This is a genomic window from Deinococcus puniceus (genome assembly GCF_001644565.1).
In the GTDB taxonomy this organism is placed as follows: Bacteria; Deinococcota; Deinococci; order Deinococcales; family Deinococcaceae; genus Deinococcus; species Deinococcus puniceus.
Genome location: NZ_CP011387.1, coordinates 997741 through 1113083, shown reverse-complemented (window position 1 = coordinate 1113083; position 115343 = coordinate 997741). Strand labels below are relative to the sequence as shown.

The following is a 115343-nucleotide window of genomic DNA, read 5'->3' as shown; positions in this document are numbered from 1 at the left end:
CGAAGAACTGCGGAATGCCAAGGTCATGGCCTTCATTGACGAGCTTCATACGCTGGTGGGTGCAGGCGGCGCAGAAGGCACGCTGGACGCCGCTAACATCCTGAAACCCGCGCTGAGCCGAGGGGAAATTCAGGTCATCGGCGCGACCACCACAGGCGAATATCACCGCTACATCGAAAAAGATGCGGCGCTTGAACGGCGATTCCAACCGGTGATCGTGCTGGAACCCAGCCCCGCCGAAACGTTGCAAATCTTGCGTGGCCTCCGCAGCCGCTACGAGGAGCATCATGGCGTACAGATTCCCGACGCCGCGCTGGAATTGGCCGTGCGAATTGGCGAACGCAGCCTGCCGGGGCGCAATTTTCCCGACAAGGCCATTGACCTGATCGACGAAGCGGCCAGCCGCGTGCGCCTGAATATGAGCGTGGGCATCCCGGTGGCCGAAACCGAAGACGGGGAGCCGATGGTGGCCCGCGACGACATCGAGAGCGTCATCAACTCGATGGGCGGGATTTATACCGAAGAAACAGCGGCGCAACTGAGCGATCTGGAAGGCCAACTGACCGACCAAGTGTACGGCCAGCCCGACGCCATTCGCGCCCTGAGTTCGGCCCTGCGCCGCGCCCGCGTGGGCCTCGGCGGACGTGCCCGCGTGGCCGCCTCCTTCCTGTTCGTCGGCCCCAGCGGTGTGGGCAAAACCCACCTTGCCAAAGCTCTGGCCCGCACGCTGTTCGGCTCCGAGCGGGCGCTGATCCGCGTGGACATGAGCGAGTTTCAGGAAGGGCACTCCATTTCCAAACTGATCGGCTCGCCCCCCGGTTACGTGGGCTACGAGCAGGGTGGCCGCCTGACCGAAGCCGTGCGCCGACAACCGTTCAGCGTGATCTTGCTGGACGAAATCGAAAAGGCCCACCCAGACGTATACAACACTTTCCTTCAGGTGCTGGACGATGGCCGCCTGACCGATGGCTTGGGCCGCACTGTTGACTTCCGGCGCACCATATTGATCATGACCAGCAACACGGGCTTCAACGTGAATCCCACCGCAGGCTTCAGCCCGATCACGCCCGACAACAACGCCCCGCTGCGCCAAATTTTCACGCCGGAATTTTTGGACAGGCTGGATGAAGTGATCCGCTTCCGTCCGCTGGGAGAAGAAGAACTGGTGCGAGTGGCCCAACAGTTGATGGGCGAGATGCGCGAGGAACTGGCCAGCCGCGAACTGACCGTGACCTTCGACCCCGCCATTGCCGCGTGGTTGGTGACCAAACTCAAGGCCCGCAGTCCTAAGCACGCGGTGGGCAGCAGCCGCCAACTGCGAACTCTCGTGCGCGAGGAAATCGAAGATCCGCTGGCGATGGAATTGATCGGCAGCACAGGCGAAGAACTGCGCGTGGTGCTGAGCGACAACACCTTGCAGTTCGAGCGCGGAACGACTGCACCGCCTCAGATTCTGGCCTAAGCAAGTTCAAAGCAAGCAGCAAATTAGGGCAGACGGAGAAGGTGGGCCGCCTGCCCTTTCTCGTGCCCGAAAAGTCAGTTACCGTGGGCCATGTCGATCGTCTATCTGGTGCTGGCCGTTTTGGGATTCGCCGTTCCCTTCTTTCAAGTCATCCCTTAGCTGGCTGAACATGGCCTGAATCTTCCGTTGGCGGTGCAAGAAATCCGCGCTTCACGCATCGCGGCGTTCGGTTGGTGGGACGTGATTTTGTCGGCGGTGGCTGTCGTCATTTTTGCGGCTGCCGAAGGACGGCGCGGCGTGCGGCTGTGGTGGGTGGCGGCGCTGGGGGCCGTGTGCGTGGGGCCATCGTTCAGATTGCCTTTACTGCTGTATTTCCGAACACGCCGCCCCACCTGAACCCACCCTCATCTATTCCCACTTCTTACCCAGTTTTCCCGCCACTGATGCCCTAAGATAGAGGTTATGACGAAAAGTATCGCCGCATTTCAAGACGAACAAGGCCGCATTACGGGCTGGCCTTCAGACCGCCGCCGCGCCCACCAGCTCGCTATTTTGGACTACTTCACGGGCTTGTTTGAACCCGGCGTGTCTTACACCGCCGAGCAAGTGGATAAGATTCTGAGTGATCACAGCACTGCCGAAGACATGAACGTGTTCCTCACCGAATTGGTGGAAGGCGATTACCTCGCCACCAAAGACGGGCTGTACTGGCGTGCCGATGCCCGCCCCGGCGCACTGACCGCGGGTGAATAACCCTCGTGGCTAAAGTCACCACGCGCTACGTGTGCAACAGTTGCGGCTACGCATCGCCCAAATCGCTGGGACGCTGCCCGAATTGTCAGGCTTGGAATTCCTTCGAGGAAGAAGTGCCGAGCGTGGTGGGCGGCAAAGCCAGAGCGGGCGGCGCGGGCGGGTACGGCGGCATCAGCGGCGGCAAACTGACGGCGCTGAGTACCGTGGGGCGGCGCGAAGAACCCCGTACCTCTAGCGGCATTCCAGAGCTAGACCGCGTACTGGGCGGCGGATTGGTGGCGGGCGGCGTAACCCTGATGGGCGGCGAACCCGGCATCGGCAAAAGCACCTTGCTGCTACAAGTGGCCGACAGCCTCAGCCGCAGCGGGCGCAGTGTGCTGTACGTGGCGGGCGAGGAATCGCTGGAGCAGATTCGCCTGCGGGCAGACCGCTTGGGCGTGACGGGCGACATTCAACTGACCCGTGACACCCGCGCCGAACATATTGCCGCGCTGATGAACGAGCATAAGCCCGCGCTGTGCATCGTGGATTCTATTCAGACGGTGACGGTGGAAGGCGAGGGCGCACCCGGCGGCGTGGCCCAGGTGCGCGACGGGACTTCTATGCTGACCCGCGCTGCCAAAGAAACCGGAACCGCCACCGTATTGGTCGGCCACGTGACCAAAGACGGCACGGTGGCTGGCCCCAAAGTCATGGAACATATCGTGGATACCACCGTGTTTCTGGAAACGGTGGGCGCATTTCGCTTGCTGAGGAGCGTGAAAAACCGCTTCGGGCAGGCTGGAGAATTGGGCGTGTTCGAGATGCGCGGCGAAGGTTTGATTGCCGTGGATAACCCCAGCGCCGCCTTCTTGGCCGAGCGGCCTGTGGGCGTGCCGGGATCGGTGGTGGCCGCCACCATAGACGGTCAGCGCCCCATGCTGCTGGAAGTGCAGGCCCTCGCCTCCAAAACGCCGTATCCCAACGCCCGCCGCGTCGTGGTCGGCCTCGATCCTCGCCGCGTGGACGTGGTGCTGGCCGTGCTGGAGCGCCGCCTTGACCTGACGCTGGGCGGGCTAGACATTTATGTGAACCTCGCGGGCGGCCTGAAAGTCACCGATCCGGGCCTCGATTTGGCTGTGGCCTTGGCCGTGTATTCGGCAGTCGTTGGCCGCGCACTGCCCGGCAACGTGGCTGTGTTCGGAGAAGTGGGCTTGGCGGGCGAGGTTCGCAGCACCCAAGGCTCCATTCGCCGCGCCGAAGAAGCCGGACGCGCAGGCTACACGCAGCTTGTCATTCCGCCGGGGCTGGATGGGCGGGTAGGCGTTAGGAGTGTTGAGGAAGCGGTGAAGGCCGTGTGGAGTGGTGGTCAGAAGTAACCTGATCGTTGCTCACGTTCTCGTGCTCAACTGACATATCCAGTCATAATGTTTGACTCCATAACGAAAGCCGCCGCCCAAGCATCAGGCAGCGGCTTTCTTCTCTGTCCCTCCCCTACCCAGTCCTTAGTTCAGCACTCCAGTTTCAAATTTAAACCGTCCGTCTCTGAAATCTACGTTCAGCACGCTGCCGTCAGGCAACAGGCCTTGCAGGATTTCGCGGGCCAGCGGCGTTTCTATTTCGCGGGCAATGGCACGCTTCAGGGGCCGTGCGCCGTAGGCCGGATCGTAGCCGAGGCGGGCCAACTGATCCTTGGCGTTGGGGCTGAGGTGCAGCGTCACGCGGCGTTCGGCGAGGCGGCCCACCAAACCGCGCAACTGAATATCCACGATCTTGTGCAGGTCAGCGGCGGTAAGCGCATCGAACACGATAATGTCGTCTACGCGGTTCAGGAATTCGGGGCGGAATTGGTCTTGCAACTCGCCCAGCACAGCGTCACGAATGGCGTCGGCGTCCTCGCCTCTGGCCTGCGCTTCCAGAATCAGGGGGCTGCCCACGTTGCTGGTCAGGATAATCAGAGTGTTGCGGAAGTCCACCGTGCGGCCCTGTCCATCGGTCAGGCGGCCATCGTCCAGCACTTGCAACAGCACGTTAAACACGTCTGGGTGGGCCTTCTCGATTTCGTCGAACAGCAGCACGGCGTAGGGGCGGCGGCGCACGGCTTCGGTCAGTTGGCCGCCTTCCTCGTAGCCCACATAGCCGGGAGGCGCTCCGATCAGGCGGGCCACCGTGTGCTTCTCCATGTACTCCGACATGTCCAGCCGCACCATCGCGTCATGGGAATCGAACAGAAATTCGGCCAGAGCGCGGGCCAGTTCGGTCTTGCCTACCCCGGTTGGCCCCAAGAACATGAACGATCCCAGCGGGCGGTTCGGGTCGTTCAGGCCAGCGCGGGCGCGGCGAATCGTGTCGGCCACACTGACGATGGCGCGGTCTTGCCCGATCACGCGGTTGTGCAACTGCTCTTCTAGGCGCAGCAACTTTTCGCGTTCGCCTTCCACCAACTTGCTCACCGGAATGCCCGTCCATCGGCTCACGACGGCGGCAATGTCTTCTTCGGTCACTTCCATGTGGGCGAATTCCGCCCCCTTCAGCTTGCGCTCCAGCTCCTGCACTTCGCGCTCCAGCTGGGGCAGCGTGCCGTATTCCAGTTCGGCGGCCTGCTGCAAATTGTATTCACGCCGCGCCTTTTCTATGGCGGTTCGCACCTGATCCAGCGCCTCGCGTTTCTCACGCAGCACGGCCACCTCTTGGCGCTCGCCTTCCCAGCGGGCCTGTACGTCGCCCAGTTCGTCGGTCAGGGTTCGCAGGCTGCCTTCTATGTCCAGCAAACGGTTTTGAGAGTCCTGATCTTTTTCACGCTTCAGAGCTTCGCGCTCGATTTCCAGTTGCAGTTTGCGGCGCTGCAATTGGTCTATCCGCTCCGGGCTGCTTTCCAGCGCCATTCTCAGGCGGGCAGCAGACTCGTCAATCAGGTCAATCGCCTTATCGGGCAACTGCCGATCCGTGATGTAGCGGTGACTGAGTTGGGCGGCGGCCACCAGCGCGGGATCGGTAATTTCGACGTTGTGGTGCACCTGATAGCGTTCTTTGATGCCACGCAGAATGGAAATAGTGTCTTCCACACTGGGTTCGGCCACGAACACGGGCTGAAAGCGCCGCTCCAGCGCCGGGTCTTTCTCTATGTCGCGGTACTCGCCCAGCGTCGTTGCGCCAATCAGGTGCAGTTCGCCGCGTGCCAAAGCGGGCTTCAGCATATTGCCCGCGTCGGGACTGCCCTCGGTTTTCCCCGCGCCCACAATGGTATGAATCTCGTCTACAAATAAGATCACTTCGCCCGCCGAGGCGATCACCTCGTCTATGACGCCCTTAAGCCGTTCCTCGAACTCGCCCCGGAACTTGGCCCCAGCCAGCAGGCTCCCCATTTCCAGCGAGACGATACGCTTGTTTCGCAGGCCCTCCGGCACGTCGCCCTTCACAATCCGGATGGCGAGACCCTCGGCAATCGCGGTTTTGCCCACGCCCGGTTCCCCGATCAGCACCGGGTTGTTTTTGGTGCGCCGCAAGAGGATTTGCATGGCGCGGCGAATCTCTTCATCGCGGCCAATGACGGGGTCGAATTTGCCGTCGCGGGCACGCTGGGTCAGGTCGGTGCCGTATTTTTCAAGGGCGTCGAATTGCTGTTCACTGGTTTTGCTGGTCACGGTTTTTCCTTTGCGCTGCTGTTGCACGGCGGTTTTCAGGTCAGCGACTTTCGGCAGGCCCGCTACTTTGGTTTCTCCGCGCAGGGCCAACAGCAGCGCGTCGGCGGCAATAAAGCTGTCGCCTAGCGCGGTGGCTTCGGCTTCGGCGGCGCGGAAGGCACGGTCTAGCGCGGGGTCTAAATAAAGGCTGTCGCCCGCTGCCTGCACACGCGGCAGCTTGGCAATATCGGCGTCCAGCGCGGCGCGAATGGCCTTCAAGTCGCCGCCTGCCACAATAAGGGCGCGGGAGGCGGTGTCGTTGTCGGTCAAGGTTCGCAAGACATGCGCGGGCGTAATGGTCTGGTGTTGGTTGTTTTGCGCCAATTGTTGGGCGGCAGCAATGGCCCCCGCGCTGGCTTCGGTCAGTCGTTCAGGATTCAAAGTCGTTCCCCCCAGAGAGTGCCGTCAAAAAAGGATGGCCTAGAGTGCGATCAGTCTGGGTCTATTCTGAAACTTGAGTGCAGTCATGTCAAGTTTATTGAAGTTTATTGTGCCTGATTCAAGGCCGAGGCTAGTCCAATCAGATTAAGCCCTCCGCCCCAGCCCTTCTGCTCTATTATTCTAGCCACATGGTCATTAGACTTGACCACAGGACGTGACTGTATGGAACCCATCCTCTTCTACTTCGGCTCCATCCTGTTGATCATGACCTGTTCGTTGGCTCTGGCGCGCATGAAGACTGCTTGGCAACTTATTGGGGCTATCGCCGCTCTGAATATCCTGATCTGGAGCTTCGGCCAATGGCTCATGTCATTTCCATCCGCACGAGCAGAGGTCGTCGGCATCTTCGCCTACCTGCCGAACCTGTACCTGTTGCTGCTACTGCTGATTTCGGTGGTGCTTGTCCGTGCGTGCCAGAAATACAACATTGATCCTCAGCTCATCGTGAACAGGAAAAGTAAATCCCCACAGTGGTTGCAGCAGGCCAATTTGGCAGCGCACCTCAAGCCCGCTGAACTGCTCTCGACTCCCCTGTTGTTGGGCTTAGCTGCCTTCTGCGCTCTCCCCATTCCGGGCGCGGGAATGACGCAAGGATTTCAGCCCTTCCTGTCGGCCACCCTCGCCATAGGACTGGTCTGCGGAGTGGGGATCTGGGCCGATGTGGCGGGGAAATCCCGTCAGCAACGTCGCGCCCACCCCACTTCGTAACCTGTTTGGCCTGCCCTACCGCCCGCCCCCCAGCGATCCACCCACGATTTCCATCATGCCCTTGCCTGTTTCGGGCTGCCCGCGCCAAGTGCCGCTGACCCTCACTGGCCCTTCCCAGTAGGCGATGCTGGTGCTGCGGCTCAGCAGTTCTTGTTCGTCGCGCACGGCATCCACATTCAGGTCAAATTCGTCGGCCTTCACGCGCCAAGACAGGGTGTAGACCCGGCCCCCACTGCCCGTCCACGTGCGCCCCGGCTCCAGCGTCAGATTGGTGGCGGCCCGCGCCACGCCCGCCTTGTCCACGATGCTGCCGACGAGTTGGGTCTGCTTGCCCGCCGCCGTTCGGACGCGGTACACCATCAGGTCTTCGCCGCCCGCGAGTTGCACGGCCATCCAGTCCCACAGCGCTGCCTGCCCCGGAATTTGGTTGCCCCACTGGTGGTCTAGCCACGCCTCGCCCTTCACCGTTCGCCCGTTAATCTGGCCGTCCAGCGCCAATCTTGTGATGCCCTGATAGTACAAATATCCGGTTTCGGGCGAGCCACTGTAGCCGGGTGGATGAATTACTGGGCCTTTTTGGGGCGTCAGCCTGACATTCAGCGGCCCCGCCTTCAGGTCAAACGCGCCGCCCTCCTGCTGAAATGTCCAGTCGCCATTGGTCAGCTTCAGGGGTGGAAAAGAGGCGGTGCCGCTGCCAATCGCCGGATTTTTCTCGATAAAAGTCACCTTGCCTGTGGCTAAATCAGTGACCGCCACATGCGAAATCATGATCGGTAACGGCACTCCCGGCGGCCTGACCTGAAACTGCGCCCAGTGGAAGGCCAGTCCCTCTTCGGGCAGGGAGCCGCTGACATACCACCATTCCATCAGGTTGTTGTGCGGCCCCAAGTCGGTGGCGAGAGGCTGCACAAGGGGATCGAAGGTGGTCTGGGTCGGAGCGCAGGCCGACAGGAGGGCAGCGGCGGCAGCGGCCAGCAACAGAGCTTTTTTCACAGTCTCAGCCTAACGGGTCGGCATAAATGGCGGGTACGCTTGGCTACGATGTCGCGCCGCCAGCCACAATCAAAGAAAGAGGCCAGAGCTTTTGCCCCGGCCTCTCTCCTTCCCGTCTAATCTTTTAATTCTATTCGTCGCCCAAGTACGCTTTCCGCACGCTTTCATCCTGCGCGATATCGCTGGCTTTGCCGCTCAGCTTGATCTCGCCGGTTTGCATCACGTAGGCGCGGTGGGCCACTTCTAGGGCCATGTTCGCGTTTTGCTCCACCAGCAAAATGGTCATGCCGCGCTCTTTGTTCAGCTTCACGATGATGTCGAAGATGGCTTCTACAAACAGCGGCGACAGGCCCATGCTGGGTTCGTCCAGTAGCAGGAGTTTGGGGTTCACCATCAGGGCGCGGGCAATGGCGAGCATCTGCTGTTCGCCGCCCGACATCGTGCCGCCCAACTGGTTTTCACGCTCTTTCAGACGCGGAAAAAAGCCGAAGCCTTCCTGAATCCGCTGCTCGATGACCGCCTTGTCGGTCACGGTGTAGCCGCCCACTTCAAGGTTTTCGCGCACAGTCAGGTCTTTGAAGATGCGGCGGCCTTCCGGCACATGACTCATGCCGCGCCCCATGATGATGTGGGCGGGAATTCCGGCGGCGTTCTGGCCCATGTAGGTCAGCGTGCCGTGCTTGGGTTTCATCATGCCGCTGATCGTGCGGAGCGTCGTGGTTTTGCCCGCGCCGTTGCCACCGATCAGGGCCACGATTTCGCCCTCGTTCACGGTCATGGAGATGCCCTTGAGGGCGTGAATATGGCCGTAGTACGAGTGAACGTCGGTGAGATTCAGCATTTCGGTGGTGGTGGGGGTTTTGTGCAGGGTTGCTTCAGGCATTCGGGGTGGCCTCCTTGCCGTATTCGCCCGCCGCCGCGCCGCGCCCGAGGTACGCTTCCATCACGCGGGGGTCGTTGCGAACCTGATGGGGCAGGCCTTCACTGATCTTGGAACCGTAATCCAGCACGGTGATGTACTCCGAGAGGGTCATCACGAGGCGCATATCGTGTTCGATCAAGCACACTGTGACGCCCAAATCGTCACGGATGCGGCGGATCAGGGCCTTCAGGTCTTCAGTTTCGCGGGGGTTCATGCCTGCGGCGGGTTCGTCCAGCAGCACCAATTTGGGCGTGGTGGCCAGCGCACGGGCAATCTCCAGTTTGCGCTGATCGCCGTAGGGCAAGTTGGTCGCCAGTTCGTTGCGCCACTTGCTCAGGCCCACGAAATCCAGCATCACGCGGGCGGCTTCCCGCGCTTCGGCTTCCGACTGGTGAAAGCGTTTGGTGTGCAGCACAGCGTCGATGAAGGTGCTTTTCAGGCGAACATGACGGCCCACCATGATGTTTTCTTCGCTGGACATGGTAGAAAACAGCCGGATGTTCTGAAAGGTGCGGGCAATTCCGGCTTCCACGACCTGATCAGGGCGCAGGCCCACCATTTCGCGGCCCGCCAGCCGGATGGTGCCTTTGGTGGGCGTGTAAATCCCCGTGATCATGTTGAAGAAGGTGGTTTTGCCTGCCCCGTTCGGCCCGATCACGCTGATGATGGAGCGGTCGGGGATGTTCATGGTCACGTCGTTCACGGCAGTCAGACCGCCGAAAATCTTGGTGACGTTCTGCACTTCCAGAATATTGGAACTGGAAATGGAACTGGGTTTGGAGAGTGAAGCGGTCACTTGGCACCTCCCGAACGGTCATCTTCTTTGATGGGTGCTTTGCCGGGACTGTATACGTCACCGGTGTTGCCCGCACCCAGCGCCCCCGCGTTGCCCTCGGCGCTGTCGTCTTCCTGGTTTTCATCGTGGTGCAGTTCCAGCACGCGCCGCTTGTTGGGCAGCAGTCCTTCGGGGCGCAGCAACATGATGGCCACCAAAATGGCACCGAAAACGAGGCGCTGCAACTGGCCGGGGTTGACCTGCTGGGGAATCCAGGAAATGTTGGCGGTGGCTTCCCCCAGTCCGGGCAGGATGCGTAGGTTCAGCAGCGTGACCACCGTTGCACCCAGAATCACACCGGGGAACGAGCCCATGCCGCCCAAAATGACCATGCTCAGCACGCCGATGCTCTGGAACAGGTTGAAACTTTCGGGGCTGATAAAGGTCTGTTTGGCGGCAAAGATCATACCCATGACCCCTGCGAAGCTGGCTCCGGTGGCAAAGGCGATCAGCTTGGTCTGCACCAGCGGCACGCCCATCGCCTGAGCCGCCACTTCATCGTCGCGGATGGCGATCCAGGCGCGGCCAATCCGGCTACGATCCAAACGCACATTGACCAGCAGGATGATGGCGACGACGACCAACACCAGCACGTACAGGAACAGCAGGTAGTGCTGATCTTCGGTAAAGCCGAGGAAGCCTGCCAGCGAGTTGAACCACGGCACAGCGGCGCTCTTGATGGGCGTGATGCCCTGAGAACCTGCCGTGTACAGATCGAGGTTGTTGGCCAGCACCCGGATCACTTCTCCGAGGCCCAGCGTAATGATGGCGAGGTAATCGCCCTTGAGCTTCAGCACGGGCAGGCCGATCAGGACGCCCACGATGGCCGCCGCCAAGACGCTGATCGCCAGGAACAGCCAGAAGAAGTTGGGGTCGATGCCCGACTCCAAGCCCGCCGCACGGGAAGCGATAAAGAGGTTGATGGCGCGGATGACCAGAATCAGACCCACGACTCCGGCCAAGCCACTGATGATGCGGCTCAGCCCGAGCAGGTCATTGCGGACTTCGGCCCCGCGTTGGTGCTTCACGGCGAGGGTGACGAGGTAGATGATGAGGGGAACGAAGATGAGCCACAACACCGTGGGACTCCACAGTTGCTCGCCCAGCGTAAAGATGCTGCGGCCTATCCAGAACCAGGCGAACAGGCTGGCGCTGAGGGCCACCGTAATGATCCAAGCCGCCCGCGTATCGAATTGACGCCTCTGAAACCACACATACAGGCACAGGCCCGCCAACATGGTGACGACGCCGAGCAGCAGGGTCGGGCCACCGGCAGCACCCGGATTTTCGTTGGCGAATTTCAGAAGTTCCGCGAAGCGTGGGCTGGCGAATACCCCCCACGTATACGCACCTACCGCGAAGAAGGCCACGTACCCCAAATCCAGCAGACCGGCCAGACCGACCACGATGTTGAGGCCGAGGGCCAGCGCTGCAAAAATCATGATTTGAATGCTGAGGTCGAGCAAGCTGGTATCGGCGCGGCCCGCCAGGGGCAGCACGAACAGCAGGCTGCCGAGGCCCACCAGGGCTTTGGCCCAGGGCGCGGCCCGCCACAAGTAGGCGAACAGCACGTTGGCGAGGAACAGCGACACCACGACGGCTTCCAGAATGGGATTGCGGAGTACGTTGCCCAGCGGCCCGTTCAAGATATCCTGATTATGAGAGGCCAGCAGGAGCGCGCTGGTGACGATGAAAAACAGCACCAACAAAAAGGTACGGTCAGGCGCAGGAAGGGTGCGTTTGGGGGCCGTAGGATTGACGGCGGTCATACTTTCTCCGTGTTGCTCTTGCCGAGAAGCCCGGTGGGTTTGAAGATCAGAATCAGCACCAGCACGACGAACGCGCCCATCTTGGAATACGAATCGTCGATGGTTTTGAGGTTTTCGCTGCCGACCACCTCACCGAGTACCGACATCACGCTGACCAGTTTTTGGATGACGCCGATGAGCAGGCCGCCCAGCACCGCGCCGGGAATAGAGCCGATGCCGCCCAGCACCGCTGCCGTAAAGGCCACGAGACCGGGTTCGAAGCCGCTATAAGCGTTTAACGTGCCTACTTTCATGCCGTACAGCACGCCGCTGATACCGCCGAGTGCGCCGCCGATCAGGAAGGTGGCGCTGATCATCAGGTTGGAATCGATGCCCATCAGGCCAGCAGTCACGCGGTCTTGGGCGACAGCGCGAATGGCTTTGCCGAGCCGGGTGCGGTTAACCACGTAATTCAGCACCGTGAGGCTGATCAGGGCCACTACGATCAGGATCACGTCTTTGACTTGCAGATCGACGCCGATGGTTCTCAGGAAATCGCCCACGCCGCCGCATCCCGTGCCCGCAGCACAGAACTTAGACCCGAACTCGTCGGGCAGCGTGTAGGTCAGGTCGAATCGGCCTTGAAATCCCTCGATGACGCGCAGCACATCCTGCAAAATCAGCGATACGCCGATGGCGGTAATCAGGGGCACCAGTTTGGGTGCATTACGGAGCGGGCGGTAGGCCAGACGCTCGATCAGCACGTTCAGGCCGCCCGAAATGACCATAGCGGCCACGAGGGCGATCAGGAGCTTCAGGTAGCCGTTCATGGGGTTGGGGGCCAGTATTCGGAAGACTTCAAAGCCCACTACCGCGCCCGTTACGAACACTTCCGAGTGGGCGAAGTTGATGAGCTGCAACACGCCGTACACCATGGTGTATCCCAGTGCGATGATGGCGTACACGAAGCCCAGCACGAGGCCACCGACGATGACATTGACCAGGAATGGCAAAAGTGTGGCTAAGTCCAAGGGGATCAAACTCCTTTATGAGAACAGGCTCACCCTAATGTGGGGGCCAAGCAAGGGAAAACGGCAGCAACTGCCTTACGGGAACGAAATAAAAACTCTGGACAGTGTGCATTATGAATCATTTAATCTAGCCGCGTACTGCCCCGGAAGGCGGGCGTGCCAAGCTGATTTTCGCGCACGTTCCGAGATTCTGGACAAGGCTGTGTAGAAAACCCAACATTTGGCTCCGACAAGAGGGCCACCGTGCAAAACAGCCGCCGATTCTGGCTCATTCGGCAAAAGGATGACCATCTTCATCTAAGCGGCACCCTGTTTTGGCGGGAGCGCAGGAACCCAAAAAATGGGAGCCAAGCACGAAGCCCGGCTCCCCACTGGCAAGCAGAAAAAGCTGATTCCGCCTGCCCGGTCAGTCCTTGGTCTTATTTGGCTGTGCTGACCAACTTGTACTTTCCGTCCATAATACTCATGTAAAAAATGCTTGCGCCCTTGCGGTCACCGATGGCGTCGAAGCTGATATCGCCCGACAGCAAACCTTTGAACGTGCCTTTGCGAATGGCCGTTTCGACCTGAAGGCGAGTGGGAGCCTTGTTTCCATTGGCGCTGGCGGCGCTCAGGATAGACCGCAGCACCACTGTGGCCGCGTCGTAGGCCAAGACGCCGAAGCCCTGCACCGAGGAGCCGAAGGTCTTCTGGTACAACGTCGCCAGCGTTTTGGCAGCGGGGAGCGACTCTGGAGGCGCGGCGCTGAGGGTGTAGAAAATGTTGTGGGCACCCTTGCCCGCGATGGTGGCGAGCTGGGCGCTGTCGAGGCCGTCGCCGCCCACCACCGGGGTCATGACGCCGTTTTCACGCAACTGCTTGGCAAATACGCCCACTTGGTTGTAGATGCCGCCGAAGTAGATCGCGTCGGGCTTTTGCAGCTTGATCTTGGCGATGATGCTGGAGAAGTCGCTCTTTTCCTCGGTGCCTTCGTTGGCCACGACCTGCACCTTGCGGGCCTTCATCACTTTTTCGACTTCGATGGCCAACCCGCCGCCGTAAGCCGTCTTGTCGTTCAGAATGTAGACCCGTTTGGCTTTCAGGGTATCCACCATAAAGTTTGCACCGGCAGGGCCTTGGGCACCGTCGCGGGCCACGATGCGGTTCATGTTGCTCAGGCCCCGGTCAGTGACCTGATTGGCAGAGGCCGCCGGGGTAATCATGGCCACATGGCTGGCCAGCAGCGCGGCGCTCGCGGGAATAGCGACACCACTGTTGAAGGTGCCCACGACAGCCAGAATCTGACGGTCAGCAGCGATTTTGCGGGCGGCGGCGGTGCCGGTAGCCGGATCGGCCTGATCGTCGAAGGGAGTCAGGGAGAGGTCGAAGCCCAGCTTCTTGAACTGCGCCTTGTACTCGTTGACGGCCAGCATCGCGCCGTTGCGGATTTGCGTACCCAGCTCGCTCTGAGCGCCGGAAAGGGGCGAGAGACTAGCGATCTTGATGGTGGTCTGGGCTTTGGCAGAGCTGAGAACGAGGGCGGTCAAGACGGTCAAACTCAGGATCGTTTTCTTCATGCGTCCTCCAGGACTGGTACGTGACAGACTCAGGGCCTGATCCGCATTTACGTTGAGATTCGCCGAGTGTAGGGATAAGTAGACGGTAAGTCAACATAATGTCAATTTTTAACTAAACATCAATATGAGAATTTTGGGCGGCAAATTTACAGTTCGGCTAAACCTTTAAGTTCTAGGTTGAGATATATTCGAAAATACTGTGTGAGACACGTCTCAACCGAAGTCATCCCTAATTGATATTCCAATATATTGAGACATCGATCTTTCAAGAATAGCCGTCAATGTAAGATGGCCCTAAAATGAAGATATGAAATTGTGGCTAATACACATAGCTGCAATGTTCGATTTCCTTCTTCGCCCATCGAACGGACAAAGCCATCCGTTCTGCAACTGGATGGCGGACTGTCGAAATGGGTTTTGGGTAAAGAGGCAAGCAGTGAAGAGTGGACTGTCCGCAGGTTCAGCTCAACGTATGAAACGCTGGACTCAACCTCCTGCGACTCTAGAGTTCAAGCTCAGTTTTGGAAACAACGGGTTTAAAACAGTAGGGCCGAGCACTAGGCCCGGCCCCACTGATACAAGCAAGGGAGATTAGCTCTCCCGATAAGCGCCGATTACTGCTTGACGGGCTTGACGGGGATGGAGTTGGCGAGTTTGAACTTGCCGTCCATGATGCTCAGGATGTACATGGTGGCGGCCTTGCGGTCACCGACGCTGTTGAAGCTGACGTTGCCCGACAGCAGGCCCGTGAAGCTGCCCTTGCGGATGGCGCTCTCGACCTGTGCGCGGGTAGGAGCCTTGTTGCCGTTGGCGCGGGCTGCGGCCAGAATGCCCTGAAGCGTCACTTTGGCAGCGTCGTAGCCGAACACGCCGAAGCCCTGAATAGGAGCGCTGAAGGTCTTCTGGTACAGGGCGGCCAGCGTGCGGGCGGCGGGCAGCGACTCTGGGGGAGCCGACACGGTGGTGAAGTAGATGTTGGTTGCGCCCTTACCGGCGATGGTCACGAGCTGGCCGCTATCGAGGCCGTCGCCGCCGACCACCGGGGTCGTGACGCCGCTTTCACGCAGCTGCTTGATGAACACGCCGACTTGGTTGTAGATACCGCCGAAGTAGATGGCGTCGGGCTTCTGAAGCTTGATCTTGGCGACGATGCTGGAGAAGTCGCTCTTCTCCTCGGTGCCTTCGTTAGCGACGACTTGCACGCCTTTGGCCTTCAGGGCCTTCTCGACTTCTGCGGCCAAGCCTTCGCCGTAAGCGGTCTTGTCGTTCAACAAGTACACTTTTTTGGCCTTCAGGGCGTCGATCATGAAGTTCGCACCGGCGGGGCCTTGCGCGTCGTCGCGGGCTACGATGCGGTTCATGTTGCTCAGGCCACGATCGGTGACTTGGTTGGCGGTGTTGGCGGGGCTGACCATCGCCACGCGGCTGGCGACCAGTGCGGCGCTGGAAGGAATCGCCACGCCGCTGTTCAGGGTGCCCACGACGGCCAGAATCTGACGGTCGGCAGCGATCTTGCGGGCGGCGGCGGTGCCGGTGGCGGGATCGGCTTGGTCGTCAAAAGGGGTCAGGGAGAGGTCGAAACCCAGCTTCTTGAACTGCGCCTTGTACTCGTTGACGGCCAGTGTCGCGCCGTTGCGGATTTGCGTGCCGAGATCGCTCTGGCCGCCGGAGAGGGGCGACAGGGTGGCGATCTTGATGGTGGTCTGTGCGCTGGCGGTGCCGAGGGCAAGGGCGGTCAGTACGGTCAAGCTCAGGATCGTTTTCTTCATGCGTCCTCCGGGACTAGGGCTAGGCAGGCACACTGGCCTGGTTTCGCTTTACGTTGAGATGCCCTAATTCTAGAGACGGCTTTAGGGGAAGTCAATGCGTTGCTCACTTTTGACCGCTTGGTGATTCGCAACAAAACTCAGAAAACCGTCAGCTAAGGCTGAAAATATTGCCTGAATATGCAGTTAGAACGCAATTAGATGCAATGTAAAACAAGCACATTGGGGAATATAGGTACGGGAGGGCGCGGCGAATGGCAGCGAGGAGCTTGTTATCCCTTTGTGCGCGATTACAGTCGACCTCAGATCAGATCAAGGTAGCGGTTCAGTTCCCACGCATGAATAGTGGCGCTGTAGTCGCGCCATTCGGCCCGTTTTGCCTCTACGAAGTGATCCAGCACATGCTCGCCAAGCGCTCCGGCGATCACTTCGTCCTTTTCCAGTTCATCTACGGCTTCGCGCAAGTCTGTGGGCAATTCGCGCACGCGGTGGTGGCGTTTTTCACGCACCGTCATCTTATAGATGTTGCGCGAAATCGCAGGCGGCGGCTCCAGTTTCTCGGCAATGCCGTCTAGGCCAGCGGCCAGCATGGCGGCCAAGGCAAGGTAGGGATTGCAACTGGGGTCAGGCATTCTCAGTTCGGCACGGGTCGAATTGCCGCGCTTGGCAGGGACGCGGATCAGGGCGCTGCGGTTGCTGGTGCTCCACGCGATGTTCACGGGCGCTTCGTAGCCGGGCACGAGGCGTTTGTAGCTGTTGACCAGCGGATTGGTGATGGCCGTCATGCCGCCCGCGTGTTCCAGCAGGCCCGCGATAAACTGCCGCGCCGTGACCGACAGGCCGTGTTCACCGTCTGGATCGGCAAAAGTATTCACGCCGTCCCGGAACAGGCTGAGGTGGCAGTGCATCCCGCTGCCGTTGACGCCGGGCAGGGGCTTGGGCAGGAAGCTGGCGAGCAGACCGTATTCCAACGCCACACGCTTCACCACAAACTTGAAGGTGGCAATCCGGTCTGCGGTCTCGAGGGCGGGTGCATAACGGAAATCAATTTCGTGTTGGCCGGGGGCGTCTTCATGGTGCGCGGCCTCGATCTCAAAGCCCATCTGCACCAGCTTGTTGGTGATTTCGCGGCGAATGCGCTCGCCCTTGTCTATCGGGGCGAGGTCGAAGTATCCGGCGCGGTCATGGGTCACGGTGCTGCCGACGCCGGTGGCCGTGCGCTCGAACAAGAAGAATTCGGGTTCGGTGCCCACGAACATCTCGAACCCGAGCGCCTGCGCCCGCTCCACTTGCCGCCGCAACACCCGGCGCGGATCGCCTTCGAAGGGCGTGCCATCGGGCAAATGGACGTCACAGATCAGGCGGGCCACCTTGCCGCGCTCGCCTTCCTCGCGCGAAAACTGCGGATAGATCAGGAACGTGCCCAAATCGGGGCGCAGCAACATGTCGGATTCCTCGATGCGCGTAAAGCCCTCCACGCTGCTGCCGTCGAAGGTCACGTCGCCGCGCAGGGCCTTTTCGAACTGCGACTGAGGCACTTCTACGTTTTTGGTGGCCCCCAGAATGTCGGTGAATTGCAGGCGCAAAAACTTGACGCCCGCCGCGTCCATCTCGGCCAACAGTGCGGCGGGATCGGGGGGCAAGGGTGCAGAAGATGGATTGGCAGAGTGCTTTGAATCGGGCGTCATGGTGGGCAAACCTCCGGCAGAGAAACAGGCGAGTTGAAGAAATGTAAAGAAATGAGGGCGGGGAGTAGTCTTAGGCGCTGACCGTAGCGGGCCGGGCGGCCCGAGCGCAAGCGGTGCGGCCAAACCTGACCTCTGGAAGCTCCGTCATTCTGCGGTACGCCGGGGCACAGCGGGGCGGAAGTCGGGGCACATCCGCCGAAACGCCCACGACTTGTCTGCTCAAGATGCGACAAAAAACCAGATCGGTCTGAGCAATCTGCATATTGTCTGGCGTGATTGGCCGGATATACGGGCCAGATGTGCAACTTGTACAGCATGACGTTGACCCTACGCAGAAAGCACTCTTATACTTGGCGGCAGCATCAGGCGTTCGTCAGAAGGTGTTGAGGCGCTGACGGACTGGGGAAGCAGGGATGCCCCCGGTACGCAGACTCGGATACGTAAACTCAGAGACGTAGACTCCGAGACGCAGGCCAAGACGAACAGAGCAGACGAGCACCACCCAAGGGAGACCCCATGAACCACGACTACGACGTGATTTCCGCCGCCCGCAACTGGATCACCGACCCCACCCAGAATGCTACCCCCCAGCAGATCGTGACCGAGGTGTTCGGCAGCGACGTGCTGACACTGGATCAATTGAAGGCCCGCCTCAGCAAGCCCGTGTACAGGAGCCTTCAGGCTACGCTGGAACGCGGCGACACCCTTGACCCCAGCATTGCCGACACGGTGGCCCTCGCCATGAAAACGTGGGCGATGGAACGCGGCGCGACCCACTACACTCACTGGTTCCAGCCCCTGACCGGATCGACTGCCGAAAAGCACGATTCGTTCGTGTCGCCCGCCGGAGACGGCCTCGCGATGGCGACCTTCAGCGGCGGCGAACTGATTCAGGCCGAACCCGACGCCAGTTCCTTCCCCTCGGGCGGTCTGCGGGCCACCTTCGAGGCGCGTGGCTACACCGCGTGGGATCCCTCCAGCCCCGCTTTCCTGATGCGGCACGCCAACGGCGCGACCCTCTGCATTCCCACCGTCTTCGCGTCGTGGACGGGTGAGGCGCTGGACAACAAAACGCCGCTGCTGCGCTCCACAGAGGCACTGAACAAGGCCGTGACCCCCGCCCTGCACCTGTTTGGAGCCAGCGAAGGCACCCGCGTGGGCAGCAGCCTCGGTGCAGAACAGGAATACTTTCTGATTGCCGAAGAGTACTTTTACAACCGCCCCGATTTGGTCATGACGGGCCGCACGCTGTTCGGCGCGACGCCTCCGCGTGGGCAGGAGCTGGAAGACCACTACTTCGGAGCCATTCCTGACCGCGTGCTGAGCTTCATGACCGACGCCGAAACGCAGATGTACGCACTGGGGATTCCGGTCAAGACGCGCCACAACGAGGTGGCTCCCGGCCAGTTCGAGATCGCGCCCATTTACGAAAACAGCAACGTGGCTGCCGATCACCAACAACTGATCATGCAGATTCTTCGCAACACGGCCCGCAAGTTTGGCCTCGTGTGCCTGATGCACGAAAAACCCTTTGCAGGCGTGAACGGCAGCGGCAAGCACTGTAACTGGAGCATGGCCACCGACAAGGGCGAAAACCTGCTGGAACCCGGAGCCACGCCCGACAAGAACCTGCAATTTCTGTTCTTCTGCTCGGCAGTGATTAAAGCCGTAGACGAGCATCAAGACCTGCTGCGAATCAGCGTAGCGAGCGCCAGCAACGATCACCGCCTCGGGGCCAACGAAGCGCCGCCCGCCATCATCTCCATCTTCCTCGGCAGCGAACTGACCGAAATTCTGGATCGTCTGGAAAGCGGTCAGGGCGGGCGCGGCCCCGAAGCCGGATTCTTGGGCCTCGGCTCCAGCGTGCTGCCTCCGCTGCCCCGCCACGCCGGAGACCGCAACCGCACCAGCCCCTTCGCGTTTACGGGCAACAAGTTCGAATTCCGCGCCGCAGGCAGCAGCCAGAGCATTTCTATGCCCATCACGGTGCTGAATACCATCGTGGCCGACGCCGTGAGCGCCCTGACCGCCGACTTGCAGGCCAAATTGGACAGCGGACTGGCGATTGACGATGCCGTGGGCGAAATCGTGAAGGCCACCTACAGCAAGCACAAGCGCATCGTGTTCAACGGCGACGGCTACAGCACCGAATGGCACGAGGAAGCCGAACACGTGCGCGGCCTGCTGAACCTCCGCACCAGCTTAGATGCCATTCATCACCTAACCGACGCCAAGAACGCTGACCTGTTCAGCAAGTACGGCGTGCTGACAGACCGCGAACTGGCGGCCCGTCAGGAAATCATGTACGACATCTACTTCAAGACTGTGAACATCGAGGGCGAAACCACCGAGTACATCGCCCGCGCCATGATTCTTCCGGCCAGCGTGAAGTACCTGAAGGACTTGTACGGCGCAGGCAGCAGCAAAGCCGTGAAGGGCGTGATTGCCGAAGTAGAAGCCGCCGCCGACGAACTGTACGAAGCGGTTGGGGCGCTGTACACCCAGAATCAGGCGCTGGGCGGCGAGGAAGTGCACGAGAAGGCCCACCACATGCGCGACCACGTGTTGCCCGCCATGAGCGCCGTGCGCGTGGCCGCCGACAAGTTGGAAAAAGTGGTGGCCGAGAAGCACTGGCCTCTGCCCACTTACCGCCAAATGCTGTTCGTGAAGTAAGAAACACAGTCTGAGGGCTGAGGGTCTAAGGGTCTGAGGACACAGCAAAAGGGGGCTGGAACCGTTGGGGTTCTGGCCCCTTTAGCTGTTGTGGCTTGAGAGGCTCGCCCAGAAAGTTTGAATGGCCTGCGCGACTTCCTGCGGCGTATCGAGATGAACGTAATGGCCGGAGCCGGAAGTCCAGACCCCCTGACCGCGTGCAGAAGTTTGCACCATGCGCTGATGCTGCTCGCGGCGGCTGGAAAATCGGGCGTTCAGAGCATCTTGGGTGGCGGCGGGTTGCTGCCAGCGCACTTCATCCACAGTTGCGGGGCGTCCGGGGGCCAGCAGGAGCAAGGGCAATGAACCCAAAGACTGTGGGGCCAATTCGGAAGGCTCAAAGTGCGTCAGAGCCAGACGTTCCGGGCTATCGCCGTGTGGACGGGGCGACATCGGGGGCGGTGTGGGATCAAGCAACACCAAGCCGCCGATGTTCTGGGGATGACGGCGAGCGTATGCAAAAGCGATCAGCCCGCCCAGCGAATGCCCTACCAGAATGGGCGGCTGCGTCAGTTTGGCAGCGTTCAGCACGGCGTCCAATTCCGCGAACAATTCGGGCCAACTCCGGTCATGGTTTGGGGCGGCACTGGCCCCGATTCCGGCCCGGTCATAGGCGATGACCCGCGCTATAGGAGCCAACGCGCAGGCCATTCCCACTCGCCGCTCGCCCGTGTCGTTCCCGATCCAGTGGGGCCGCGCCTCCTCCGAAGTTGGCACGCTGAACCACCACGCCGCCGGATCGCCCAAGCCAGACAGCAAGATCAGGGCTGGCTCATCCAGACCCAACTCAGTCACGGCGACAGAGATTCCGGCGTGAGAGACGGTAAACGTCCGAGTCGCAGGTGTTGCCATCGGTTTTTGGGCTGGCATCGAAACTTACGGTATTCGACATAGCAGCAAAAAGCACCCGCCGCCTAACTTCCCGCCCGTCTTTGCCCGTTCTGCCCGCGTGGTGTACAGTGCTTCCCCTATGCCGGACGCCCCCCAGCCCTCCCCCACCGATTCCACCCTTCCGCGCCGCTTGGACGGCGTGACGTTGGTCGTGACGGAACGGGTACGGCCCTCGCAGGTGACGGCGTATGAGGCGTGGGCGCGTGACCTGCATGCCCTTCAGCGCCAGCACCCCGGATTCATCGGCCTGCATGTGCTGCGCGACGCTTCCGGCCCGGTGCCCGAATACGTGACGCTGGTGCGCTTTGCCTCAGCAGACGCTTTGGCGGCGTGGCGGGCGTCGGCGGGGTATGCGCGGGCGCTGGAGCAGTTGCCGCAGTTTACGGCGGAAGAAGTGGATTACCGCGAGTCGGTGGGGCTGGAAGCGTGGTTTGACCGTCCCGCCCGCGCTCCCGCTCCGGCTCTCTGGAAGAACGTGCTGGTGGGCATCGTGGGCGTGTACCCACTGATTTTGCTGTTTTCTGTGCTGTTTACGCCCTTCACCAAAGACTGGCCTTGGTATCTGGCCGTTCTCAGTACCGTCGTGCCGTCCACCATTTTCCTGAACTGGCCGGTCTTGCCGCTGCTGTCGCGCTGGCTGCGGCGTTGGCTGTATCCGGCACAAGCTCAGAGTCAGTAAATTTCAGGGCCAGTAGAGTTCAGGGCTGAAGAGTTGAGGGCTGATAAGAGTTGGGGATTCAGTCTGCCGGAACCGCCAGCACATCCGGGGCGTCTTCTTCGGCGGGCAGGTGGCGGCGCACCTCGCGCATAGAGGCGTGGATGACCCCCAGCGCGATACTCATGGTGAGCATGGAGCTGAAGCCGAAACTGACCAATGGCAGCGGCACACCCGTGACCGGGAAAATTCCGGCGGCCACCGCCAGATTCACGAAGGCCTGACCTACGATCATGAACATGCTGCCCGTGGCGAGGATGCTGGCCCCATGAATTTCGGGCGTCATGGGGCGAATGCGGGTGGCGAGTTGAGACACTTGCAGGGCCGTAGACACAATGAGCCAGTAGGCGAACAGCAGCATTGCCACGCCCAGCAGGCCAGTGCTGAAGCCCACTGTGGCCACGACCATGTCGGTGTGGGCGGCGAAATACGAGTAACGCGGGCCGTCTGGGCCCAGTCCCCATAGCCCACCCGACGTCAGGTCACGGTGCGCCATGCCGATTTGGTCTAGCCCTACCGCCAGGCTTTCGTTGTTGATGCGGTCTTGGTGACCAAACCAGCGTTCGCGGATATAGGGATGGTTTTCAAGGTAAGTGCTGGCGATAGGCAGGCCCACCAGTGTCAGGGCCAGCAACAAAGTTCCGATGCTGCCGATCTTGACCCCTGCCGCGTACATCAAGATGATGCCGAGGCCGAACGTCAGCACACTCGTTCCTAAATCGGGTTCCAACAGGATGAGGCCAGTGGTGACGACGATCATAACCGAGGCACTGATCAGCTTTTTCTGTACGCCCCGGCGGGAAAAGAAGGACGCCAGTTGTAGCACGAGGGCCAGTTTTGCCAACTCGGACGGCTGGAAACGGACGGGGCCGAACTCGAGCCAGCGGCGTGTGCCGGGGCTAGTTTGGGTTCCCACGCCCACGAACAGCACCAGCAGCAGCAAGATCAGGGCCGCGCCCCAGGCCCAAGGCCCCAGCTTCAGCAGCGTTTTGGGCCGCATCCGGGCTACCGCGAAGGTGGCGAGCAGCGCGATCACTGCTTTGCTGCCGTGATCGGTGATCAGGTCAGGCCGGGCCGCCGCCACCCCCATCAGGCCGAGGGTCAGCAGCAGCACCTGTGCCAGAACGAGTTGAACGCTCATGCCCCGGCCTCTGCGGGTGCGGCGACTGGGGCGGCTAAGATTTGCGCTGCCTGCTTAAAGCTCTCGCCGCGTGCCTTGTAGTCCTTGAACAAGTCGAAACTGGTGCCGATGGGAGCCAGCAGCACCGTGCCTCCCGTAGCTCGCAAAGCGCTCAGGCCAGCGCGGGCGGCGTTCAGCAGCACCTCATCGCCGTCCTCACCGCTGAACGATTCGAAAGGCAAGCCCAACTCGCGGGCCAGCTTCTCGCCGTCTTCACCAAAAGCGATCACGCGCACCACCCGGCCCTCTGCGGCGGCCTTCAGCGGAGCCAGATCTGCGCCCTTGTCGCGGCCCCCCACCAGCCACGCAATCGGCGGCGTGGCCCGCAACAGCGCGGCTTGTACGGCCAGCGTGCGGGTGGCAATACTGTCTTCGATAAAGCGCACGTTGCCGATGCGGGCCACCGTTTCGAAGCGCCCCGACACGGGCTGGGCCGAACGCAGGGCAGCGGCCAACAGGGCAGCATTCACGGCGCGGCCTAGATAGACCAACATCGATTCGGCGGCCAGCACAGCAGCGGCGGCGTTGGCGGGGTGAATGCCTTCGGGCAAGTCGGCGGCGGGCAGAACGGGGCGGCCATCTGCGAGGGTCAGAGAATCGGGCGAGAAGTACCGCACTTGCGCCCGCGTTTGTACGCTCAGGCCAACAGGCAAAATAAGCACATCGTCTGCGGTCTGGCCCGCTGTGATGTTGAGTTTGGCGGCGTGGTAGGCGGCCTCGGTGCGGTGGCGATCTAGGTGGTCTATGCCCAGATTGGTGATGACGGCCACCGGGAGCCGCAGCCCCGGCACGCGCTCCAGCTGAAAACTGGAGAGTTCCACCACCGCGACTTCAGCCCGGTCTACCACGTCCAGCAAGGGCGGGTCTATGTTGCCGCCTTCCAGCGCCGCCAGCCCACAGGCCCGCAGCAGATGGGCGATCAGGACGGTGGTGCTTCCTTTGCCTGCCGTGCCCGTAATGCCGATGAGGGGCAAGTTAGGGCGCAGGCGGGCGGCCAACGCCACTTCGCCCACGATTTCGGCCCCCTGCGCGGCCAGTGCCAACACATCCGGGTGGTCTATCGGTACGCCGGGAGCGGCCACCACCGTGTTATACGGGCGCGACACGTCGCCGGGGCCAAAGCCCAAGTCGGCCACCAACGCCGTGTCTTCGGGGCCGGGGCGGGCGTCCAGCCAATCGGCCTGCAACCCTTCTGACGCCAGAAACCGCGCCACGCCGCGTCCACTGCGGCCCAATCCGTAAATCAGAATCCGCCCTAACTCCGTTTGCCCCGCCCGCTGCCCGTCCATTGCGCCCTACCATAAGGCAAATCGGCCATGCAGTACGTGTGAGGCGCGGAGCAGAGGTCTACTCTCCCCCACCGCCGCCCCCGCCGTCTCCGCTGCCGCCACTATCGGACGTGCCAGAGTTGCCAGAACCGGAGTCGGCAGCGTTGGAATCAGAGGAGTCAGGTCTGCGCGAATCATTGTGACGGTGGTCGTCGGTTGCGCCATACACGGCGGCTCCGTCCGATCCATCTCTGCGGCCTGACCTTCCTGTGCGGCGGGCCGGAGCAGACTGCGCTGATCTCTGGATCAGCGTGACCACCACGATGACCAACGCCACCACCACGAGGCCGAACCCAAAGACTTCCACAGCCCCAGTATCGCCCTCTTCTGTCTTCAGCGCGTCACGGCTTGCAGTTCCGGCGCGGCCTGTGCTTCAGCTTCCGTGTCAGGCACAGGCACGGGCGGGGGCGTGACCGTCAGGCCCGCTTCTTGTTCAGCCCAGCCCATGAAGGCGTCTAGGCCGCGCCGGAACATGAAGGGGCGCTTCTCGCGTTTGCCCCATTTGCGCTTGCCTTCGGGCAACGGCAACTCCGGCACCAACGCCCAGTTCACGTTCATGGGCTGAAAACCCTTGGGGTTGGCGCTGGCAAGGTAGCGGGTCAGGCCGCCCAGCATGGACTCGGCGGGCGGCGTGAGGGCAGGCTGCCCCAGCGCGAGGCGGGCCGCGTTGATTCCGGCCAGCCAACCCGTCGCGGCACTCTCCAGATACCCTTCGGTTCCGGCCAGCACGCCTGCCACCAACTTGGTCGGGTCGGCGCGGAGTTGCAGCGTCGATTCCAGCACTTGCGGCGCGTTCAGGTAAGTGTTGCGGTGCATCACGCCGTAGCGCACAATTTCGGCGTTTTCCAAGCCAGGAATGAGGTTCACCACCGTTTTCTGGTCGCCCCATTTCAGGCCCGTTTGGAATCCCACGAGGCTCCACATCCGGCCCTCACGGTCTTCTTGGCGCAGTTGGGCCACCGCGTAGGGCCAGCGCCCCGTGCGCGGATTGTCTAATCCTTTGGGCGACATAGGGCCAAACCGGGGAGTATCCACGCCGCGCCGCGCAATTTCTTCGATGGGCATACAGCCGTCAAAAAACTCCAACTTTTCCCAGTCGTGCGGCGTGTGGGCGCGTGCCCCCTCCAGCGCATCAAAAAAGGTCAAGTATTCCTCTTTGGTAAAGGGGCAATTGATGTAATCGGCGCTCTGGTCGTAGCGTCCGGCCTTCCATGCCACCTCGAAATTGATGCTTTCGGCGGCGATGACTGGGGCGGCGGCGTCGTAAAAGCTGAGGCGCTCGCTTCCGGTCAGGCGGGCCACATCGGCGGCCAGCGCGTCCGAGGTGAGCGGGCCAGAGGCGATGACTGTGATGCCTTCCGGCACGGCGGTCACTTCTTCGCCCAACACTTCAATGAGTGGATGCTGGCGCACCAGTTCGGTCACGCGGCCACTGAATTCGTCGCGTTCTACGGCCAGCGCGTTTCCGGCGGGCAGGCGCGAGGCGTCGGCAGCGGCCACGATCTGCCCGCCCACGCTGCGGAGTTCGGCTTGCAACATGCCCTTGCTCTGCATTTCGCCCTCTCCGCCGAGACTGTTGGAGCACACGAGTTCGGCAAAATTGCCCGAACGGTGAGCCGGGGTCATGCGTGTAGGCCGCATCTCGTACAGGCGCACGCGCACGCCGAGGCTGGCCGCCGCCAACGCCGCTTCGGAGCCTGCCAAGCCCGCGCCGATGACCGTGATGGTTGGAACTGTACGAGTAGGAATGGGTGCTGCTTCAGGACTGCTCATCAGGCCAGTGTAGGGGAACGGCGCGGGCGGGAAGGTGGCGTGGATCGTGGAGTGTGGAACGTGGGCAATCGCTGACGCTCACTCGTCCCCTTCCCAGCCTGATGGTTTGCAGCTCTGCAAGTCCCTCTCGTCAATGGTGTGGACAGTTTTTTAGTTGAGAAAAAGCGGCCAGAGGAAAACGCTGTCTAGGACGCCATGCCCGCTCACCCCCTCTGCTGGCGCAGCTCTGCGAGTCCCAACCTCTCGCAGGCGAGCTGTCCCAGTCCCCCTCTCCTGCGGAGCTTTGCAAGCCAAGGGTGAGGAGCTAAGGGCAACATCACCACCTGCGCTTTCCCACGTTCCACGATCCACCCCCCACGATCCGCTTCCTACCGCTCCGGCGTCCCCCCCACTCCCGCCTTCACCCGCGAAATTCCCTCATACAGCAGCACGCGCAGGGCAGCCAAGCGGTCTGAGGGCAGGGGCAAAGTCGTATCGAAGCGGGTTTCTGGGGCATTGACGCTGGTCACACCGACCCCCAAAGGCGCAAGTTGGGCACGGAACAGGCGGGCGGCGCGGGCCGAATGAGAGGGCGACGTGACGAGCAAAATGCGCTTCCAGCCACGCACGCGGGCCAGTTCTCGCACACGGGCGGCCTCATCCCGCGTGGTGGTCACGTTGGCGAGAGTCAGGACTTGAGGGCCGCCATTGGGATACAGGCCGCGAATGTGTGCCCGTTCCAGATCGCTGAGTTTGGGGCAATCCTTCGGCCCGATCAGGCCCGACTGCTGCGACACCGTAACCGCTGGGGCAAGGCCCACCCGCCAAAGCTCCAGCCCCCGAATTAAGCGGGCGAGGCTGGAGGGTTCCAGCGCCCCCGTGCCGCACCACACGCCCGCGCCCAACGCGATCACGGCATCGGCCTGCACCGGCTCAGCGTTTTCGGTCAGCGAGGCCAGAGGCGCACGCAACAGCGGCGTCAGCAGACAGAGGGCAAACACCGCCGCCAGTAGGCCCGCCCCTACCTTCAGCACCCGGCGGGAAAGGCGGAACGCACCCAAGCCCGCGCAGGCCAGAATGCAGACCAGTAGCAGCGGCACGGGCGCACGGATTTCTCCCAGATACGCAGCGAGGACGGCCAACGCGCAGCCAATGACGGCCCCGCTCAGCACGCCGCGCACACGCTCATGGATTGTCGTTTGTCTTGTCTGCTGGCCCAGAGTCACGCGGGGCAGTGTAGCGGGGCGGGCCACGACAGGGAACGATGCATCTCATTGATAATGCGGAATCAACTTTATACTGCACGTAATGACCCGCCGCCGCCCGTCTATTTCTCCCGCTGTGCTGGCCGCCTCCGCGCTGGTGGTAGCCGCGCTCTTGGCCGCGTTTTTGCTGCTGGCCCCCCGACTCGCCAAGCCGGGTGAATCCAGCACCGAGACCCGTTTTGTGCGCGAAATGATCCAGCATCACGCGCAGGCCGTAGACATGGCGACCCGCATTCGTGACCGCAGCACAGACCGCACCTTGCGTTCGCTGGCGCTGGATATTCAGCTCTCTCAGCAAGAGCAGATTGGGCAGATGCGGGGCTGGCTGACGCTGTGGGGCCTGCCGTGGGGCGGCGCGGGCATGAGTTCGGAACACGCCGCGATGATGGGCATGGCGACGCCTACAGAACTGGGCAAGCTAGATTCCGGCAGCCCTGTACAGGCCGAACGGGAATTTTTACAGCTGATGATTCGGCACCATCAGGGCGCGGTGGCGATGGTGGAACCCGTGCTGACCGAGCGGGTGCGCCCCGAAGTGCTGACCTTGGCCCGCCAGATCGCTGCCACGCAGGGCGCAGAAATCCGCACCATGACCGAATTGTTGCAGGCCAGAGGTGCGGAGCCTTTGCCCGCGCTGGCGTCGGCCACCTCAGACCATGACCACGCCGCAGGCACGCCCGCAGAGCATGATCACCCGGAGGAAGCGGCCCCAGCGCACGATCACGGAGAGTAGGCCAGCTTGAAGGGGAAGTCTAAGGGGTGAGGGTTTAAGAGTCTAAGAAAGGCAATCGCTCACGCTCACTCACCCCCTCCCAGCCTCCCCCGCAAGGGTGGAGGAGCAAAAGAAAAGTCTCACGTTCACCCTTAGACCCTTAGACCCTTAGACCCTTAGACCCTTAGACCCTTAGACCCTTAGACCCTTAGACCCTTAGACCCTTAGACCCTTAGACCCTTAGACCCTTAGACCCTTAGACCCGCACGCCCTACCACTTATCGTCGTCCACCACATCCCGCTTGCCACCCTGACGCTCCCGGCGGCGCTCTGTTTTGCCTGCCTTCTTTTTGGGGCGGGGCGGCAGGGCCAGTTCGTACACGCGGGTCGGGTCGCATACGGCGGGCACTTCGCCTAGGCGGTCACTGGGGTCGGCAGTGCGGAGGTTGCCTGCCGGGTGCAAGTGACGCTCACCGCAATACGGGCATTCGTCTACCACCCAGAACATGACGCGGGTGCCGGGGAGGTCACGCAGCGTCACGAACGCCATGCGCGGGGTGTGCCGATCCTTCTTTCCCATAGCTGCCGAGCCTAGCCCGCCACACGCAGCCAGATTGTGCGGTCAGACCAAGCTCCTCCGGCCAGTGCCCCTTCAGTCTGTGTTCAGGCTTCTTCTTCCGAGTCCTTGAGGTAGGTGACGATGCTGCGGCAAGGCGTTAGGCCTGCGCGGGTGTACAGGGCGCGGGCGGCGCGGGCATGGTCGTGGGCGCGGGCGCGGAGGGTACGCAGGGCCGGATGGGTGTCGGCTTCGGCGGCGGCGAGGGCCAGCAGCGTGCGCCCGTAGCCTTGGCCGCGCTCAGCGGGATGCACGGCGAGGTAGGTCAGGTCAGCGCGGGTGGCTTCCGTATTCAGTTCCAGTTCGGCAAATCCCACCGGGCGGCCTTCTTTCATCAGGGCAATTAGGCGTACATCGTCTCGGTGAAAATGGGCATGATATTCCTCTGGTGTCCAGTCCAATCTTCCGGCCCAGCCGTCTTCGCTGGCGCGGTACAGGGCCATGTACTCGGCTTGGGGCAAATGGCGCGAAATGGTGTGCCCATCGGGGGCGCGGGCCGCAGGCGTCAGGCGGTGCAGCGGCGCAGAAAAAAAGTCGGTGGTATGCATGGGCGTCAGGCCCGCCACCTCTAAGGCTTCCCGCACAGGGGCGTTGTCGAGGGCGCAAAAGGCGTACACGGGTAAGCCTTCAGCGTGGGCCACAGCGCGGTTCAGTAGGGCCGCCGTGTGCCCGCCCTCCGACACCGGGCCTTCTATGACTACCCCATCTCGGAAGGGCGACACCGCGCAGTAGCCCAGCACGTTGCCCTCGTCGTCGGTATCCACCAAGCACGTACTGTCTTCGCATTCGAGGTGCAGTTCGTCGGCGGTGCGGGCGTCGGGGGCAAACACTTCGCGGTGCGGCGCGTCGTCCATCCAGTTCAGCAGCGCAAGCACATCGGGCGTATCGGTGATCTGCATGGGGCGAATCATGGGCGTTCCTCCGGCGGGCAAACAAGGTGCAGGGGCGGGAAACAGAACAACATTCGGGCAGCGTGGCGAACGCTTTCAGCCTAGGAATCTACTGGCCCGATGTCTGCCAACCGCATCACATCATGGCCGCAGGGAGCGTGCTACACTTTCCTTATGCCCTGAATAGGGTACGTCGCCTGCCTCCCCCACGAACACGAAGCCGTGTTTGAGGGGCCTTTTCTTTTTTGAGGGTGGTCAGGGCGATATTCAGACCTTTTTCCCCCAAAAAGCGAGACGGCAGCCGGGGCAACAGACAGTTTTGGGAGGTTTCGCCGTGACAAAACAGTCCAGCAGGCCCGTTCAGCCCCAGCGTTCCCAGCGTGCGCGTCCAGACCGTATGGATGCAAAGCCTGTGGGAAGCTCTGTTCCGTCTTCAGCTTCTCAGGAAGTGCAGGGCGGCATAGACCTTCTGGCCCTGCGTGCCCAACTGGCCCGCGCCGAAAAAGCCGCCCGCCGTGCGCCCACGCCCATTCCGGTGCGGCCCGCCCAGATGAATGCCAAGCCCGTGAAGCCTCAGCGCGAGGTGGACTTGGCAGGCGTCGCCACCGATGACTTTTCGTTGGCCCGCGCTCACGCCAAGCTGCGTGAAGCCGTGTACGAGGGCCAGTACCACGTGTGCGCCCACGCCATCGGACACGCCCGCGCGGAAGGGTTTTTGGAGCACGACATCATGCAGGTGCTGTTGGCGGGGCGCGTGCGGGCCGTGTACCCCGAAGACCGCCGCTGGCTGGTGTGCGGTTACTTCGAGGCGTGCGGCGTGGCCCTGCCGCTGCATGTGGTGGTGCAGCATCCGTATGGCCGCAGCAGTAGACAGGGCAGGCCAGACGATGCCGTGCTGGACATCGTGACGGCCTTCGTGCCCAAGCACCCGCACCACATCATCAGCCGCGCCCGCTTGGCCGTGATGCTGCGCTACGACGACGAACAGATTCGCAGCCGCACCGCACAGGTCGGCAACCGCGCAGGCCACCGCAGCAAGGGGAAGTGGAAACGGAGCGCCTAGGGTGTCGGCTGTGAGCCGCGAAGACTGTGTGGAAGGGCCAGAGACTTGTATCTCTGGCCCTTGCGCTGTGGTTCGGCTAACTGGGCTGCATCTTGGGGAAACTGACTTGGAAGGTGAACCCCCCCGTTGCTCTGCAACGCCCCCCCTTAGAGGTGGGGACTAAAAGCAGTTGCGCTCCCCTTAAGGGGGGCTGGCTGCAAAGCAGACTGGGGGGTTGACACGCATCGTCAACACCAACGCCCTAGCAGCCCACATCCACACCGAAGTATTTGCGGCCCAGTTGCGTGTGCGTGCCGTTGATGTCCAGCTTGTTCAGCGAGGCGTTGAGTGCCTGACGCAGTTCGGTATTGCCTTTGCGAACCACAATCGCCACCTGCTCTTTCCACAGGGTTTCCCCGATGACCAGATTGGCCTTGCTGAAGGTCTTCACGGCGTCCAGCGCGGCGAATCTGTCGGTGGCGATGGCGTCTACCTGCCCAGTGGCGACGGCCTGAAGCACCGCCGTACTGTTGGGGTAGACCTGAATGGTCTTTTCAAAAGTCAGTTTCCGCAAGAAGCCGAAGTAGGTGCTACCCGCCTCTGCGCCGAGGTTTTTGCCTGCCAGAGCTTTGCTGGTCACAGGGCCGCCCTTGCGGGTCAGGATCACGCCGCCCGTGCAGTAGGTGGGCCGCGAAAAGTCCACCGTCTGCGCCCGCGTACTGGTGATGGCGTGCGAGGCCAGTACCGCGTCGATCTGGTCACTTCTGTCGTTCACGTCGCGCAGCAGGCCGTCAAAGGGGCGCACCACCCAGACCACTTTCAGGCCCATATCGCGGGCCACCGCCTCGCCCAGATCCACTTCGAACCCGGCGGGCGCACCGCCCTGCATAAAATTGAAGGGTTCGAAGTCGGCGCTGGTGGCAAGGCGCAGCACGCCGCTGGCCCTGATCTCAGCCAGAGTGCGGGCCTGTGCAGGCGCGATCAGGGCGGGCACGACAGCGATAAGCAGACTGGTGAGCAGGGTTCTGGAGAGAGGTGGATGGATTCGCATAGGTGAACCTCCGGGCACTAAGAATCGAGAGTTGCCCGGAGTGTGAATTAAGCCTTATCACGCGCCCATGACGGTCAGCATGGGTTTGGTGTGAATTCTTACATAGGGGCGGCTGTTCAGCGGCCTTGATGTATTTCTATGCGGGTGTTTGCTGGTCTAAGGGTCTAGGGTCTAAGAATCTAAGAAGGGCAATCACTACGATTACCACTTCTCAACCCGCTCGTTTGGTTTGCGAAGCCCAGTAGGAGAGTCGGGAATGAGCGAAGCGATTGCCCTTCTTAGATTCTTAGACCCTAGACCCTTAGACCAGCCGCAAGCCAGCACCACATCGACATTGATCCCGTCTGAATCTACTCTCCGGCCAACACCGCGTCGGCCACCCGTGCGCCCATGTCCAGCCCTGCCGCGCCGTCTATGGCCCAGTGAATCCCGCCCACCACCCGGCTGTAAGCGGCGTCCTGTGCAGCTTGGGTCAACTTGGCCGCCTCTGCCGGGAAGAACGCCGACAGCACCCGCGCCGCTGCCCCGCTGACAGAAGCGTGCCCGCTGGGATACGAAGGAAACGGCGGCGTGACGATGACCGGTTTCCAGCCCGCCTGAATGCCTTCTGGCCCCGACATCCAGTTTTGGGGACGGGCCACGACATACTGAAATTTGGCCCTCCAGCACGCGATAAAGGCGTTGTGGGTGGCGATGGCAGTGAGGGCCAAGGCATGGGCGGTTTCGGGGCCGTTGAGGCCGTGCTGGCGGCTCAGGGCGGCGGCCTGCTCCAGCCACATGCCCGCTGGGGTCACGGTGCCTGCTCCGGCGGCCCAGTACACGGCCAGAGCGCGGTCTGCGTCGGTCAGGCGGGTTTGCAGGGCGGCAAAGTCGGCGCGGGAATCGGCAAAAGCAGGGTCGTTCCACGCGGGCGGCGGCGTGACCTGCGGCAACGTAGCGGCGCTCGTTCCAACCGGAGTGACCCAGCCCCAGTTCTGCTCCATCGCCTTTTGTCCGGCCAGAGCCTGCCATTTGCCCGCTGCGGTGGCGGGTGCGCGGGGGGTGACGGGACGATCCGCGTGGTCATTCCGAGCGAACAGCAGCACACAGTCTGCAATCACGCCTGCCGCCGCCAACTCGTCGGCCCCGTGTGGCAGCGACGCCAGCCGCACTTTCAGGGCCTGATCCAGCGCCACCGAATCTTGCGGAAACAGGTACCTTTGCACGCGCTGGGCGGCCACTTCAGCCACCGCGTCGGTGTTCAGGGCGCGGCCAGAGGCAGCCACGATGGTATGCGCGTCGCTGACCGTGACCAGAATCAGGGCCAAGGCCCGCGCCGCCCGCACCGGGTTCAGCTTGCGAGACTGAATCAGGGCCAAGGTTTCGGCATTGATTTCGCGCACTCGGCTGGCACTGGGGGTGGTAGGCGTTCCGGCGGGCACACGGCTGAGGCGGCGCTGAACGGTGGGATGCGCGGCGGAGGCCAAAAAGGTGCGGCTGGGCGGGGCCATGAAGGCGGGCGTACCAGCCACAGTGGAGGTGCTTATGGGGGCAGATGCTTGGGCTGCGGCTGGCGGGCTGAGCAACAGAACCACAGAAAGGGGGACAAGGGCGGGGCGCTTCATGCTTGCAAATTACCATTGATGTGACATTTTTCTCACTCACGTGGACTGCGAGCATTCATTCAACGGGTGGGAACAATGGCCCTATCTCGCCGCGCCAACCCTGCTAGCCTGCCCCGCGTGACTTCCCGTTCTGGATTGACCGACACCATCGCCGCCATAGCCACCGCCCCCGGCAGCGCGGGCGTGGGCATCGTGCGGGTCAGTGGGCCGAATGCTCTGGCGGTGGCCGACGGCGCGTTTGTGGGCAAGCGGCGGCCTTCTCGCACGGCGGGCGGGCGCTTCCTGTTCGGGCAGTTGGTGGGCGCAGACGGCGAGATTTTGGATGAAGGCCTGTGCCTGATTTTCCGGGGCGGGCGCAGCTATACCGGCGAGGATGTGGCCGAATTTCAGACGCACGGCAGCCCGGCGGTGTTGGCGCGGGTGCTGGCGCGGGCGCTGGAATTGGGCGCACGGCCCGCCCGCCCCGGCGAATTTACTTTGCGGGCCTACCTTGCCGGACGGCTGGACTTGGCGCAGGCTGAAGCTGTGCTGGGGCTGGTGGAAGCCCAAACCGACGCGGCCCGCAGGCAGGCCAGTTTGGGGCTGTCAGGGGCGTTGGGGGCGCGGGTCACGCGGATTGCCGCCAACATCACGCGCACGCTGGCGGCGATTCAGGCCATGCTGGATTACCCCGAAGAAGGCGTGCCCGACGAAGACCGCGCCGCGCCGCTGGCTGCCGCCGAAGCCGACTTGACGGCGCTGGTGCAGAGTGCGAGGGCAGGCCAAATCTCGGCACGCGGCGCACGGCTGGCCCTGATCGGACGGCCCAACGCGGGCAAAAGCAGCCTGCTGAACGCCCTCTTAGGCTACGAGCGCTCTATCGTGACGCCAATTGCCGGAACCACCCGCGACTACTTGGAAGCGGGGTTGGAACTGGCGGGCGTGCCCGTGACCCTCATCGATACGGCGGGATTACGCGACACCGCCGACGAAATAGAAGCAGCGGGCGTGCGGCAGGCGCATGCTTTAGCCGAACGCGCCGACTTGGTGCTGGCCTTGGAGGACGGCAGCGAACCCCGCGAAGCCTTGCCCGCCGACTTGCCACACGGAGCGCGGGTGCTGCGGGTGCAAACCAAAGCCGACTTGCCCACTGCATGGACTGACCCAGTTGTGTTGCGCGTGAGTGCCGTGACGGGTGCGGGCCTGCCCGAACTGCGCGACGCCGTACACGCCGCCCTGATCGGAGACGCTGCGCGCGGGGAGGCGTGGCTGACCACCGAACGCCAAGCCGACGCCGCCCGCCGCGCCCTAGAACATGTGCAGGCCGCCGTCCATCTGCCCGACGACTTGGCCGGATATGAGTTGGAGGAAGCCTTGCGTGCCCTCTCCGATCTGACTGGGCGCGACGTACAGGAAGACGTGGTGGACGCGGTGTTTCGGAACTTTTGTGTGGGGAAGTGAGGGCACTGACGCGCTGGGAACGTGGGGAAGGCGAGGGTGGGCAGGAAAACCAACCCCCCCATTGCTTCGCAATGCCCCCCCTTAGAGGTGGGGACTAAAAGCTGTTGCGCTCCCCTTGAGGGGGGCTGGCTGCACAGCAGACTGGGGGGTTCAACCGGAACCGTCTCCACAATCCGGCCCCTCAGCGCCCTACCAGCCCCGGCTTCGGCCACAGCCTAAAATTGGCTGGCCCTGCCACATCTTTTAGGTCAACTAGCCCATAAGCGCGGGAGTCTAGGCTGGCCCCGATGCGGCGGTTGTCGCCCATGACCCACAGTTTGCCGGGGGGTAGCGTTTGGGCGTTCTGATCGCCGATAAAGCCTTCGCTGGCGTAGCTTTCGGCCAAGGCGCGGCCATTGACCACCAATGTCCCGTCCCGAATCGCCACGCTGTCGCCCGGCAGGGCCACCACCCGTTTCACATTGTAGGGGCGGTGCTGCACGCCCCACACGGTCTCGAAGGAATAGGGGCTGTCAGGGGGCGCTTTGAAAATGAGCAGATCGCCCCGGCGTGGGTAGGGCGTGGGCAGGCCCCAAGCATGCAGCCAGCGCGGGTATTTCAGCAGCAGCAGCAGATCGCCGCTGGTCAGGGTGGGTTCCATGCTCTCGCCGTCTACGCGGGCAAAAGTGCCCACAAAGGTGGTCAGCAGGTAGACCGGAAGCAGCGCCCCTAACACCCAGATTCGGACAAAGGCCCGCAGCCCGGCAGCACTCATTTCAGCACCAGTGCGAGTGGAAGAAGGGGGCGTCACACGGGCCATGCTAGCAGCGGGGTGGATGAGCCTGTAGAGCAGCTCAGCGTTGATGAGAAGGGCCAGAGGGTTCATTTAATTGAACGGGCGGTCTTTCTTCATACCCGCTTCAGATTTGGGGGGCATGGATGGTGCGGGCAGTACGCTAGCTGCCATGACGGCTCAGGAATTGATTGTGGACAAGTACGAAGAGGGCGCAGGCACGCCCGCCCAGCCCGGCAAAATGGTGCGCGTTCACTATACGGGCACGCTGGAAAACGGCCAAAAGTTCGATTCTTCTCGTGACCGGGGCGAGCCGATAGAGTTCCCGCTGGGCGTGGGCTACGTGATCGCCGGATGGGATCAGGGCATTGCCCAACTGCGCGTGGGCGACAAGGCCCGCTTGACCATCCCCGCCCACCTCGGCTACGGCGACGCGGGCGTTCCCGGCGTGATTCCCGGCGGCGCGACGCTGGTCTTCGATGTAGAACTCGTGGACGTGCGCTGAGAGATTGACACAGAACACTACAGCGCTGGGGCCGAAAGCTCCAGCGCTGTTATCGTGCCCTCACTCAACCCCTACTTGTCAGCAGGCTTGTCTTCTATCAACGTACTTTCGGAGCGGTAATTGCCCTGTTCGTCCAGATTCCCGCCCAGCATCACGTGGGTATCGGTGACGCCGGGGCTGTCCTGCACCACGCCTGCGCGTTCGGCGGGATCATTGGGAATGGGCGGGCGCGTGGCGCTCTCCGAATCCGTGCTGCGGTCTTGTGGCGCTTCACCCTCGATGGTCAGGCCCATCTGCTCGTTGCTGGTGTGTCCGGTCATGGCGCAAGGCTAGAACTGCTGTAGGGCGGGCGTGTGTGCTGCACGTAAAGCAGAGTTGGGAGTGGGCCAACTTCTGGGCCAAATAAAGGCCAGCTTAAGCCCCTGCCGCTCACGCCCCGGCCTCTATGGAACCGCTACAATCTTGGGCACACATGAAACGATTGGCGACGCTGATGACGCTCGCGCTGGCTGCTTCGGCGGCGGCGCAAACCTCTTTGCCCCAAAATACGGCCCGGATTCATTATCAGCGGGCTGATGGCGCGTACACCGGCTGGGGCCTGCACCTCTGGGAAGACACCGCCAAACCCACCGAATGGACTGCGCCCCTCGCCCAAGCGGGCAAAGACGACTTCGGGGTGTATTTTGACGTGGCCCTCAAGCCCAACGCCCAGAAAGTCGGGTTCATCGTGCATAAGGGCGACGAAAAAAGCCCGGATTCCGACTTGTGGCTCGACCTCAGCAAAGGCCGCGAGCTGTTTCTGAAATCGGGCGGCACGCTGGTGGCCTATGCCAAAGGTGCGGCGCTGAACGTGGACGCCAGCAAAGCACCTGTGGCGCAGGCTGCGGCGCAAACGGTGGCCCAAGCTGCTGCGCCTGCCGCTGCTCCCGTCTCTGCCGCCCAACCCATCCCCGACAACGTGCTGCGCGTGCGCTACGTGCGGCCCGACGGCAACTACGAGGGCTGGGGCCTGCATGTCTGGGAAGACACCACCACACCCACCGAATGGGTCAAACCGCTGGTACAGACGGGCAAAGACGCAGGCGGCGCTTACTGGGACGTACCGCTGAAGGCGGGGGCCGCCAAAGTGAACTTTATTGTGCATAAGGGCGATGAAAAAGACCCCGGCCCGGACATGTCGGCAGACCTGAGCAAAGGCCGCGAAGTGACCGTGACCAGCGGCAAGGAAGCCTTTGCCTACGGCGCACCCGCCGCCCTGAACGACCCGCCTGTGCCCGCCAATACCGCCCGCATCAACTACTACCGCCCAGACGGCAAATACGACGGCTGGGGCCTGCATGTGTGGGAAGACACCACCAAACCCACCGAATGGACTGCGCCATTGGCCCAGACGGGCAAAAACAGCTTTGGCGTGTATTGGGACGTGCTTATGAAAGAGGGCTGGGGCAAGCTGAATTTTATCGTGCATCAGGGCGACACCAAAGACCCCGGCCCTGACCAGACGCTGAACAGCAGCGCGGGTAATCAGGCGTGGATCGTGAGCGGCAATGCGGCGGTGAACACCACCCGCCCCGATACCAGCGTGCGCGTGGTGGGTGACCTGACCAAGCAGCAAGCGATTATGCTGGGGCGCGACCTCGTGGCCGTGAAGCCCGAATTTGTGCAGCCCGGAGCCTTCCTGACCCTCCACACCGCCCCCGACGCCAGCCTCAAACTGACCCCGGCAGGCGTGGACGGCGGCACCACGTTGACCCTGAACGCGGTAGACGGCGGCCTGAGCGCGGCGCTGAAGGCCAAAGCGCCCTACCTTGCCAGTTACGCCCTGTTGCGGGTACGCGAGGAAGACCGGGCCAAAGTCGGCGCGGCCCTGCGTGGGCAAGTGGCGGTCAGTAGCGCCCTGCCCGACGGCACGCTGATAGACGCGACTGGCGTGCAAACCGCGTGGGCGCTGGACGAGCTGTACGCCTACGACGGCCCGCTGGGAGCCACGTGGCAAGGAGCCAAACCCACGCTACGGCTGTGGGCACCCACCGCGCAGGACGTAAAATTGCGCCTCAGTGCGGCAGACGGCACAGGCGAGCGCACCTTGCCCATGACCCGCGATGCCAAGGGCGTCTGGACGGCGGCGGGCGAAGCCAACTGGAAGGGCCTCGGCTACCGCTACGAGGTGAAGGTCTACGCGCCCAGCACGGGCAAAGTAGAGACCAACTTGGTCACCGACCCCTATTCGGTGGCGCTGAGCCTGAACTCCACGCGCAGCATTCTGACCGACCTGAACGACCCCAGCCAGAAACCTGCAGGCTGGGAAGGCTTGAAAAAACCCGCCCTGCGCTCCGCCAGCGACCTGAGCTTCTACGAGTTGCACCTGCGGGATTTCAGCGCTGCCGATGCCAGCGTGCCCGCAGCCCAGCGCGGCACTTACCTTGCGTTTACGCAGGCGGGCAGCAACGGCATGAAACACCTGAAAGCCTTGGCCGACGCGGGACTGAAGGCCGTTCACTTGCTGCCGACCTTCGACATTGCCACCATCGAAGAAGACAAGACCAAGTGGAAGGCCACGCCCGACCTGAGCAAACTGCCGCCCAACAGCGACCAGCAGCAGGCCGCCGTGACCGCTGTGAAAGACGCCGACCCCTACAACTGGGGCTACGATCCTTACCACTACATGGCTCCGGAAGGCAGCTACGCCGTGAATCCGGCAGACCGCACCCGCGAATACCGCTCGATGGTGATGGCGCTGAACGCGGCGGGCCTGCGCGTGGTGCAGGACGTGGTGTTCAACCATACGGCGGCCAGTGGACAGGCTGAGCGCAGCGTGCTTGACCGCATCGTGCCGGGCTATTACCACCGCCTGAACGTGAACGGGGGCGTGGAAAACTCCACCTGCTGCTCCAATACCGCCACCGAACACGCCATGATGCGCCGCCTGATGGTGGATTCGCTGGTACTGATGGCGAAGGCCTACAAGGTAGACGGCTTCCGCTTCGACCTGATGGGCCATCATCTGGTGGCCGACATGAAGGCCGCCCGCGCCGCGCTGGACGCCCTGACGTTGGCTAAGGACGGCGTGGACGGCAAGAGCATCTACATCTACGGCGAGGGGTGGGACTTTGGCGAAGTGCAGGGCAACAAACGCGGCGTGAATGCCACCCAGATCAACATGTATGGGCAGGGCATCGGTACCTTCAATGACCGCATTCGGGACGCGGTGCGCGGCGGTAATCCCTTCGGCGGGCTGCAAGATCAGGGCTTCGCTACGGGCCTCGCTACCTTGCCCAACGGCCAGCCCCAGAACACAGACCGTACCAAGGCCTTGCAACTGGCCGACCTCGTGCGGGTGGGCCTCAGCGGAAACCTGCGCGACTTTAAGTTCACCAACGGGCTAGGCAAAGAAACCACCGGGGCCAACGTGAGCTACAACGGTGCGCCCGCCGGATACGCGGCCAGCCCCCGCGAAACCATCAATTACGCCAGCGCCCACGACAACCAGACCCTCTACGACGCCGTGGTGCTGAAGGCTCCGGCGGGGGCCACGTCCGCCCAGCGCACCCGGATGCAAAACCTCGCCCACAGCGTGGTGCTGCTGGGTCAGGGGTTGCCGTTCAGCTACGCGGGCGATGAAATCCTGCGCTCCAAGAGCTTCGATACCGACTCCTACAACAGCGGCGACTGGTTCAATACGCTGGACTTTACCCGCGCCAGCAACGGCTTCGGCAAAGGCCTGCCGCCCGCCGAGAAGAACGAGGGCAACTGGAACCTGTACCGCCCGCTGCTGGGCAACGCGGCGTTCAAGCCCTCCAGCACCGAAATCACCCGTGCCTTCGATCACTACCGCGACATGTTGCGGGTGCGCTATTCCTCCACTCTGTTCCGCATGGACACGGCGGCGCAGGTGCAGCAAAACCTGAAGTTCCTGAACACCGGGCCGAGCCAAACCCCCGGCGTGATCGTAATGCGCCTGACCGGAACCGTGAACACCACCAACCCTTACCGCAACGTGGTTGTCGTGTTCAACGGCAGCGGCCAGACGGTCAATTTCAGTGATCCGAGCTTGGCGGGCCTGAACCTGAGCCTGCACCCGGTGTTGGCCGCCAGCACCGACAGCGTGGTGAAAACCAGCAAGGTGGCGGGCAGCAGCCTCAGCGTGCCGGGCCTGACGACAGCGGTGTTTGTCGGGAAATAAGCGCAGGGAGAAGGGCATCTAAGGGTTTAAGGACAGAAAATGACGGCGGGGGCTTCGGCTTCCCGCCGTCCTCTGTCTCCATATGCTGGTTCCATGCCAATGACCCTTACTGCCCTCCGGCGCGCTTTGCAAGATATGGACGCCCCGGAGTTGCGCGGTGTCATCGAGACACTCTTTCAGGCCAGTACCGCCAATAAAAATCTATTGACCGCCCTGCTGGACAACGATACTTCCGGGTTACGGGCCAAGGCGGAAGCCGAGATCGCGCGGGCCTTCCATCTGGGCAAGCACACGCCGACGCTGAAAACCAGCGGGGCGCGGGCCGCCATCGCCGCCTATGCCAAAGTCGCTTCGCCACTGGAAGTGCTGACACTACAACTTCAGTTCGTGCAGGCGGGGATGGACTGCTGGAACGGATTCGGCGGGCCAGATTCGTTGCTGGACAGCCTCAGCAGCATGTGGGAATCGGCCCTCAAGCGGGCTGGGGAATTGCCGTCAGATACGTTGCCTTGGGCGCAACTGGAAGCGGTCAACAGTTTGCTGACCGACTTCGGGATCGGCGGACTGGAGGCATTAGACGAGGAGTTGGATGAAGATGGGGGCGGCTCTTGATCTCTAGAATTCGGCCATGACCAGCAGCCCCCTTCCCAAACCCATTATTCTGGACGGCGACCCCGGCCTAGACGACGCGATTGCATGGATGTTTGCCCTCGCCAGCCCCGCCGAAGTGCAAGTGTTGGGCGTGTGCAGCGTGCATGGCAACGTGCCGCTCCACCGCACCAGCCACAACGCGGGCGTCATTCTGGCTTTGGCGGGCGAGGCAGGGCGCACTGTGCCGCACTACGCCGGAGCAGACCGCCCGTTGGTGCGTGAGGCGATGACGGCGGCGGCAGTTCACGGCGATTCTGGCCTGCCTGCCGCCGATTTGCCCGCACCGCTGCGAGAGCCGGAAGCCCTGCACGCCGCCCTGTTCATGATTGAGGCCATTCGCGCCCAACCCGGCGAAATCACGCTGATCGCCACTGGCCCGCTGACCAACGTGGCACTGGCGTTCCGGCTGGCCCCCGATCTGCCCGCCCTCGTGCGGGAGGTGGTCTGGATGGGCGGCAGCACCGCGCACGGCAACCGCACGCCCGCCGCCGAATTCAATGCGCTGGCCGACCCACACGCCGCGCACGTGGTTTTGACTTCCGGGGCACAGGTGCGGATGGTGGGCCTGAATCTGACGATGCAGTGCATTGCCACGCCAGACCGTCTGGAAGCCCTACACGCGCTAGGCAACCGCGCCGGGGCCGTGTGCAGCGAACTCCTGACCTTTTACGCCGGGCATTACCGCGCCCGCTACGGCATCAATGGGGGGGCGCTGCATGACCCAGTCGCGGTGGGGGCCGTCATCTGTCCCGAGTTGTTCACCTTCCGGCCCATGCGCGTGCAGGTGGAGACCCAAGAGGGCCTGAATTTTGGGCGAACGGTGTGCGACTTGTACGGCCAACCGGAACCCACAGACCGCGTGCAGGTAGGGATGGAGCTAAACGAATCGGCCTTTTTCGCGCTGCTGCTGGAGCGGGTGGGGCGGCTGCCTTAAAACGTTTCGACACAGTTCTTCGACGTGTTGGAAGGAGGAAGCCTTAAGTCGTGCCCAGCACGATCTCCACGGCCCGGCCATCTGGGAGCAGGTAGGCCAGCAGCGAGCCGCCGCGCAGATCGGCGATCAGATAGGGCACCGAGTAGGCCGCCAACTGCGTATCGGTGCGGCTGGGAGTGGCGGGGCCGTTGGGGTGGCTGTGGTACAGCGCGACAAGGCTCAGGCCCTCGGCCTGCATGGCCCTCAGCGCCCGCAACAGGTGGCCCGGATCGGCCAGATAGTGCCGCACCGGGTCAGGGGCAATGTTCGGCAGCGGGTACAGCGCGTGCGCGTACAAGCCGTCTGGGCGCTCATGGCCGCCTATCGCGCCCACGCATTCGGCGGGAGCGTCGCGCCGGGCGTGTGCCCACAGCGCATTTTCCAGCACGCGGGGCAGGTGCAGGGCGGTGGGCAGCGTCGAATCTGGAGCGGTCAAATCTGAATCAGTCTAGGGGCGAATGGGGACGGGCGGCGGTTCGTGAAGGACAGACATACAAATTGACGGCCTTCAAAACCGTTTCCCACTGACCGAGCGTGAATATTCTATGCCCACCACGCCTTTCCCACTCCCTACCGACCACCCACCACTCAACGCCTGGCCCACTGCCCCCGACACCCCCCACCAGCGGCCTGCCCCGTCAGAAAGTTGCGCTGGGGGCGGAATTCCCGGCACTGCCTCTCAGTATTGTGCGGTACAGTAGGCGCTATGTCGAAGGCGGTGAAGGCTCGGAAGGCGGCGGCTCCCGCGAACCGGTTTGATGGGGAGGCGTTGGGGTTAGTCCTGTTCGCCCTCGGAATCTTTTTGGCGGTGACGCTGCTCCTAGAGCCGCCCACGCGCACCGGCGGCGAAACGTCGGGCAGCCTGATGGCGCAGGCGCGGGAGCTGCTGCGGGGCTGGCTGGGCTGGGGCGCATACGTGCTGCCGGTGGTTCCGGTGGCTTACGGCGTGCTGGTCTTTTTGGGGCGCGACCTCGCCAACCTGACGCGGCGGGTACTGGGCGGCGTCTTGGTCACGCTGGCGCTGCTGGCCCTGCACGAAGTCTTCGAGCCGGAAGCGGCGGGCAAGCTGGCTGAAGTGGTCATGGCCCCCCTGAGCGTGGTGAGCTACGTGGCGGCGCTGATTCCGCTGGTGGTACTGACGCTGGGCCTAGAAATCATGTTGCGGCTGCGGCCCCTGACCCTGCTGAAGGGGTTTTTTCGGCAAGTGAGCGTGCTGCTGGGCGGGGCGTCGGCCAACGTGCAGGGCGCGATAGAGGCGCGGCAAGAAGGCCGGGACGCCGCCCGCACCCGCACCGAGGCGAGGCAGGGCCTGAGCGCCCACGCCCGCGATCTGGACACTCTGCGCAAACTGTACCCATCGGCGCGGGAACTGAAATCTCAGGCCGAAGAAGTGCGGGCCGCCCTGCGCGAATTGAAGGGACTGGACGAAGCCGGACTGAAAGACGCCTCGCGTGATCTGGACGGCTGGCGGGCCGTGACCGCGACGTTTGTGAGCCACGCCGCCCGCGACCTACGTGAACAGGTGGCCGCCGAAGCGCCCGACGCCGGAGCCAAGGCCGAAGCCGTGATGAAAGAAATCTCGGCGGGGCGGCATGAACTGAGCGTAGAACTCGCGAGTACGCAGGCCAGCGGAGAACTGGAAAGCCTGCGCCGCCGCAGCGTGACCGAGGTGCAGCGCTTGGCCCTGCGTGCGGGCAAGCTGGAGCGCGAGCGCAAGGCCGCCGAAAAGGCGCTGGCCAAAGCCGACGCCGCCGTGCTGGCCCGCGAACTGCCCGCCCACAGCGAGCGCGTGGCCGCTTGGGCCGAAGTGAGCCGCGAGTGGATCGATTGGCAAGACCGCGAACGCCATTACCTCGGCTGGCCTGACCTTGCCGCCGCCTTTGACCGCGCCCCTACCGAGGTGGCCGGGGCGGTGGCCGAAGCCCTCCGCAGCGACCCAGACGGCACACTGGCCGCGCAGGAACAGTGGCGTGCCCGCCTCGCCCGTGCTCAGGAAGACGCGCTGCGCCGGGCCGAAGCGATGGCGACTCCGGCTCCGATTACACCGCCCAGCATGAACTTCGATTTCACCGATTTTGGCAACATGGACGGTGCACAGATAGGCGGCGCACAGGCGACAACCGAGCAAGCTGGCGCACCTCTGGAATGGCACAAACCCACGCGGGGGGGCGGGTCTGGCAGCAGCGGAGCAGCATCGGGCGGGGCCGCGATCAGCCCGGAACGGCCTGCTTTTGCACCCGCCCCGCCCCTCTCCCCTCCCCTGCCTGCTGGCCTGCCCCCCGCTGGCCCCGATATTTTTGACGATGAAGACGATTCGTCAGGTCACACAGATTCGATCACTGGCGAGTTGGACGGCCTAGACCCTTGGGGCGACGATGAAGACATGCCCTTTTCGCGGCCAGAAGCCAAGGCTCCGGTCAGACCTCCAGCTATGCCTGCTGTGCCCACGCGCCAAAAACCGCTGTTGGGGCAAGGCGGTGTGCAGGCCGCCCCCGCGCCTTGGGAGAGTGCCGACGCACCCACGCAGCGCCGCCGCCCCATTCCTCAATCACTGGGGCCTCAGCCCATCGGGGCCACTTCTCCGGCCCTGCCCAGCTACGACCTCCTTGATCCGATTCCCCAAGTCGCCAGCAACCTCGCCGCGCTAGACGTGGCCGCACGTCAGCGGGCCGCCGTGATCGAGCAGACGCTTCGGCACTTCGGGTTGCAGGCCAGAGTCGTGGATTTTGCACGCGGCCCTACTGTCACCCGCTACGAAATCGAGCCTGCCCCCGGCGAGAAGATTTCTCGGATTGCCAATCTCAGCAACGATCTGGCGCGGGCGCTGGCGGTGGGCGGCGTGCGAATAGAAGCCCCAGTACCCGGCAAAAGCGTGATCGGGCTGGAAGTGCCCAACAGTGAACGCGAACCCGTGACTTTTCATCAGGCGGCGGCCTCGCCTGGATTCCGTAACACCCGCGCCAAATTGCCCATGATTTTGGGCAAAAGCATCGACGGAGAATTGGTGGTGGGCGACCTCGCCAAAATGCCGCATCTGCTGGTGGCGGGCAGCACTGGATCGGGCAAATCGGTCTGCGTGAATACCCTGATCACGTCGCTGCTGTTCAAGTATCTGCCCCACGAACTGCGTTTCTTGATGATCGACCCAAAAATGGTGGAACTCACGCCCTACGACGGTATCGCGCACTTGGTACGGAGTGTGGTGACCAACCCGGTAGACGCGGCGGGCGTGCTGCTGGGCGCGGTGGCCCACATGGAACGCCGTTACAAGATGATGAGTCAGGTGGGCGCGAAGAACTTGGAGCAATACAACGCCAAGATGCGCCAAGTTGGAGACGTGGAATTGCCGCACCTGATCATCATCATCGACGAGTTGGCCGACCTGATGATCACCAGCCCGAAGGAAGTGGAATCGGCCATTATGCGGCTGGCGCAGATGGCCCGCGCTACCGGAATGCACCTGATTCTGGCGACCCAGCGGCCCAGCGTAGACATCCTGACCAGCCTGATCAAAGTGAACGTGCCCGCCCGCATCGCCTTTGCGGTCAGCAGCACGCACGATTCCCGCACCATTCTAGATTCGGTGGGGGCAGAGCGCCTGACCGGCATGGGCGACATGCTGTTTTATCAGCCCGGACACGTGAAACCTGTGCGTCTGCAAGGGCCGTACATCAGCGAGGTGGAATCGGCCCGCATTACGGAGGAACTGCGCCGCCAAGTCTTCGAAGACGACTTTGTGGAGGCTTACGGCTCAGACTTCGAAGGCGGGGTAGAGGCCAGCGGCCCCAGCAATGACCGCGCCAACATGGATTTCAGTGATCCCTTGCTGCGCCAAGCCGCGGCCATCTGCATTGAGGAAGGGCAGGGCAGCGTGTCGCGCCTGCAACGCCGCCTGAGTGTGGGCCACGCCCGCGCCGGAAAACTGATGGACTTGTTGGAGGCGATGGGCATCGTGTCTAAGCATCAGGGCAGCAAGCCGCGCGACGTACTGATTCATGAGACGGATTTGCCAGAATACTTTGGAAGGTAGTCCCACCCATGAATCTGATGAAGCCTTAATACTACGTGCCAGATGGTGTATCCCTGTGCTCAGATAGATGAACATCAAGTGAGTATTGCCCCAAAGACCTTGGGTAGTTCGTTTAGAAGATCTGGGCAGATGCTGCTTTTGGTTGCTTTTCCGCGCTGAGTAGTGTTGATTAAGAAGCGAACTTTCCTTAGAGGTGAACTACATGAAAAAGCAAACTGGTCTGATGACTCTCAGCCTGCTCCTCGCCACGTCCGCTGTTGCGGGCGGAGCCGGAACGCCCGTCGCCCGTCCTGCCACCGCTGCTTCTCCCGCAGCCTGCAAGACCATTGCCCAACTGGTCACCAGCGATCCTCAGTTCAGCACGCTGGCCGTGGCTGTTGAGGCTGCTGGTTTGGGTGACGTTCTCAGCAGCGGCGCGTTTACCGTGTTTGCTCCGACCAACGCGGCGTTTGCCAAAGTGCCCAGCGACATGCTCGCTACGGTGCTGAACGATCCGGAAATGCTGCGGAGCGTGCTGCTGTACCACGTCGTCCCCGGCAAGATCGCCGCCAACCAAGTGGTGGGGCTGAAGAGCGCCCGCACCGCGCAGGGTTCCACCATTGCAGTTGCGGTCAACGGCAGCAACGTCATGATCAACGACGCCAACGTGACTAAGGTCAATGTGGCCGCCTGTAACGGCGTCATTCACATCATCGACACCGTGTTGATGCCCCCCATGCCTGCTGCTGCAACGCCCGCGCCCGAGCCTGTCGCGGAAACGCCTGCTCCTGAGCCTGTGGCCGAAACGCCCGCGCCCGAGCCTGTCGCAGAAACCCCCGCGCCTGAGCCTGTGGCCGAGGTTGCGGCTCCTGCTCCAGTCTTCAACATCAGCCAGATTCCCGCCACGCCCCTGAGCGGCGCGACGACCACGACCACCACGGAAACGGCCACCACCGAAACGACCACCGAGGCCGTGACGACGACCACCACTCCTGAAGTGACGGCCACTGCCGAAGCCACTGCCGAGTGCGTGGTGGGCAGTAACACCCTGTACGACGTCATCGTGGCCGATGACCGCTTCAGCACCCTGCGCGACCTGCTCAGCGACGCTGGCCTGACCGAAACCCTGATGAGCGGTGAGTACACCGTGTTCGCCCCCACCAACGACGCCTTTGCGGCGGTAGACCCCGACACGCTGGCGATCATTGCCAGCACGCCTGATCTGCTGAGGCAGGTGCTGCTGTACCACGTCGTAGCCGGAACCGTGACTGCCGAGAAACTCGCAGGCGGCGAAGTGCTGAAGACGGCAGAAGGCGGCGACCTGACCCCCGGCACCCGTGACGGCAAGCAACTGATCGGCATTGCCACTGTCGACGTCGTTTCGGCTGCCGTGGGCACCACCACCTCTGACCCCTGTAACGGCGTGCTGTACACCATCGATCAGGTCTTGCTGCCCCCCAACTTCACGCTGCCTGCCCCTGTGGTCGAAGCGCCTGCCGCCGAAGCCACGACAGCGACCACCGACACGACGGCGACTGCCACGACGACCACCACAACCACCACGACGACGGCAACGGTCACGACCACCTCCGCCGTGTTGGCTGCCGATGCCCGCTTCAGCACGCTGGTCTCGCTGCTTCAGGCCGCCGGACTGGTAGACACCGTGAACAACGGAACATTCACCGTGTTCGCTCCTACCAACGAGGCCTTTGCGAAGGTGCCTGCTACCACGCTGGCCAGCCTGCAAGCTGATCCTGCCAAGCTGAGACAGGTGTTGCTCTACCACGTCGTCGCCTCTAGCGTCGATCTGGTCGCAGCAGGCGCTGAACTGACCAGCGCCGAAGGCAGCCTCTTGCCTATAGTCCGCGCCGACAGCACCGTGAAGGTCGCTGGCGGCACAGTGAACACCACCGCCATCATGGGCGGCGGCACCAGCAAGGTGTATGTCATCGACACCGTCTTGCTGCCCCCCAGTCTGCGCTAACTTCTCTCTTTATCCAGTACCGCGCCTCTTGTCGGGGCGCGGTTTTTTGCTGTCGATGAAGACCGCGCTAAAGCTTGGGCGACTCCGCCCGCCATGCATCTGCGGGGTACTGACGCAAGAAAGCCGCCCAAGTCGCCGCCGTGCGGGGCAGATGTTCCGTTTCAGTCCACGTCCAGTAGGGCGTATACAGGCTGCGGGCCGTTACGATTTCTTCGCGAAAGATCTCGGCGCTGAGGCCAGTCTTGAGTAAACCGCTGCTTCCAAAGCGCCGCAGCACACCAGCCCGGTCATACAGCACGCGCCGCAATTCTATTCGCCACCCCTGCGGTACAGCCGTCAAAAGCAGGTAGCCTGCGCGGGGGTCGCTGTCGGCGGGTGCGCCTACCGCCCCGGTATTCAAGACGCGCACACTTGGGCCGCCTGCCAACTCGAACACAGCGTCGGCTTGGCGGTGAATATGCGAGCCGATCAACAACCCGAAGCGGCCTGCCCCGGACAGTTCTTCTATCCGCTGGGGCGCAGTGCGTTCGCTGATGCCTTCGCGGTACTCGTCGGGCGTGCCGTGCGACACCAGCACATCGGGCAGGCCGGGGGCGCTGAGGGTCAGCGACATGGGCCAGTCGGCAGCGGTGTGCAGCAATCCGGCCCGCTCCAATTGTTCGGCGCTCCAAGCGGTTGCGCCCCAGAACGGATCGGAGAACCAGTCGGCGGGCAAACTGCTGCTCCGCGCCTGCCACAGCCGCAGCAGATCGTCGTGGTTGCCCAGCGTAAAGCGCACGCCGTGCGGGAACGAGGCGGGCAGATTCAGCAGGGTTTCCAGCGCCTGCACGCTGTCGGGGCCACGGTTGACCACGTCGCCGTTCACGATCAGTCCTTCGGCCCCCTGTATGCGGGCGTCGTGCAGCACGGCCCGCAGCGCGTCGGCGTTTCCATGAATGTCGGCCAGCACTGCAAGACGCATGACTTTCCATTCTAGGGGGAAGGGGCAGCGAATAAACCTGAATTGATTCTCAATAGAGTTTAGGGGACTGTCCTACGCTCTAGACTGCCCGCATGATCGAGGCTCTGATCGGAAATACGCCCCTGCTTCAGCTTCGGCGGGTGGTGACGCCAGCAATGGCCGACGTATTCGTGAAACTGGAAGGCCAGAACCCCGGCGGCAGCATCAAAGACCGCACCGCGCTGGGCCTGATTGAGGACGCCGAACGGCGCGGTCTGCTGAAACCCGGCGGCACGATTGTGGAACCCACCAGCGGCAATACCGGCATCGGGCTGGCGCAAGTGGCCGCCGCCAAGGGCTACCGCCTGATCCTGTGTATGCCCGCCCAGATGAGCGAGGAACGCAAACGCACGCTGCTGGCTTACGGCGCGGAACTGGTACTCACCGACCCCGAACGCCGGATGCTGGCCGCTATAGAGGAAGCCGAGAAAATCGCGGCAGACACAGGCGCGGTGATGATGGGCCAGTTCACCAACCCCGCCAATCCGCAGACGCATGAGCGCACCACCGGGCCGGAACTGTGGGCGCAGATGGGCGGCCAGATCGACGCCTTCGTATACGGCTCGGGCACCGGGGGCACCATCAGCGGCGTGGGGCGGTTTCTGAAAAGTCAGGATGCAGCTATAAAAGTGGTGGCGGTCGAGCCTGCCCGCAGCAATGTCCTCAGCGGCGGCGAACGTGGCGAACACGGCTTTCAGGGCATGGGGCCGGGATTTGTACCCGCCAACCTTGACCGCAGCGTGATAGACGAAATCTTTCCGGTGTGGGAGGAGGACGCCTACCCGCTGGCCCGCCGCTTGGCGCGTGAGGAAGGCGTGTTCGTGGGCATGAGCAGCGGCGGCATGATCTGGGCCGCGCTGGAACTGGCCCGCAAGCTAGGGCCGGGCAAGCGCGTAGCCACCATCGCCTGCGATACAGGCGCACGCTACCTGACCACCAGCTTGTTCAGCGATACAGGAACGGGCACACCCAGAGGATTTCAGCCCTATTCGCGGGACAAAGTGCCTGAAACGGCAGCCACCGACTAACTCCCACGCTCCCCAAATATGTTAAGAATTTCACCATTTCAGTCAGGTTGAGGCCCAGATCACGGCTTATACTTTCTTCATGTTGCCTCAAAAACTTCTTGCAGAAGCGATCGGTACGTTCGCTCTCATTTTCGCTGGCGTTCTCGCCATTACCAACGATGCCGGGCTGTTGGGCGTGGCTTTTGCACACGGCCTCGCCATCGCAGTCATGGCTATGGCCCTCGGCACGGTCAGCGGCGGGCAGTTTAACCCCGCCGTCAGCATCGGCCTGAGCCTCACTAAAAATCAAGACTGGCGCACCACCGCCGCCTTTATTCCGGCCCAACTGGTCGGCGCGGCCCTCGGCGCTTTTGCGGCGCTGGCCACCGTTGGCGATGCCAAACTGAAAGCCGTCGGCTACGGCATGCCCAACCCCGGCGCGGGCATCAGCACAGGCGGCGCGTTCCTGATGGAAGTCATCCTGACCGCCTTCCTCGTGTTGGTCGTCGTGAAAGTAGCTATTCATCAGCGCAGCGTGCTGGGCGGCCTGATCGTAGGCCTGACCATCGTCGTAGATATTTTGGCAGGCGGCCCCATCAGCGGCGCGGCCATGAACCCCGCCCGCTCGTTTGGCCCCGCACTGGTGTCAGGCGACTGGGCCAACCACTGGATCTACTGGCTGGCTCCTCTCCTCGGCGCGGCGCTGGGCGCGTTTATTGCCGAATACACCGAAGGGTTGCGGCCTAAAACGGTTCCTCCTCTGAAAAACTGAGGCAAATGACAGCAGGAAAGGCGACCCGATCAACTGGGCCGCCTTTCTTGTTTGCCTGTGACGTAGAGCTGTGAACTGCGGACTCGAGCTTTGAGCCAGAGCTTACGGCCCATCGCTCAAAGCGTGTCCTTAGCGCCGCCCGCCGCCGAACATGCCGATCAGGTCGTCTAGGCCGCTGCCGTCGCCGTCGCGGTCGAGCACTTTGTTCAGGCTGCCGAACAAGTCGCCGCCGGGGGCTTGCTGATGCTGCTGGGGCTGCTGGGAGTGGCCCTGACCCTGCTGTTGCCCGCCACCCAACACGCTGCCCAGCATTCCGCCAAGGCCGCCCATGTTGCCCTGCTGAGGCTGCTGATACTGGGGCTGTTGGTATTGGGGTTGCTGGTACTGGGGTTGCTGTGGCTGCTGCCCGCCGCCCAGCAGTCCACCGAGCATGCCGCCTAGGCCACCCGCGCCGCCGCCCAACATGCCGCCCAGAATGCTGCCGATGTCGCCGCCGCCCTGCATCTGGCCGCCATCCTGCGCTTGCCCCTGCCGCTGACGGCTCAGGTAGCCCAGCACCAGCGGAGCGAGCATAGACAGAACCTGCATGGCCATTTGTGGGTCGATGCCTGCCCGTTTGCCTACGGCGTTGGCGGCGGCTTGCTGCTGGCCCCCGAACACATGGCCCAGAATCTTCTGGCCGTCTTGAGTGTTGGGCATCTGGCCCTGACCGAAGGCGTCGAGGGCGCTGCCGTCGTGCTTGTTCAGTGCGCCGGTCAGGGCGTCGAGGCCGCCGGGTTGCGTGGCGTTGCGCGTCAGTGCGCCCAGCAGCAGCGGCACGGCAGCTTCCATAGCCGCGCCCGTCTGGTTGGGGTTGGTGCCCAGTTGGTTGCCTACCGTCTGCTGCGCCTGTCCCATTCCGCCCAGCATGTTAAAGATGTCCATCATGGTGTGATCCTCCGTGGGCGCGTGGCCCTGAGCGATGCTGCGTGTGAAAAAACCGTCACGATTTGATGCTGGCTCCTAGCCTACATCTCTAGCAGCATCACAGACACCACCAGAAGGCGGCAGACGTTCAGGAAAAGCTGAGGTTCACGGGGGTCGGCAAGGCAAAAGGCTGGAGCGAATTTATGAAACAGTGGGCAGAAAGCAGGTACAGTGGAGGTGTGAGCAAAATGCTGGCGCGATCAAGTGACGATCCGTTTGCGCCGCCGGAGTGGCCAGATATAAACGCCCGCTGGGGCATTGCGCCTACACATCTTAGAAAGAAACTGCTGCCCTACCAAAGTTGGAGGGTATCCCTCAACGTCCCCTATCTCGCGTTAATGACGGCTTTAGTCTTGCTTCTGTCCAACGGAAATTATGCATACATCGGAGCCATCGCAGTGTTGGGTCTAGCATGCGCTGCTATAGGCAATGACATTCGGCGTCATGCGTATTTTCAATTTGGCAGACCTGATGCTGACACAGACTGGTGGATGCGCTGGTGGGGGTCAACAGCGACGAATTTATGCTCGTTGAGTTTCAATATGAGTCTCGCTACCCAGTTCAGTTCTGCAATCGTCTGGCTCGTTTCAGTCGTAATGTTTGCCCTACTCGTTCATACATTGTTGAGCGGTTTCGTTCGCTCAAGGCGCTAACCTCATCCTGTGCCTACGCCCCTCTCCCCCGCTTACTTCCGGAGCGACCCAGTGCAGGTAGCGCGGCAGGTGTTGGGCGGAACGCTGGTGCGGGTGTCACCGGGGGGCGAGCGCCTCAGCGGGCGGGTGGTGGAAGTGGAAGCCTACGATTGCCCCCGCGATCCAGCCTGTACGGCGGGAAGGTTTCACGCCGCCCGCAGCGCGGAAATGGCGATTCCAGCGGGGCAATGGCTGTTCTGGACGGCGCACGGCCACCCCCTGCTTCAGGTGGCCTGCCGGGAAGAAGGCGTGTCGGCCAGCGTGCTGATCCGGGCCATAGAACCGCAAGAAGGCATCGGCCAAATGCTGACGCACCGCCCAGTGACGCGGGAACGTGACCTGACCAACGGCCCCGCCAAGCTGGTGTATGCGCTGGGGCTGAATCCGGCGCAGATTACGGGAACGTGGGTGAACAGTGCTGGGTTGCATCTGTGCCTGCCCGAAACACCCGTGCTTGACGAGCAAGTCGAAACCACCGCACGCGTAGGCATCCGCGAAGGCCGCAACCTGCCGTGGCGCTTCCTATTGCGAGGCAATGCCTGGGTGTCGCCCGCCGTGCCAAGTATGGAGTTGGTGGGAGGAGCGGGAGATTTATAACTTAGGTTTTTATAAGCAATCGAAATCGAATGTGACTTTTCGATGCCTGCTAACCTTTTGGATCAGTGTCATCCATCGATAGTCGCGCAACACTCCGGGTTCCGGGAAGAGAGCGTGACCCACTTCATTCCCAGCGCGGCAGGCTCTCAACGCCACATCTGAGTGAATTCGCGGATTCAGAAAAATAGCCGTTACACGCGTGCCACGCATCGGGCACGGCTGACCGTCATATAAAAATAAGAAAACCGCGCACTAGACGCGGTTTACCTTGGTGGAGGCTTGGGGATTCGAACCCCAGACCCTCCGCTTGCAAAGCGGATGCTCTCCCGCTGAGCTAAGCCCCCTCAGCGGGCGTAAGGTTAGCAGAGGTGAAGCTGTTTGGCAACCCCTACCCGCCAGCCTAGGCCAATGCACCCTCCCCTCTTCCCGCCAAAGCCGTTAGCATAGGCCATGTTTCGCCGTTCCCGCGCTGCTCTAGCTCAATTACCCACCCAGACTTGGCCCACAGGCGGCCTCTTGGTGGGCGGCGCGGCGCGGGATATTTTGCGGGGCGTTACGCCCGGAGATTACGACTGGGTTGTGCCCGATCCCATAAAAGCAGCCATCGCACTCGCTCAGGCACACGGCGGCTCCGCCTTCCCTCTGGATCAGGAGCGGGGATACTGGCGGGTACACCTGCCGGACGGGGTGCAGCATGATTTCGTGCCGCTGCCAGACGATTTGAATGCCGACTTGCTGAGACGAGACTTTACGGTGAATGCGATGGCGCTGGACGCGGCGGGACAGTTGCACGACCTCACCGGCGGGCAGGGCGACTTGCGAGCACGGCGGCTACGAATGGTCTCGGCAGCCAACCTGCATACCGATTCCCTGCGGGCATGGCGGGCGGCTCGGTTTGAGGTCACGCTAGGATTCCGCACGGACGCCGCTACCGAGCAGACCGTGCGGGAGGTGGCCGCCGCCCTCGCTGCGGGCCGTCTGACGCTGCCTGCGCCGGAGCGGGTGCGGGAGGAGCTGCACGCCCTCTTGGGCCACCGGGACGCGGCGCGGGGCATCCTGCGGCTAGAGGAACTGGGACTGCTGGCCCTGACGGTGCCGGAACTGCGGGAAGGCATCGGCGTGGCGCAAGGCGGGTTTCATCATCTGGACGTGTTTGGGCACGGCGTGGAAGCCCTGCACCAACTGCTGGTCCGCTTTGCCGACGCACCCTTGCCCCTGCGCTGGGCCGCTCTGCTGCACGATGTAGGCAAGCCCCGCGCCCACGCCCTCAGCGGCGGGCAGAATTTTTATGGACACGACAAACTGGGTGCAGAGATCACGCGGGAGGTGCTGGCGCGGCTGAAACTCCCCGGAGACGACACGGCGCGGGCGGCGAGTCTGGTGGGCGCACACATGCTGCCCCTCCCCCAAAACGATACCGAGGCGCGGCGATTCGTTCACCGTCGGCGGGTGCTGTTGCCCGACCTGCTGGCCCTGATGCTGGCCGACCGGGAAGCGGCGCGGGGGCCGAGCAGTAGCCCTGCTTCCCGTCATGCCTACGCCGCTGCCTTAGACCGGGTGCTGGCCGCGCTCAAGGATCAACCTGCCGCCCCTAAACCGCTTTTGACGGGCAGCGAAATTATTGCCCTTCTAGACATCGAACCCGGCCCGAAAGTGGGGCAGGCACTCCGGGCGCTGAACGAGGCCGCCGCGCTAGGCGACGTGAAAAATCCGCAAGACGCCCGCGCTTTTGTACAGAACTGGGCAGCCCATCCCCCATCAAATGAAGCTCAGGCGCAGGCCCATAAATGAGAAAAACTTCATTCAATGTTGAGCTTTGGGGTATGCTGATTTACCATGCTCGCCGCCATCTCCCCCGAAGTTCGCCCCCACCAGCCCATCACGCCCGATTGGGTGAAAAACGCCGTCTTCTACCAGATTTTCCCCGACCGTTTTGCCCGCAGTGGGCGCGTCACGGGCCTGAATTTGCAGGCGTGGGGCGACCAGCCGCACTTTCACAAATACATGGGCGGCGACCTGTGGGGCGTCATCGAAAAGCTGGATCACATCGTGGGCCTCGGCGTGAACGCCATTTATTTTTGCCCGGTGTTCCAGTCGGCCAGCAATCACCGCTACCACACACACGACTACTACCAAGTCGACCCGATGCTGGGCGGCAACGAGGCGCTGACGGCGCTGATCAAGGCGGCCCATGAACGCGGTCTGAAAGTGGTGCTGGACGGGGTGTTCAATCACGCCAGCCGGGGCTTTTTTCAGTTCAACGACCTGCTGGAACAGGGCGACGCCAGCGCCTACCGCGACTGGTTTCATGTGGAAGGCTGGCCCCTCTCGGCCTACGACGACGCCCGCCCCGCCGGATACCACGCGTGGTGGGGCAACCGCGCCCTGCCCAAATTCAATACCAGTAACCCCGCCGTGCGCGACTTCTTGTGGGATATCGCCGAATACTGGATCAAGCAAGGAATAGACGGGTGGCGGCTGGACGTGCCCAACGAGATCGACGACGATTCCTTCTGGCAGGAGTTTCGCCGCCGCGTGAAGGCCATCAACTCCGACGCCTACATCGTGGGCGAAATCTGGGGCGACGCGCACCGCTGGCTGCAGGGTGACCAGTTCGACGCCGTGATGAACTACCACTTCACGCGGCCCTGTTTGGCGTTTTTCGGCGCTCATACGCTGGATCACCCCATGAACGAGCGCAGTGGCACCGGATTCGTGCCCCCCATGAGCGCCCCCGAATTTGGGCGGCGCATGACCGAAGTGACCCAGATGTACCATCCGGACGTGGTGGCCGCGCAACTGAACCTGCTGGACTCGCACGACACGGCGCGGTACCTGACGGCAGTGGGCGGCGACGCCTCCGCCTACCGCCTCGCCACCATTTTTCAGATGACCTACGTGGGTGCGCCCTGCATCTATTACGGCGACGAAATCGGCCTGCCCGGTGGCCCCGACCCCGATTGCCGCCGCGCCTTTCCTTGGGATTCCGAGCAGGAATGGGACACCGCCACGCTGAACCTGACACGCCAACTGGTGGGGGCACGCCACGCCACGACGGCCCTGCGGCACGGCACGTTCGACGTGACCTACGCGGAAGGCGACCAGATCGCTTACGCCCGCGCCCACGCCGAGGGCAACGCGCATGTGGCCCTGAACTGTGCCCACCACGCCGCCCATATTCTGCTAACGGGTGTGCAGGCCGGGACGTATACCGATGTGCTGACGGGGCTGACGCTGGAGCTGGCCGGAGATATGGAGATTGAAGTGCCTGCCCGGAGCGGCGTGGTGCTGGTGCCTGCGCGGGCGGAAGGGATCGTTTAGGCGGTTGAGTTTCCGAGTTTCCGGGGGCATTGTCTAAGGGTCGAGGGGCGAAGGAAAAGCGGGAGGGCAATCGCTGAAGCTCATTCACCCCCCTCCCCGACCCTCCCCCGCAAGGGGAGAGGGAGCAAAAAGCCCACAAACACATCATTTTGCAATCAGAAGGGGCGACAAGGTACACACCAAGTCGCCCCACGCTTTTTGCCCTTCGACCCTAGACCCTTAGACGCCCTTCTTCAGTGCAGCGGCACGTGCCCCGGAAAGCCGATCAGCCAATCGAGCAAGTCGCCTACCATCGCCGACGCCGTGACCATGCCGCCTGCGCCGCCGCCTGCAAAAATGAGGGTGCCGCTCTCCTCTCCCTCGTACACCAGCGCGTTTCGGCTGGCTCCGGCGGTACACAGCGGGTGTGTGTCGGGCAGACTCTGGGGCGATACGGTGGCTTGCCACTGGCCGTCCACTTTCACCAATTCGGCCACCAGCTTGATTCGCTCGCCCCGTTCGCGGGCGGCGGCGATCTGTTCCAGCGTCACGTCCTCAATTCCCGTGACCTGCACGGCGCTGAAGGGGTAATTGCCATCGGCGCTGAAGCGGGCCAGCACCGTCAGTTTGTGGGCCGTGTCGAAACCGCCCACATCCAGCGTCGGTGGGTCTTCGGCGTAGCCCAACGCCTGCGCTTCCGCCAACGCTGCGGCGTACTCGCGGCCCGCTTCCATCTGGGTCAGGATGTAGTTGCAAGTGCCGTTCAGGACAGCTTGCAGGCGCACAAAGGTACTGGCCCGCAGCACGGTACTCATCGGGCCGATGACGGGCGTTCCGGCCATCACACTGGCCTCGTAATACAGGCGTCCGGCCAGCGCATGATCGCGCAAGTCGTCCCAGCGCTCGGCCAACAGGGCTTTGTTCGCGGTAATCACGGGCCGCCCACTTCGCAGATAGGGGGCCAGCAATTCCAGCGGGCGCTCTATGCCGCCCATACATTCCATCACCACCGCGCATTCCTGCAAAAAGGCGGGGTCATCGGTGAGGGTGATGCCCGCCGGAATATCGCGCACACGGGCAGCGTCGCGCACCAGTACGCCTGCCACCACCACTTCTACGCCTAGGTTGTCGAAGATGTCCTTGCGCTTTTGCAGCAGCCACAGCACATTTTCGCCCACGGTTCCACAGCCCAGCAAGCCTACGGTCACGGTTCTCATGGCGTGAATGTAACGCGCAGGGGCGGCAGGCGGCGGGGGGTGGGATAGGTGTGGATGGCCGCGTACCCTCCCCCCTATCTTGGCCTTGCGCTCAGTCGCTCTGTTGGCCGGACGCTACACTAGCCCTATGTTGCCCGTGTCAAGAACTCGTCTGCCTTTCCGTATACCGCCGTGGCCCTGTGCTGCACGGCCTGAGCCAAGCGCGTGATGCCGAAGTACTCTGATTCCAAGCCATCCGGACAAACCACCGAATGTCTTTCCATCGCCGCACTTCAGCGGGGGTTGTTGTTCACTTCGTTCAGATTCGGCTGCGCCTCACCACAATTTTCTTTCAGGTTGCTGCAATGAGTGGCCGTCTGGAAGAACTGGCGGCAGAATTCAGCATGGTGGAACTGGCGTTGGGCGATCCGGCGATGCTGGCCGAACCCCGCGAATATGCCCGCCTGACCCGCCGCCACCGTGAACTGACGCCGCTGGTGACGCTGCTGCGGGAGCGCGACAGCCTGACCACCGACCTTGCAGGCGCACGCGAACTCCTCAGCGATCCCGATATGCGCGAGCTGGCTGCGGGAGAAGTGGAGAGCATCACAGCGCGGCTGGCAGGCATAGAAACTGACCTGGAAGTGCTGCTGCTTCCCACCGATCCTGACGACAACAAGCACGTGATTCTGGAGCTGCGGGCCGGGGCAGGCGGGGCCGAAGCGGGCCTGTTCGCCACCGACCTCTTGCGGATGTACACCCGCTACGCCGAGGGCGCGAGCCTGAAACTGAACGTGCTGGACGCTTCCGAAAGCGATTTGGGCGGCGCGAGCAAGGTGGTGGCCGAAATTACGGGTGACTTCGCTTACCGCGCCTTCAAGTGGGAACGGGGCGTTCACCGCGTCCAGCGCGTACCCGCCACCGAATCGGCGGGCCGGATTCATACCAGCACCGTTACTGTGGCCGTGTTGCCCGAAGTGCAGCAGGACGAAGTGCATCTGGATTTGTCGGAAGTGCGGATTGACGTGTACCGCTCTCAGGGGGCGGGCGGGCAGGGCGTGAACACCACCGACAGCGCGGTGCGGGCCGTGTACCGCGCAGGCACCCCCGACGAAATCATGGTGGTCTGTCAGGATGGCCGCAGCCAGATCAAGAACCGAGAAAAGGCGCTGATCGTCTTGGCCTCCCGTTTGGCCGAGCGCGAACGGGCCGCCCGCGACGAACGCGAACGCTCGGAGCGGGCGTCTCAGGTGGGCAGTGGTGACCGATCCGAAAAAATTCGGACGTACAACTATGCCCAAAACCGCGTGACCGATCACCGCTTGGAGGGCGACACCAAAAACTTTGCGCTGGACAGCGTGATCGAGGGACAGGTGGCTCCGGTGGTGGCGGCTCTGGCGCGGGCCGAGCGCGAGCGGCAACTGGTCGAAATGGGCCAGCAACAGCAGGACGGTCAGTATGGCGCGGCGTGATCTGCTGGTCGCGGCGGGCATCTTGCGAGACCGGTTCGGGCGGGTGCTGCTGGTGGGCAACGACTGGCAGGGGCATGGGCGCGTGCGCCACACCCTCCCCGGCGGCGTCGTGGAACAGGGCGAAACCTTGCCCGAGGCCCTTTACCGCGAGATCATAGAAGAAACGGGCCTGAAGCTGACGGGCATCAAGCACATGGCCTACACGGTGCATATCGAGGATGAACGCCGGGGCGAACGCGCGATTGCCGTGGCGTTCGAGGCCACGTGGGAAGGCCTGCTCAATCCCGCCGATCCAGACGGATTCATCGTGGAAGCCAAATTCTGTTCGTTGGAAGAGGCACTGGACAAGCTGGATTCGCCGCCCATGCGCGAGCCGCTCAGCGACTACCTGAAAACGGGCGAGCCGGGGCGCTTCTATGCCTTCAAAGGCTGGGACGGACGCGGTGGGCTGCGGATTCCGGCGCTGAAGGCGAAGGTGTAGGCGGAGGCTACTGTCAGGTTTGGAAGGCGAACCCCCCGGTGCTGGCTACGCAGCAGACCGGGGGGGGTACCCAGAATCGTCACCTCTAGCTGCCTGCCCCCTTTGCCCCCAGTTCTGGCTTCGTCGGTTCCGCTTCCGCATTCAGGCGGGTGCCGCAGTGGGGGCAGTACGCGCCCTGCACGGCGGCGGCCACGATCTGTTCAGTATGCAGGTCATTTTCTCTCACCCGCAGCCGCGCCAATTCTTCGGCGAACCCGCTGGCGATCATGCCTGCGGGCAGGGCCACCATGCCGACCCCGAACAGCATGATGAACCCGGCGGCCAGTTTGCCCAGCGGCGTCACCGGAAACACGTCGCCGTAGCCGGTGGTGGTGAGGGTGACGACGGCCCACCACAGCGCGTTCGGAATGCTCTCGAAGCCTTTGGTTCCGGCACTCGATTCCACCTGATACAGCAGGCTGGCGGCAATAAACACCAGCACCACCACGATCAGCATGATGGTCAGCAGTTCTCCAGCGCGTTGCTGAATGACCCGCCCGATGAGTTGCAGCGAGTGCGAATAGCGTCCCAGCCGCAACAGCGACAACAGCTTGAGCAGGCGCAATCCGCGCAGGCTAGCGAGGGTACTGGTATGCGGCACCACCATCGATACGATCACCAGCAGGTCAATCAGGGGCAGCGGGCTGAGGGCGTAGCGCACATAAGCCTGCCCGGTGCTGACCCCCTGCGCGTCCGGGCGTTCGGGCACCACGTACAGCCGCGCCAGATATTCAAGGGCGAACACAGCGGCGCAGGCCAGATCGAAGGTACGCAGGGCCGCACCATACTCCCGTGCCACCTCAGGCATCGTGCCCACCACCGTCAGAATCACATTGATGACGATCAGCAGGGCCAACAGCACATTGAAGGCAGTCTCGGCGCGGCCCATGCCATCGGCGGGGTCTAAAAAACTGTACAGCTTGCGCCGGAAGGAGACTGGAGCGACGGCGGTCATGGGGTAGGGCCGCCTAAAGCAGAAGCAACGAAGGTTGTACTCATGATTCTTAAAGATACGGCGCTGACCGGTCAGGGGTTCCGACAAGGTGGGCCATAAGTTCGCCGCCCTACGGAACAGGAACGCCGCCCCCATTCAGAGCGGCGTTCCTGTTTCCTCAACACGGTCTAGTGAACCTACAGTTCCCGCACCAGAATAGGCGTCGTCGTCGGCTGTTCGCTGCCGCCTGTGGGCTCCACACTCACGGCAATGGTGGCCCCGGCTTCCAGCCCGGTGATCAGAATGCCCTGCCCGTCGAACACGCCCAGCGAGGCTGGTTTGCCGCCCACGATCTGCCAGAGCTGGTACACGCGGCCCGCATCGGCGGCGTTGGTCAGATGCAGGTAGGCACGGCCATCGGGCAGGCGCACCAACTGGCCCAGATCGCGGCCCTCATAAGGCAGGGTTTCAGTCACAGCTCCGGGGGTGTTGGCATACTGCCGCACCGGATCGGGGGCGGGGCGCAGCAGCAGCACAGCGGTCACAGCGGCGGCCAGTCCCAGTGTGCCCAGCAGCGGCCACAGCGGGCGGCGGGCGGGCCGGGACAGCGGCGCAGCGGGGGCAGAAACGGTCTGAGCAGCCTCAGACAGAGCGGGCAACGGCGTCACAAGCGGCGCGGCAGGGCCAGCAGCAGAGCGTTCGGCGTGCAGACGGGCCATCAGGCGGTCTTCGGCTCCGGCGGGCACTGGGCTGTCGGGCAGCGACTCGCTGAGGGCCACCAGTGCGGCGAGGTCGGCGTCCAGCTGCGCCCGGAGGGCCGGGTCGGCTTCTATGGCCGCCCGAACGCGCCCCTCTTCTTCAGGTGGCAGGATGCCGAGGGCATAGGCTGTAAGTTGATCCTGATCAATGGTCACGCGTGGTCACCTCCTTGAAGGCGCAGGGAAAGCGGTGTGAGAGCGGTAGAGTCAATAGCCTGACTCGGAGCGGGTGGATTTGGCGGGCACGGCCAACGCGGAACGCATCCGGTCAAGAGCCAGCCGTAACCTCGATTTTACAGTGCCAATCGGTAACCCTGTCAGTACTGCGAGTTCGCTGTGCGAATGCCCCTGGTAGTAGGCCAGTTCTACGAGGTGCCGTTGGTTCGCATCGAGGACTTCTACGGCGCGGGAAGCCAGAATCCGGTCTGTGGGGTCACTCGCCGCAACGGGCGCGTCCCAGTCCTCTATTTCCAGCGGGGTATCGGGGCGGTCACGCAGTTCCTGCAAGAAGCGGTGGTGGGCGATGCTGACCAACCAAGTCTTCACGCTGGCGCGGGCGGAATCGAAACGGGCGGAGTGTTTCCAGGCGTTCATGAAGGCGTCTTGCACGCAGCTTTCCACATCGTCGGGTTGCCGGAGCATCCGGGTTCCCAGCGCGTACAGCAGGCGCGAATGCCGGGAATGCAGCTCTCTGAGGGCGTCCTCGTCACCCTGAGCCATGCGGGCAATCAGGGCCTCGTCGGGCGGGTCAGGAGTCAGGCTGGGAGAAGTCATAGATTCACGTGCAGCCTAACAGCCCGGTGGTCAAATCCTATGTACCAAGGTGTACCTTGACCTTAACGTGCGCTGAAGGGGCGAAGGGATTTGTGGCTTAGGCCTGAGGAGCGCGGGGAGTCACGGCGGTGGGAGCGACAGCAGCGGCAACCGGCTGGGCGTCCATGACCACAGGCGCGGGCACAGGCTCACGCAGGCCGCCGTCCAGTTCAGCCTTCAGGCCAGACGTTCCCTTGCGGAATTCGCGCAGGCCGTGACCGAGGCTCTTGCCCAGTTCGGGCAGCTTGCGGGGGCCAAAAACAACCAGTGCAACGAGCAGAATCAACATAATTTCAGCGGGGCCGATATTGGGCATGGCAGGAACCTCTTGGGGAGAACTCAGAATGGGGGCGGGAAGGGAGGAGACGGTTGATACGGCACAAATTTGATACGACGCAGGAGGCCGCCGACAACGCACGGCCTCCAGACAGTGCCGGACTTTTAGCCTGTTAAGCTCAGGCCTTGATCAGTGGCCCGACGATGGCCAGCGTTTCTTCCATCGTGAGGGGCGTCCACAGCGCAGTCGGCGTGGGCGAGTAGGCGGCATCGAAGTCGGCAGCCGAGGGGCTGGTGGGCTTGGCGTCGCTCTGAGGCGCAATAGAGGTCTGGCGCGTGGGGGCGGCGTTCTGGGCCAAGTACACGCGCAGTTCCTGAATGCCCGACACGTGGTTGGCTTCGACGGCCAGAATGCTGGCGGCGGCAGTCAGCACAGCGCCGTTCTGGATGCTGGCGGCTTGGCCGAGGTACGCACGCACGCCCACTGGCTCGATGCTGGCGGCCAACTGCAAGAACACTTGGTCGTTCACGCCGCTGCCGTCACCGATCAGAGGAGAAAAGTCGAAGGTGGGCTTGGCAACCGGAGTGCCGCCGAGGGAACGGATGGTGGCGGCGAGGGCGTCCACGTGGGCCTGCTCGTGGCTGGCCAACTGCTTGGCGTATTCCTTCACGCGCAGGTTGATCAGCTTGGGGGCCAGCGCGCCCGTGTCGAAGGCCTTGTAGAACTCGGTCTCCAGATACTCCAGCGTGAGGGCGTAGTTCAGGATGGCGAGGTCTTGCGCGACGCTTTTGGTGGCGGGGCTGGTGGCGGCGAGGGCCGACAGATTCAGGCCGCCCAGCGCGACTGCGCCCGCAGCGGTCAGGCCAGCGGTTTTCAGGAAGGAGCGGCGGGCATTGGGAGTGGGAGCACTGGGGGTTTCGGTGGTCATGTGGGACTCTCCTTGGAAGGGATCAGACGCGAGTTAGAACGGCTCTGCTTTAAGCTCCGGCTTACTTCTCAGCCCTGCTTATTTCTTGATGACCGGGCCGACGATTGCCAGCACCTGCGCCATCGTCAGGGGTGCCCAGAAGGCCGTAGGCGTGGGCGAATAATCCGCGTTGAAGTCGGCCACATTGGTGCTGCCGGGGTTGGCATCGGTCTGGGGCGCGATGCTGGTTTGGCGGGTGGGGTTCTTGTTGTAGCCCAAAGACACGCGCAGTTCCTGCACACCCGAAACGTGGTTGGCTTCGACGGCGTGAATGGCTGCGGCGGCCGTAATCAATTCGGGGTTGCTGAGGCGGGCCACCTGACCGAGATAGGCACGCACGCCCACAGGCTCGATGGTAGCGGCCAACTGCAAGAAGGTCATGTCGTTCTGGCCGCTGCCGTTGCCGATCAGGGGGCTGAAGTCAAAGGTGGGCTTGGACACCGGGGTGCCGCCCAGCTTGCGAATCGTGGCGGCGAGGGCTTCCACGTGCGCCTGCTCGTGGCTGGCCAGTTCTTTGGCGTATTCCTTGGTGCGGGGGTTGGTCAGCTTGGCGGCCAGCGCGCCCGTGCTGAAGGCCGTGTAGAACTCGGCTTCCAAATACTCCAGCGTCAGCGCGTAGTTCAGGATTTCAAGGTCTTGCGCCGCGCCAGCGCCCATCGTGTTGCCCATGCCGCCGCTCATGCCCATGCTGGGGGCGCACGAAACGAGTGCGAGGCCCGCGCCGAACAATCCAGCGTAGCCGAGGAACGAACGGCGGGCGTTGGAGGTGGGAGCAGTCGTGGGGGCGGTGGCGGGCGTGGTGTGCATGTCTTCCATAGGGGTGACCTCCAGCAAAGATTCCTGTCTGCATGTGTCCGGAGCGGTCTCCGGTGAGCAGAAAGGCGGGCGGTGGGCCGCATGGCTTGTTAGGGCCAGTTGTGGCGCTCACCCAGTTGTATGCAGCCCAGAGCAAATTGGATCACTCGGCCCCTGTTGGCCCGGCCCGTGAAGGAGGGGTGAAGGGGGAGGCGGAGGGACGCGGCGTAGGAAGGGCGTCTAAGGGTCTAAGAAAGGCGAATGCTTTGCTGAACGTTTGCTTTGAACACTTTGCCCACCCCAAACCTCAGTACCTCAGCACCTTATACCCTCGACCTTTAAACCCTTAGACCTCCCCCACCCCACCGCGGGGTACACTGCCCGCCGTGTCAGACGCCTCCTCTCCCCTGCTGCTTACCGCCACCCCCGGACGCCTCGACACCGTGCTGTCTGTACTTGCCGGGGCCAGCCGATCCCAAGTGGCCGCGTGGATCGGGGGCGGGCATGTGCGGGTGGGCGGCCAGACCGTAGCCAAAGCCAGCCTGAAACTGCGCGGCGGCGAGAGCCTGAGCGTGGATGTGCCGCCGCCCGCCCCGTCGCAGGTGGAAGCCGAAAACGTGCCCCTAGACGTGCTGTACGAAGACGAATTCATGATCGCCGTGAACAAGCCGCCCGGCATGGTCACGCACCCGGCCCCCGGCGTATACACGGGCACGCTGGTGAATGCCTTGCTGGGCCGCTTTACGCTGCCGCAGCAGGAAGGCTTCGATGAAGAAGGCGGCTACCGCCCCGGCATCGTGCATAGGCTAGACCGCGAAACTAGCGGCGTGATCGTGGTGGCAAAAACCGTACAGGCGCACGCGAGGCTGGCCGCCAGTTTCAAAGACCGGGAGACGAGAAAGCTGTATCTGGCGATTGCCGCCGGATCGTGGAAGGCCGATCATCCGGTGCAGCTTGACGCGCACATTGGCCGCCACCCCATTCAGCGTCAACGCATGACCGTCGGCGGCGCGAATCCACGCGAGGCCCAAACGGTCTTTGCGCCGCTGAGTGCCCACCCGGACGGACACGGGCGCACACTGGCGCTGATTCGGGCCGCGCCACGTACAGGCCGCACGCACCAGATTCGGGTGCATCTGGCGCATTTGGGCAGCCCGATTTTGGGAGATACCGTGTATGGCCGCCCCAGCGAACTGATTGGCCGCCACGCCCTGCACGCCCAATTCCTGACCCTGCCGCACCCAGCAACCGGGCAGCCCCTTCACCTTCATGCCCCCGCCCCCGACGACATCATCAGCGCGTGGATCGCCGTGGGCGGCAACCTGCCGATTGGATTGGAACGGGACTGAGCGACGCTTGACTACCAGTCTACTTAGAGCTTAGAGAAAATCGGCTCTAAATCTCTAATTTTTACCGTGATCATAGGCAATCTCGCTTATTGCCTTTATTGCCAACTCTGATAGACTCGGAAACTGCTGTCAAGTGTACGGGCCTGCGTCATGAGGCTGTGTCATCAGGCCTGCGATTGTGCCGTCTCTGTCTTGTGCTGGAATCCCCTAAACATTCGGTCTGTTCAAGGAGCGCCTATGACGCCAGAATCCCCGACTCAAACCGCACTGGTCATTCCCATGCCTGCCGATATTCACCGCCTCGCCGCTTGGGCCGATGCACACTTAGAGGCGCACTGGCAGGGCGTGCTGACCGAGTACCGCGACAAACTGGACACGGCCTACGCCAAAGCCGGGGACATGGCCTACGGCACGTATCAGCACCTGCTGTTCCGCCCCATCAAGCGGGCTTTACGCGAGGCGGGCTTCGGCACCCAGCCTGCCTTGCCGGGCGACTTTGGGCACTCGCGGGAATGGGGCAACGCCGACGAAACCCACCAAGAACGCTGGATATGGAGCGTGGTGACGGGGCCGGACGGTGTACCGCTAGGAACGCTGGTGCATATCGTGCCGCACGATCACAGCGGGTTCCGCATTCCCCAACGCCCCAGCATCTTTGGCCTCCCTCAAACCGAGTTGCCCCACATAGAAGCGGCCCTGAGTAAGCTGTCGCCCGATTTTGCGGCGGCCCAATCCTTTGACGAGTGGTACGCCGGGTATCTGGCAGGGCAGGAGCAATCCGCGCAGGAAGGAGTTCCGGGAAATGCCGCAGAGAGTGACCTGTGAAGCTCAATCATCTGGGAGTCGTCGTTACCGACGTACTGGCAACTCGGACGTTTCTGGAAACCTATTTCGGGCTGACAGGGATCGGTAAGGCCAACCGCCGAATGACCCACCTGCACGACGAGGACGGCTTCGCGCTGAGCCTGTTTGCGGGTGAACAGGCCAGCGAGATCCATATCGGGTTCATTCAGGAAACTCAGGAGGCAGTCGACGCTATCTACGAACGCCTACGGAGCGATGGATTCGACGTCAAGCCCCCGCAGCTCAGCCACGGTTGGACGTTCTACGTCACGGCCCCCGGCGGTCTGATCGTAGAAGTAGTGTGCTGAGCAGACCTGTATGGACTCGTCGTGAAGAGAAAGCCTTGGCACACGCTGCGTTATAAGATTCAATAAAACCTTTTGATATTTATTTTCACATTGCACTCATTCATGCCGAAGAGGTCTCTCTAGACGCCCGCCGTCAGTAGACCCCTGTTCCCACACACCGGAGGTTCCATGACAGACCAACAGCACATTCAGATTCGGGGCGCACGCGAGAACAACCTCAAGAATATTTCGCTGGATATTCCCAAACATCAGATCACGGTGTTTACGGGCGTGTCGGGTTCGGGCAAATCGTCGCTGGTGTTCGATACCATCGCCGCCGAAGCCCAGCGCCAACTCAATGAGACGTTCACGGCCTTCGTGCAGGGGTTCATGCCGCATTACGGCCAGCCCGACGTGGATTCCATCGAGTTTCTGAACGCGCCGATCATCATCAACCAAAAGCGCATCGGCGGCGGCTCACGCTCCACGATGGGTACCTATACCGACATTTCGGCGTTGCTGCGCCTGCTCTTTTCGCGGGTAGGACAGCCTTACGCGGGGCCAGCCTTCGCCTTTTCCTTCAACACGCCGCAGGGCATGTGCCTAGAGTGCGAGGGCATCGGCAAGACCGTGCAGCTCGACATGGACGCCTTCCTAGACCCCACCAAGTCCCTGAACGGCGGCGCGATCCTGCACCCGGATTTCAAGGTGGGCAAGTTGCTCTGGAAAAGCTACGCCCTCTCTAACCAGTTCGACCTAGATAAACCTGTGCAGGACTACAGCGAGGCAGAGTTGCACGCCCTGCTGCACGGCGACGGCGCGGGCGTCGATCTGGCGATGGGCTACCTGAAATATGAGGGCTTGGTTGACCGCTTCAACCGCTCGTACATCAAGAAAGATTCCGGCGCGATGTCGGAGCGCAACAAGGCTGTGTTCGAACAGTTCGTGAATACCCAGACTTGCCCGGTCTGCGGGGGCGCACGGCTGAATGAGGCGGCACTAGCTTGCCGAATAGACGGGCGCAACATTGCCGAGTGGTCTGACTTGGAAGCAACCGAATTGATCGGCGTGTTGCAGACCCTCAGCGATCCGGTGGCCGTGAAGGTGGCCGCCAAGCTGCGCGAACGCATTCAGCACCTGATCGAAATCGGGCTGGGCTACCTGAGCCTCAGCCGCGAAACGGCCACACTGTCGGGCGGCGAATCGCAGCGCATCAAGATGATTCGGCACCTCGGCAACAGCCTGACCGACATGCTGTACATCCTCGACGAACCCAGCGTAGGCCTGCACGCCCGCGACGTGGCCCGCCTGAACGGATTGCTGCGCCAACTGCGCGATAAGGGCAATACCGTGCTGGTGGTAGAACACGACCCAGACGTGATCGCGGTGGCCGACCATATCGTGGACATCGGCCCCAAAGCGGGCACGCACGGCGGCGAAGTGGTGTTTGCAGGCTCTGTGGCCGAGTTACACAGGGCCGACACTCTGACCGGGCGGTTTTTGAGCCAACATCTGCCGATAAAAACCAAAGTGCGGACAGCCACCGGACACCTGAAGATTGAGGCAGCCACCCTCAACAACCTGAAAAACGTGTCGGTGAGCGTCCCCACAGGCCTTCTGACGGTGGTGACGGGCGTGGCAGGCTCCGGCAAAAGCACGCTGATCAACGACGTGTTTTTGGCCCAACACCCCGGCGCAATCGTGATCGATCAGGGGCGCGTGGGGGCCAACAGCCGCTCGGCTCCGGCCACCTACACGGGCATCATGGACGATATTCGGCAAGCGTTTGCCAAAGCCAACAAAGTCAGCGCGTCCTTGTTTTCCTTCAATTCGGCGGGCAGTTGCCCGGAATGCAGCGGCCTAGGCATCATTTACACCGATCTGGCCTTTATGGAAGGCATGACGACTCGCTGCGACGCCTGCGAAGGCAAACGCTTCAAGCCCGAAGTGCTGGACTACCATCTGCGCGGCAAAACCATCAGCGACGTGCTGGAAATGACCGCCGAAGACGCGCTGGCCTTCTTCACCGAAAAGAAAGTCCGGGCCGTGGTGCAGGCCATGAACGACGTGGGCTTGGGCTACCTGAAATTGGGGCAACCGCTGAGTACGGTGTCGGGCGGCGAGGGACAACGCCTGAAACTGGCGACGGAACTGCACAAACAGGGCAGCGTGTACGTCATGGACGAACCCACCACCGGGCTACATCTGTCCGATATCGGCCTGCTGATGAGCATGATTGACCGACTGGTGGACGCCGGGAACACCGTGATTCTGATCGAACACCATCTGGACGTGATTCGCCAAGCCGACTGGATCATCGATCTGGGGCCGGAAGGCGGCAGCGCAGGCGGGCAAATCCTGTTTGAAGGGCCGCCCGCACTGCTGTCCCAGTCGGAGCGGAGTATTACAGGGCAGTTTATTTGAGGCTGGGTCAGGGCCACTGTTGATTCGGCTGAGCAATATTCACTGGTGGCCCAGTTTGGCGAGCATTTGACGTTGACGGTTCTGGGTGAACCCCCCCGTTGCTGTCGCAACGCCCCCCCTTAGAGGTGGGGACAAAAGCTCTTGCGCTCCCCTCAAGGGGGGCTGGCTGCGAAGCAGACTGGGGGGTTCACCTTCCAGCTCAACGGGAGCCGCTTTCAGTGCGTCTGCAACGCCCCCCAGCCCCAACCCAAAGCCCATCTCCCCTAATCTTCCAGCACCCCCCTTGACCTTTTCCTCACATCCGTGTATAGTTTCAATTCGTGCGCCGCTTAGGAAGTGCCTAGCGGCTGGAAGGTGCCCCCACATTCAGGACATGCTGCCGATCAAAGGCATTTGCGAGTCACTGGGGCTGTGCTTTCCCGAAAGGACTACAAATGAACTTTGATCAATTGATCGCGCCCGAACTTGCGGCGCGCCTCGCTGAACGTGGCATTACCGAAGCTAGCCCTATTCAGGCAGAAACCCTGCCCCATACCCTCGCTGGCAAAGACCTGATTGGCCGCGCCCGCACCGGTACCGGCAAAACGCTGGCCTACGCGCTGCCCATCATCATGAAGCTGGACGCCAGCCGTGAGCGTGGCCGCGTGCCCCGCGCCATCATCGTGGCCCCCACCCGCGAACTGGCCAAGCAAGTGGCCGAAGAATTCAGCAAGACCGGCGGCGACCTCGTGACCGTGACGGTGTACGGCGGCGCAGCTTACGCGCCCCAAGAAAACGCTCTGCGCCGTGGCGTGGACATCGTGGTGGGCACTCCTGGCCGCCTGATCGACCACCTCGAGCGCGGCAACCTCGACCTGAGCGGCGTTGAATTTGCCGTGCTGGACGAAGCCGACGAGATGCTCAGCGTGGGCTTTGCCGACGCCATCGAAACCATCTTGCAGCGCACCCCTCCCACTCGCCTGACCCAGCTCTTCAGCGCCACCCTGACCGACGACATCCGCCGGATTGCCCGTCAGTACCTGCGTGAGCCTGTGCTGGTTGACCTCGTGGGCGAAGGCAAGAGCCAGGTGGCCCAGACCGTCGAGCACCTGAAAGTCAAAGTGGGCCGCAGCCGCACCCGCGTGCTGGCCGACCTGCTGACCGTCTACAACCCCGAAAAAGCCATCGTGTTTACCCGCACCAAGCGCGAAGCCGATGAACTGGCGATGGAACTGATCCACCGTGGACTGGAAGCCGAAGCCCTGCACGGCGACCTCGCCCAGAGCCAGCGTGAACGCGCCCTCGGCAACTTCCGCAACGGACGCGCTGGCGTACTCGTCGCCACCGACGTGGCTGCCCGTGGCCTCGACATTCCCGAAGTGGACTTGGTGGTTCAGTACCACCTGCCCCAAGACCCCGACAGCTACGTGCACCGTTCGGGACGCACGGGCCGCGCTGGACGCACCGGCACCGCTATCGTGATGTACGGTGACCGCGACGGACGCGACATGAACGGTCTGGAGCGCGTGACGGGCGTGCGTTTTATCGAGCGCCCCCTGCCGACCCCCAAAGAAGTGCAGTCTGCGAGTGCCAAGGCTTCTGCCGACCTCGTGCGTCACGTCGATCCTGCCGCTGCCATCACCTTCCAAGCCGAAGCCGAGCGCCTGTTCAGCGAGCTGGGCCTTGAAGCCTTGGCCCGTGCGCTGGCCAAGATCAGCGGCGTCAGCGAGCCTGTGAAGGCCGCCAGCCTGCTCAGCGGTGAAGAAGGCCTGACCACCATCATCTTGCACGCCGAGCGCATGAGCGTTCCCCGCGCAGTGGCCGTCATTGCCCAGAACTGCGACGCCGATACGCGCCGCTTGGGCCGTGTGCGTCAGTGGCGCGGCGGTGCTGTGGCCGACGTGCCCAGCGAGTACGTCGCCAAGTTGCTGGCAGCCAGCCCTCTCGGCGGAGAAGTCACCGTCGAAGTGGCGCAGGAACTCCCCGAACTGTTCGAAGCCCCCAGCCGTGAAGGACGTCAGGGCGGCTATCAGGGCGGCAACCGCAGCAACCGCGACGAAGGCGGCTACCGTGGACGCGGCCAGAGCGGCGGCTACCAAGGTGGCGGTCAGGGACGCAGCCAGAGCGGCAGCAGCCAAGGCGGGTATCAGGGCGGCGGGCGCAGCCAGAGCAGCGGCGGCTACCAAGGCGGCGGACGCAGCCAAGGTGGAAACGGCGGCGGACAAGGCGGCTACCAGCAGCGCGGCGCACAGGGCGGACGCCCCCGCGAGGACTTCGCAGACCGCGAATTCGTTCCTTCCGGACGCTAAGCCTAAGCAAGTTTTAGAACTTTGAATGAATGCCCCTGCCGAAAGGTGGGGGTATTTTTTGGTGTGTGGGCGCTGACGATTTGGGGGTGGGCGTCTAAGGGTCTGAGAAAAGCAATTGCTGCGCTGATTCACCTCTCACCCTGCTGCCGACGCAGCGCCTTTCTCCCACAAGGGGCGAGGGCAACCGTCAAGGGATGAAGATTTAGGTTTAGCTCCTCACCCTCGAGGGGGAGGCTGGGAAGGGGTGAATGAGCAAAGCGATTGCCTTTGCATTTCCTTAGACCAACCACCCAGCAATCCTCCTCTCCCCCACCAAACGCCCGTTTGTGTCCCGCCCCGTAACGCCCCCAGCCCCATGTCATCTAGACGCGCCTTGACCCGTGCCCCCTACAGACCGTAGGGTAAAGCTATGAGTGCGTTCCGTATCGTGGTGGTACTTCTTGGTTTCGGGGGTTGTGTCCGAGGCTGAGCGCCACCGCGTGCCACCACACACCCCCGCCCAAGCGACAAGGGCGGGGGATTTTTTGTTCAGCAGCAAGGTTAAAACCGACAGAGACACCGGGAATACATACAGAGAAAGGCAGGCAATCCAAGGGAGGAATACAGATGACGCAGGGCAGCGGGCAGGACACAGAGCAACATGCAGGGCAGCAAGCAATGACAGGCCACGAACTAGACCGGGGCAGCATGACGGGCGCGAAAGCACTCTGGGCGACACTCGCCAATCACGGCATCAGCACGGTGTTCGGCTATCCGGGCGGCGCGATTATGCCCGTGTACGACGCACTCACGTTTTACCCGGAGGTGCGGCATGTGTTGGCCCGCCACGAGCAGGGCGCGATTCATGCCGCCGAAGGCTGGGCCAAAGCCACCGGGGAAATCGGCGTGTGTATCGCCACATCCGGCCCCGGCGCGACCAACCTAGTGACCGGACTGGCCGACGCCATGCTGGACAGCGTGCCTCTGCTGGCGATCACGGGCAACGTGGCGCGGCACCTGATGGGCACCGACGCTTTTCAGGAAGCCGACATCACGGGGATTACGCTGCCCATTACCAAGCATAACTACGTGGTGCGCGATGTGGAGGAACTGCCCCGTGTGATTGCCGAGGCCATCCGCATTGCGCGGAGCGGCAGACCCGGCCCCGTGCTGGTCGACATTCCCAAGGATGTGCAGTTGGCAGCGTATGCGGGCGAAGTGGCCTACCCGCACGCCCGCCCCGAGCATCCCGCGCCCAAGCCCGAAGCGATTGCCAAAGCCCGCGAACTGCTGCTGGCCGCCAAAAAACCCGTGATCATGGCGGGCGGCGGCTCGCTGGACGCCAGCGCTGAAATTACGGCATTGGCCCGCGCTTGGGATATTCCCGTGATTACTACGCTGATGGGCCTCGGCGCGTTTCCGTCCTCTGACCCGTTGTGGCTGGGCATGCCCGGAATGCACGGCAGCGTCGCCGCCAACCGCGCCATCAGTGAAGCCGACGTGCTGCTGGGCATTGGCCTGCGCTTCGATGACCGCGTGACGGGCCGCGTGAACGGGTTTGCGCCCAACGCCGCGATTATTCATGTGGAATTGGACGCCGCCGAAATTGGCAAAATTGTGCGTGTAGGCGTGCCGGTGCGCGGAGACGCGGTGGTGGCCGCCAAGATGCTGACCGAGAGCGCACAGAAACTTGACTTGCCGGAGTGGCGGGCGCAGATAGCGGAATGGAAGAGCCGCACCGTCACGCCCACCGAGTGGGGCGCTGGATTTGCCGTGAAATCGGTGGTAGACCGCCTGCGCCCCGACGACATTCTGAGCAGCGACGTGGGGCAACACCAAATGCTGGCCGCGCAACTGGCCCGCTTTGAAAAACCGCGCCGTTGGATCAATTCGGGCGGACTGGGCACGATGGGCTTCGGATTCCCGGCGGCCATCGGCGCGGGCATGGCCGAACCCGGCGTAACCAGTATTGTCATTGCGGGCGACGGCGGATTCCAGATGACCTTGCAGGAACTGGCGACGCTCAAGATGTACGACATCCGCAACGTCAAAATCTGCATCATCAACAATTCTTACTTGGGCATGGTGCGCCAGTGGCAAGAACTGTTCCACGAAAAGAGGTACAGCGAGGTCTGGCTAGGCGACTCTAACCCCGACTTTGTAAAACTGGCCGAAGCCTACGATGTCCCCGGCTACCGCGCCTCTAACGCCGAGGAGTTGCCCGGCATGATCGACGCTTGGCTGGCAGACCCCAAATCGGCCCTGCTGGAAATCGTGGTGCCGCACGAACACGGCGTCTTCCCGATGGTTCCGGCGGGCGCGGCACTGTACGAGATGATCGAAACCGAGCCGCCCCGCAAACAGCCCGCGCCTGACCTGTCGGCGGAAATGGCCGAAGCTGCCGAGGGAGCCAAAAACGCATGAGCGACTACACGATGACCGAGCAGCCCAAAGACCACCTCGTTTCGGCGTTGGTGCGCGACGAACCCCGCGTGCTGACCCGTATCACGGCCCTATTTGGGCGGCGCGGCTACAACATTCGCAGCCTTAGCGTGGGCGCAACCGAGCATCCCGGCCTCTCCCGCATGACTTTTGTCGTTACCGGAGACCGGGGCGTGGTGGAACAAGCCATGCGCCAACTGGAAAAATTGCATGACGTGGTGCGGATCATCGACCACAGCTTGGAGAAGTTTGTAGACCGCGAACTGGTGCTGGTGAAAGTGGCGATTTCGCCCGACAGCCGCGTAGAAGTGCGCCAGATCGCCGAGGATTTCCGCAGCCGAATCGTGGATGTGGGCCGCCACGCCCTGACCTTTGAAGTGACGGGCGACGAGGGCAAGATCACCGCTTTTATCGAGCAGATGCGCCCGTTTGGGATTCTGGAAACCATGCGAACGGGCCGAATTGCCCTGACACGCGGCAGCAACGCCGACATTCCCAGCCACGTGTACCATGATGGAGAAACTGAAACGCTGCGCCCAGCGGTGGAAAGTGTGGAGCCGAGGGAAGAGCGGGCGCGGGATGTGCCGAATTTGTTCTGAGTCGTCTCTGACCCAGACGCCCCACCCTTACCTAGCCCGCACTCCCCCACCCACCCCTTCAATACAGGAGAATCCACAAATGGCTGCAACGATGTTCTATGACCGCGACGTGTCTCTCGACTCCATCCAAGACAAGCTGATTGCGATTATCGGCTACGGCTCTCAGGCGCACGCCCACGCGCAGAACCTGCGTGACAGCGGCTTGAACGTAGTGGTCGGCCTGCGCGAAGGCTCCAGCAGCAAAGCCAAAGCCGAGCAGGCGGGCTTGAAAGTAGTCAGCATCGAGGAAGCCACCAAAACGGCAGATGTGGTCATGCTGCTCATTCCCGACGAGAACCAGCCCAAAACCTACGCCGAAAGCATCGAGCCGCACCTGACCGCAGGCAAGGCGCTGGCCTTCGGACACGGTTTCAACGTGCATTTCGGACGCATCAAGCCGCCCGCCGATGTGGACGTGTACCTCGTGGCCCCCAAAGGCCCCGGCCACATGCTGCGCCGCGTGTACGCCGACGGCGCGGGCATGCCCGGTATTTTTGCCGTGCAGCAGGACGCCAGCGGAAAAGCCCGCGAGATTGCGCTGGCCTACGCACGCGGCATCGGCTGTACCCGTGCGGGCGTGCTGGAAACCACCTTCAAGGAAGAAACCGAAACCGACCTCTTTGGTGAGCAGAGCGTGCTGTGCGGCGGGGTGACCCACCTGATTCAGGCCGGATTCGAGACTTTGGTGGAAGCGGGCTATCAGCCCGAAATCGCCTACTTCGAAACCCTGCACGAAGTTAAACTGATCGTGGATTTGATCTACGAGAAGGGCTTTGAAGGCATGCGCCACAGCATCAGCAACACCGCCGAGTTTGGTGACTACGTGACTGGGCCGCGCATTATTACGGACGAAACCAAGGCCACCATGAAAGAGGTGCTGACCGACATTCAGACTGGAAAATTCGCCGAGCGGTTTATTGCCGACGCCGAGGGTGGTTTCCCGTACATGAACGAGCAGCGCAGCAAAATGCGCGACCACAAACTGGAAACCGTGGGCAAGGAACTGCGCGACATGATGCCCTTCATCAGCAAGAAGGCGTTGGAAGTTTAAGCTTCGGCCCCCTGTTCTTGGCTGTGCCCTGCCCGGAGCAATCTGGGTGGGGCACACGTGTTTGATTCACACCTTCTTGGGGGCATATCTAGACAAGTAAATATTTAATTGGCTATGAAAAAGTTCACTGAAGGGATATGACCCTCATCAAGACGGCTGGCGACCTGTGAGTTGGACGGCTTGGCGATGGATGATCCGAAGCCTGGGCCTCTTGGCCGCCCTATTGCTCTGGTCACAGGCGAGTGCCCAGCAGGCGTTTGCCATGCGCTACAGCAATCCATCGACCAACGGCGACATCGTGCTGATCGGCAACGTGAATTACTACTGCACCATCGACAGAGCGTTGGCGACCGCCACGCAGGCCAGCAGATGCGCCAGCGCCCGCGCCGTGCAGCCGGGGAATCTGACCAATACCGTCACCAACAATCAGGTGTATCTGGTCAACAGCGACACCGACAATGACCCTTCCACCAGCAATTCCAGCTCCGCCACCCTCAACCTGACCTCTGGCAGCAGCGTGCTGTTTGCAGGGTTGTACTGGAGCGGCAGTTCAAGTAGCGCCCCAAATCGCCGCAGCGTGTCTTTTGGTGTGCCGGGGCAGGCAGTCAGCCCTCTAGTGGCAACAAACGTGGCTAGAATAGGCAACACCTACCAGTCGTTTGTGGATGTGACGGCCCTAGTGCAGGCCGGGGATAACGGAGCCTACACCGTCGCCAACATCAACAGCACGCAGGGCGCGGGCACATGGGCCAACTGGACATTGGTGGTGGCGTTCAAAAACAGCGCCCTCCCCGTGCGAAATCTGTCGGTCTTCGATGGGCTGCAAAGCGCTTCAGATCCAAGTTTTCCCTTAGACATCACCGTCAGCGGCTTTTTGACCCCCAGTATCGGAGCCGTGAACAGCACGGTGGGCGTGGTGGCCTACGACGGAGACCGGGGAGCCGCCGAGGGAATCGGAACTGGGGGCAGCCTGCAGTTCGGGGCCAACAGCGGCGCACTTAGTCCGGTGTTCAATGCCGCCAACCCTGTCAACGACGTATTCAACTCCACTATTTCGGCGCTAGGCACAGAAGTGACGGCAGGCCGCACTCCTACCTTTGCCAATACACTGGGGCTGGATATAGATACGTTTGCCCCCAATACGCCGCTGCCCAACGCCAGCACGTCGGCAGTGGTGCGCGTCACCGGAAGCTCGGGCGACGTGATCTATCCGGGCATCATCACCCTCGCCACCGATATTTTCATTCCCAACCTCAAGGATGGTCTGACCAAAACAGTGAGGGACGTGAACGGCGGGCGCGTGCTGCCCGGAGACCAATTGGAATACGAGCTGGTCGTCAAAAATCAGGGCAACGACGGCGCAGTAAATGTGATGCTGACCGATGTGCTGCCCCCCAATACCAGCTTCGTGCCGGGTTCACTGAGCCTGACCGGAGCCAACGCGGGAACCAAAACAAACGCGGTTGGGGACGATCAGGCGGAATACGACAGCGCGGGCAACCGGGTGGTGTTCCGGCTGGGCACGGGCGCAACAGCTTTGGCGGGCGGCCTGCTTCTTCCCGGCGACGAGGCGCGGGTGCGCTTCCGGGTGCAGGTGAACGCGGGCACTCCCGGCGGCACAGCGATCAACAATACGGGTAACGTGACCTACCGCCAGCAAACATTGGGGAATACCATCACCGACGCCAGCGACGGCAATCCCACCCTAACGGGCGACCAACCTGCCACCGTCATCGTCAGCGGCCCCGACCTCACGCTGACCAAAACGCACACGGGTAATTTTGCGGCGGGGCAACCGGGAAGCTTCACGTTGCAGGCCTCCAACGCGGTGGGCTGGGCGGGCAGTTCGGGCACAGTTACGGTCACCGACACCCTGCCCGCCGGAATGATCGCCCAGAGCATCAACGGGGCGGGCTGGACATGCACCCTCTCGCCCCTGCGCTGCACCCGTTCCGACAGCCTCAGCGCAGGCACGGTGTTTCCCGATATCACCCTGACGGTGGTGGCGGCCAATGCAGGCAACTACACCAATACCGCAACAATCGGCGGGGGCGGTGAAGAAGCCAGCGCGGCGGGCAACAACAGCGCCAGCGACGCCGTGACGGTGGTTCCGGTGCGCCCGGTGGTGACCCTGACCAAAACGGTACGCAACATCACGCAGGCCAGCGCCACAGGCACAAACGTGGCAGGCTCGCCCGGTGACCTGTTGGAATACTGCGTCAACTTTGGCAACACGGGCGGCGCGGCCCCCAACTTCGTGTTGAAGGACGCCCTGCCCGCCGAAACCCTGCCCAAAGTGGACGGCTACGGCACTGGCCTTGGCCTGCGTCTCACTCTCAACAATGTCGTCACCGACCTGACTTCGGCCACCGACGCAGACCGGGGCGAGTTGACGGGACAGAACATGAAACTAGGCCTAGGCACGTTGGATGCGGGCAGCACGGGCCGAATTTGCATGCAGGCGAATATCCGCTGACCTGAAAAGCGCCGCACCCGTGTAGACGTGTGGGCTTGCCTTCATCCTGCCCGCCCTGTACAGTCTCCCTATGCAAGTATCTGGCCTGCTTCTTCTTAGCGTTCCTCCGGTGGAGTGAGCGGCTAAGAACCGTGTCAGCCCCCCCGGAGGAACGCCCTTCGGGGGGTTTTCTTTGGTCTCTCGCCCTTCTCCAGCTTTCCCTACTGCACCTCAAGGAGCTACCACCATGACCCAGCAGACCCCCATCATCCAGCCCCCTACCATCCAGCCCATCCGCATTTTCGATACCACCCTGCGCGACGGCGAGCAGAGTCCCGGCGTGGCGCTGAACCACACCCAAAAGCTGGAAATTGCCCACCAACTGGCGCGGCTGGGCGTAGACGTGATCGAGGCGGGCTTTCCGATTGCCAGCCCCGGCGACTTAGAGGGCGTAAGCCGCATTGCTCGCGAGGTGCGGGGGCCAATTATTGCGGGGCTGGCACGGGCCAACCGGGCCGACATCGAGGCCGCCGCCAAAGCTGTGGAACTGGCCGAGCGCCCCCGAATTCATACCTTTATTGCCACCAGTCCCATTCATATGGCAAAGAAATTGAATATGGAACCGGGCGCGGTAGTCGAGCGGGCCATCGAAGCGGTTCGGCTGGCCCGCACCTTCGTCGACGATGTGGAATTTAGCGCCGAAGATGCCACCCGCTCCGAGTGGCCCTTTTTGGCCCACATCTTCAAGGCCACTGTAGAGGCGGGCGCAACTACTATCAATGTGCCCGACACGGTGGGCTACACGACCCCCGAAGAAATGCGGGCGCTGTTCGCCTTCCTGAAGGGCGAATTGCCGGATCATGTGATCTTGTCGGCGCACTGCCACGACGACCTAGGCATGGCCGTCGCCAACTCGATTGCGGCGGCACAGGGCGGGGCACGCCAGATCGAATGCACCATCAACGGGATTGGCGAGCGGGCGGGCAACGCGGCGCTGGAAGAAATTGTGATGGCCTTTCACACCCGCAAGGATCATTACGGCTTTGAAACGGCCATTCGTACCCGCGAGATTTACCGTGCCAGCCGGATGGTCAGCCGCCTGAGCGGGATGCCGGTGCAGCCCAATAAGGGCGTGGTGGGCGACAATGCTTTTGCCCACGAATCGGGCATTCACCAAGACGGCGTGATCAAGGCCCGCGAAACCTACGAAATTATGAACGCCGAACTGGTGGGCCGCGAAGCCGCCGTATTGGTGATGGGCAAGCACTCGGGCCGCGCCGCCTTCCGCAAAGCCCTGACCGATTTGGGCTACGACGTGGCCGAAGACCGCATCAAGGAAATGTTCGCCCGTTTCAAGGACTTGGCAGACCGCAAAGGCCAGATCTACGCCGACGATTTGCGGGCCTTGGTCGACAGCCGCACCGATATTCCCCAGACCTTCGTGCTGGAAAAATTCCAGATCACCAGCGGCACCGATATGCAGCCCCTCGCCTACGTGCGTGTGACCACACCCGACGGCCCCCGCGAGGCTACCAGCAGCGGTGACGGCGCAGTGGAAGCCATCTTCCATGCGTTGAACAAGGTCACGGGCATTGCGCCCGAACTGGAGGTTTACCGCGTGCAGGCCGTGACCAAAGGCACCGAGGCGCTGGGAGAAGTCAGCGTGAACACCCGCTACGGCGAGATCAGTATTCACGGCACAGGCGTCGCGCCCGACGTGGTGGAAGCCAGTGCCCGTGCGTGGCTGCGCGTGATCAATCAGATCGTGGCGGGCATGGGCAAGAGCCGCCAGATCAGTCAGACGACGGTGTAGGAAAACAGGGAACGTGGAGGGTGGATCGTAGATCGTGGGTTGGCTCTGACCACGTTCCACCCTCTACACTCCCGTATGCCCCAACCCATCCTCGAAGTCGCTGTCCTGAATGTCATCCCCGGCCAGAACGCCGAATTTGAAGCCGCGTTCCGAGTGGCGCAAAACATCATTTCGGGCATGGACGGCTACATCAATCACACGCTGAAGCACTGCCTAGAGCGGCCCGGAGAATACGTGTTGCTGGTGTGGTGGACGACCTTAGAGGCGCATACGGTGGGCTTTCGTGGCAGCCCGCAATACGCACAGTGGCGGGCGCTGCTGCATCATTTCTACGATCCGTTTCCCACGGTGCTGCACTACGGCGAGGTAGAGGGCGTGCCCGCCTGACTGTCCACTTGCCCCCGCTCTCATCACACCGTTTCATGACAACATGACAGGCGTGAATTCTCTCCTCTTGCGAACCGTCGTGCTGACGGGCGTCCTGATCGGCGGCGTCAATATTATCTTTGCGGGTGTGGAATACGGCTTTGCAGCCTTGCCCCTCTGGTTTTACCTGTCTCAACTGCTGCTGATTCCGGCCATGTTCATCCCCATGCGGCTGTTTGCACAGGCCTCCATTACGCCCGAATTCCTGCGCCGCGCCGGACTGTACGCGCTGGGCTGGGCCGTGCCCTACGCCATCTACAAATTCGCGGGCGACGCGCTGAATCCGGCATTCAGCCCCGTGGCTTCGTTGATCGGCTACTTGGTGACAATTCTCTTGTTCGCCGGAATTTTCGCTGCCATTCGCAAACCGAAATAACCCGGAGCAACGATGAGACTTGCCATTCTGTCTGACGTTCACGGCAATGGCTTTGCGCTGCGGGCCGTACTGGATGACGCGCAGGCCGCCAGCCCGGACGGGCTGTACAACCTTGGCGATACCGTCTGGGGAGCTTCTGACCCGGCTACCGCTTGGGCATTACAGGCCGAATTTGCACCGCCCACCGTGCGCGGCAACACCGACGAGCGCATGGCCGGAATGCGGGGGGGCAAAGAAGAAATGCGCGGCTGGGTGGCCTCTCAGTTGCCCGCAGACGTGGCCGCGCACTTGGGCCAGCTTCCGACATTTGTAGACGTAGCGGGCGGCGAGGTGCGGCTGGCACACGGCAGCCCGCGTGACCCTTGGGAAGCCCTGATGCTGTCGGGGGAAGAAGAACGGCCCGCCACGCCCGCCGAGCTGCGCGAACGGCTGGGCGAGTTTGCCGGGGCCGTGTGCGTCGTCGGCCATACCCACTCCGAGATGTTTCGGGGAATAGACGGGACGAGTTTGGTGAATGTTGGGGCCGTCAGCCAACGCCATACAGAAGGCCCACCACTGGCCCGCTGGCTCCTATTGACTCGGCAACACGGCCACTGGAACATAGAATTTCGCCGCACACCCTATGACGTGCAGGCGGCGGCGGCTTGGGCCAGAGCCAACGCCCCCGCCGAGATTGGCGAGGAAGAGGCGGCGTGGTTGCTCGCGGGGCAGGAACCTTGACAGACACACGGCCACTCCGAATCGTCTTTATCTGCGCCCAGAACAAGCTCCGCAGCCCCACTGCCGAAGCGGTGTTCCGCACGGACTACGGCTGGGACGTAGCCTCGGCGGGCACCAACCGCGACGCCGAAACGCCCGTCTCGCGTGATCTGCTGGAGTGGGCAGATGTGGCGGTCTGCATGGAAAAACGTCACCGGGACATCTTGCGCCAACGCTTCCGGGGTGCGCTGCCCGATGACCGCATCCTGAGTTTGGGCATTCCCGACGATTACGACTTTATGGACGCCGATCTGGTGACGCTGCTACAACGGCTGGTGCCGGGGCGCTTGGCGGGCACACAGCCCAAGCAGGAGACTTCATGAAACTGATCGGGATTCTGGGCGGCATGAGTTGGACAAGCAGCGCAGAATACTACCGGGTGCTGAATGAAGAGGTGGCGCGCCGAATGGGCGGCCTGCATTCGGCGCGGGTGCTGCTGCATTCGGTGGACTTTGCGGAAGTGGCCGCCCTGCAACGCGCCGGTCACTGGGCCGAGGCGGGAACCCTACTGGCCGAAGCGGCAAGGGGACTGGAACGGGCGGGGGCCGAAGCTTTGGTGCTGGCGACCAATACCATGCACAAAGTTGCCCCGCAGATTGAAGTCGCTGTGTCTCTGCCGCTGCTGCACATCGTAGACGGCACGGCAGAGGCGATCCGGACAGCGGGCCTCAGCCGAGTTGGGCTGCTGGCGACGGCCTTCACGATGGAACAGGAATTTTACACGGGGCGGCTGCGGGACAGGTTTGGAATACAGACGCTGACGCCACCGCCTGAAGACCGCGCCGAAGTTCACCGAATTATCTATGACGAGTTGTGCCGAAACGAGATTCGGGACACCTCACGCGCCACCTACCGGCACGTCATGGCCGATTTGGTCGCACGCGGCGCACAGGGCATCATTCTGGGCTGCACCGAAATTACGCTGCTTGTGGGGGCCGCCGATACCGCTGTGCCCGTGTTCGACACAACCCGGCTGCATGTGCAGGCCGCCGTAGATTGGGCGCTGGAGTCCTGAACCGAGTAGGCGCTTACTTGCCCTGAAGCGTAGAGCGGCGAATATTGAGTTCCGAGCCGCCCTTGGTGGTCAGGGTCAGGCTGTCGGCCACACGCACCGCAGTCAGGGTTTGGCCCGATAAAGCCTTGATCAGCGTGGTTTCTTGCTGACCTACAGCCACCGAGCACGCCACACGGGTACTGACCAGCACGCCAAAACTCAGTTGATCGCCATTCAAGGTCACAGGGCCGTTGATAAAGTTGCAGCCGACTTTGCCGGACACCTTCAGGCTCTGGCCCGCCTGACTGAAGCTGACCTGACTAAAGTTGAGCAGTGGCGTGTATCCGCGCACTGGAATGCTGCCGGGCAATGTCCAGCCTACTTTCCAGTTCCCCGCAACATCGAGGGGGCCGGAAGACTGAGCCTGCGCTGTGGCAGAGATTGCAGCAACGAACAGCAGGGCGGCCAGAGGCAAGGGCTTCATCTTCCCTCTGTTCTACCCAATCCAAGCTGATCAAACGTGAGATTTTATACGAAACGCCCGGAAAGTTGGCCTGCTGTCACTCGGCTGCCAGCTCTCAGCGCCCGAAGGTCAGGGTCACATCGTCGGTTTTCAGGGTCAGCGTCGGCCCAGTCACACTCAGGGTAGGGCGGCTGCCCAGCACCGACAAAAAGGGCGTGCCTTCCGCGTCCATGCAGGCCATCATCGTACTGGTCAGCGGCGAAGTCAGCACCAACTGGTTGCCTTCCATGCGGTACGAAGCGCCGTAAGAATTGCAGCCGTCACTGCCACCCACCCGGCCCCCTTCCAACGTGAGGGTCACGGGTTTGGGGGTGTTCGGAGCCGCCTGACCGTTGACCTGCTGGAGCGTGTAGGGCGTTGCCGGGACGGGTTGTTGAGGCAGTCCGGTGGCCGCTCCCGCCGTGCGCGAGAGGGTCACGGTTCCGGCGGGGCCGCTGAGGACTAGAGACGACGAACTGAATTTGGCCGAAAGGGTGCCCGACAATGCTTGCAGAATGGCCCTTTCCTGTGCCATGCGCGGCGCGTCACACATCATCCGGGTGGTGGCGAGTGGCCCGAACGTGACCGCCATGCCCGAGGTGGTGACCCGACCTACGGCGCGGTTGCAGCCCGCCGTACCGCTGAGGGCAAAGCCGGTGGCGTCGGGGGCGAAGGTGAACGACGCCTGTGCAGGCAGGGCCACCTGACGCCCGCCCGCCACGAGGCGCGTGACGAACCAAGTGCCGTCCAGACTGTTCATGCCCTGCCCCTTTCCGCCCGAAGAAACGATGGGCGGCGTGATGGTCTGAGAAGACGTGAAGACGAGCCGATCCGATTTGCCCGAAAAAAGCGTCAGCAAATTGCCTTGCACAGCGAACCGGGACACCCCCCGCATCAGATTGACGAACCGTTCTTCTAGGCCGTCGATTCGGTCAGGGCAGGCGCGGCGCGTGGTGGCGAGCGAGGTGAAGCGCACAATGTCGCCGCGAGTGGCAAAGTTGGCGCGGTAGGTATTGCAAGACGTACTGCCCGACGCCGCCGAGCCGCTGAGGCGCAGTGTGGGGCGCGGCGCGGCCTGTCCGGGCGACACCAGTTTGCCCTGTTCGGTCAGCCCGGTCAGTGTCCAGTCGGTACCCACCAGCGGCAGAGTTTGGGCCGAAGCCGAGGCAGCGAGGGCAACGGTCAGGGCGGCAGTCACAGCAAAGAGAGAACGCATATGACCAGTTGTACCCTTTTGGTCTGACGGGCGCGTGAACATTGGCTGACGGACACACATAGAGGAGACGGCCCTTGCTCTACCGTCTCCCCCTGAGCTGATTTCTGTACCCATGCTTTTCTCTGTGCCAGTGCTTTCTATGCTCCGACTTTAAGTACGTTGCACTTAACATTGCGCGTTTCCGGGACGGCACCGAAACCGCTCCATTTCCAGTGCAACGTACTCCCTTCGATACTCGCTTCGCTCGGTTAATCTATAGATTAACTTTGACCTACTTAGCTGCGCGGCCCCATTTCGAACACGGCCTGCCAAGGCTTGTAAATCGTGCTGACCCTATCGCTGCGCACGCCCTTGGCATCCCTGATGGTGCGGCTGATGTACAGGCTGAAGCCGTCGGCGGCCCAGTCCACTTGCCTGACCGAGCCGGGACGCAAACTGGGGTTGGTGACGTATTTGGCGGCGGGATGCGCTATTCGGGCCGTAATCACGGCGGGGCTGACGGTGACGGTGCGGGCGGGCTTGATGCCCCAGACCTCGACTTCCAGAACCGACTGGGCATTGTTGTTGATGGTCTTGATCAGCAAAGGCCCGCCCGTGTCGTTCTTCAGCTTGAGATCCAAACCAGGATCGTAGACGGCGGCCTCGAAGCCCACCTGCGGCTCGTAATAGCCCACACGGTAAGAATGTTGATTGCGCTCCACGACGGGTAATCCGGCCTGATACAGCGCCCGGAACGCGGTGGTACTGACCTGACACACGCCCCCACCGAGGCCGTCCACGGTGCGGCCCCCGCTGATGATCAGGCCGCCCACGAAGCCGTTGCTGGCCGTGATGCTGCCCAGCGAATTGAGGAAGCTGAAGTCCTCTCCGGCGGGAACCACAGTGCCGTTGATTTTGGCGGCGGCATTGGCGACGTTGGTGCGGCGAGCGGCGCTGGAGTTGTAGTAGGTGCTGCGCCCGGTGGTGATCAGTTGCAGTTTGGCTACGTCGGGCAGCTGCGCCAGCTTCAGCGTGGGCAGGCTGACTTTGCCGGGCAACACCACGTTTTTCACGGCGGCGTCGGTAATGGCTTTGCGGAAGGCCGCCAGCGCCAGCTTGGGTTCGGCCACCTTGCCCGGCTGCTCCTTCACGCGCACCAGCTTGCTGCCCTGCAGCGCGTAGCGGGCATTCTGGGCAGGCTGATTCACCTCACCCGTCAGGCGTTTGAAGACCGAATTGATGGTGGCGTCATCCAGCACGATGCCCGTTTCGCGCACCCAGTACAGATTGGCGACCTGCAACCCTGTGAGGCCCGCCTTGCGCGTGGTGCCCTGCAACTGCACCGTCAAGGGGCGAATCAGCGCGTTGCCCTGTGCCACATAGCCCTGCAACTGCTCGGCGGTGTATTTGGCCTTCCATTCGGTCACGGGAACACTGAGAGCCGTGAGGGTAGGTGCGGCCACATACGCGGCCACCGCAGCGTTCACATCGGCTTTGCGGCCCGGTGCGTCGGCGGTCACGGTGTAGTTTTTGGTGGTTTTGTCAAAGACAACCGTGGCGTTTTTGGGCTGGGTATTCAGGCTGGCCGTCAGGGCACTCAGGCCCGCTTTGGCCTGCGCCGCGTCTACGCCCGCAATGAGGGGGAAATCTTGCACCGGAGCCTGACCGAGCGCGGCCTGCACACGCTCCAGCACGCCGCGTTCACGGGTGGCACGCTCGGCGGCGGCGATACTGGTCTGGGCATCGGCCCGCCAACCCAGCGTCTCGGCCCCCACCGTCCAACTCTGGCCGCCCGCCGTGACCGTGACTTGCGGGGCAGTCGCCGCCCGCGTTCCCAAGGCCTCCAGCGCCTGCCCAGACGTCATTCCGCCGACATCCACACCTGCCACGCGCAATCCTGCCGCCAGTGTTCCATTGCTTTGTGTCGCCACGCCCATAGCCAGCGCTCCACCCAAAAGCGCCGCTGCCGAAACCCCCATCACCCAGACCTTCATCACGTTCTATTGTAAGGAAGTTCACGAGCAAAAGAATGATAAATCCGCACAGTGTACCCCCATCCGGGTAGGTGAAAAGGCCCACCCAGACGTGTCAGAAAGCTGTCAGATAGACGGAAATCTTTCAGTTGTACACTGATTCAGTGACCGACTTAACATCAGAGACTCCCAGACTGGTTCTGTCTTTACTGACTGGACAGTACGTGGTGGCGCAGCTTCCCGCGTCCTCTCCCCTTCCGGCTTGGGCGGCGGTTGGAGCCTTGTGGGCCATCGTGGGTGCGCCGGGTGAATTGAGTGTAGTCACGGCTGAGGAGAACGTTCCGTCGCCCCTACCGCACGGTTTGAAGCTGGAAAGCGGTTGGGCGGCACTGCGGCTGCATGGCCCTTTCCCCTTTCATCTGACCGGGATTCTGGCAGCGATTTTGAATCCGCTCAAGGACGCTGGTATAGGCATTTTCGCCCTGTCCACCTTCGATACCGATTACGTGCTGGTGAAGGCTGAGCAACTGGCAGAGGCGCGGGCAACCTTGGAAAAGGCGGGGCACAGCTTCAACGACTGAGCGGGCAACACGGGGCTACGCCGTAGTGCCGGACTTCGCGCCGCCTGACGCCGCCCTGACCCGCCGCTCAACTTCGGCTGACACTGCGAGTGCAGGCTTGGGCATGTCCGATTTTTCGCCTCAGTCTGTTGCATTGCCGCCGCGCCTCCCCTCGGTCAGCCACCGGGAAGGCGTGCGGGTGCTGTTGGCCGACGCCTCCGAGGCTTTTTTGAAGGTGGCCCCGCTGCACAGTCTGGGAGACCGGACGAGGCGCGGAGCCATGCTGGACGCCTTTGAAGGCTTTTTGAGCGCAGGCTTAGGCAAGAGCGTGCCGCTGCTGGCCTATACGCGCCTGACAGGAGAAGCGTGGCTGCGAACGTTGGCCGACGCTGAGCGTGCCGAAGCTGCCGCATTGTTGAACGATTTCCGGGCATATCTGCGCGATTGGGGTTGGCTGGACAGTGCCCGCCCGGTGAATCTGCCGGACTGAGGAAACACAGGGGCGGGGACGATCTAGGTTTGCTTTTAGTCCTCCCTCCCCCCACCTAACGCGCCTTCAAGTCCGTCCAGATTCGGTCATAGAGGCGCGTTGTATTCCCTGCTTTGAGTTCGTTGATGAACTCTACTTTGCCACTTTTCAGGTCGTCTTGCGAAGGATTGAAGGCCTTCTGAGAGCGCAAAAATGGGTCGAGGAGGGGCGCGGCGGCAGTGTTGGGGTTGCCGTAATAGGTGTAGTTGCTGATAGCCGCGCTCACTTCGCCGTCCAGCACGAAATTGACGAATTTGCGGGCCAGTGCGGGGTTCGGGCTGCCGCGCAGCAGCACCAGCGTATCGGTGCTGATGGTGGTTCCCTCGCTGGGCAGGTACACCTTCAGGTTGGGGTCTTCGGCAGCGCCTTGCAGCAGGTCGCCCACATAGATTTGGCCCAAATCCAGCGTTCCGGCCAGCAATTTGTTCCGCACTTCCGGGCCGCCACTGAACGATTCAAACCCGCGTTTGGACACCGTGCGGCGCAGCAGATCGCGGGCTTCCCGCAACTGGGCCACGTCGCTGGAATTCACCGAATAGCCCAAATACTTCAGGGCTGCGCCGATGACTTCGCGGGGATCATCCAGCAGCGAAAAGCGCACGGTATCGGTGTCGCCAAAAATCAGCTTCCAACTCTCCGAGGACGGCGTGAACCGCTTGCCGTTGTAGGCCAACCCGGTGGCTGCGTACTGATAAGGCACGGTGTACACGTTGCCGGGGTCAAAATTGGGGTTCAGGAAGCCCGCGCCGATGTTGCCGAAATTGGAGAGCTTCTGGGCCTCCAGCGGTTGCAGCAGTTTGGCCCGCACCATCACCTGAATAAAGTAGTTGCTGGGCGTGGCGAGATCGTAGCTGGCCCCGCCGCCCTGCAATTTGGCCAGCATGTATTCGTTGCTCTCGAAGGTATCCAAGATCACGCGGGCGTTTTCCTGTTTCTCGAACTGCTTGACCACGTCCGGGTCGATGTAATCAGACCACATGATGATTCGCAGGACGCGCCCGCCATTGCGCTCCACGGGCGCGGGCGTGGTGGCCCCCTGCCCCTCGGCGGCGGTGTCGGTGCGTTCTATCCGGTGACAGGCGCTCAGGGACAGCAGCGCCAGCGTCAGCAACAGCGTGCGCTTCATGCCTCTCCCCGGCGGCCCGGACGCGGGCGCATGATGGCGTTGGCCGCGATGATCGCTATCACCGTAAACAGCACCAGCAACGTACTCAGCGCGTTGATGTCGGGCGTCACGCCCTTTTTGACACTGGTGTAGATCAGCACGGGCAGGGTGCGGAAGCCCGAACCACTGGTAAAATACGTGACCACGAAATCGTCGAGGCTGAGGGTAAAGGCCAAGAGCGCCCCCGCCAAGACACCCGGCAAGGCCAGCGGCAAAATCACGCGCAAGAAGGACTGCACCGAACTTGCGCCCAAATCGCGGGCGGCTTCTTCCAGCGAGCGGTCATAGCCTGCCAGCCGCGAACGCACGGTCAGGGCCACATAACTGATCTGGAAGGTAACGTGCGCAAACATGACCGTCCAGAAGCCGTTTTCAAACGTCCAGCCCGTGAGTTCTAGGCCGCCGCGTACCAACGAATAGAACATCAGCAGCGACACGCCCATGACCACATCGGGAATGACGATGGGTGTGACGAGGAGGAACGTGAGCGGCAGCCGGAAGCGGGTGGAATAGCGCCACAGTCCCAGCCCGACCAGCGTGCCCAATACCGTGCTGATGAGCGTGCTGGACAGCGCCACGAGCAGCGTATTGGTCAGTGCCTCGCGCACATCTTCGCGGGCCAGCAGCACGCCGTACCACTTGGTGGTAAAGCCCGCCCAAGTCGCGCCGAATTTGGAATCGTTGAACGAGAAAATGATCAGGACGAGGATGGGCAGGTACAGGAAACCGTAGACCAACCAAGCCCACGCGGAGAGGGCGGGGTGGGTGCGCCGCATCATGCTGGGCCGCCTGCGTGTGAAGGGGCGGGGTCTAAGAGTCTAAGGTGCTGGGCCGCCAGTTTTCTTAGTCCCTCAGACCCTTTGGCCCTTAGACAAAAACCAGCAACTCCATGCCAACTCATATCAGCTCCTCCAAGCCCTTCTGCCCCGCTGACCTCGCATACAGCCACAGGCCCACCAACACCGCGCCCATCAGCAGGAAACTGAGGGCCGAGCCGTAGGGCCAGTCTCCGGCCTGCCCGAATTGGTTTTGCACGAGGTTGCCGATCAGGGCCGTTTTTGCGCCGCCCAGAATGTCGCTGACTACAAAGGTGCCGAGCGCCGGAATAAAGGTCAGCAGGATTCCGGCGATGAGTCCGGGCAAGGTTTGGGGAAACACGGCGGCCATGAACGCCTTTATTGGCGACGCACCGAGGTCTTGGGCCGCTTCCAACAAACGCCAGTCCACCTTTTCCACGCTGGAATACACGGGCAGTACGAAAAACGGCAAGAAGGCGTAGACCATGCCCAAGAAGGTGGCAGTGAGGCTGGGCACCAAGTCGAAGGGACGCAAGATCAGAATCCACGCGTACACGCGGATCAGGAAGTTTGTCCAGAACGGAATAATCAGCAGCAGCAGCAAAAAGCTTTTGCGCCGTGCGGGTTGGCGGGCAATGTAGAAGGCCAGCGGGTAGCCCATCAGGATGCACAGCAACGTGGAGAATCCGGCGATGAGCAGACTGCGCCCCAGCACGCGCAGGTTGTCGGGCACCCATTCGCGGAACAGGGCGTCGTAGCCGAACACGCGGCCCCAGCTTTCTAGCGTGAGTGGGCCGCCCACCTGCGCCAGATCGGTGCGGGTGAGCAGTGAGTAGCCGAACATGATGGCTACGGGAACGATCAGAAAGACGGCCAGCCACAGCACACCGGGGCCGAGCGTGGCAAAAAAGCGCCTAAGCGTCAGCATGTTGAAAGACCGTGAGTGGTGAGTGGTGAGTAGTCAGTGGGAAAAGCGGGCCTTGCAGCCATTCCAGTCGAATCCGCCCTCATCAGCCCTCCTCCAGAATCACGAGGCTGGCGGGCGGCAGATACAGCGCCACTTCTTCCTCATAGTCGAAATCCTCGTCGGCCCCAATGTCCGAGTTCAGTTGGAAGGCCACGAGGCGCTGACCGTTGGCCTCCAGCAGATACTGGTTTTCGGCCCCGGTGTACACGATGTCGTCCACTCGGGCGCGAACCTCATTGCCTTCGGTTTCGTCGTCGCGCTCCATCCGCAGCTTTTCGGGGCGAATAGAGAGCATGACTTCGCGGCCCACGCTCAGGTCTGCGCCGTACACGGTTCGCAGCAGGCCATGTTCGGTCAGGATCACCGCGCCGCCGGGACTGACTTCCTGCACTTTGCCGGGAATCAAATTGCTTTGGCCCAAAAAGTTGGCGACAAACGCCGTGCGGGGACGCTCGTACAGGTCTTCGGCCTTGCCCAGTTGCTCCACACGGCCCCGGTTCATCACGGCAATGCGGTCACTCATGACCAACGCTTCCTCCTGATCATGCGTGACGAACACGAAGGTCATCCCCAGCGTCTCTTGCAAGTTGGACAGTTCCACCTGCAATTCCTTCCGCAGCTTCAAATCGAGGGCCGAAAGGGGTTCGTCGAGGAGCAGTACTTCCGGCTCGTTGACGATGGCGCGGGCCAACGCCACCCGCTGCCGCTGCCCACCCGACAGGTTATCGGGCTTGCGCGTGCCGAAATCTCCGATCCGCACGGTTTCCATAGCCCGGCTTACCCGGTCACGCAGGGCCGCGCCGCCGATGCCTTTTTGCCGCAGCCCGAACGCCACGTTGTCGTACACGCTGAGGTGCGGAAACAGCGCGTAGCTTTGAAAAACAGTATTGACGGGGCGAAGGTTGGGCGGCACACCCGTCATGTCGCGCCCGCCGATCAGGACTGCGCCCGCGTCGGGTTGCTCGAAGCCCGCCAGAATTCGCAGCAGGGTCGTTTTGCCGCAGCCACTCGGCCCCAGCAGACTAAAAAACTCGCCCTTGCGAATATCGAGGTCGATGTCGTCCAGCACCCGCGTGTCTGCGCCCTGCGCGTTGCGGAAGCTTTTGAACACGTCCACGACGCTCACCGCCGCGTCTGCCGACAGTTCGCGGGTGCGGCGGCCCTTGAAGGTGGGGGCGGTTATGGGCGTGCCCTCAGTGCGGAGCAGCGGGGCTGCCTGAGGAGTCGCGGAGAAACCTGCATAGAAAGACGTCCCATACGCAGGGAATTGTAAGGCCTGCGGGGCGGGGAATGGTCAAGGGGCTGGGCAGAGCAACCCCCCCGTTGCGTCGCAATGCCCCCCCTCAAGGGGAGGACAAGTGCTTTTGCGCTCCCCTCTAAGGGGGGCTGGCTGCACAGCAGACTGGGGGGTTTACACGCGGCGTCAACGCTAAACGCTCTCTCATCACCCACGCTTACAGCGTCAGAATCTCGTGCCCCTTAGCCGTGACCACCAGCGTATGCTCGAATTGGGCGCTGGGTTTCTTGTCGGCGGTCACCACTGTCCAGCCGTCCGGCAGCAGGCGGGTTTCGGGGCGGCCCAGATTGATCATAGGTTCGATGGTGAAGACCATGCCGGGTTGCAGTTTCAGGCCCGTGTAGCGTGCGCCGTGATGGTAGATGGTGGGTTCTTCGTGCAGGCGTTTGCCGATGCCGTGCCCGGTGTATTCGCGCACCACGCCGTAGCCCCGGCCTTCCGCGAGGGTCTGGATGGCGTGGCCGATATCGCCTACGCGGGCATTGGGGCGCACCACTTCTAGGCCAGCGGCCAGCGCCTCACGGGTGGTGTCTACGAGGCCCTGCACCTCGGCGCTCACGTTGCCCACCGTGTAGGTAAAGCACGCGTCGCCGTACATCCCGTTCATCAGTACGCCGATGTCTACGCCGATAATGTCGCCTTCTTCCAGCACGCGCCCGTCGGGAATGCCGTGACAGATGACCTCGTTGACGCTGGCGCAGATGGTGCCCGGAAAGGGGTTGGTTTTGGGGCCGTAGCCTAGATACGCCGGAGTCGCGCCGCCTTTGCGGATGTGTTCTTCGGCAATCCGGTCTAGCTCGGCCAACGTCACGCCGGGTTTCACGAAGGGGTCAAGCACCCGGAACGTATCGGCCACCAGCGCCCCCGCACGGCGCATGGTTTCGATTTCGCGGGCAGATTTCAGGGCCACTCGACTCATAACGAATGAGGGTAGCACGCATAAGTCGGTGCTTTGGGAATTGAACTCACGCCAACACCGCCCCCATGGAAAAGGGCATGCCTCCCGCTTTTGACTGCTTGGCTACGACACAGACTGATCAGGCTTCTCAACTCCGCTTCACAAAGCTCTAAACCTGTCCCACACGTCAAAACTTCCCTACTGGATGTGAAAGATCGCCGCCCTTCCAGTCACTCACGCCCCTAAAACCCACCATCAGCGGTTTTGCTGGCCCAAACGCTCTAGGCTCTGGGCATGAAAGTTGTGATCAGTGTGGATATGGAAGGCGTGTGCGGCGTCGCCAGTTGGGTGCAGGTCAGCCCACCGGAATTTGGCGGACTGGTCAACGGCACCGAATATCAGGCGGCCCGCGAACGCATGACGCTGGAAGCGGTGGCCGCCGCGGAGGGCGCGTTTGCGGGCGGGGCCACCGAAGTCCTGATCAACGACAGCCACGACACGATGCGGAACCTGCTGCCCGAACTGCTCCCCGACTTGCCGGGGCTGACGTTTACGAGTGGCAACGACAAACCGCTGAGCATGGTGCAGGGCGTACAAGAACCGGGCACTGGAGCGCTGCTGTTCGTGGGCTATCACGCCCGCGCGGGCAGTCCACGCGGCCCATTGGCGCACACTTGGAACGGCTTTATCCGCGATGTCCGCATCAACGGTCTGTCTACGGGCGAATACGGCCTGAATGCGTTGCTGGCCGGACAATACGGCGTGCCCGTCGTGTTCGCTGCCGGAGACGATGTCGCCATTGCCGAGATTCAGGCGGAATTGGGAGAACAGGTGGTGGGCGTGGCCGTGAAGGAGGGCCTGAGCACCTTTGCCGCCGTGCATCTGCACCCCGCCGAGGCCCAGCGCCGCATTCGGGCTGGGGCAGAAGCGGGCGTGCGGGCAGCAGCACAGGCCACGCCGTACACCACGCGCTGGCCCGCACAGGTTCAGCTCAGTTTCGATCATCAAGCCCGCGCCGATCAGTGCGAGCGTGTTCCCGGCATCATGCGGGTAGACGCCGTCACCGTCGCTTGGCAAAGCCCGGACGCCTTCCATCTGTTTCAGACCTTCCGGCTGCTGGCAACGGTGGCACAGGTGAGGCTGAACGGCTAGGCGCGGCGTTGAGTGCCTCAGCGCCAAGCAGAATGGCTCTCATGCGGCCCGCTTAAGCTGTTTGCATGCGCCGTCTTCTGCTACCTCTGCTGGCCCTCTCCGCCCTGTCTGCCCCCGCCAGTGCCGCGACCCTGTGGGCCGGAGCCAATGCCAATACTGCCGGATACGGCGTTCACGCGGGCGTATCGGTGCTGCGTGTGCCGTTTATTGGCACGTTGGGCGTAGAGGGCAGCGCCGAGCAACAGTGGAACAATGGCCCGAGACGCCTCGCCGCGGGCCTGACGTTGCGTGATGTGAACCTGCCGCTGACACGGGTGGACGCCTTTGGCACGGTGGGCGGCGAATTGTCGAGCGTCAACAGCGATGTGGTGGGCTATGCCGAAGCCGGACTGCGTGGGCCGTTGCTGGGGCCAGCGGGCTGGCGGGCCTTTGTGCGCGGCAACACGGGCGGGCAATTTGGCGGCGGGCTGGGGCTGGAAATCCGGTTCTGAAGTTCAGCTGCTCGTCCCAGCCGTTGTTAATCCCAGCCGTTGAACAGGGCCGCGCCGCGTGAAGTCGGTTTCCAGTAGCGCAGGCTGTAGGCTTCCCAACCCCCCCCAGAGCGCGGGGCGAGGATGCGCTCGCGTTCGGCGGCAGAAAAGGGTGCGGCCAGCCAATCGGCTTCGGGCAAGATGAGTTGGCCGTCTGCGGCGAGAGCGTCCAGCAGTGGGCCTGTGGATTGGTAGCGGCGCTGATCGAGCAACGGTTCCTCATCTCCCGGTAAAACTACGGCGGTCACGCTTTCGCGGTGCAGGGTGAGGCCCACTGCAGCCCCGTACTGGTCTTGCCAATGTCTGACCCAGAAGCTCTGGAAGCCAATTGGTGTCACCGATTGGGCCTGCCATCCCAAGCGTCTTGCCAACCCGTTCAAGTACGGTTCCACTTGTTCAGGCAAGAGGCGGGGCGGGCCGTAACGTTCGGACACCAACAGGTCTAGTACGCTACCCGGATCGATGTTGAGGGCGAAGCTCACCCGCTCCCTATTCACCTGACCAGCACTCCCCTATTCCAACACGCCTTGCAACCGCTCTATTTCGGCTCGCCACGCTTCGGCGTCGGCGGTGTCTTCCCACAAGTCGGGCAATTCGCTGTCTGGGCCGACAATTCGCTCTAGGGCGTCCCGCGCTATATCTTGCAAGGGGGCCAAGTCGGACAGATCGGCGTTTTGCACCCACGAACGCAGGCCCGCGTCAGTCATGCCTGCGGTATCGCCGCCCAGTACGGCAGCCAGCACAGCGGCGGCGGCGTAGGCACGGTGGCCTTCTTCGGCAGCCAAGAACACCGTATCGGGGTCTAGAGCCACCTCGAAGGCTTCGGCCAGCGCAAATTCGCCGTCTTGCACGACTTCCTGCACAAAGGCCGCGCCAGCATCGTTTTCAAAAGGGCCGGTTCCCCAAACGTTCATGGCTCTATATTGCCAGCTTTGAAACAGTCTAGACGACAATGAAGAAAACTTCACACTTTTCGCCGTTCGCTAAATGACTTGGTGTTAAGGTTACACGGATGAAATTCTTTTGGCCTCTGCTCCTTCTGCCCGCAAGTTTTGCCCTCGCTGCCACACCTAACGAGGAAAACATCGTATTCAATGCGTACATGGACGCCAAAAACGGTGGCCAGTCCCTTGACCGAGGTCTGATTGGCGACGCCGTGGAGCAGTACGCCAGTTGCGCCAAGTTGTTGGATGCGGCTCTTAAAGCAAATCCGGCGCTGGGCAGCGAACAGGTGCCGAATTCTAATCCCGTACATACTGTGAAATACGTTTCTGACTACTGCGCCGATGCGTATAAAACTTATCAGCCGTTAGACAACCCTGAAGTGCAAGCCGTGCAGTATCAAATCAAAAGCGCCTTCCGCAAGGCGTGGCCCGCCGCGCTTGAAAATGCCTATAACGATGCGGTTCGCGCCCAGTTGCTCACCGACTGCGCCAAGGTGGTTCGCAACGGTCTCAAACTGTACCCGGACTTGAGCGACCTGCCCGTCGATGGAGGCAGCGTAACCATTGAAGATGCGGGCAAAGACTGCGAAGCCCGCCTCGTCGGGGCGCAAAAAGTAGTGGGGGCCGCCAATGGCACCGCGCTGACTGAACTGGGCAAACTCAAATCTACCTACGAGGGCTATCTCAAAACTTACGAAAAGGCCGCCGCACGTCCGGGCAAAACCGATGTAGACGTGCTGCTGAAGTTCCGCGATTTGAGGTCTGCGGCGCATCTCCTCGCTGATGTGGCCTCTATCATCGAGGAAACCGCTACTAAATCCACTTTGCCGGGCACGACGAAACTAGGCAACACCACCGTCAAAGCCTTGGTAGACGCGACGGAAGCCAGCAGAGCCAAAGCAGAGGCCGCTGTTAAAGCCATCAAGCCTGCTGCTGACCGTATTTTTGACAAGCAGTATGCCCAACTCGTAGCCGCGATGCCCAAGCAAGCGGGCGGGGAGCGTCTGAAAATCTTTACCCGTCAGGGCATCCCCGCCGATTGGAACGGTGGCCCAGTGTTCAGCAAGTACGGCATTTACAGTGCCGATGGCGTGGCCTTGGCAAAGGATATCGCCACCGCTACTAAATGGTTCTACGGCGCAAACAGTTCGGGCTGCACCTACATCTATACTTTTAACAAAAACGTTGTCGTAAAAGTAGAAAAGCCTATCGGCTGCTAAAGTCACGGGACAAGAGGAAGCCGACGAGAGTGAAATTCGTCGGCTTCCTCTTATAACGTACCCGCTCCAGCACCTTAGACCCTAGCCTTTTACACCCTTAGACGCCCCGCCCAGAACGCCCGCTCACACCTCAGCCGTCTGCTGGCCGTACCGCTGCTCCACGTACTTTTCCATGAGTTCCTGAAAGTCTTCGGCGATGCGGGGGCCGCGCAAGGTGGTCAGGAGCTTGCCGTCCTGATACACCGGGGCGCGGGGGTCTTCGCCAGTACCGGGAAGCGAAATCCCGATGTTGGCGTGCTTGCTCTCGCCGGGGCCGTTGACGATGCAGCCCATGACGGCCACCTGCATCTCCTCCACTCCGGGATACCGCGCCTTCCAGTCGGGCATGGTGTCGCGGATATAGTCCTGAATCTTCTGAGCCAACTCCTGAAAAAAGATAGATGTGGTGCGCCCGCAACCGGGGCAACTCGTGACCTGAGGCAAAAACTGACGGATGCCGAGGCTTTGCAGGATTTGCTGCGCCACTTCCACCTCCAGTTTGCGGCTGGCCCCCGGCTCCGGCGTCAGGCTTACGCGGATCGTGTCGCCAATGCCTTCCGTCAGCAGCGGCGCGAGGGCCACACTGCTCGCCACGATGCCCTTCATGCCCATGCCCGCTTCGGTGAGGCCGAGGTGCAGGGGGTAATCGCAGAGGGCCGCCAATTGGCGGTACACCTGCCACAATTCCGGGGCACTGCTAACCTTCACCGAGATCAGGATTTTGTCGTGTGCGAGGCCCAATTTTTCGGCATAGGCGGCACTCTCCAGCGCCGACACCACCATCGCGTCGATCATCACGTCAGTCGCGGTTTTGGGGCTGCCAGCCGCCGCGTTCTGATCCATCAGGCGGGCCAACACCTGCTGATCGAGGCTGCCCCAGTTCACGCCGATCCGCACGGGCTTATCAAACTCTTTGGCGACTTCGATCATGGTGGCAAAGTTGGCGTCGTGGTGCTGGCCCGCGCCCACATTGCCGGGGTTGATGCGGTATTTGGCGAGCAGCCGGGCCGTTTCGGGGAATTCGCGCAGCAAGATGTGGCCGTTGTAATGAAAGTCCCCGACGATGGGCACGTTGATGCCCACTTCGGCCAGCCGCGCCACGATGTCGGGAATGGCAGCGGCGGCCTCGCGGGTATTCACGGTCACGCGCACCAGTTCGGAGCCTGCCCGCACCAGTTGGGCAATCTGAATGGCGGTGCCTTCGGCGTCGGCGGTGTCAGTGTTGGTCATGGACTGCACCACCACCGGATGCTGACTCCCCACAGGGACATGGCCCACCCAAGCGGTGACGGTTTGGCGGCGTGCAGGACTCATGGCTCTAGTTTACGCGGCGGGCGGCGGGAAGAAAGGGATAACGGCGGCAAGTGGGGACAATAGCCTGTACACTCCCCTCCAAAGGGGGCTGGCTGCGGACTGGTATAGCTCCGTAGGAGAGCAGACTGTGGGGTTCGCCCGCCACCACCAACTCCCTATCAAAACTGCAAAGCGTTACAACCATAACAGTGGGAAAGGCAAAACAGACTCAGCGTCGTTTTGCCTTTCCCACTCACTACTTACCGTCTTTTCACTGCACTGGAACCTTGATCACCCCGTCCGTCACCAATTTCTGAATCTTACCGAGGTCTTTTTCCATTTGGGGCGTAATCAGGGCGCGGTTGGTCTTTTCGATGACCAGTTCTATGCCGCCGTTTTGCAGGGCAAAGCCGCGTTCGCCGGGTCGCCAAGGCCTGCCCGCCGCGATGTCGCTCAGGATGGCATAGACGGCGTTGTCGGCCCGCTTGACCACGCTGGTCAGGGTGTGATTGAGCGTGCTGGCGTCGATATCGGTGTCGCCCCAGCGGTTCATATTGCTCTCGGTGCCGATGGCGAATACGGGGCGGGTGTCGCCCTTGCAGGTGTCTTTGTAGGCACCGCTGCGGGGCACAGCCTTGAACATGTCGCTCTTGAAGGTCACGCCTTTGGGCAGGGTCTTGGCGTTCAGGCATTCCACGGTGCCCGCCGCACTGACCACGCCCCGGCTGCTACTTCCGGCGGCGGCCAGCACGATGTCTGCGCCTTTGGCAAACAGCCCTTTGGTAATGGTGGTGGCCCCAAAGGTGTCGTTGGGCTTGGTCACGTTGGCGGTCAGCACGGTGCATTTGCCGCACACGAATTTTACGCCCGCGATAAAGCCTGCGCGGTATTTGATGGTGACAGGATCGTTGCCCGCGCCCACCACGCCCAGAATCTGGGTGCTGCTGGCTTTGCCCGCCAACGCGCCCGCAAGGAAGCCGCCTTCATGCTCGCGGAAGCGCAGGCCCGCCGTGTTCAGGCCGCTGGGCAGGCTGTCTACGCCGATAAACTTGACCTTCGGGAACTCCTTGGCGATCTTGGTCAGTGCGCCCACGCTGATGCCGCCCACCGCGACCACCACCGTATTGGCTTTGGCCGCGTCCCGAATCTGGGTCAAGGCGTCGTCGGCATCCACCACCGCGTTGGAGCCGAAGGCAATGCCGCTGTCGCGCACCACGCGGTCTAGGCCGTCCGAGGCGCTTTGGTTGATGGCGTTGTCGGCCCGCCCCGCCGGATCGAACAGCAGCATGACGCTGGGCACAGCGGGGGCGGAGGCGGCCAGACTGACGAACAGAAGAAGGGAAACACTCAGGACAGCACGGCGGCGAGAAGGCAATGTCTTCATACGCTCCTTTCACTGGCATGCATGCGCCGACCCGAACGGTCAAAGCGTCATAGATGACAGAAGTGAGGGGTTTGGATTGTGAAGCGTGAACTTGACCTTTAGCCTAGCCGACCCGTTCGTGCGTCCGTCTTACTGACCTTACTGAGTCGGCACCTTAATCACGCCGTCGGTAATCAGTTGCTCCACTTTTTTCAGGCTGGTTTCCAGGGCCGCCGGAATCAGGGCGCGGTTGTGGCTGTCAATCGCCACGCTGACCCCGCCGTTGCTGAGGCCGAAGGAACGGTCTCCCCCGCGCCAGGGCCGGTCTTCGGCGTATTCCTTGATGATGGTGTACACGGCGTTGTCCACCCGTTTGACCATGCTGGTCAGGCCGTGATTGAGGGTGTTCACCTTCTTATCAAAGTCGCCCAGCGCGTTCTGGTTGGTGTCCACGCCGATGAAAAACAGCGGGCGAGAATCGGTGGTGCAGAGCTTTTTGTAGGTGGCGCTCTTGGCGACTGCGGCAAACAGGTCACTCTTGAAGGTCACGCCCGCAGGCAAGTTGGCCGCCCTGATGCACGGCTGCCCCTTGATGAAATTCACGACGCCCTGACCGCTGCCCCCCGCTGCCGGGAAAATCACGTCTACGCCCTGTTTGGTCATGCTGGCGGCAATCACGGCGGCGGCTTTGGGGTCATTGAATCCGGCGCTGGTTTTGGCCACGAAGGCTGTGACGACTCGGCAATTGGGGCAGGCGAATTTCACGCCCGCCGCGAAGCCTGCGCGGAATTTCTGGATCACGGGCACATCTACGCCGCCCACAAAGCCCACGATGCCCGTGCTGCTCTGCTTGCCCGCCAAAAAACCCGCCAAAAAGCTGCCTTCCTGCTCGCGGAAACGCAGGCCCACGGCATTTTTACCTTTGGGCAGGTCATCGACCACTGCAAAACGGCTGTCCATAAACTCGGAGGCCGTGCGGGTAATCGCGTCGTTGTTGGCGTACCCCACGCCGATGACCAGTCCCGCACCGCCCCGGATGAGCGGAGACACGCCCTGCCCGATCTCGGTGGCCTTTTTGGGCTGCGACGTTCTGATGGTCAGTCCCAGTTCTTTGGCCGCACGCTGCGCTCCCTCATAGGCCGCTTGGTTAAAGCCGCCGTCCTTGATGCCGCCCACGTCGAACGCGAGGCCGATGGTCTTGGCGGGCGCAGTCTGAGCCACACTGGGCGCGGCCCCGGCCAACGCCAACGACGCTACCAAGACGAGACGGGCAGACCCAGAAAGGCGGCGAGCAGAAGCCGAAGCGACTGTTGGGAGAACCTTCATAGGACGAGCGGTGGCAGTGCGTTTCATCGGCTCCATGCTGCCGTGCCTTCCCGCGTCTGCCCGTATGTTTTCTCGCGCCCAGTGCGCCCCAGCGTGAAAAAAGCATCAATTCACCCGCTGGGGGTGCTTCATCCGCTGGGGGGGCGGGGGGCCTGCTGGAATGGATTATTCCGAGTCGGTTGCTCCGGGTCGTCTCGCTGATTCCGTCCGTCATGCTGTCCCCCCTTGACCCCCGACCCACTTCCCCCCAAACTGGAATCCGTATACGCTGAATTCACACAACCCACAGGCAACGCTTGCCGTCTGGCACGACCTTCTTCTGCACCTTGCAGGCGGGCCGTGCCAGACGCCTTTTTCATGCTCTCGATTTTCTTTGTCCCGGAGGTTTCCTATGACCACAAGCACTTTTTTTTCGTCCATCCTGAGTGCCCAGCACGACCACACACCCGCTTACACCTCGCAGTTGGGGGCGGCGCGGGGAAACAGCGTGACCGTCCGAATGAGAACCACCTTACCTGTGACGGCGGTACGCCTGCGTGTGGTACAGGTGGGCGAAATCGAGAGCTTTGTAGCGCGGGAGGTGGGGGATTTAGGGGGAGAAGGCCGCTGGTTCGAGGCCGAATTGCCGCTGCACAGTGACCGTGTGCGCTATGCGTGGACACTGGATTTACCCGGCGATCACCTGAACCTGACGGCGCTGGGGCTGCACCACACCCGCCGGGGCTTCCGCAATTGGTTTCAGTATTTGGCAGGCCACACCGCCCCGGAATGGGCCTGGCGCAGCGTGTTCTATCAAATCTTTCCAGACCGCTTCCGCAACGGCGACCCCGCCAACGACGTACAAACCGGGGAATACATCTATGAGGGCCGCCCGGTAGAGCATGTGGAATGGAATACGCCCGTAGACGCGCACGGCGACATTCACGCCCACTACGGCGGCGACCTGAACGGCGTGACTCAGGCCCTGCCGTACCTAACCGATTTGGGCATCAATGCGCTGTGGTTGACGCCGATTTTCGTCTCGCCCTCCAATCACCGCTACGACATCACCGATTACCGCCGAGTCGACCCCCACTTGGGCGGCGAAGCGGCGTGGGATGAATTGGCGCAGGCCGCCGAAGCCGCAGGCGTGAAGCTGGTGCTGGACGGCGTGTTCAACCATATGGGCAACGAGAATGCGCTGTTTCAGGCGGCCCTGAAGGACGAAGCGGCCCCCGAGCGCGGCCTGTTTACATGGCGTGACACGCCCGGCAAGCCCCCCTATCACGCCTTTTTTGATGTGCCGACGCTGCCCAAAATCGATTACCGCAACGAATTGGCGGTGCAGGAATTTCTAAGCGGAGAAGAGAGCGTAGTGCGTTACTGGCTGCGGCGTGGAGCGGCGGGCTGGCGGCTGGATGTGGCCCACATGATCGGCACGGACGGCACCGACGACGACAACTTGCCTCTGCACCGCGCCCTCAAATCGGCGGCGCGGCAGGAAAAACCAGACGCCTTCATTTTCGGCGAGCGCTTTTTTGACCCCGAACACGCGTTGGACGGTAAGGGCGAGGACAGCGCCATGAATTACCACGGCTTCGGGCTGCCCGTGATGCAGTGGCTGAGTGGGGCCACCTACTTTTCGGAACCCAGCCAACTCGCGGGGCCGGAAGTGGCCGAAATCCTCTGGGACGCTTACCATGCGCTGCCGCCGCAAGTAGGCCTCAGCATGGTGAACCTGCTGGAATCGCACGACATCGGACGGGCCATGTACCGGGTGGGCAATGACCGCACGCGCTTTCTGGCGGCCTTTACGCTGCTGATGGGCTACGCGGGCGTGCCCTGCACCTACTACGGCACCGAGGTGGGCGTGACCCAGAGCCGAGCCGGAAATATGCCGTGGTGCCGCGAGCCGATGCCTTGGGACGAAGCCGACTGGGACACCGATCTCCGCGCCAAAGTGAAGGCCCTGATTGGGGTGCGCCGCAAGACACACGCCTTGCAAGAAGGCAATCTGCGGTTCCTGCACGCCGAGGCCGACGCCATCGCTTACTTGCGCGAATACACGCACGCAGACGGGCGCACCGAACGCGCCGCTGTGTGCGCCAGCCGCCGCACCGAATCGCACGAAATTACGCTGACGCTGCCCGCTGGAGAATGGCGCGACGCACTGACAGGCGAGATGTGGACAGGTGGAGAAGTGACGCTGAATGCAATGGGCGGGCGGTTGCTGCTTCAGGGGTGATAACACCGATTTATAAACGGAATGAACTCCCTCACCCTTGAGGGGGTACGGGTGGGGACTCGCAGAGCTGCGGAGCAGAGGGGGTGAGTGAGCAAAGCGATTGCTCTTCCACCAGCGCCCCCACCCAAGCCTCAGCCGCTCCCGGCGAACGCAAGCGAATTACCTTCAGATGTGGAAACTGGGCGATCTGCTGGGGTGTTTCGCGCCGACGTTTCCAGTGGGTGCGGAAAAACCACGGCAAGACACTTTCCCGCGAAAACTGCCCGCGCAGGCTTTCGCGGTTGCCGTTCCAGAGTTCTTCCTGCGACACCGTTCGCCGCACGGTACGTGTCAGCAAGCGCCAGAACACCACCTGCCCCGGATAATCCAGCCACACCAAGGTATCGGCCCGCGCCCAGCCGATGTCTCTCGCCTTGCTGTAGTTGCCGTCCATGACCCAAGCGTTTTGGGACGTAAAGGCAGCCACCTGCGCCCGGAAGTGTTCGGTAGGCGCGGCCTGCCAACCGGGTTGATGGTTCCATGCGTCCTGCTCGCCGTGTGGCAAGGCCAAACGCCCGGCAATAGCACGCGCCAACGTGGTTTTGCCACTGCCTGTGGTGCCGATAACCAAGATGCGCTGCACTGGGATAGCAGAGCATGGGCAGGAGCGGAGGGAAATAGGCCGATTGACGGAGGGCGGCATTTCAAGCGTCCGCCTCCCACTTCCGGCCCCTGATATGGACTTGCTCTGATTCCCGAACATCCGCAACATCACCGGATGTTCGTCCATCGCCGCCAGCCCATACTCTTCGCCACTCGCTCTGCTCGGATGATTCTCGCGAATCATCGCAATTTGGTATGAGTTACACTTGTGCGACATGGCACATGCAACCGACGGGCAACTGTACTCCGCTTGGATAGACCTGCTGGGCTGGCTGGACGCCGAGGCTGCGGCGCGTGGCCTGACCTTCACCAAAATTGCCGATTTCCCCGACTACATCTACCGCATGGAGCGCCCCTACGACTTGCCCACCACCGTGATGAGCGTCAGTGTGGGCACGGGCGGGCAACCGTTGTTGGTGGCCGCCGTCAGCCCGCGCCATGTAGATTTGAAGGGAATCAGCCTGCGCCTGATGGGCGGCAGCAAGCATTGGCATCTGCATGCAGGGCCAGAAGGCGGCCTGTGGGAAGGCAAACGCGCCTTTACGCGGGAACGGTTGGGGCTGCTGCTGACGGGAGCGGTGCAGGGAGTAGCGTAGAAACCAGTGAGTGGTGAGTAGGAAGTGGAAAAAGAGAAGGGCAAACGCACCCGGATTGATCGGGGGGTTTGCCTTTTCCACTGACCACTACCGGGTTCTAAAGCACCGTGAAAGCGAAAAATCCCGCCCCTACTCCCAAGAGCGTGCCGATCCCCACCTCTAAATAGGTGTGGCCCAACAACACCCGCAGCGGCAGCGGCGCAAAGCCTTCGCGCACCACGGCCCGCAGTTCGTCCACGAGTTCGTTCAGCAAGCGGGCCTGCATGCCGCTGCTGTGGCGGACTCCGGTGGCGTCGTACATCACGATCAGGGCAAACACGGCGCTGGCGGCAAACAGCGGGCTGCCGACGCCTTGGGTCAGGCCAATTCCGGTGGTCAGGGCCGCCACCATAGCCGAGTGGCTGCTGGGCATGCCGCCCGTTTCCATGAAGGCAGCGGGCCGCCAGCGCCGCTCTATCAATAAAATCAGGAGGACTTTGAGCACCTGTGCGCCCGTAGAGGCCAGCACAGCCGTCAGCAGCCAGCGGTTTCCGAGAAGTTCAGCGAACGTATTCACGCGGAGCTTAGTCTAGCGGCTGAAAAGAATTGCACTCTGTTCCAGTTTGCACAGGGTTCCAGCTTGCACAGGTCAGGGTTCAGACTGGTCTGGGTTCAGAGGCGGGCCGCCGCCTGCCTTTCTGCCGCCGTGACCGTGTTTGCCAGCAATTGTGCGATGGTCAGTGGCCCCACGCCGCCCGGCACAGGCGTCAATGCACCCGCCACCGCCGCCACATCCGGGTGAACGTCGCCCGTCAGGTGGGCCTTGCCGTCTGCGCCCACCACGCGGTTGATGCCCACATCCACGACGGTAGCTCCGGGCTTCACCATGTCAGGCGTAACCAGATGGACGCGGCCTACAGCGGCGAACAGCAAGTCGGCTTCACGGGTCACTGCACCCAAATCGGGGGTGCGGCTATGGGCAACGGTCACGGTGGCATGGGCATTCAGCAGCATGGCTGCCAGGGGTCGCCCCACGATATGGCTGCGGCCCACGATCACGGCCCGCGCTCCGGCCACCGGAATGCTGTAATGACCCAGCATGTACATGATTCCGGCGGGCGTGCAGGGAGCCAGCACCGGGCGGCCCGCCCACAGTTCGCCCACGTTCACCGGATGAAACCCGTCGACATCCTTGCGCGGGTCGATGGCGTGCAGCACGGCCTGTTCGGACACATGGGCGGGCAGTGGCAACTGCACCAGAATGCCGTTGACATCAGGATCGGCGTTCAAGCGGGCCACCAGCGCCAACAAGTCGGCCTGCGAGGTGTCTTCGGGCAGCGCGTACACGGTGCTGTGGAGGCCCACTTCCCGCGCCTTGCGGTCTTTGCCGCGCACATAGCTGACGCTGGCAGGGTCTTCGCCCAGCCGCACGATAGATAGGTGCGGTGGGGATGCCAAGCGTGCAGCACGGGCAGCAGCATCGGCCAAGAGTGCAGCGGCTGCGGGCGGCCCCGGCAACGGGCGAGCAACCGTGCCGCCAGAAGAACCGTCGGTCACTCGTCGGCCCCGTCGTCCGATTGTGGCACGGCGGGGGCGGTTTGCAGCGTGCGGCTCAGGCCTGCCAGCACCCCGTTCACGAAGCGGCCCGAATCGTCGCCGCCAAATTTACGGGCAATTCGCACGGCACTCTCGATCACGGGCGGGTGCGCCGTCCCCGTGTACATCATCTCGAAGGTTGCTAAGCGCAGCACGTTCAGATCGGTCTGGGCCATCTGGTCAAAGCTCCAGCCGCGAATGGTCTGGCGCAGGGTTTGATCGATGGTGTCGCGGTGCGTGCCGAGGCCGTCTACCAGTTCGCGGGCAAAGGCTACGGCGTCGGGAGCCAACTGCGGAAAAGTATCGTCGCCCTCGCGCATGTCGCCTTCTGCACGGGTAAAGACTTCATTCAGCGGCAAGTCTCCCCTATCCGCCTGAAACAGCGCCCTGAACGCAAATTCGCGGGCGGCGCGGCGCGTGCCGACAGGCTGATTGGCCTTCTCACGGCGGCGGGTCAAGCGTGGCCGCCTTTGGGCAGAGTGACGTCCAGCACGGTCACATTCACGGCTTTGACTTTCAGGCCCGTCATCAGTTCTACGTTTTCGCTTACGGCCCGTTGAGCCTCTGCCGCCAGCCCGGTCAGGTTGCGGCCAAATTCGATGTTCAGGCCCACATCCACCGTCACGGCCTGCCCTTCACGGGTCACTTTCAGGGCGCGGGGGCGGCGCGGGTTGCCTTGATTGCGCAGCACTTCGCCCACGTTCAGGGAAGCGTGCGCGACTTCTATGCCTTCTATGCCTTCCAGCGTGGCCTGCGCGATATCGGTCAGGACGTTGCGGCTAATTTCGACTTCGGGTTGGGGGGTGTTGTTCGCCATGCTTGATGCCTCCACACGGCCCGCACACACCGGGGCCGCCAATAGGCACAGTGTACCTGTGGGGGAAGATGGGGGTGGGTTGGGGAGGTTTGAGGCTGTAGGTGAACCCCCCCGTTGCTCCGCAACGCCCCCCTTAGAGGTGGGGACTAAAAGCTCTTGCGCTCCCCTCTCCTGCGGAGCTTGACAAGTCAAGGGGGGCTGGCTGCACAGCAGACCGGGAGTTCACCTACAACCCCAACTTCTCTACACCCCCTTCTCCTCCAACAGCGCCGCCAGTCCCGCCTCATCCAGCACGGCGATCTCCAGTTCCTGAGCGCGGGCCAGCTTGCTTCCGGCGTCGGCTCCGGCGATCAGATAACTGGTTTTACCGGTCACGCTGCCCGTCACGCGGCCCCCAGCAGCTTCCAGCGTGGCTTTGATGGCCTCACGGGGTTGGTTCAGCGTGCCTGTGATGACAAAATTCAGGCCTTTCAGTTGATCAGTCCGCAGCGTGGCTTCTTCCACGGGGTTTAGGCCCGCGTCGCGCAGGCGGCGAATCATGTCCTGCATGTTGGGGTCAGACAGGGCAGCGGTTACGCTCTGCGCCAGCGTGTCGCCCATGCCCGAAATCGCGTTGATCTGCTCTGGGGTGGCGGCCAGTACGCCGTCTAGCGTGCCCAGCGCCCGCGCCAAGGCCTGAGCATTGCGCTCGCCCACGCCGCTCATGCCCAGTGCGTTGATGAGCCGCCACAGCGGGCGGGTTTTGCTGGCCTCTAGCTGCGCCAGAATGTTCTGGGCTTTTTTGTCACCGCTGCGGTCTAGGGCGCTGATCTGCTCGGCGGTCAGACGGTACAAGTCGGCGGCGTCGCGCACCAGCCCGCTTTCGATCAGTTGGGCCACCAGCTTTTCCCCGATGCCGCGCATATCCATCGCCCCGCGTGACACGAAATAGCGAATCCGCTCGAATTGTTGGGCGGGACAGGCCGGGTTGGGGCAATAGGTATTGGCGTCGCCTTCGGTTCGCACGGCAGCGTGGCCGCACTGGGGGCAATGGGTGGGGAAGGCATAAGCCTCTGCACCTTCAGGCCGTTTTTCTGGCAGCACACGCATGATCTGCGGAATCACGCCGCCCGATTTGCGTACCACCACCGTATCCCCGATCCGCAAATCCATGTCGCGGATGTAATCCTCGTTGTGCAGCGTGGCGCGGCTGACCGTACTGCCTTCGATCAGACGCGGTTGCAGGTGCGCCAGCGGGGCCAGTTTCCCGGTGCGGCCCACGTTCACCACGATGTCTTCCAAAATGGTTTCCACTTCTTCTACCGGAAACTTGTAGGCGATGGCCCAGCGCGGCGCACGGCTGGTAAATCCGGCCTCGTTCTGCAAATTCAGAGGATCGAGTTTCAGCACAGTGCCGTCAGCGTCGAACTCGAACTGGGCGCGGTTGGCGGTCATGCGGCGGTGGTACTCGGCGGCGGCGTCTATTCCTTCTAGGCGCTCGGAATACTGGCTGACGGAAAAACCGTGCGCTGAGAGCCACGCCAGCACCTCGAATTGAGTCTCGGCCCCCACGCCGTCGCGCTTGCCCAGCGAATAGAAAATGGCCTTGAGGTTGCGGGTGCGCGTCATTTCCGGGTCTTTCTGGCGTAAGGCTCCGGCGGCCCCGTTGCGCGGGTTTTTTAGCAGAGGCGTTCCCAGTTCTTCGGCCTGCGCGTTATAGGCGGCAAAATCGGCGCGGCTCATGTAGACCTCGCCGCGCACCTCCAGTTCTCCGGTCAGGCCAGGCAGGGTGGTGGGAATGCCCGGTACGGTCTGCACCTGCGCCGTCACGATTTCGCCGGTCACGCCGTTGCCCCGTGTGGCCGCCCACTGCAATTCTCCGTCTTTGTAGTACAGATTCACGCTCAGACCGTCTATTTTCAATTCTCCGGTAAAGGTAAAAGTGTCAGTGTCGGCGGGCAAATTCAAAGACCGCGCCAGCTTTTCGCGCCATTCGCCCAGTTCAGCGTCGTCGAACACGTTGTCCAGACTGGTCATGGGCGTGGGGTGATTCACGGGCTGAAAAGCGGTGCTGGGTGCGCCTCCCACCGCCTGAGCCGGACTGACACCCGCACTGGCAAAGGCGGCGGCCCATTCCGGGTGCGCGGCTTCCAGCGCCCGCAGCTCACGGGCCAGCGCGTCGTATTCGCTGTCCGGAATTTCGGGTTCGTCCTGCTCGTGGTAAGCGCGGTTGTGGTGATCCACCTCGGCCCGCAGCGCCAGATAACGGGCGTGCAGTACGTCGTTCAGGGTATCGGAAGGGGTAAGGTCAGAACTCCCGGTGGGCACAGCGTCCATAACGGCAGCCTAGCATTCCGGCTCCAGTCGGCCCGGCTCAAAAATGTAAAGCGGCGTTCAGCAACGGCAGCCCAGAAGACCTACGAAGCTGATCAACATAAAGGAAATATAAAGAACGCCTCTGGCACGCCTTCCCGTTTTGCTCATCCACGTCAGGTGCAGCGTGACTTTTGCCAGCGTCTAGACACCGGGCAGATTGCGTATACTCTGTTCAAGCATTCCGTTTAAACCAAAACTCTGGAGGAACACCCATGAAGACCAGCACCATCAAGAAGGGCCTGACCCTTGCTCTCGCCATCAGCACCAGCCTCGCCGCCGCGCAGGGCGCACTCCGCGTGGGCATGGCCTACGACGCAGGCGGAAAAGCCGACAAGAGCTTCAACCAAAGCGCCTACGAAGGCAGCCAGCGGGCCGTGAAGGCGATGGGCATTCAGGTCAAGGACTTCGAACCCAGCGACCCCAGCCAAGTTATTCAGGGCATCCGCTCGTTTGCCACCGAAGGCTTTGACCTGACCATCGGCGTGGGCTTTGCCAACAACGCCAGCATCAGCCAAGTCGCCAAGGCGAACCCTGATCTTTACTTCGGCCTGATCGACGACGTGAGCGCCGAGAAGAACGTGGCCAGCCTCGTGTTCAAGGAAGAAGAGGGCAGCTACCTCGTGGGCTACCTCGCCGCCCTGAACAGCAGCACCGGCGTCCTCGGCTTCGTGGGCGGCATGGACATCCCCCTGATCCACAAGTTCGAAGCGGGCTACATCGCGGGTGCAAAAGCCGCCAACCCCAAAGTTAAAGTGTTCGCCCAGTACGTGGGCACCACCCCCGACGCTTGGAACAACCCCGGCAAGGCCAAGGAAATCGCGGCCAGCATGCGTTCTCGCGGCGCTGACATCATCTTCGCAGCAGCGGGCGGCAGCGGCAACGGCGTCATCGACTACATCAAGCAGACCCAGTGCCTGAAGGCGGGCAACCTGCCCAGCGGCGTGAAATTCAACACCAACAACTTCGCCAACGTCAGCAAGAGCAGCAGCTACCGCAACGCCTGCGCGGGCAACACCCGCCCTATGTTCTTCATCGGCGTGGACAGCAACCAGAACTACCTCGGCGACTTCGACAAGAACCCCGCCACCATGAACCACGGTCTGACCTCCATGCTCAAGCGCGTGGACAACGCCGTGTACGCCCTGATCCGTGACGTCAAGGCCGACAACTTCAAGGGCGGAGAGCGCCGGTTCGGTCTGAAGGAAGGCGGCGTGGGCTACGCTGTAGACGCCTTCAACAAGAACTTGATCAGCAGCACCCAAGTCGCCCGCGTCGAAGCCGTCAAGGCCCAGATCATCAGCGGCAAGATCAAAGTTCCCAACAAGTAAGCCTGTTCCGATAAATTAGAGGTGGCCTCTTCGGGGGTCACTTCTTTTTTTGTGATGTGGGGAGATCGTGGATTGTGGAACGTGAGGAACAACGAGAACAGGCCCGCCTCTCCACTCGGCGGGCCTGTTTACTGTTTTTGGTGCTCTTTAGCGGCTGCCCACCTTCACCCGTTTTTCCAACTGATCGGTGAACAACGTCATCACGGTGGTGAGGGCCAAGTACACGGCGGCAATGGTCGTCAGTACCGGAATCGGCTCGAAGCTTTCGCTGCTGACCCGCGATCCGGCCAACGTCAGTTCCAGCAGGGCAATAGAACTGGCCAGCGAGGAATCTTTGAGCAGGGCTACCAAGTTATTGACCAGCGGCGGCACGACGATTCGCAGAGCTTGGGGCAAGACCACCGTAGACATGGTTTGCGCTCCGTTCAGACCCAGACTGCGAGCAGCCTCGCCCTGTCCGGGGGGAATAGCGAGGATGCCCGCCCGGATCACTTCGGCGTTGTACGCGCCCACGTTCAGCGACAGGGCCACCACCGCAGACCAAAATTCATTGAGTTCCAGATCGATGCCGATGGACTTCAGGAGCGGCGGCACAGCGTTGTACACGAACAGAATCTGTACCAGCAGCGGCGTGCCGCGCACCAGCCAGATAAAAATACTGGCGGGCAGACGCACCCACCACAGCGCACTCGTCTTCTGAATGCCCGCGACAACGCCCAAAATCAGCCCGATCACGCCGCTGACCAGCGTCAGCATCAGCGTCATGCGTGCGCCCTCTACGAACAGGTCGGCGCGGAGGCCAATCGGGTCGGGCAGTTGCCGCAGAATAATGGTAATCAGCAAAAACAGCAGCAAGAAGGCGGCGGCGGCTCCGCCAAACCACAGCAGCAGCGTGCCTCCGCCCATCGGTTGCTGACGGGGCGTGGTGGCGGGCTTGGTCATGCGCCCACCCACGAGCGGCAGGGGCAGAAACGTGATCCAGTCAGGTTTTGCATTGGCTGAATGATGTCACATCCGACACAAAGAGGGGGCTGTATGACTGAACATCTTCTGAATTTTTGCCGGGCAGCCAACAGGGCCACTTCAATGAAAGACGGAATGTAAAAAGGGCGGCCCGTGCAAGCGCCGCCCCTCAACTGTTTAGAAATCTGTAGAGCCTCAGCTCTTGCAGCGCACGTCCTGACCGAAGTATTTGCCGCTGAGCTTGGCGTAAGAGCCGTCGCTCAGAGACTTGGTGAGCGCAGCGTTGAGTTCTTTCAGCAAGCTGGCGTTGCCTTTGTTCACGGCCATCCCGATCCGCTCATTGAACAGCAGCGCTCCCTGCACAACTTTGCCCTTCTGCGCCTTCACCAGTTCGATGCCCGTGAACTTGTCGCCCACCCACGCATCGGCGCGGCCTGCCATCAGCGCGGCCTGCGCGTCGGTGTCTTTGGGGAAGGTCTTCACGTCTTTGACGCCGGACACTTTCCGCACGTTTTCGAGGTAGGTGGTGCCCACCTGCACGGCCACCGACTTGCCGCTCAGGGCCGCTGCCGTCATGGGGCCGCCGGGCTTGGTCACGATTGCGCCGCCCGTGCAGTAGTGGGGGTTGGCGAAATCTACGGCTCTGGCCCGCTCCGGCGTAATGCCGTGGCTGGCGATCACGAAATCGTAGCGGTCACTTTTCAGGCCGATCAGCAGGTTGTCGAAGGGTTGCGTGACCCATTGCACCTTCAGGCCGAGGCTCTTGGCGAGTTCATTGGCGAGTTCCACTTCAAAGCCGGTCAGTTCCTTGCCCTTCAACACGTTAAAAGGAGGAAACGCGCCCTCGGTGGCAATCTTGATGGTGCCGCTCTTTTTGATATCGGCCCAAGTGCGGGCCTGTCCGGTGCTGGCGAGCAGGGCGAGGGCGGTGAGGGTCAGCAGGGCGGTCTGTAGGGGTCGCTTCATGGTTCTCCTTAGAATAGGTCACGTCTCCCGTGGGCGGGAAAGCGGTGGGTGTAGAGGTGCGGGCAGTCTAGCGCCAGATGAACACCGGGTAAAGGCAGGCCGGATGAGAAGCCACTTGAACGCCGCCCCCCGAATAGGAAGGCGGCGCAACTGGGAGCAGTTTTAGGAAACGGAGATCAGACTTTGTTGAGGCCGATGACCGGTGCAGCGGCGCTGCTGGGGACGCCGGGGTACTCGTAGCCGAGGTTCAGTGTATCGGCCTGACCGCGCTTGCCCGTGGGCGTGCCCCGGTCAATGGCGTCTTCGCTGGTCATATCGAAGGCGTGCAGGCGGGTCTGGTCGATCAGCAGATCGATGTCGTCGCCGGGCTGCACGATGGCCTGACCTTCGACCTTACAGGTGAGGTTTTGTCCGGCCACTTCGATGATGAGATCGGTCTGTGCCCCCAGAGGCTCCACGACTACGACTTTGCCCTTCAAGACGTTGTTGCCACGCGGAATATCGGTCATCCCGACGACGCCGATATGCTCCGGGCGAATGCCCATCGCCACGTCTTTGCCTTCGTAGGCCTTCAGCGAGCGGGCCAGCAGACCCATCGCGGCCACGCGGCTGCCGCCCAACACGAACTCGCCGTTGGTGACTTTGGCCGTCAGCAGGTTCATGGAGGGGCTGCCGATAAAGCCTGCCACGAACTTGTTCTTGGGGAAATCGTAGAGGTTCATGGGCGTGTCGACCTGCATGATCACGCCGTCGCGCATAACCACGATACGGTTGCCGAGCGTCATCGCTTCGACCTGATCGTGCGTCACGTAGATGATGGTCGCGCCGAGGCGGCGGTGCAATTGGCTGATCTGCGAACGCATTTCGACGCGCAGCTTGGCGTCAAGGTTAGAGAGTGGCTCGTCCATGAGGAACACTTTGGGTTCACGCACGATGGCGCGTCCCATCGCTACACGCTGACGCTGACCGCCCGACAACTCTTTCGGCTTGCGGCCCAACAGGTGCTCGATCTGCAAAATTTTGGCGGCGTCACGGACGCGGCGGTCAATCTCTTCTTTGGGCGTCTTGCGGAGTTTCAGACCGAAGGCCATGTTCTCGTAGACGTTCATGTGCGGGTAGAGCGCGTAGTTTTGGAACACCATTGCAATGTCGCGGTCTTTGGGCGGCACATCGTTCACGATGCGGTCACCGATTTTCAGCACGCCGTCGCTGATGTCTTCCAAGCCTGCCACCATGCGGAGCGTCGTGGATTTACCACAGCCCGATGGCCCTACGAACACCATGAATTCACGGTCTTCGATGTGCAGGTTGAAATCCTTCACCGCGTGATGCTTGCTGCCGTACCGCTTGTTGATGTGCTCCAGAATGACTTCGGCCATGAGTGTGCCTACCTTTCGCCCCTGCTCTTGTTCGTGAATGGTGCTTCTCCCAGACAGGAGAAACGGGCCGAACAACCGGGGAACGCTGAACGAGAATCCGGGGTTTACATTGTTGCCGTGCTGACCCGTGAAGTTTAACACGCCGGGGGGGACTGTGGGTGTGGACTTGGTCTAGATCGGGGGCTAGGCCACGAATCTGCCAGACTCAACAGTCGATCAGCCAGCCGTGCTCAGACTCGGAAACAGTGCCCGCCCTGCCCCTCACGCTGATGCCCTCGCCGGATGCGGCCCAGCCCTCGGGAGTGGCCTGCACGCTCACAACTCCCTTCAGCCGAAGTTCCTGAAAGCCGCTAAGAGGATGGGGGCCGCTGGACTGCGTCAGGCAGGAGCAATTCATCAGTTCGCCCTCCACGACGCCGTTTCCGAATTGAAGAAAACGGAAATGCAGCACGCGCCCCTGCCCTACGCCCTTCAGATTCATAGGATCGAAGGCTTTGGGCCAGAGATTAGCTGTGCTTCTGAGCGTCAACTGTTTGCCGGGCTGGGTCTCGAAAGCGTGTAAAAGCCGCTGCTGATGCTGCATTTCTTCTTCTGCGGCGGCAGTCGCCCACTGCTGAAAATGAGGTGGGATCAGACCGTCAGGGCGGTAAGTGCCAGCAACAGAACGCAACAGTTCATCCAACGCCGCACCCTCGTCACTTACCTTCACCTTCCAGCCGTCCAGCATGCGGTCTAGCAGTAGCCCATACACCGCGCCTGTGGTGTAAGCCCGCAGCCGCACCGCTGAGGCAGGAAAATCGACACTGGGGAAGTCAACACTGGGAAAATCCGGTTGGGCCGCTTTGAAGCTGAGTTCCACATAATGCGCCAAGCCTTCCCTCCGTTCGGCGGCCCGGATGTACGCGGCCTGTTCGGGGGCGAGATGTGCAGCTTGCGCCTCTCGCCAGTGTAGAAGTTCGGCGGCGACATCCGGCAAAGTCGCGGGAGGAGCAGTCAGCGCCCGCTGAAGCGCCTGCATCTCCATCGCCCGGTACATCAGCACTTCGGCATCGGTGGCCGGATAGGTCAGGGCGTCCAGCTCATTGATCTGCCATGCCGTCGCAGAATGGCCGTGTTGATACACATGAAACGCCTCGTGGACGGCCAACGCTGCCAGATCGGTGGGCGGGCAAGGCATGGGCAAGCTGGGCAGCAACAGGCAGGCCGCCAACAAGCCGTCTTCCAACAGGCAATACGTGTTGGCCCACACCTGCGGATGACGGCCCGGAAACACCCAGGAGTCTTGCTCGGCCTGCCACCCTGCCCCGACAGGTTGAGCACCCCACAACACCGTCTTCTGGCCGTCATAGACCACCAACGGCACCTGCGCGGGATAAAAACCGGGCCACAGCAACTTGGCCGAAGCTTGTATCAGATGCCGCGCCTGCTGAACGTCAGCCAGCGTGAGGGACGTGCTGTTTGCCATAGCTTGAGGATAGGTCACGTTCAGACACGGCCTCCCTCCGCCTCCACCAAAAGTCGGTTTCCGCCCTCATCTGCGCCGTCTACACTGATTCCATGAGCTTTGTCCGCAAGCCCCGGCCCTATTCTTCGGGTCTGAATTCTTCTGGATTGAATGCTGCTGGGCTGGGGCCTGCAACACCCACGCCCTCCAAGCCTACACGTCAACGCGCTCCCAAACGCGACGCACGCTCTACGCCGCGTCAGCCGCGCTCCTCGTGGGCTACGGCGGTCACGACACTGGCCCTGCTGGGCATGCTCCTGATTTCTATCGTGGGCGTGTCGGGCCTTGCCAATCAGGCGTGGCAGGCGGCGCAGTTCCGGGCAGCGGCGGCGGGCATTTCAGATGTGGTGCGGTAAACCAGCAACGTTGCCGCCCTTCAGGACGTACTAGCACTGTGAACGCCCGCCCGAATCATCCCAATAGGAACCGCACTTGACCTTCTGGAAGCGCCGGACGCCTTGGCCGCGTACCCCGTTCGTGACCCGGCCCGCGCCGTGGACACTGCGGCGACTGCTGCGGGCGGGGTTGGCAGGCGTGGGCGCAGCCACATTGGGTGTCATGGTGTTGGGTGTGGGCGGCGCGGCGGCAACGGGCGCGTTTGGGCGGGCATGGAACCTGCGGGCCGAGTTGCAACCCATAGAAGTGCAAGACCGCCGGGGTGCGCCGCTGGGCGTCATCGACCATTGCCGCGAAGGGGGCGCGGTGGTGAATGCCGTGCCGTGCCGCGAGTCGCTGAGTGTGCCGCTGACAGGTGTTTCACGGGCCTTTTTGCTGGCCTACGTCGCCAAAGAAGACGTGCGGTTCTTTTCGCATGTGGGCGTGGACTTGGGACGCCTGCCGCGTGCCCTCCTGAATGGCGCGGGAGCCAGCACCATCACGCAGCAACTCCTGAAAAATAGCGTGCTGGCGGGCCACTTCGATTACGATACCGGGCGGCGCACGCTGCCGCTGGTGCTGACGCGCAAGGCCACCGAATGGGTGCTGGCCCCGTTGGTCACTTGGCGCTACGGGCGGCGCGAGGTGCTGGCGATGAGTGTGAACAGCCTGCCGTGGCTGGGCATCGGTCAGCGCAAAGGCATTTACGATGCGTCGCGGGCAGTGTTTGGCGTAGACCCCGCCGACCTGACGCTGGCGCAAAGTGCTTTTTTGGTGGGCCTGCTGCCTGCCCCCGGCAACTATCTGGTGTCGGACAGCACGCCGCCCGAAGCCGCCAC

Annotated in this window: 102 protein-coding genes and 1 tRNA gene (2 of these 103 only partly in view); 48 read left to right on the top strand and 55 right to left on the bottom strand. The window is 62.3% G+C overall.

The window, feature by feature from the left end:
• The 4 genes from SU48_RS05070 to radA all read left to right on the top strand — a co-directional run.
• Nucleotides 1–1462: the 3' portion of an ATP-dependent Clp protease ATP-binding subunit gene (locus SU48_RS05070; protein ID WP_064014306.1), read on the top strand. The gene continues 776 nt to the left of window position 1, outside the view; the window shows 1462 of its 2238 coding nt (coding positions 777–2238); its start codon lies off the left edge, out of view; the stop codon is at nt 1460–1462.
• 192 nt (nt 1463–1654) lie between these two features.
• Nucleotides 1655–1858 carry a DUF2834 domain-containing protein gene (locus SU48_RS05065; RefSeq protein WP_231881713.1) on the top strand — a complete coding sequence of 68 codons (204 nt, stop codon included), beginning with the start codon at nt 1655–1657 and terminating at the stop codon, nt 1856–1858.
• 66 nt (nt 1859–1924) lie between these two features.
• Complete coding sequence (locus tag SU48_RS05060) at nt 1925–2215, top strand: DUF2087 domain-containing protein (protein WP_064014305.1); 291 nt, start codon at nt 1925–1927, stop codon at nt 2213–2215.
• Between the two features lie 5 nt (nt 2216–2220).
• Nucleotides 2221–3573: a DNA repair protein RadA gene (gene radA, locus SU48_RS05055; protein ID WP_064014304.1), complete on the top strand. Its 1353-nt coding sequence runs from the start codon at nt 2221–2223 to the stop codon at nt 3571–3573.
• A 126-nt stretch (nt 3574–3699) separates the two neighbouring features.
• Here the strand turns inward: radA and clpB are convergent, their stop codons facing one another.
• Nucleotides 3700–6258, bottom strand: a complete 2559-nt coding sequence (gene clpB, locus SU48_RS05050) for an ATP-dependent chaperone ClpB (protein WP_064014303.1) — start codon at nt 6256–6258, stop codon at nt 3700–3702.
• Nucleotides 6259–6480: 222 nt separating this feature from the next.
• On the opposite strand from clpB, the gene SU48_RS05045 reads away from it, so the two are divergent.
• Nucleotides 6481–7026 (top strand): hypothetical protein, encoded by a 546-nt coding sequence (locus SU48_RS05045; RefSeq protein WP_064014302.1) that lies wholly within the window; start codon nt 6481–6483, stop codon nt 7024–7026.
• Between the two features lie 15 nt (nt 7027–7041).
• Here SU48_RS05045 and SU48_RS05040 read toward each other — a convergent pair whose 3' ends face one another.
• The 8 genes from SU48_RS05040 to glnA form a co-directional block, all read right to left on the bottom strand.
• The gene (locus SU48_RS05040) at nt 7042–8019 is read right to left on the bottom strand and encodes a lipocalin family protein (protein WP_082869673.1); all 978 of its coding nucleotides are present in this window, start codon (nt 8017–8019) and stop codon (nt 7042–7044) included.
• 130 nt (nt 8020–8149) lie between these two features.
• On the bottom strand, nt 8150–8902 hold the full coding sequence (locus SU48_RS05035; RefSeq protein ID WP_064014301.1) for an ABC transporter ATP-binding protein: 753 nt from the start codon (nt 8900–8902) through the stop codon (nt 8150–8152).
• A complete protein-coding gene (locus tag SU48_RS05030; protein ID WP_082869672.1) occupies nt 8895–9737 on the bottom strand; it encodes an ABC transporter ATP-binding protein in 843 nt (280 codons plus the stop codon). Before SU48_RS05030 ends, SU48_RS05035 begins: the two co-directional genes overlap by 8 nt.
• Nucleotides 9734–11545, bottom strand: a complete 1812-nt coding sequence (locus SU48_RS05025; RefSeq protein WP_064014300.1) for an ABC transporter permease subunit — start codon at nt 11543–11545, stop codon at nt 9734–9736. Before SU48_RS05025 ends, SU48_RS05030 begins: the two co-directional genes overlap by 4 nt.
• Nucleotides 11542–12555, bottom strand: coding sequence for a branched-chain amino acid ABC transporter permease (locus tag SU48_RS05020; RefSeq protein ID WP_064014299.1), 1014 nt, complete (start codon nt 12553–12555; stop codon nt 11542–11544). The genes SU48_RS05025 and SU48_RS05020 overlap by 4 nt, the downstream gene beginning before the upstream one ends.
• Before the next feature lie 419 nt (nt 12556–12974).
• Complete coding sequence (locus SU48_RS05015; protein ID WP_064014298.1) at nt 12975–14111, bottom strand: branched-chain amino acid ABC transporter substrate-binding protein; 1137 nt, start codon at nt 14109–14111, stop codon at nt 12975–12977.
• A 614-nt stretch (nt 14112–14725) separates the two neighbouring features.
• Nucleotides 14726–15880 (bottom strand): branched-chain amino acid ABC transporter substrate-binding protein, encoded by a 1155-nt coding sequence (locus SU48_RS05010; RefSeq protein WP_064014297.1) that lies wholly within the window; start codon nt 15878–15880, stop codon nt 14726–14728.
• Nucleotides 15881–16179: 299 nt separating this feature from the next.
• The gene (gene glnA / locus SU48_RS05005; protein ID WP_064015849.1) at nt 16180–17487 is read right to left on the bottom strand and encodes a type I glutamate--ammonia ligase; all 1308 of its coding nucleotides are present in this window, start codon (nt 17485–17487) and stop codon (nt 16180–16182) included.
• 594 nt (nt 17488–18081) lie between these two features.
• Here glnA and SU48_RS05000 point away from each other — a divergent pair.
• Complete coding sequence (locus tag SU48_RS05000) at nt 18082–20238, top strand: glutamine synthetase III family protein (protein WP_064014296.1); 2157 nt, start codon at nt 18082–18084, stop codon at nt 20236–20238.
• 81 nt (nt 20239–20319) lie between these two features.
• Here SU48_RS05000 and SU48_RS04995 read toward each other — a convergent pair whose 3' ends face one another.
• Nucleotides 20320–21147, bottom strand: a complete 828-nt coding sequence (locus SU48_RS04995; protein WP_082869671.1) for an alpha/beta fold hydrolase — start codon at nt 21145–21147, stop codon at nt 20320–20322.
• 100 nt (nt 21148–21247) lie between these two features.
• On the opposite strand from SU48_RS04995, the gene SU48_RS04990 reads away from it, so the two are divergent.
• Entirely contained in the window at nt 21248–21847 is a 600-nt protein-coding gene (locus SU48_RS04990) for an antibiotic biosynthesis monooxygenase (RefSeq protein WP_064014294.1), read from the top strand.
• A 58-nt stretch (nt 21848–21905) separates the two neighbouring features.
• On the opposite strand, the gene SU48_RS04985 is transcribed toward SU48_RS04990, so the two are convergent.
• From SU48_RS04985 to SU48_RS04970, 5 genes are all read right to left on the bottom strand, one after another.
• Entirely contained in the window at nt 21906–23024 is a 1119-nt protein-coding gene (locus tag SU48_RS04985) for an FtsW/RodA/SpoVE family cell cycle protein (RefSeq protein ID WP_064014293.1), read from the bottom strand.
• Nucleotides 23021–24352 carry a UDP-N-acetylmuramoyl-L-alanine--D-glutamate ligase gene (murD, locus tag SU48_RS04980; protein ID WP_064014292.1) on the bottom strand — a complete coding sequence of 444 codons (1332 nt, stop codon included), beginning with the start codon at nt 24350–24352 and terminating at the stop codon, nt 23021–23023. Before murD ends, SU48_RS04985 begins: the two co-directional genes overlap by 4 nt.
• A gap of 58 nt (nt 24353–24410) precedes the next feature.
• Nucleotides 24411–24698 (bottom strand): hypothetical protein, encoded by a 288-nt coding sequence (locus SU48_RS14100; RefSeq protein WP_157451081.1) that lies wholly within the window; start codon nt 24696–24698, stop codon nt 24411–24413.
• A gap of 26 nt (nt 24699–24724) precedes the next feature.
• Nucleotides 24725–26164, bottom strand: a complete 1440-nt coding sequence (trmFO, locus tag SU48_RS04975; RefSeq protein WP_064014291.1) for a methylenetetrahydrofolate--tRNA-(uracil(54)-C(5))-methyltransferase (FADH(2)-oxidizing) TrmFO — start codon at nt 26162–26164, stop codon at nt 24725–24727.
• A 368-nt stretch (nt 26165–26532) separates the two neighbouring features.
• The gene (locus SU48_RS04970; protein WP_231881712.1) at nt 26533–27363 is read right to left on the bottom strand and encodes a YdcF family protein; all 831 of its coding nucleotides are present in this window, start codon (nt 27361–27363) and stop codon (nt 26533–26535) included.
• A gap of 88 nt (nt 27364–27451) precedes the next feature.
• On the opposite strand from SU48_RS04970, the gene SU48_RS04965 reads away from it, so the two are divergent.
• Complete coding sequence (locus SU48_RS04965; protein ID WP_082869669.1) at nt 27452–28141, top strand: DUF305 domain-containing protein; 690 nt, start codon at nt 27452–27454, stop codon at nt 28139–28141.
• A gap of 250 nt (nt 28142–28391) precedes the next feature.
• On the opposite strand, the gene SU48_RS04960 is transcribed toward SU48_RS04965, so the two are convergent.
• Together SU48_RS04960 and SU48_RS04955 are read right to left on the bottom strand one after the other, a co-directional pair.
• Entirely contained in the window at nt 28392–28700 is a 309-nt protein-coding gene (locus SU48_RS04960) for a hypothetical protein (protein WP_064014289.1), read from the bottom strand.
• A gap of 83 nt (nt 28701–28783) precedes the next feature.
• On the bottom strand, nt 28784–29647 hold the full coding sequence (locus tag SU48_RS04955) for a GNAT family N-acetyltransferase (protein ID WP_064014288.1): 864 nt from the start codon (nt 29645–29647) through the stop codon (nt 28784–28786).
• A gap of 376 nt (nt 29648–30023) precedes the next feature.
• Here SU48_RS04955 and SU48_RS04950 point away from each other — a divergent pair, with 376 nt between their 5' ends.
• The gene (locus SU48_RS04950; protein WP_064014287.1) at nt 30024–30689 is read left to right on the top strand and encodes a DUF4258 domain-containing protein; all 666 of its coding nucleotides are present in this window, start codon (nt 30024–30026) and stop codon (nt 30687–30689) included.
• A gap of 241 nt (nt 30690–30930) precedes the next feature.
• Here the strand turns inward: SU48_RS04950 and SU48_RS04945 are convergent, their stop codons facing one another.
• Both SU48_RS04945 and SU48_RS04940 read right to left on the bottom strand, forming a co-directional pair.
• Entirely contained in the window at nt 30931–31719 is a 789-nt protein-coding gene (locus SU48_RS04945; RefSeq protein WP_064014286.1) for an ABC transporter substrate-binding protein, read from the bottom strand.
• A 350-nt stretch (nt 31720–32069) separates the two neighbouring features.
• The gene (locus SU48_RS04940) at nt 32070–33209 is read right to left on the bottom strand and encodes a vanadium-dependent haloperoxidase (RefSeq protein WP_157451080.1); all 1140 of its coding nucleotides are present in this window, start codon (nt 33207–33209) and stop codon (nt 32070–32072) included.
• A gap of 189 nt (nt 33210–33398) precedes the next feature.
• Between SU48_RS04940 and mnmE the strand changes: the two genes are divergently transcribed.
• The gene (gene mnmE / locus SU48_RS04935) at nt 33399–34763 is read left to right on the top strand and encodes a tRNA uridine-5-carboxymethylaminomethyl(34) synthesis GTPase MnmE (protein ID WP_064014284.1); all 1365 of its coding nucleotides are present in this window, start codon (nt 33399–33401) and stop codon (nt 34761–34763) included.
• 181 nt (nt 34764–34944) lie between these two features.
• Here the strand turns inward: mnmE and lepB are convergent, their stop codons facing one another.
• On the bottom strand, nt 34945–35562 hold the full coding sequence (lepB, locus tag SU48_RS04930; protein ID WP_064014283.1) for a signal peptidase I: 618 nt from the start codon (nt 35560–35562) through the stop codon (nt 34945–34947).
• Nucleotides 35563–35707: 145 nt separating this feature from the next.
• Between lepB and SU48_RS04925 the strand changes: the two genes are divergently transcribed.
• Entirely contained in the window at nt 35708–36040 is a 333-nt protein-coding gene (locus SU48_RS04925) for an FKBP-type peptidyl-prolyl cis-trans isomerase (RefSeq protein ID WP_064015848.1), read from the top strand.
• Nucleotides 36041–36111: 71 nt separating this feature from the next.
• On the opposite strand, the gene SU48_RS04920 is transcribed toward SU48_RS04925, so the two are convergent.
• Nucleotides 36112–36360 carry a hypothetical protein gene (locus tag SU48_RS04920; RefSeq protein WP_064014282.1) on the bottom strand — a complete coding sequence of 83 codons (249 nt, stop codon included), beginning with the start codon at nt 36358–36360 and terminating at the stop codon, nt 36112–36114.
• Between the two features lie 152 nt (nt 36361–36512).
• On the opposite strand from SU48_RS04920, the gene pulA reads away from it, so the two are divergent.
• From pulA to SU48_RS04905, 3 genes are all read left to right on the top strand, one after another.
• On the top strand, nt 36513–40223 hold the full coding sequence (gene pulA / locus SU48_RS04915; RefSeq protein ID WP_064014281.1) for a pullulanase-type alpha-1,6-glucosidase: 3711 nt from the start codon (nt 36513–36515) through the stop codon (nt 40221–40223).
• Between the two features lie 93 nt (nt 40224–40316).
• A complete protein-coding gene (locus SU48_RS04910; RefSeq protein ID WP_064014280.1) occupies nt 40317–40835 on the top strand; it encodes a hypothetical protein in 519 nt (172 codons plus the stop codon).
• Nucleotides 40836–40851: 16 nt separating this feature from the next.
• Nucleotides 40852–41808 (top strand): nucleoside hydrolase, encoded by a 957-nt coding sequence (locus SU48_RS04905; protein ID WP_064014279.1) that lies wholly within the window; start codon nt 40852–40854, stop codon nt 41806–41808.
• A 43-nt stretch (nt 41809–41851) separates the two neighbouring features.
• Here SU48_RS04905 and SU48_RS04900 read toward each other — a convergent pair whose 3' ends face one another.
• Nucleotides 41852–42283 (bottom strand): Mov34/MPN/PAD-1 family protein, encoded by a 432-nt coding sequence (locus SU48_RS04900; RefSeq protein WP_231881686.1) that lies wholly within the window; start codon nt 42281–42283, stop codon nt 41852–41854.
• Nucleotides 42284–42553: 270 nt separating this feature from the next.
• On the opposite strand from SU48_RS04900, the gene SU48_RS04895 reads away from it, so the two are divergent.
• Entirely contained in the window at nt 42554–45877 is a 3324-nt protein-coding gene (locus SU48_RS04895; RefSeq protein WP_064014278.1) for an FtsK/SpoIIIE family DNA translocase, read from the top strand.
• A gap of 223 nt (nt 45878–46100) precedes the next feature.
• Entirely contained in the window at nt 46101–47840 is a 1740-nt protein-coding gene (locus SU48_RS04890; protein WP_331710202.1) for a fasciclin domain-containing protein, read from the top strand.
• A gap of 67 nt (nt 47841–47907) precedes the next feature.
• Here the strand turns inward: SU48_RS04890 and SU48_RS04885 are convergent, their stop codons facing one another.
• Nucleotides 47908–48801, bottom strand: a complete 894-nt coding sequence (locus SU48_RS04885; RefSeq protein ID WP_064014276.1) for a metallophosphoesterase family protein — start codon at nt 48799–48801, stop codon at nt 47908–47910.
• Nucleotides 48802–48893: 92 nt separating this feature from the next.
• Between SU48_RS04885 and cysK the strand changes: the two genes are divergently transcribed.
• Together cysK and SU48_RS04875 are read left to right on the top strand one after the other, a co-directional pair.
• The gene (gene cysK, locus SU48_RS04880; RefSeq protein WP_064014275.1) at nt 48894–49868 is read left to right on the top strand and encodes a cysteine synthase A; all 975 of its coding nucleotides are present in this window, start codon (nt 48894–48896) and stop codon (nt 49866–49868) included.
• 79 nt (nt 49869–49947) lie between these two features.
• Nucleotides 49948–50619, top strand: coding sequence for an MIP/aquaporin family protein (locus SU48_RS04875; protein ID WP_064014274.1), 672 nt, complete (start codon nt 49948–49950; stop codon nt 50617–50619).
• Nucleotides 50620–50748: 129 nt separating this feature from the next.
• On the opposite strand, the gene SU48_RS04870 is transcribed toward SU48_RS04875, so the two are convergent.
• Nucleotides 50749–51546, bottom strand: a complete 798-nt coding sequence (locus SU48_RS04870; protein WP_064014273.1) for a DUF937 domain-containing protein — start codon at nt 51544–51546, stop codon at nt 50749–50751.
• A gap of 701 nt (nt 51547–52247) precedes the next feature.
• Here SU48_RS04870 and SU48_RS04865 point away from each other — a divergent pair.
• The gene (locus SU48_RS04865) at nt 52248–52874 is read left to right on the top strand and encodes a DNA-3-methyladenine glycosylase (protein WP_064014272.1); all 627 of its coding nucleotides are present in this window, start codon (nt 52248–52250) and stop codon (nt 52872–52874) included.
• A gap of 269 nt (nt 52875–53143) precedes the next feature.
• Here the strand turns inward: SU48_RS04865 and SU48_RS04860 are convergent.
• Nucleotides 53144–53218 (bottom strand) — tRNA-Ala (locus SU48_RS04860).
• 106 nt (nt 53219–53324) lie between these two features.
• Here SU48_RS04860 and SU48_RS04855 point away from each other — a divergent pair.
• Nucleotides 53325–54665, top strand: a complete 1341-nt coding sequence (locus SU48_RS04855) for a CCA tRNA nucleotidyltransferase (protein WP_064014271.1) — start codon at nt 53325–53327, stop codon at nt 54663–54665.
• Between the two features lie 45 nt (nt 54666–54710).
• The gene (locus SU48_RS04850) at nt 54711–56195 is read left to right on the top strand and encodes an alpha-amylase family glycosyl hydrolase (protein WP_064014270.1); all 1485 of its coding nucleotides are present in this window, start codon (nt 54711–54713) and stop codon (nt 56193–56195) included.
• Nucleotides 56196–56428: 233 nt separating this feature from the next.
• On the opposite strand, the gene SU48_RS04845 is transcribed toward SU48_RS04850, so the two are convergent.
• Entirely contained in the window at nt 56429–57391 is a 963-nt protein-coding gene (locus SU48_RS04845; RefSeq protein WP_064014269.1) for a homoserine dehydrogenase, read from the bottom strand.
• A 344-nt stretch (nt 57392–57735) separates the two neighbouring features.
• On the opposite strand from SU48_RS04845, the gene prfA reads away from it, so the two are divergent.
• Nucleotides 57736–58842: a peptide chain release factor 1 gene (gene prfA / locus SU48_RS04840; protein ID WP_064014268.1), complete on the top strand. Its 1107-nt coding sequence runs from the start codon at nt 57736–57738 to the stop codon at nt 58840–58842.
• Nucleotides 58829–59323 carry an NUDIX hydrolase gene (locus tag SU48_RS04835; RefSeq protein ID WP_064014267.1) on the top strand — a complete coding sequence of 165 codons (495 nt, stop codon included), beginning with the start codon at nt 58829–58831 and terminating at the stop codon, nt 59321–59323. The genes prfA and SU48_RS04835 overlap by 14 nt, the downstream gene beginning before the upstream one ends.
• Nucleotides 59324–59408: 85 nt before the next feature.
• Here SU48_RS04835 and SU48_RS04830 read toward each other — a convergent pair whose 3' ends face one another.
• The 6 genes from SU48_RS04830 to SU48_RS04805 all read right to left on the bottom strand — a co-directional run bounded on the left by SU48_RS04830 (nt 59409) and on the right by SU48_RS04805 (nt 63927).
• A complete protein-coding gene (locus SU48_RS04830; RefSeq protein WP_064014266.1) occupies nt 59409–60317 on the bottom strand; it encodes an ion transporter in 909 nt (302 codons plus the stop codon).
• A 176-nt stretch (nt 60318–60493) separates the two neighbouring features.
• Complete coding sequence (locus SU48_RS04825; protein WP_064014265.1) at nt 60494–61210, bottom strand: anti-sigma factor; 717 nt, start codon at nt 61208–61210, stop codon at nt 60494–60496.
• A gap of 51 nt (nt 61211–61261) precedes the next feature.
• On the bottom strand, nt 61262–61828 hold the full coding sequence (locus SU48_RS04820) for an RNA polymerase sigma factor (RefSeq protein ID WP_064014264.1): 567 nt from the start codon (nt 61826–61828) through the stop codon (nt 61262–61264).
• 97 nt (nt 61829–61925) lie between these two features.
• Nucleotides 61926–62183: a Sec-independent protein translocase subunit TatA/TatB gene (locus tag SU48_RS04815; protein ID WP_064014263.1), complete on the bottom strand. Its 258-nt coding sequence runs from the start codon at nt 62181–62183 to the stop codon at nt 61926–61928.
• Between the two features lie 139 nt (nt 62184–62322).
• A complete protein-coding gene (locus SU48_RS04810; protein WP_064014262.1) occupies nt 62323–63072 on the bottom strand; it encodes a ferritin-like domain-containing protein in 750 nt (249 codons plus the stop codon).
• Between the two features lie 78 nt (nt 63073–63150).
• On the bottom strand, nt 63151–63927 hold the full coding sequence (locus SU48_RS04805) for a ferritin-like domain-containing protein (protein WP_064014261.1): 777 nt from the start codon (nt 63925–63927) through the stop codon (nt 63151–63153).
• A 365-nt stretch (nt 63928–64292) separates the two neighbouring features.
• On the opposite strand from SU48_RS04805, the gene SU48_RS04800 reads away from it, so the two are divergent.
• From SU48_RS04800 to SU48_RS04730, 15 genes are all read left to right on the top strand, one after another.
• Nucleotides 64293–65255, top strand: coding sequence for an RluA family pseudouridine synthase (locus SU48_RS04800; protein ID WP_064014260.1), 963 nt, complete (start codon nt 64293–64295; stop codon nt 65253–65255).
• Between the two features lie 237 nt (nt 65256–65492).
• Entirely contained in the window at nt 65493–66080 is a 588-nt protein-coding gene (locus SU48_RS04795; RefSeq protein WP_064014259.1) for a DUF6022 family protein, read from the top strand.
• Nucleotides 66077–66406 carry a VOC family protein gene (locus tag SU48_RS04790; RefSeq protein ID WP_064014258.1) on the top strand — a complete coding sequence of 110 codons (330 nt, stop codon included), beginning with the start codon at nt 66077–66079 and terminating at the stop codon, nt 66404–66406. Before SU48_RS04795 ends, SU48_RS04790 begins: the two co-directional genes overlap by 4 nt.
• Before the next feature lie 168 nt (nt 66407–66574).
• Nucleotides 66575–68809: an ATP-binding cassette domain-containing protein gene (locus SU48_RS04785; RefSeq protein ID WP_064014257.1), complete on the top strand. Its 2235-nt coding sequence runs from the start codon at nt 66575–66577 to the stop codon at nt 68807–68809.
• A gap of 434 nt (nt 68810–69243) precedes the next feature.
• Complete coding sequence (locus SU48_RS04780; protein WP_064014256.1) at nt 69244–71097, top strand: DEAD/DEAH box helicase; 1854 nt, start codon at nt 69244–69246, stop codon at nt 71095–71097.
• 687 nt (nt 71098–71784) lie between these two features.
• Nucleotides 71785–73500 (top strand): biosynthetic-type acetolactate synthase large subunit, encoded by a 1716-nt coding sequence (gene ilvB / locus SU48_RS04775; RefSeq protein ID WP_064015845.1) that lies wholly within the window; start codon nt 71785–71787, stop codon nt 73498–73500.
• A complete protein-coding gene (ilvN, locus tag SU48_RS04770; RefSeq protein WP_168733628.1) occupies nt 73497–74117 on the top strand; it encodes an acetolactate synthase small subunit in 621 nt (206 codons plus the stop codon). The genes ilvB and ilvN overlap by 4 nt, the downstream gene beginning before the upstream one ends.
• A 79-nt stretch (nt 74118–74196) precedes the next feature.
• Complete coding sequence (ilvC, locus tag SU48_RS04765; RefSeq protein ID WP_064014255.1) at nt 74197–75207, top strand: ketol-acid reductoisomerase; 1011 nt, start codon at nt 74197–74199, stop codon at nt 75205–75207.
• A 190-nt stretch (nt 75208–75397) separates the two neighbouring features.
• Complete coding sequence (locus tag SU48_RS04760; RefSeq protein WP_064014254.1) at nt 75398–77683, top strand: DUF11 domain-containing protein; 2286 nt, start codon at nt 75398–75400, stop codon at nt 77681–77683.
• Nucleotides 77684–77909: 226 nt separating this feature from the next.
• Nucleotides 77910–79475, top strand: coding sequence for a 2-isopropylmalate synthase (locus tag SU48_RS04755; RefSeq protein WP_064014253.1), 1566 nt, complete (start codon nt 77910–77912; stop codon nt 79473–79475).
• A gap of 75 nt (nt 79476–79550) precedes the next feature.
• Nucleotides 79551–79862 (top strand): antibiotic biosynthesis monooxygenase family protein, encoded by a 312-nt coding sequence (locus SU48_RS04750; RefSeq protein WP_064014252.1) that lies wholly within the window; start codon nt 79551–79553, stop codon nt 79860–79862.
• Between the two features lie 43 nt (nt 79863–79905).
• Entirely contained in the window at nt 79906–80277 is a 372-nt protein-coding gene (locus tag SU48_RS04745) for a hypothetical protein (RefSeq protein ID WP_331710201.1), read from the top strand.
• 12 nt (nt 80278–80289) lie between these two features.
• A complete protein-coding gene (locus tag SU48_RS04740; protein ID WP_064014250.1) occupies nt 80290–80997 on the top strand; it encodes a metallophosphoesterase family protein in 708 nt (235 codons plus the stop codon).
• Nucleotides 80994–81359 (top strand): low molecular weight protein tyrosine phosphatase family protein, encoded by a 366-nt coding sequence (locus tag SU48_RS04735; protein WP_064014249.1) that lies wholly within the window; start codon nt 80994–80996, stop codon nt 81357–81359. Before SU48_RS04740 ends, SU48_RS04735 begins: the two co-directional genes overlap by 4 nt.
• A complete protein-coding gene (locus SU48_RS04730) occupies nt 81356–82051 on the top strand; it encodes an aspartate/glutamate racemase family protein (RefSeq protein ID WP_064014248.1) in 696 nt (231 codons plus the stop codon). The genes SU48_RS04735 and SU48_RS04730 overlap by 4 nt, the downstream gene beginning before the upstream one ends.
• A gap of 13 nt (nt 82052–82064) precedes the next feature.
• On the opposite strand, the gene SU48_RS04725 is transcribed toward SU48_RS04730, so the two are convergent.
• The 3 genes from SU48_RS04725 to SU48_RS04715 all read right to left on the bottom strand — a co-directional run bounded on the left by SU48_RS04725 (nt 82065) and on the right by SU48_RS04715 (nt 85721).
• A complete protein-coding gene (locus SU48_RS04725; RefSeq protein ID WP_064014247.1) occupies nt 82065–82514 on the bottom strand; it encodes an META domain-containing protein in 450 nt (149 codons plus the stop codon).
• A 94-nt stretch (nt 82515–82608) separates the two neighbouring features.
• Nucleotides 82609–83748: an META domain-containing protein gene (locus SU48_RS04720; protein ID WP_064014246.1), complete on the bottom strand. Its 1140-nt coding sequence runs from the start codon at nt 83746–83748 to the stop codon at nt 82609–82611.
• 275 nt (nt 83749–84023) lie between these two features.
• Nucleotides 84024–85721, bottom strand: coding sequence for a VanW family protein (locus tag SU48_RS04715; protein WP_064014245.1), 1698 nt, complete (start codon nt 85719–85721; stop codon nt 84024–84026).
• A 143-nt stretch (nt 85722–85864) separates the two neighbouring features.
• On the opposite strand from SU48_RS04715, the gene SU48_RS04710 reads away from it, so the two are divergent.
• Together SU48_RS04710 and SU48_RS04705 are read left to right on the top strand one after the other, a co-directional pair.
• Nucleotides 85865–86281, top strand: a complete 417-nt coding sequence (locus SU48_RS04710; protein WP_231881685.1) for an ACT domain-containing protein — start codon at nt 85865–85867, stop codon at nt 86279–86281.
• Nucleotides 86282–86306: 25 nt separating this feature from the next.
• Entirely contained in the window at nt 86307–86750 is a 444-nt protein-coding gene (locus SU48_RS04705) for a hypothetical protein (RefSeq protein ID WP_231881684.1), read from the top strand.
• Between the two features lie 55 nt (nt 86751–86805).
• Here SU48_RS04705 and SU48_RS04700 read toward each other — a convergent pair whose 3' ends face one another.
• The 5 genes from SU48_RS04700 to map all read right to left on the bottom strand — a co-directional run bounded on the left by SU48_RS04700 (nt 86806) and on the right by map (nt 91934).
• A complete protein-coding gene (locus SU48_RS04700) occupies nt 86806–87915 on the bottom strand; it encodes a polyamine ABC transporter substrate-binding protein (protein ID WP_082869665.1) in 1110 nt (369 codons plus the stop codon).
• A complete protein-coding gene (locus SU48_RS04695; RefSeq protein ID WP_082869664.1) occupies nt 87912–88733 on the bottom strand; it encodes an ABC transporter permease in 822 nt (273 codons plus the stop codon). The genes SU48_RS04700 and SU48_RS04695 overlap by 4 nt, the downstream gene beginning before the upstream one ends.
• A gap of 118 nt (nt 88734–88851) precedes the next feature.
• The gene (locus SU48_RS04690) at nt 88852–89679 is read right to left on the bottom strand and encodes an ABC transporter permease (RefSeq protein WP_064014243.1); all 828 of its coding nucleotides are present in this window, start codon (nt 89677–89679) and stop codon (nt 88852–88854) included.
• A gap of 82 nt (nt 89680–89761) precedes the next feature.
• Nucleotides 89762–90835 (bottom strand): ABC transporter ATP-binding protein, encoded by a 1074-nt coding sequence (locus SU48_RS04685; RefSeq protein ID WP_231881683.1) that lies wholly within the window; start codon nt 90833–90835, stop codon nt 89762–89764.
• A gap of 337 nt (nt 90836–91172) precedes the next feature.
• The gene (gene map / locus SU48_RS04680; protein WP_064014241.1) at nt 91173–91934 is read right to left on the bottom strand and encodes a type I methionyl aminopeptidase; all 762 of its coding nucleotides are present in this window, start codon (nt 91932–91934) and stop codon (nt 91173–91175) included.
• 273 nt (nt 91935–92207) lie between these two features.
• Here map and SU48_RS04675 point away from each other — a divergent pair, with 273 nt between their 5' ends.
• On the top strand, nt 92208–93065 hold the full coding sequence (locus SU48_RS04675) for a M55 family metallopeptidase (protein WP_064014240.1): 858 nt from the start codon (nt 92208–92210) through the stop codon (nt 93063–93065).
• A 65-nt stretch (nt 93066–93130) separates the two neighbouring features.
• Nucleotides 93131–93556, top strand: coding sequence for a hypothetical protein (locus tag SU48_RS04670; protein ID WP_064014239.1), 426 nt, complete (start codon nt 93131–93133; stop codon nt 93554–93556).
• A gap of 26 nt (nt 93557–93582) precedes the next feature.
• On the opposite strand, the gene SU48_RS04665 is transcribed toward SU48_RS04670, so the two are convergent.
• Both SU48_RS04665 and SU48_RS04660 read right to left on the bottom strand, forming a co-directional pair.
• Nucleotides 93583–94077 carry a hypothetical protein gene (locus SU48_RS04665; RefSeq protein ID WP_064014238.1) on the bottom strand — a complete coding sequence of 165 codons (495 nt, stop codon included), beginning with the start codon at nt 94075–94077 and terminating at the stop codon, nt 93583–93585.
• Between the two features lie 30 nt (nt 94078–94107).
• Nucleotides 94108–94509, bottom strand: a complete 402-nt coding sequence (locus tag SU48_RS04660) for a DUF4259 domain-containing protein (RefSeq protein ID WP_064014237.1) — start codon at nt 94507–94509, stop codon at nt 94108–94110.
• Nucleotides 94510–94697: 188 nt separating this feature from the next.
• Between SU48_RS04660 and SU48_RS04655 the strand changes: the two genes are divergently transcribed.
• Nucleotides 94698–95759, top strand: coding sequence for a hypothetical protein (locus SU48_RS04655; protein ID WP_197474685.1), 1062 nt, complete (start codon nt 94698–94700; stop codon nt 95757–95759).
• Nucleotides 95760–95882: 123 nt separating this feature from the next.
• Here the strand turns inward: SU48_RS04655 and ispG are convergent, their stop codons facing one another.
• From ispG to SU48_RS04640, 3 genes are all read right to left on the bottom strand, one after another.
• Entirely contained in the window at nt 95883–97112 is a 1230-nt protein-coding gene (gene ispG / locus SU48_RS04650) for a flavodoxin-dependent (E)-4-hydroxy-3-methylbut-2-enyl-diphosphate synthase (RefSeq protein ID WP_064014235.1), read from the bottom strand.
• A gap of 250 nt (nt 97113–97362) precedes the next feature.
• A complete protein-coding gene (locus SU48_RS04645; RefSeq protein WP_064014234.1) occupies nt 97363–98475 on the bottom strand; it encodes a BMP family lipoprotein in 1113 nt (370 codons plus the stop codon).
• A gap of 138 nt (nt 98476–98613) precedes the next feature.
• A complete protein-coding gene (locus tag SU48_RS04640; RefSeq protein ID WP_064015841.1) occupies nt 98614–99675 on the bottom strand; it encodes a BMP family ABC transporter substrate-binding protein in 1062 nt (353 codons plus the stop codon).
• 496 nt (nt 99676–100171) lie between these two features.
• Here SU48_RS04640 and SU48_RS04635 point away from each other — a divergent pair, with 496 nt between their 5' ends.
• Nucleotides 100172–102004, top strand: coding sequence for an alpha-amylase family glycosyl hydrolase (locus SU48_RS04635; protein WP_064014233.1), 1833 nt, complete (start codon nt 100172–100174; stop codon nt 102002–102004).
• Nucleotides 102005–102035: 31 nt separating this feature from the next.
• On the opposite strand, the gene SU48_RS04630 is transcribed toward SU48_RS04635, so the two are convergent.
• On the bottom strand, nt 102036–102626 hold the full coding sequence (locus SU48_RS04630) for a P-loop NTPase family protein (protein ID WP_231881681.1): 591 nt from the start codon (nt 102624–102626) through the stop codon (nt 102036–102038).
• A 235-nt stretch (nt 102627–102861) separates the two neighbouring features.
• On the opposite strand from SU48_RS04630, the gene SU48_RS04625 reads away from it, so the two are divergent.
• Nucleotides 102862–103242: an NADH-quinone oxidoreductase subunit 15 gene (locus SU48_RS04625; RefSeq protein ID WP_064014232.1), complete on the top strand. Its 381-nt coding sequence runs from the start codon at nt 102862–102864 to the stop codon at nt 103240–103242.
• Between the two features lie 97 nt (nt 103243–103339).
• Here the strand turns inward: SU48_RS04625 and SU48_RS04620 are convergent, their stop codons facing one another.
• The 5 genes from SU48_RS04620 to ligA form a co-directional block, all read right to left on the bottom strand.
• Nucleotides 103340–103798, bottom strand: a complete 459-nt coding sequence (locus tag SU48_RS04620) for a divergent PAP2 family protein (RefSeq protein WP_064014231.1) — start codon at nt 103796–103798, stop codon at nt 103340–103342.
• Between the two features lie 95 nt (nt 103799–103893).
• A complete protein-coding gene (locus SU48_RS04615; RefSeq protein ID WP_064014230.1) occupies nt 103894–104778 on the bottom strand; it encodes a bifunctional 5,10-methylenetetrahydrofolate dehydrogenase/5,10-methenyltetrahydrofolate cyclohydrolase in 885 nt (294 codons plus the stop codon).
• On the bottom strand, nt 104775–105275 hold the full coding sequence (gene nusB, locus SU48_RS04610; protein ID WP_064014229.1) for a transcription antitermination factor NusB: 501 nt from the start codon (nt 105273–105275) through the stop codon (nt 104775–104777). Before nusB ends, SU48_RS04615 begins: the two co-directional genes overlap by 4 nt.
• Nucleotides 105272–105634, bottom strand: coding sequence for an Asp23/Gls24 family envelope stress response protein (locus tag SU48_RS04605; RefSeq protein WP_064014228.1), 363 nt, complete (start codon nt 105632–105634; stop codon nt 105272–105274). Before SU48_RS04605 ends, nusB begins: the two co-directional genes overlap by 4 nt.
• Nucleotides 105635–105877: 243 nt before the next feature.
• Nucleotides 105878–107950 (bottom strand): NAD-dependent DNA ligase LigA, encoded by a 2073-nt coding sequence (gene ligA, locus SU48_RS04600; RefSeq protein WP_064014227.1) that lies wholly within the window; start codon nt 107948–107950, stop codon nt 105878–105880.
• Between the two features lie 266 nt (nt 107951–108216).
• Between ligA and SU48_RS04595 the strand changes: the two genes are divergently transcribed.
• A complete protein-coding gene (locus SU48_RS04595; RefSeq protein WP_064015840.1) occupies nt 108217–109317 on the top strand; it encodes a BMP family lipoprotein in 1101 nt (366 codons plus the stop codon).
• Nucleotides 109318–109464: 147 nt separating this feature from the next.
• On the opposite strand, the gene SU48_RS04590 is transcribed toward SU48_RS04595, so the two are convergent.
• From SU48_RS04590 to SU48_RS04575, 4 genes are all read right to left on the bottom strand, one after another.
• On the bottom strand, nt 109465–110259 hold the full coding sequence (locus SU48_RS04590) for an amino acid ABC transporter permease (RefSeq protein ID WP_064014226.1): 795 nt from the start codon (nt 110257–110259) through the stop codon (nt 109465–109467).
• A 216-nt stretch (nt 110260–110475) separates the two neighbouring features.
• Complete coding sequence (locus SU48_RS04585; RefSeq protein WP_064014225.1) at nt 110476–111246, bottom strand: ABC transporter substrate-binding protein; 771 nt, start codon at nt 111244–111246, stop codon at nt 110476–110478.
• A gap of 176 nt (nt 111247–111422) precedes the next feature.
• Nucleotides 111423–112625, bottom strand: a complete 1203-nt coding sequence (locus SU48_RS04580; RefSeq protein ID WP_064014224.1) for an ABC transporter ATP-binding protein — start codon at nt 112623–112625, stop codon at nt 111423–111425.
• A 205-nt stretch (nt 112626–112830) separates the two neighbouring features.
• Entirely contained in the window at nt 112831–114090 is a 1260-nt protein-coding gene (locus SU48_RS04575; RefSeq protein ID WP_064014223.1) for a hypothetical protein, read from the bottom strand.
• A 92-nt stretch (nt 114091–114182) separates the two neighbouring features.
• Between SU48_RS04575 and SU48_RS04570 the strand changes: the two genes are divergently transcribed.
• Both SU48_RS04570 and SU48_RS04565 read left to right on the top strand, forming a co-directional pair.
• The gene (locus SU48_RS04570; RefSeq protein WP_064014222.1) at nt 114183–114485 is read left to right on the top strand and encodes a hypothetical protein; all 303 of its coding nucleotides are present in this window, start codon (nt 114183–114185) and stop codon (nt 114483–114485) included.
• 76 nt (nt 114486–114561) lie between these two features.
• Nucleotides 114562–115343, top strand: partial view of a transglycosylase domain-containing protein gene (locus SU48_RS04565; protein WP_064014221.1) — the 5' portion only. It continues 1306 nt past the right edge of the window; the window shows 782 of its 2088 coding nt (coding positions 1–782); the start codon lies at nt 114562–114564; the stop codon falls past the right edge of the window.

Coding starts and splice junctions, on each gene's coding strand:
- SU48_RS04670 (WP_064014239.1), top strand. CDS start 93,131: ATGCGCCGTCTTCTGCTACCTCTGCTGGCCCTCTCCGCCCTGTCTGCC.
- cysK (WP_064014275.1), top strand. CDS start 48,894: ATGATCGAGGCTCTGATCGGAAATACGCCCCTGCTTCAGCTTCGGCGG.
- SU48_RS04945 (WP_064014286.1), bottom strand. CDS start 31,719: ATGCGAATCCATCCACCTCTCTCCAGAACCCTGCTCACCAGTCTGCTT.
- lepB (WP_064014283.1), bottom strand. CDS start 35,562: ATGGCCCGTGTGACGCCCCCTTCTTCCACTCGCACTGGTGCTGAAATG.
- map (WP_064014241.1), bottom strand. CDS start 91,934: ATGAGTCGAGTGGCCCTGAAATCTGCCCGCGAAATCGAAACCATGCGC.
- SU48_RS04890 (WP_331710202.1), top strand. CDS start 46,101: ATGACTCTCAGCCTGCTCCTCGCCACGTCCGCTGTTGCGGGCGGAGCC.
- SU48_RS04960 (WP_064014289.1), bottom strand. CDS start 28,700: ATGGGAAAGAAGGATCGGCACACCCCGCGCATGGCGTTCGTGACGCTG.
- SU48_RS04730 (WP_064014248.1), top strand. CDS start 81,356: ATGAAACTGATCGGGATTCTGGGCGGCATGAGTTGGACAAGCAGCGCA.
- SU48_RS04855 (WP_064014271.1), top strand. CDS start 53,325: ATGTTTCGCCGTTCCCGCGCTGCTCTAGCTCAATTACCCACCCAGACT.
- SU48_RS04605 (WP_064014228.1), bottom strand. CDS start 105,634: ATGGCGAACAACACCCCCCAACCCGAAGTCGAAATTAGCCGCAACGTC.
- SU48_RS04990 (WP_064014294.1), top strand. CDS start 21,248: ATGCCGGACGCCCCCCAGCCCTCCCCCACCGATTCCACCCTTCCGCGC.
- SU48_RS05010 (WP_064014297.1), bottom strand. CDS start 15,880: ATGAAGAAAACGATCCTGAGCTTGACCGTACTGACCGCCCTTGCCCTC.
- SU48_RS04720 (WP_064014246.1), bottom strand. CDS start 83,748: ATGCGTTCTCTCTTTGCTGTGACTGCCGCCCTGACCGTTGCCCTCGCT.
- SU48_RS04695 (WP_082869664.1), bottom strand. CDS start 88,733: ATGATGCGGCGCACCCACCCCGCCCTCTCCGCGTGGGCTTGGTTGGTC.
- SU48_RS04985 (WP_064014293.1), bottom strand. CDS start 23,024: ATGAGCGTTCAACTCGTTCTGGCACAGGTGCTGCTGCTGACCCTCGGC.
- ilvB (WP_064015845.1), top strand. CDS start 71,785: ATGACGGGCGCGAAAGCACTCTGGGCGACACTCGCCAATCACGGCATC.
- SU48_RS04965 (WP_082869669.1), top strand. CDS start 27,452: ATGACCCGCCGCCGCCCGTCTATTTCTCCCGCTGTGCTGGCCGCCTCC.
- SU48_RS04635 (WP_064014233.1), top strand. CDS start 100,172: ATGACCACAAGCACTTTTTTTTCGTCCATCCTGAGTGCCCAGCACGAC.
- SU48_RS04895 (WP_064014278.1), top strand. CDS start 42,554: ATGTCGAAGGCGGTGAAGGCTCGGAAGGCGGCGGCTCCCGCGAACCGG.
- glnA (WP_064015849.1), bottom strand. CDS start 17,487: ATGGACGCGGCGGGCGTCAAGTTTTTGCGCCTGCAATTCACCGACATT.
- SU48_RS04955 (WP_064014288.1), bottom strand. CDS start 29,647: ATGATTCGCCCCATGCAGATCACCGATACGCCCGATGTGCTTGCGCTG.
- SU48_RS04920 (WP_064014282.1), bottom strand. CDS start 36,360: ATGACCGGACACACCAGCAACGAGCAGATGGGCCTGACCATCGAGGGT.
- SU48_RS04590 (WP_064014226.1), bottom strand. CDS start 110,259: ATGACCAAGCCCGCCACCACGCCCCGTCAGCAACCGATGGGCGGAGGC.
- SU48_RS04690 (WP_064014243.1), bottom strand. CDS start 89,679: ATGCTGACGCTTAGGCGCTTTTTTGCCACGCTCGGCCCCGGTGTGCTG.
- SU48_RS04885 (WP_064014276.1), bottom strand. CDS start 48,801: ATGCGTCTTGCAGTGCTGGCCGACATTCATGGAAACGCCGACGCGCTG.
- SU48_RS04725 (WP_064014247.1), bottom strand. CDS start 82,514: ATGAAGCCCTTGCCTCTGGCCGCCCTGCTGTTCGTTGCTGCAATCTCT.
- SU48_RS04925 (WP_064015848.1), top strand. CDS start 35,708: ATGACGGCTCAGGAATTGATTGTGGACAAGTACGAAGAGGGCGCAGGC.
- SU48_RS04815 (WP_064014263.1), bottom strand. CDS start 62,183: ATGCCCAATATCGGCCCCGCTGAAATTATGTTGATTCTGCTCGTTGCA.
- ilvC (WP_064014255.1), top strand. CDS start 74,197: ATGGCTGCAACGATGTTCTATGACCGCGACGTGTCTCTCGACTCCATC.
- SU48_RS04655 (WP_197474685.1), top strand. CDS start 94,698: ATGGACGCCAAAAACGGTGGCCAGTCCCTTGACCGAGGTCTGATTGGC.
- SU48_RS04835 (WP_064014267.1), top strand. CDS start 58,829: ATGGCGCGGCGTGATCTGCTGGTCGCGGCGGGCATCTTGCGAGACCGG.
- SU48_RS04810 (WP_064014262.1), bottom strand. CDS start 63,072: ATGACCACCGAAACCCCCAGTGCTCCCACTCCCAATGCCCGCCGCTCC.
- SU48_RS04750 (WP_064014252.1), top strand. CDS start 79,551: ATGCCCCAACCCATCCTCGAAGTCGCTGTCCTGAATGTCATCCCCGGC.
- SU48_RS04875 (WP_064014274.1), top strand. CDS start 49,948: ATGTTGCCTCAAAAACTTCTTGCAGAAGCGATCGGTACGTTCGCTCTC.
- ispG (WP_064014235.1), bottom strand. CDS start 97,112: ATGAGTCCTGCACGCCGCCAAACCGTCACCGCTTGGGTGGGCCATGTC.
- SU48_RS05000 (WP_064014296.1), top strand. CDS start 18,082: ATGAACCACGACTACGACGTGATTTCCGCCGCCCGCAACTGGATCACC.
- mnmE (WP_064014284.1), top strand. CDS start 33,399: ATGGCCCTATCTCGCCGCGCCAACCCTGCTAGCCTGCCCCGCGTGACT.
- SU48_RS05015 (WP_064014298.1), bottom strand. CDS start 14,111: ATGAAGAAAACGATCCTGAGTTTGACCGTCTTGACCGCCCTCGTTCTC.
- SU48_RS04785 (WP_064014257.1), top strand. CDS start 66,575: ATGACAGACCAACAGCACATTCAGATTCGGGGCGCACGCGAGAACAAC.
- SU48_RS04570 (WP_064014222.1), top strand. CDS start 114,183: ATGAGCTTTGTCCGCAAGCCCCGGCCCTATTCTTCGGGTCTGAATTCT.
- SU48_RS04580 (WP_064014224.1), bottom strand. CDS start 112,625: ATGGCCGAAGTCATTCTGGAGCACATCAACAAGCGGTACGGCAGCAAG.
- SU48_RS04870 (WP_064014273.1), bottom strand. CDS start 51,546: ATGATGGACATCTTTAACATGCTGGGCGGAATGGGACAGGCGCAGCAG.
- SU48_RS04795 (WP_064014259.1), top strand. CDS start 65,493: ATGACGCCAGAATCCCCGACTCAAACCGCACTGGTCATTCCCATGCCT.
- SU48_RS05045 (WP_064014302.1), top strand. CDS start 6,481: ATGGAACCCATCCTCTTCTACTTCGGCTCCATCCTGTTGATCATGACC.
- trmFO (WP_064014291.1), bottom strand. CDS start 26,164: ATGAGCAGTCCTGAAGCAGCACCCATTCCTACTCGTACAGTTCCAACC.
- SU48_RS04820 (WP_064014264.1), bottom strand. CDS start 61,828: ATGACTTCTCCCAGCCTGACTCCTGACCCGCCCGACGAGGCCCTGATT.
- SU48_RS04995 (WP_082869671.1), bottom strand. CDS start 21,147: ATGCCAGCCCAAAAACCGATGGCAACACCTGCGACTCGGACGTTTACC.
- SU48_RS04755 (WP_064014253.1), top strand. CDS start 77,910: ATGACCCAGCAGACCCCCATCATCCAGCCCCCTACCATCCAGCCCATC.
- SU48_RS04585 (WP_064014225.1), bottom strand. CDS start 111,246: ATGAAGCGACCCCTACAGACCGCCCTGCTGACCCTCACCGCCCTCGCC.
- SU48_RS04745 (WP_331710201.1), top strand. CDS start 79,906: ATGACAGGCGTGAATTCTCTCCTCTTGCGAACCGTCGTGCTGACGGGC.
- SU48_RS04715 (WP_064014245.1), bottom strand. CDS start 85,721: ATGAAGGTCTGGGTGATGGGGGTTTCGGCAGCGGCGCTTTTGGGTGGA.
- SU48_RS04910 (WP_064014280.1), top strand. CDS start 40,317: ATGCCAATGACCCTTACTGCCCTCCGGCGCGCTTTGCAAGATATGGAC.
- SU48_RS04780 (WP_064014256.1), top strand. CDS start 69,244: ATGAACTTTGATCAATTGATCGCGCCCGAACTTGCGGCGCGCCTCGCT.
- SU48_RS04845 (WP_064014269.1), bottom strand. CDS start 57,391: ATGAGAACCGTGACCGTAGGCTTGCTGGGCTGTGGAACCGTGGGCGAA.
- SU48_RS04740 (WP_064014250.1), top strand. CDS start 80,290: ATGAGACTTGCCATTCTGTCTGACGTTCACGGCAATGGCTTTGCGCTG.
- SU48_RS05035 (WP_064014301.1), bottom strand. CDS start 8,902: ATGCCTGAAGCAACCCTGCACAAAACCCCCACCACCACCGAAATGCTG.
- prfA (WP_064014268.1), top strand. CDS start 57,736: ATGAGTGGCCGTCTGGAAGAACTGGCGGCAGAATTCAGCATGGTGGAA.
- SU48_RS04625 (WP_064014232.1), top strand. CDS start 102,862: ATGGCACATGCAACCGACGGGCAACTGTACTCCGCTTGGATAGACCTG.
- ilvN (WP_168733628.1), top strand. CDS start 73,497: ATGAGCGACTACACGATGACCGAGCAGCCCAAAGACCACCTCGTTTCG.
- SU48_RS04675 (WP_064014240.1), top strand. CDS start 92,208: ATGAAAGTTGTGATCAGTGTGGATATGGAAGGCGTGTGCGGCGTCGCC.
- pulA (WP_064014281.1), top strand. CDS start 36,513: ATGAAACGATTGGCGACGCTGATGACGCTCGCGCTGGCTGCTTCGGCG.
- SU48_RS04850 (WP_064014270.1), top strand. CDS start 54,711: ATGCTCGCCGCCATCTCCCCCGAAGTTCGCCCCCACCAGCCCATCACG.
- SU48_RS04700 (WP_082869665.1), bottom strand. CDS start 87,915: ATGAAGCGCACGCTGTTGCTGACGCTGGCGCTGCTGTCCCTGAGCGCC.
- SU48_RS04760 (WP_064014254.1), top strand. CDS start 75,398: ATGATCCGAAGCCTGGGCCTCTTGGCCGCCCTATTGCTCTGGTCACAG.
- murD (WP_064014292.1), bottom strand. CDS start 24,352: ATGGACGGGCAGCGGGCGGGGCAAACGGAGTTAGGGCGGATTCTGATT.
- SU48_RS04830 (WP_064014266.1), bottom strand. CDS start 60,317: ATGACCGCCGTCGCTCCAGTCTCCTTCCGGCGCAAGCTGTACAGTTTT.
- ligA (WP_064014227.1), bottom strand. CDS start 107,950: ATGGACGCTGTGCCCACCGGGAGTTCTGACCTTACCCCTTCCGATACC.
- SU48_RS04575 (WP_064014223.1), bottom strand. CDS start 114,090: ATGGCAAACAGCACGTCCCTCACGCTGGCTGACGTTCAGCAGGCGCGG.
- SU48_RS04940 (WP_157451080.1), bottom strand. CDS start 33,209: ATGGCCCCGCCCAGCCGCACCTTTTTGGCCTCCGCCGCGCATCCCACC.
- SU48_RS04950 (WP_064014287.1), top strand. CDS start 30,024: ATGGATGCAAAGCCTGTGGGAAGCTCTGTTCCGTCTTCAGCTTCTCAG.
- SU48_RS05025 (WP_064014300.1), bottom strand. CDS start 11,545: ATGACCGCCGTCAATCCTACGGCCCCCAAACGCACCCTTCCTGCGCCT.
- SU48_RS04905 (WP_064014279.1), top strand. CDS start 40,852: ATGACCAGCAGCCCCCTTCCCAAACCCATTATTCTGGACGGCGACCCC.
- SU48_RS05060 (WP_064014305.1), top strand. CDS start 1,925: ATGACGAAAAGTATCGCCGCATTTCAAGACGAACAAGGCCGCATTACG.
- SU48_RS04805 (WP_064014261.1), bottom strand. CDS start 63,927: ATGGAAGACATGCACACCACGCCCGCCACCGCCCCCACGACTGCTCCC.
- SU48_RS04660 (WP_064014237.1), bottom strand. CDS start 94,509: ATGAACGTTTGGGGAACCGGCCCTTTTGAAAACGATGCTGGCGCGGCC.
- SU48_RS04645 (WP_064014234.1), bottom strand. CDS start 98,475: ATGAAGACATTGCCTTCTCGCCGCCGTGCTGTCCTGAGTGTTTCCCTT.